108 protein-coding genes, 1 tRNA gene, 1 pseudogene and 1 riboswitch (2 of these 111 cut by a window edge) are annotated in these 111,922 nt (G+C 70.8%); of the genes and pseudogenes, 49 read left to right on the top strand and 61 right to left on the bottom strand.

Features of this window, described 5'->3' with window-relative positions; genetic code table 11:
* Both AB0L37_RS19725 and AB0L37_RS19720 read right to left on the bottom strand, forming a co-directional pair.
* Positions 1–931: the 5' portion of a glycosyltransferase family 4 protein gene (locus AB0L37_RS19725; RefSeq protein ID WP_365506636.1), read on the bottom strand. The gene continues 224 nt to the left of window position 1, outside the view; only the first 931 of its 1,155 coding nucleotides appear in the window; its start codon is at positions 929–931; its stop codon lies off the left edge, out of view.
* Positions 932–1,138: 207 nt separating this feature from the next.
* Positions 1,139–2,161: a DUF3068 domain-containing protein gene (locus AB0L37_RS19720; RefSeq protein WP_365506633.1), complete on the bottom strand. Its 1,023-nt coding sequence runs from the start codon at positions 2,159–2,161 to the stop codon at positions 1,139–1,141.
* A gap of 185 nt (positions 2,162–2,346) precedes the next feature.
* Here AB0L37_RS19720 and AB0L37_RS19715 point away from each other — a divergent pair, with 185 nt between their 5' ends.
* From AB0L37_RS19715 to AB0L37_RS19655, 13 genes are all read left to right on the top strand, one after another.
* Complete coding sequence (locus AB0L37_RS19715; RefSeq protein ID WP_365506631.1) at positions 2,347–2,499, top strand: hypothetical protein; 153 nt, start codon at positions 2,347–2,349, stop codon at positions 2,497–2,499.
* A gap of 4 nt (positions 2,500–2,503) precedes the next feature.
* The gene (locus AB0L37_RS19710) at positions 2,504–3,733 is read left to right on the top strand and encodes a helix-turn-helix domain-containing protein (protein ID WP_365506628.1); all 1,230 of its coding nucleotides are present in this window, start codon (positions 2,504–2,506) and stop codon (positions 3,731–3,733) included.
* Between the two features lie 132 nt (positions 3,734–3,865).
* Positions 3,866–4,642: an IclR family transcriptional regulator gene (locus AB0L37_RS19705; protein ID WP_365506625.1), complete on the top strand. Its 777-nt coding sequence runs from the start codon at positions 3,866–3,868 to the stop codon at positions 4,640–4,642.
* Positions 4,639–5,475 carry an SMP-30/gluconolactonase/LRE family protein gene (locus AB0L37_RS19700; protein WP_365506623.1) on the top strand — a complete coding sequence of 279 codons (837 nt, stop codon included), beginning with the start codon at positions 4,639–4,641 and terminating at the stop codon, positions 5,473–5,475. The genes AB0L37_RS19705 and AB0L37_RS19700 overlap by 4 nt, the downstream gene beginning before the upstream one ends.
* A 249-nt stretch (positions 5,476–5,724) precedes the next feature.
* Positions 5,725–7,074, top strand: coding sequence for an extracellular solute-binding protein (locus tag AB0L37_RS19695; RefSeq protein ID WP_365506620.1), 1,350 nt, complete (start codon positions 5,725–5,727; stop codon positions 7,072–7,074).
* Entirely contained in the window at positions 7,071–8,012 is a 942-nt protein-coding gene (locus AB0L37_RS19690; RefSeq protein ID WP_365506616.1) for a sugar ABC transporter permease, read from the top strand. The genes AB0L37_RS19695 and AB0L37_RS19690 overlap by 4 nt, the downstream gene beginning before the upstream one ends.
* Complete coding sequence (locus AB0L37_RS19685) at positions 8,009–8,869, top strand: carbohydrate ABC transporter permease (RefSeq protein WP_365506613.1); 861 nt, start codon at positions 8,009–8,011, stop codon at positions 8,867–8,869. The genes AB0L37_RS19690 and AB0L37_RS19685 overlap by 4 nt, the downstream gene beginning before the upstream one ends.
* Positions 8,870–8,871: 2 nt before the next feature.
* Entirely contained in the window at positions 8,872–9,840 is a 969-nt protein-coding gene (locus AB0L37_RS19680; protein WP_365506825.1) for an arabinan endo-1,5-alpha-L-arabinosidase, read from the top strand.
* A 140-nt stretch (positions 9,841–9,980) separates the two neighbouring features.
* Complete coding sequence (locus AB0L37_RS19675; protein ID WP_365506611.1) at positions 9,981–11,492, top strand: alpha-N-arabinofuranosidase; 1,512 nt, start codon at positions 9,981–9,983, stop codon at positions 11,490–11,492.
* 269 nt (positions 11,493–11,761) lie between these two features.
* Positions 11,762–13,024 (top strand): S53 family peptidase, encoded by a 1,263-nt coding sequence (locus tag AB0L37_RS19670; RefSeq protein ID WP_365506822.1) that lies wholly within the window; start codon positions 11,762–11,764, stop codon positions 13,022–13,024.
* Between the two features lie 152 nt (positions 13,025–13,176).
* Positions 13,177–14,103 (top strand): sulfite exporter TauE/SafE family protein, encoded by a 927-nt coding sequence (locus AB0L37_RS19665; RefSeq protein WP_365506608.1) that lies wholly within the window; start codon positions 13,177–13,179, stop codon positions 14,101–14,103.
* A complete protein-coding gene (locus tag AB0L37_RS19660; protein WP_365506605.1) occupies positions 14,100–14,558 on the top strand; it encodes an Rrf2 family transcriptional regulator in 459 nt (152 codons plus the stop codon). Before AB0L37_RS19665 ends, AB0L37_RS19660 begins: the two co-directional genes overlap by 4 nt.
* Positions 14,559–14,668: 110 nt before the next feature.
* Positions 14,669–15,031: a hypothetical protein gene (locus AB0L37_RS19655; RefSeq protein ID WP_365506602.1), complete on the top strand. Its 363-nt coding sequence runs from the start codon at positions 14,669–14,671 to the stop codon at positions 15,029–15,031.
* Positions 15,032–15,125: 94 nt separating this feature from the next.
* On the opposite strand, the gene AB0L37_RS19650 is transcribed toward AB0L37_RS19655, so the two are convergent.
* The 7 genes from AB0L37_RS19650 to AB0L37_RS19620 form a co-directional block, all read right to left on the bottom strand.
* Complete coding sequence (locus AB0L37_RS19650; protein ID WP_365506599.1) at positions 15,126–16,280, bottom strand: aldose epimerase family protein; 1,155 nt, start codon at positions 16,278–16,280, stop codon at positions 15,126–15,128.
* Positions 16,281–16,372: 92 nt separating this feature from the next.
* Complete coding sequence (gene mmsB / locus AB0L37_RS19645; RefSeq protein WP_365506596.1) at positions 16,373–17,617, bottom strand: multiple monosaccharide ABC transporter permease; 1,245 nt, start codon at positions 17,615–17,617, stop codon at positions 16,373–16,375.
* On the bottom strand, positions 17,614–19,176 hold the full coding sequence (gene mmsA, locus AB0L37_RS19640; protein WP_365506593.1) for a multiple monosaccharide ABC transporter ATP-binding protein: 1,563 nt from the start codon (positions 19,174–19,176) through the stop codon (positions 17,614–17,616). The genes mmsB and mmsA overlap by 4 nt, the downstream gene beginning before the upstream one ends.
* A gap of 36 nt (positions 19,177–19,212) precedes the next feature.
* Positions 19,213–20,328, bottom strand: coding sequence for a multiple monosaccharide ABC transporter substrate-binding protein (gene chvE, locus AB0L37_RS19635; protein ID WP_365506591.1), 1,116 nt, complete (start codon positions 20,326–20,328; stop codon positions 19,213–19,215).
* Positions 20,329–20,467: 139 nt separating this feature from the next.
* On the bottom strand, positions 20,468–21,424 hold the full coding sequence (locus AB0L37_RS19630) for a hypothetical protein (protein ID WP_365506588.1): 957 nt from the start codon (positions 21,422–21,424) through the stop codon (positions 20,468–20,470).
* A gap of 165 nt (positions 21,425–21,589) precedes the next feature.
* Positions 21,590–22,594, bottom strand: a complete 1,005-nt coding sequence (locus AB0L37_RS19625) for an alcohol dehydrogenase catalytic domain-containing protein (RefSeq protein ID WP_365506586.1) — start codon at positions 22,592–22,594, stop codon at positions 21,590–21,592.
* Positions 22,591–23,751 (bottom strand): mandelate racemase/muconate lactonizing enzyme family protein, encoded by a 1,161-nt coding sequence (locus AB0L37_RS19620; protein WP_365506584.1) that lies wholly within the window; start codon positions 23,749–23,751, stop codon positions 22,591–22,593. Before AB0L37_RS19620 ends, AB0L37_RS19625 begins: the two co-directional genes overlap by 4 nt.
* 200 nt (positions 23,752–23,951) lie before the next feature.
* Here AB0L37_RS19620 and AB0L37_RS19615 point away from each other — a divergent pair, with 200 nt between their 5' ends.
* On the top strand, positions 23,952–24,584 hold the full coding sequence (locus AB0L37_RS19615) for a hypothetical protein (protein WP_365506581.1): 633 nt from the start codon (positions 23,952–23,954) through the stop codon (positions 24,582–24,584).
* A gap of 17 nt (positions 24,585–24,601) precedes the next feature.
* On the opposite strand, the gene AB0L37_RS19610 is transcribed toward AB0L37_RS19615, so the two are convergent.
* Entirely contained in the window at positions 24,602–25,039 is a 438-nt protein-coding gene (locus AB0L37_RS19610) for a MarR family transcriptional regulator (protein ID WP_365506578.1), read from the bottom strand.
* Positions 25,040–25,173: 134 nt separating this feature from the next.
* Between AB0L37_RS19610 and AB0L37_RS19605 the strand changes: the two genes are divergently transcribed.
* The 4 genes from AB0L37_RS19605 (at position 25,174) to AB0L37_RS19590 (ending at position 27,923) form a co-directional block, all read left to right on the top strand.
* Positions 25,174–26,205: an NADP-dependent oxidoreductase gene (locus tag AB0L37_RS19605; protein WP_365506575.1), complete on the top strand. Its 1,032-nt coding sequence runs from the start codon at positions 25,174–25,176 to the stop codon at positions 26,203–26,205.
* A gap of 86 nt (positions 26,206–26,291) precedes the next feature.
* Positions 26,292–26,714 carry an organic hydroperoxide resistance protein gene (locus tag AB0L37_RS19600; protein WP_365506572.1) on the top strand — a complete coding sequence of 141 codons (423 nt, stop codon included), beginning with the start codon at positions 26,292–26,294 and terminating at the stop codon, positions 26,712–26,714.
* A gap of 40 nt (positions 26,715–26,754) precedes the next feature.
* Positions 26,755–27,597 (top strand): EI24 domain-containing protein, encoded by an 843-nt coding sequence (locus AB0L37_RS19595; protein WP_365506569.1) that lies wholly within the window; start codon positions 26,755–26,757, stop codon positions 27,595–27,597.
* On the top strand, positions 27,594–27,923 hold the full coding sequence (locus tag AB0L37_RS19590; RefSeq protein ID WP_365506566.1) for a YrdB family protein: 330 nt from the start codon (positions 27,594–27,596) through the stop codon (positions 27,921–27,923). Before AB0L37_RS19595 ends, AB0L37_RS19590 begins: the two co-directional genes overlap by 4 nt.
* On the opposite strand, the gene AB0L37_RS19585 is transcribed toward AB0L37_RS19590, so the two are convergent.
* Positions 27,907–28,512: a TetR/AcrR family transcriptional regulator gene (locus tag AB0L37_RS19585; RefSeq protein ID WP_365506564.1), complete on the bottom strand. Its 606-nt coding sequence runs from the start codon at positions 28,510–28,512 to the stop codon at positions 27,907–27,909. The genes AB0L37_RS19590 and AB0L37_RS19585 overlap by 17 nt on opposite strands.
* Before the next feature lie 119 nt (positions 28,513–28,631).
* On the opposite strand from AB0L37_RS19585, the gene AB0L37_RS19580 reads away from it, so the two are divergent.
* Positions 28,632–31,106 (top strand): glycoside hydrolase family 3 C-terminal domain-containing protein, encoded by a 2,475-nt coding sequence (locus AB0L37_RS19580; protein ID WP_365506561.1) that lies wholly within the window; start codon positions 28,632–28,634, stop codon positions 31,104–31,106.
* A 62-nt stretch (positions 31,107–31,168) separates the two neighbouring features.
* On the opposite strand, the gene AB0L37_RS19575 is transcribed toward AB0L37_RS19580, so the two are convergent.
* Entirely contained in the window at positions 31,169–32,164 is a 996-nt protein-coding gene (locus AB0L37_RS19575) for an aldose epimerase family protein (RefSeq protein WP_365506558.1), read from the bottom strand.
* A 30-nt stretch (positions 32,165–32,194) separates the two neighbouring features.
* Positions 32,195–33,115, bottom strand: a complete 921-nt coding sequence (locus tag AB0L37_RS19570; RefSeq protein WP_365506555.1) for an SGNH/GDSL hydrolase family protein — start codon at positions 33,113–33,115, stop codon at positions 32,195–32,197.
* 289 nt (positions 33,116–33,404) lie between these two features.
* Here AB0L37_RS19570 and AB0L37_RS19565 point away from each other — a divergent pair, with 289 nt between their 5' ends.
* The gene (locus AB0L37_RS19565) at positions 33,405–33,899 is read left to right on the top strand and encodes a DUF3145 domain-containing protein (RefSeq protein ID WP_365506552.1); all 495 of its coding nucleotides are present in this window, start codon (positions 33,405–33,407) and stop codon (positions 33,897–33,899) included.
* Between the two features lie 148 nt (positions 33,900–34,047).
* On the opposite strand, the gene AB0L37_RS19560 is transcribed toward AB0L37_RS19565, so the two are convergent.
* The 5 genes from AB0L37_RS19560 to AB0L37_RS19540 form a co-directional block, all read right to left on the bottom strand.
* Entirely contained in the window at positions 34,048–35,319 is a 1,272-nt protein-coding gene (locus tag AB0L37_RS19560; protein WP_365506550.1) for a beta-ketoacyl-[acyl-carrier-protein] synthase family protein, read from the bottom strand.
* Positions 35,320–35,408: 89 nt separating this feature from the next.
* Positions 35,409–35,657, bottom strand: a complete 249-nt coding sequence (locus AB0L37_RS19555; protein WP_103834200.1) for an acyl carrier protein — start codon at positions 35,655–35,657, stop codon at positions 35,409–35,411.
* 73 nt (positions 35,658–35,730) lie between these two features.
* Positions 35,731–36,762, bottom strand: coding sequence for a ketoacyl-ACP synthase III (locus AB0L37_RS19550; RefSeq protein WP_365506546.1), 1,032 nt, complete (start codon positions 36,760–36,762; stop codon positions 35,731–35,733).
* A gap of 18 nt (positions 36,763–36,780) precedes the next feature.
* Positions 36,781–37,704, bottom strand: a complete 924-nt coding sequence (locus AB0L37_RS19545) for an ACP S-malonyltransferase (protein ID WP_365506543.1) — start codon at positions 37,702–37,704, stop codon at positions 36,781–36,783.
* Between the two features lie 89 nt (positions 37,705–37,793).
* On the bottom strand, positions 37,794–39,026 hold the full coding sequence (locus AB0L37_RS19540) for a helix-turn-helix domain-containing protein (RefSeq protein ID WP_365506540.1): 1,233 nt from the start codon (positions 39,024–39,026) through the stop codon (positions 37,794–37,796).
* A gap of 85 nt (positions 39,027–39,111) precedes the next feature.
* On the opposite strand from AB0L37_RS19540, the gene AB0L37_RS19535 reads away from it, so the two are divergent.
* The gene (locus tag AB0L37_RS19535) at positions 39,112–39,777 is read left to right on the top strand and encodes a pirin family protein (protein ID WP_365506537.1); all 666 of its coding nucleotides are present in this window, start codon (positions 39,112–39,114) and stop codon (positions 39,775–39,777) included.
* A gap of 46 nt (positions 39,778–39,823) precedes the next feature.
* Here AB0L37_RS19535 and AB0L37_RS19530 read toward each other — a convergent pair whose 3' ends face one another.
* Together AB0L37_RS19530 and AB0L37_RS19525 are read right to left on the bottom strand one after the other, a co-directional pair.
* Positions 39,824–40,633: a serine hydrolase domain-containing protein gene (locus tag AB0L37_RS19530; protein WP_365506534.1), complete on the bottom strand. Its 810-nt coding sequence runs from the start codon at positions 40,631–40,633 to the stop codon at positions 39,824–39,826.
* Between the two features lie 10 nt (positions 40,634–40,643).
* Positions 40,644–41,111: a GNAT family N-acetyltransferase gene (locus tag AB0L37_RS19525; protein ID WP_365506531.1), complete on the bottom strand. Its 468-nt coding sequence runs from the start codon at positions 41,109–41,111 to the stop codon at positions 40,644–40,646.
* A 96-nt stretch (positions 41,112–41,207) separates the two neighbouring features.
* Between AB0L37_RS19525 and AB0L37_RS19520 the strand changes: the two genes are divergently transcribed.
* Positions 41,208–41,675, top strand: coding sequence for a MerR family transcriptional regulator (locus AB0L37_RS19520; protein WP_365506528.1), 468 nt, complete (start codon positions 41,208–41,210; stop codon positions 41,673–41,675).
* A gap of 110 nt (positions 41,676–41,785) precedes the next feature.
* The gene (locus AB0L37_RS19515) at positions 41,786–42,727 is read left to right on the top strand and encodes an aldo/keto reductase (protein WP_365506819.1); all 942 of its coding nucleotides are present in this window, start codon (positions 41,786–41,788) and stop codon (positions 42,725–42,727) included.
* A gap of 108 nt (positions 42,728–42,835) precedes the next feature.
* On the opposite strand, the gene AB0L37_RS19510 is transcribed toward AB0L37_RS19515, so the two are convergent.
* From AB0L37_RS19510 to AB0L37_RS19480, 7 genes are all read right to left on the bottom strand, one after another.
* On the bottom strand, positions 42,836–44,065 hold the full coding sequence (locus AB0L37_RS19510) for an acyltransferase (protein ID WP_365506525.1): 1,230 nt from the start codon (positions 44,063–44,065) through the stop codon (positions 42,836–42,838).
* Complete coding sequence (locus tag AB0L37_RS19505) at positions 44,062–45,192, bottom strand: alpha/beta hydrolase (RefSeq protein WP_365506521.1); 1,131 nt, start codon at positions 45,190–45,192, stop codon at positions 44,062–44,064. The genes AB0L37_RS19510 and AB0L37_RS19505 overlap by 4 nt, the downstream gene beginning before the upstream one ends.
* A gap of 197 nt (positions 45,193–45,389) precedes the next feature.
* Positions 45,390–46,067 (bottom strand): response regulator transcription factor, encoded by a 678-nt coding sequence (locus tag AB0L37_RS19500; RefSeq protein ID WP_365506519.1) that lies wholly within the window; start codon positions 46,065–46,067, stop codon positions 45,390–45,392.
* A gap of 14 nt (positions 46,068–46,081) precedes the next feature.
* Positions 46,082–47,461: a sensor histidine kinase gene (locus tag AB0L37_RS19495; RefSeq protein WP_365506516.1), complete on the bottom strand. Its 1,380-nt coding sequence runs from the start codon at positions 47,459–47,461 to the stop codon at positions 46,082–46,084.
* Positions 47,462–47,563: 102 nt separating this feature from the next.
* Positions 47,564–48,439, bottom strand: a complete 876-nt coding sequence (locus AB0L37_RS19490) for a DUF4429 domain-containing protein (RefSeq protein ID WP_365506513.1) — start codon at positions 48,437–48,439, stop codon at positions 47,564–47,566.
* 76 nt (positions 48,440–48,515) lie between these two features.
* A complete protein-coding gene (locus AB0L37_RS19485) occupies positions 48,516–49,727 on the bottom strand; it encodes an alpha/beta hydrolase (protein WP_365506510.1) in 1,212 nt (403 codons plus the stop codon).
* 174 nt (positions 49,728–49,901) lie between these two features.
* A complete protein-coding gene (locus tag AB0L37_RS19480; protein ID WP_365506507.1) occupies positions 49,902–50,552 on the bottom strand; it encodes a TetR family transcriptional regulator in 651 nt (216 codons plus the stop codon).
* A 110-nt stretch (positions 50,553–50,662) separates the two neighbouring features.
* Between AB0L37_RS19480 and AB0L37_RS19475 the strand changes: the two genes are divergently transcribed.
* From AB0L37_RS19475 to AB0L37_RS19465, 3 genes are all read left to right on the top strand, one after another.
* Positions 50,663–52,273, top strand: a complete 1,611-nt coding sequence (locus tag AB0L37_RS19475) for an MFS transporter (protein WP_365506504.1) — start codon at positions 50,663–50,665, stop codon at positions 52,271–52,273.
* A 248-nt stretch (positions 52,274–52,521) separates the two neighbouring features.
* Entirely contained in the window at positions 52,522–52,896 is a 375-nt protein-coding gene (locus tag AB0L37_RS19470) for a peptidase inhibitor family I36 protein (RefSeq protein WP_365506501.1), read from the top strand.
* 82 nt (positions 52,897–52,978) lie between these two features.
* Positions 52,979–53,290: a small hydrophobic protein gene (locus AB0L37_RS19465; RefSeq protein ID WP_365506498.1), complete on the top strand. Its 312-nt coding sequence runs from the start codon at positions 52,979–52,981 to the stop codon at positions 53,288–53,290.
* 26 nt (positions 53,291–53,316) lie between these two features.
* Here AB0L37_RS19465 and AB0L37_RS19460 read toward each other — a convergent pair whose 3' ends face one another.
* Positions 53,317–54,168: a potassium channel family protein gene (locus tag AB0L37_RS19460; RefSeq protein ID WP_365506496.1), complete on the bottom strand. Its 852-nt coding sequence runs from the start codon at positions 54,166–54,168 to the stop codon at positions 53,317–53,319.
* An 84-nt stretch (positions 54,169–54,252) separates the two neighbouring features.
* Complete coding sequence (gene aceE, locus AB0L37_RS19455) at positions 54,253–56,985, bottom strand: pyruvate dehydrogenase (acetyl-transferring), homodimeric type (protein WP_365506494.1); 2,733 nt, start codon at positions 56,983–56,985, stop codon at positions 54,253–54,255.
* Between the two features lie 431 nt (positions 56,986–57,416).
* Between aceE and AB0L37_RS19450 the strand changes: the two genes are divergently transcribed.
* From AB0L37_RS19450 to AB0L37_RS19425, 6 genes are all read left to right on the top strand, one after another.
* Positions 57,417–57,848, top strand: coding sequence for a DUF3052 domain-containing protein (locus tag AB0L37_RS19450; RefSeq protein ID WP_338696130.1), 432 nt, complete (start codon positions 57,417–57,419; stop codon positions 57,846–57,848).
* 167 nt (positions 57,849–58,015) lie between these two features.
* Positions 58,016–58,474, top strand: a complete 459-nt coding sequence (locus AB0L37_RS19445) for a peroxiredoxin (RefSeq protein ID WP_365506491.1) — start codon at positions 58,016–58,018, stop codon at positions 58,472–58,474.
* A 117-nt stretch (positions 58,475–58,591) separates the two neighbouring features.
* The gene (locus AB0L37_RS19440; RefSeq protein ID WP_338696128.1) at positions 58,592–59,167 is read left to right on the top strand and encodes a TerD family protein; all 576 of its coding nucleotides are present in this window, start codon (positions 58,592–58,594) and stop codon (positions 59,165–59,167) included.
* A gap of 104 nt (positions 59,168–59,271) precedes the next feature.
* Entirely contained in the window at positions 59,272–59,847 is a 576-nt protein-coding gene (locus AB0L37_RS19435; RefSeq protein WP_338696127.1) for a TerD family protein, read from the top strand.
* A gap of 81 nt (positions 59,848–59,928) precedes the next feature.
* Positions 59,929–61,074, top strand: coding sequence for a DUF475 domain-containing protein (locus AB0L37_RS19430; RefSeq protein ID WP_365506487.1), 1,146 nt, complete (start codon positions 59,929–59,931; stop codon positions 61,072–61,074).
* A gap of 119 nt (positions 61,075–61,193) precedes the next feature.
* The gene (locus tag AB0L37_RS19425; RefSeq protein WP_365506484.1) at positions 61,194–61,940 is read left to right on the top strand and encodes a Tellurium resistance; all 747 of its coding nucleotides are present in this window, start codon (positions 61,194–61,196) and stop codon (positions 61,938–61,940) included.
* 10 nt (positions 61,941–61,950) lie between these two features.
* On the opposite strand, the gene AB0L37_RS19420 is transcribed toward AB0L37_RS19425, so the two are convergent.
* Positions 61,951–62,745 carry a TerD family protein gene (locus AB0L37_RS19420; protein ID WP_365506481.1) on the bottom strand — a complete coding sequence of 265 codons (795 nt, stop codon included), beginning with the start codon at positions 62,743–62,745 and terminating at the stop codon, positions 61,951–61,953.
* Between the two features lie 198 nt (positions 62,746–62,943).
* Between AB0L37_RS19420 and AB0L37_RS19415 the strand changes: the two genes are divergently transcribed.
* From AB0L37_RS19415 to AB0L37_RS19405, 3 genes are all read left to right on the top strand, one after another.
* On the top strand, positions 62,944–64,113 hold the full coding sequence (locus AB0L37_RS19415; protein WP_365506478.1) for an HpcH/HpaI aldolase/citrate lyase family protein: 1,170 nt from the start codon (positions 62,944–62,946) through the stop codon (positions 64,111–64,113).
* A gap of 22 nt (positions 64,114–64,135) precedes the next feature.
* Positions 64,136–66,550 (top strand): phosphoribosyltransferase, encoded by a 2,415-nt coding sequence (locus AB0L37_RS19410; RefSeq protein ID WP_365506816.1) that lies wholly within the window; start codon positions 64,136–64,138, stop codon positions 66,548–66,550.
* A gap of 107 nt (positions 66,551–66,657) precedes the next feature.
* The gene (locus AB0L37_RS19405) at positions 66,658–67,389 is read left to right on the top strand and encodes an HAD family hydrolase (RefSeq protein ID WP_365506813.1); all 732 of its coding nucleotides are present in this window, start codon (positions 66,658–66,660) and stop codon (positions 67,387–67,389) included.
* Between the two features lie 197 nt (positions 67,390–67,586).
* Here AB0L37_RS19405 and AB0L37_RS19400 read toward each other — a convergent pair whose 3' ends face one another.
* The 5 genes from AB0L37_RS19400 to AB0L37_RS19380 form a co-directional block, all read right to left on the bottom strand.
* Positions 67,587–67,805 (bottom strand): zinc ribbon domain-containing protein, encoded by a 219-nt coding sequence (locus tag AB0L37_RS19400; protein WP_365506476.1) that lies wholly within the window; start codon positions 67,803–67,805, stop codon positions 67,587–67,589.
* A 9-nt stretch (positions 67,806–67,814) separates the two neighbouring features.
* On the bottom strand, positions 67,815–68,525 hold the full coding sequence (locus AB0L37_RS19395; RefSeq protein WP_365506473.1) for an FCD domain-containing protein: 711 nt from the start codon (positions 68,523–68,525) through the stop codon (positions 67,815–67,817).
* A 48-nt stretch (positions 68,526–68,573) separates the two neighbouring features.
* Positions 68,574–69,080 carry a DUF4383 domain-containing protein gene (locus AB0L37_RS19390; RefSeq protein WP_365506471.1) on the bottom strand — a complete coding sequence of 169 codons (507 nt, stop codon included), beginning with the start codon at positions 69,078–69,080 and terminating at the stop codon, positions 68,574–68,576.
* Between the two features lie 102 nt (positions 69,081–69,182).
* A complete protein-coding gene (locus AB0L37_RS19385) occupies positions 69,183–70,475 on the bottom strand; it encodes a hypothetical protein (protein WP_365506811.1) in 1,293 nt (430 codons plus the stop codon).
* A 285-nt stretch (positions 70,476–70,760) separates the two neighbouring features.
* Positions 70,761–71,540 (bottom strand): DUF4097 family beta strand repeat-containing protein, encoded by a 780-nt coding sequence (locus tag AB0L37_RS19380; protein WP_365506468.1) that lies wholly within the window; start codon positions 71,538–71,540, stop codon positions 70,761–70,763.
* Positions 71,541–71,743: 203 nt separating this feature from the next.
* On the opposite strand from AB0L37_RS19380, the gene AB0L37_RS19375 reads away from it, so the two are divergent.
* A tRNA-Val gene (locus AB0L37_RS19375) sits at positions 71,744–71,818 on the top strand.
* Between the two features lie 46 nt (positions 71,819–71,864).
* On the opposite strand, the gene AB0L37_RS19370 is transcribed toward AB0L37_RS19375, so the two are convergent.
* Positions 71,865–72,233: a hypothetical protein gene (locus AB0L37_RS19370; protein ID WP_365506465.1), complete on the bottom strand. Its 369-nt coding sequence runs from the start codon at positions 72,231–72,233 to the stop codon at positions 71,865–71,867.
* 111 nt (positions 72,234–72,344) lie between these two features.
* Here AB0L37_RS19370 and AB0L37_RS19365 point away from each other — a divergent pair, with 111 nt between their 5' ends.
* Positions 72,345–72,578 carry a DUF2277 domain-containing protein gene (locus AB0L37_RS19365; RefSeq protein ID WP_365506463.1) on the top strand — a complete coding sequence of 78 codons (234 nt, stop codon included), beginning with the start codon at positions 72,345–72,347 and terminating at the stop codon, positions 72,576–72,578.
* On the opposite strand, the gene AB0L37_RS19360 is transcribed toward AB0L37_RS19365, so the two are convergent.
* Positions 72,566–73,195: a VTT domain-containing protein gene (locus AB0L37_RS19360; RefSeq protein ID WP_365506461.1), complete on the bottom strand. Its 630-nt coding sequence runs from the start codon at positions 73,193–73,195 to the stop codon at positions 72,566–72,568. The genes AB0L37_RS19365 and AB0L37_RS19360 overlap by 13 nt on opposite strands.
* A 235-nt stretch (positions 73,196–73,430) precedes the next feature.
* Between AB0L37_RS19360 and AB0L37_RS19355 the strand changes: the two genes are divergently transcribed.
* Positions 73,431–73,964, top strand: a complete 534-nt coding sequence (locus tag AB0L37_RS19355) for a superoxide dismutase family protein (protein WP_365506458.1) — start codon at positions 73,431–73,433, stop codon at positions 73,962–73,964.
* Positions 73,965–74,027: 63 nt separating this feature from the next.
* Here the strand turns inward: AB0L37_RS19355 and AB0L37_RS19350 are convergent, their stop codons facing one another.
* From AB0L37_RS19350 to AB0L37_RS19335, 4 genes are all read right to left on the bottom strand, one after another.
* Positions 74,028–74,468 carry a DoxX family protein gene (locus AB0L37_RS19350; protein WP_365506455.1) on the bottom strand — a complete coding sequence of 147 codons (441 nt, stop codon included), beginning with the start codon at positions 74,466–74,468 and terminating at the stop codon, positions 74,028–74,030.
* A gap of 121 nt (positions 74,469–74,589) precedes the next feature.
* Positions 74,590–76,506, bottom strand: coding sequence for an FAD/NAD(P)-binding protein (locus AB0L37_RS19345; protein ID WP_365506452.1), 1,917 nt, complete (start codon positions 76,504–76,506; stop codon positions 74,590–74,592).
* A gap of 129 nt (positions 76,507–76,635) precedes the next feature.
* The gene (locus AB0L37_RS19340; RefSeq protein ID WP_365506449.1) at positions 76,636–78,288 is read right to left on the bottom strand and encodes an alkaline phosphatase D family protein; all 1,653 of its coding nucleotides are present in this window, start codon (positions 78,286–78,288) and stop codon (positions 76,636–76,638) included.
* 117 nt (positions 78,289–78,405) lie between these two features.
* Complete coding sequence (locus AB0L37_RS19335; protein WP_365506446.1) at positions 78,406–79,047, bottom strand: HNH endonuclease family protein; 642 nt, start codon at positions 79,045–79,047, stop codon at positions 78,406–78,408.
* A 388-nt stretch (positions 79,048–79,435) separates the two neighbouring features.
* Between AB0L37_RS19335 and AB0L37_RS19330 the strand changes: the two genes are divergently transcribed.
* A complete protein-coding gene (locus tag AB0L37_RS19330; RefSeq protein ID WP_365506443.1) occupies positions 79,436–80,104 on the top strand; it encodes an HAD family hydrolase in 669 nt (222 codons plus the stop codon).
* 82 nt (positions 80,105–80,186) lie between these two features.
* Here the strand turns inward: AB0L37_RS19330 and AB0L37_RS19325 are convergent, their stop codons facing one another.
* Positions 80,187–81,011, bottom strand: coding sequence for a peptidoglycan-binding domain-containing protein (locus tag AB0L37_RS19325; protein WP_365506441.1), 825 nt, complete (start codon positions 81,009–81,011; stop codon positions 80,187–80,189).
* A gap of 186 nt (positions 81,012–81,197) precedes the next feature.
* On the opposite strand from AB0L37_RS19325, the gene AB0L37_RS19320 reads away from it, so the two are divergent.
* Positions 81,198–83,276: an MFS transporter gene (locus AB0L37_RS19320; protein WP_365506438.1), complete on the top strand. Its 2,079-nt coding sequence runs from the start codon at positions 81,198–81,200 to the stop codon at positions 83,274–83,276.
* A gap of 86 nt (positions 83,277–83,362) precedes the next feature.
* Here the strand turns inward: AB0L37_RS19320 and AB0L37_RS19315 are convergent, their stop codons facing one another.
* Positions 83,363–83,863, bottom strand: a complete 501-nt coding sequence (locus AB0L37_RS19315; protein WP_365506437.1) for a GNAT family N-acetyltransferase — start codon at positions 83,861–83,863, stop codon at positions 83,363–83,365.
* 128 nt (positions 83,864–83,991) lie between these two features.
* Between AB0L37_RS19315 and AB0L37_RS19310 the strand changes: the two genes are divergently transcribed.
* Entirely contained in the window at positions 83,992–84,678 is a 687-nt protein-coding gene (locus AB0L37_RS19310; protein WP_365506435.1) for a hypothetical protein, read from the top strand.
* Positions 84,679–84,684: 6 nt separating this feature from the next.
* Positions 84,685–85,188: a hypothetical protein gene (locus AB0L37_RS19305; RefSeq protein ID WP_365506433.1), complete on the top strand. Its 504-nt coding sequence runs from the start codon at positions 84,685–84,687 to the stop codon at positions 85,186–85,188.
* Positions 85,189–85,201: 13 nt separating this feature from the next.
* On the opposite strand, the gene AB0L37_RS19300 is transcribed toward AB0L37_RS19305, so the two are convergent.
* Positions 85,202–85,795, bottom strand: a complete 594-nt coding sequence (locus AB0L37_RS19300; RefSeq protein ID WP_365506431.1) for a cysteine hydrolase family protein — start codon at positions 85,793–85,795, stop codon at positions 85,202–85,204.
* Between the two features lie 149 nt (positions 85,796–85,944).
* Between AB0L37_RS19300 and AB0L37_RS19295 the strand changes: the two genes are divergently transcribed.
* On the top strand, positions 85,945–86,967 hold the full coding sequence (locus AB0L37_RS19295; RefSeq protein WP_365506429.1) for a helix-turn-helix domain-containing protein: 1,023 nt from the start codon (positions 85,945–85,947) through the stop codon (positions 86,965–86,967).
* A gap of 13 nt (positions 86,968–86,980) precedes the next feature.
* On the opposite strand, the gene AB0L37_RS19290 is transcribed toward AB0L37_RS19295, so the two are convergent.
* Positions 86,981–87,298 carry an antibiotic biosynthesis monooxygenase gene (locus AB0L37_RS19290; RefSeq protein WP_365506426.1) on the bottom strand — a complete coding sequence of 106 codons (318 nt, stop codon included), beginning with the start codon at positions 87,296–87,298 and terminating at the stop codon, positions 86,981–86,983.
* Between the two features lie 26 nt (positions 87,299–87,324).
* A complete protein-coding gene (locus AB0L37_RS19285; RefSeq protein WP_365506423.1) occupies positions 87,325–87,729 on the bottom strand; it encodes a DUF1992 domain-containing protein in 405 nt (134 codons plus the stop codon).
* An 83-nt stretch (positions 87,730–87,812) separates the two neighbouring features.
* Between AB0L37_RS19285 and AB0L37_RS19280 the strand changes: the two genes are divergently transcribed.
* The gene (locus AB0L37_RS19280) at positions 87,813–88,214 is read left to right on the top strand and encodes a hypothetical protein (protein ID WP_365506420.1); all 402 of its coding nucleotides are present in this window, start codon (positions 87,813–87,815) and stop codon (positions 88,212–88,214) included.
* Positions 88,215–88,235: 21 nt separating this feature from the next.
* Here AB0L37_RS19280 and AB0L37_RS19275 read toward each other — a convergent pair whose 3' ends face one another.
* A complete protein-coding gene (locus tag AB0L37_RS19275) occupies positions 88,236–88,922 on the bottom strand; it encodes an O-methyltransferase (RefSeq protein WP_365506417.1) in 687 nt (228 codons plus the stop codon).
* Between the two features lie 5 nt (positions 88,923–88,927).
* A complete protein-coding gene (locus tag AB0L37_RS19270; RefSeq protein ID WP_365506414.1) occupies positions 88,928–90,052 on the bottom strand; it encodes a DUF2330 domain-containing protein in 1,125 nt (374 codons plus the stop codon).
* Positions 90,053–90,142: 90 nt separating this feature from the next.
* Here AB0L37_RS19270 and AB0L37_RS19265 point away from each other — a divergent pair, with 90 nt between their 5' ends.
* Positions 90,143–90,700, top strand: coding sequence for a DinB family protein (locus tag AB0L37_RS19265; protein WP_365506411.1), 558 nt, complete (start codon positions 90,143–90,145; stop codon positions 90,698–90,700).
* Positions 90,701–91,054: 354 nt separating this feature from the next.
* Here the strand turns inward: AB0L37_RS19265 and AB0L37_RS19260 are convergent, their stop codons facing one another.
* Positions 91,055–92,452, bottom strand: a complete 1,398-nt coding sequence (locus AB0L37_RS19260) for an MFS transporter (RefSeq protein WP_365506409.1) — start codon at positions 92,450–92,452, stop codon at positions 91,055–91,057.
* 437 nt (positions 92,453–92,889) lie between these two features.
* On the opposite strand from AB0L37_RS19260, the gene AB0L37_RS19255 reads away from it, so the two are divergent.
* Positions 92,890–94,899, top strand: coding sequence for a bifunctional glycosyltransferase 87/phosphatase PAP2 family protein (locus tag AB0L37_RS19255; RefSeq protein WP_365506406.1), 2,010 nt, complete (start codon positions 92,890–92,892; stop codon positions 94,897–94,899).
* On the opposite strand, the pseudogene AB0L37_RS19250 reads toward AB0L37_RS19255, so the two are convergent.
* A pseudogene (locus AB0L37_RS19250) lies at positions 94,784–96,405 on the bottom strand (hypothetical protein). The gene AB0L37_RS19255 and the pseudogene AB0L37_RS19250 sit on opposite strands and share 116 nt — an antisense overlap.
* Positions 96,406–96,520: 115 nt before the next feature.
* A complete protein-coding gene (locus tag AB0L37_RS19245; protein WP_365506403.1) occupies positions 96,521–97,765 on the bottom strand; it encodes a cytochrome P450 in 1,245 nt (414 codons plus the stop codon).
* Positions 97,766–98,016: 251 nt separating this feature from the next.
* On the opposite strand from AB0L37_RS19245, the gene AB0L37_RS19240 reads away from it, so the two are divergent.
* Positions 98,017–99,186: a steroid 3-ketoacyl-CoA thiolase gene (locus tag AB0L37_RS19240; protein ID WP_365506400.1), complete on the top strand. Its 1,170-nt coding sequence runs from the start codon at positions 98,017–98,019 to the stop codon at positions 99,184–99,186.
* A 99-nt stretch (positions 99,187–99,285) separates the two neighbouring features.
* A complete protein-coding gene (locus tag AB0L37_RS19235) occupies positions 99,286–100,533 on the top strand; it encodes an alpha/beta hydrolase (RefSeq protein WP_365506398.1) in 1,248 nt (415 codons plus the stop codon).
* 105 nt (positions 100,534–100,638) lie between these two features.
* Here AB0L37_RS19235 and AB0L37_RS19230 read toward each other — a convergent pair whose 3' ends face one another.
* The 10 genes from AB0L37_RS19230 to AB0L37_RS19185 form a co-directional block, all read right to left on the bottom strand.
* Complete coding sequence (locus AB0L37_RS19230; protein WP_365506395.1) at positions 100,639–101,043, bottom strand: transglycosylase SLT domain-containing protein; 405 nt, start codon at positions 101,041–101,043, stop codon at positions 100,639–100,641.
* A gap of 293 nt (positions 101,044–101,336) precedes the next feature.
* On the bottom strand, positions 101,337–102,161 hold the full coding sequence (locus tag AB0L37_RS19225; RefSeq protein ID WP_365506392.1) for an ECF transporter S component: 825 nt from the start codon (positions 102,159–102,161) through the stop codon (positions 101,337–101,339).
* Positions 102,158–103,834: an ATP-binding cassette domain-containing protein gene (locus AB0L37_RS19220; protein WP_365506390.1), complete on the bottom strand. Its 1,677-nt coding sequence runs from the start codon at positions 103,832–103,834 to the stop codon at positions 102,158–102,160. Before AB0L37_RS19220 ends, AB0L37_RS19225 begins: the two co-directional genes overlap by 4 nt.
* Entirely contained in the window at positions 103,831–104,952 is a 1,122-nt protein-coding gene (locus tag AB0L37_RS19215) for an energy-coupling factor transporter transmembrane component T (RefSeq protein ID WP_365506387.1), read from the bottom strand. Before AB0L37_RS19215 ends, AB0L37_RS19220 begins: the two co-directional genes overlap by 4 nt.
* A gap of 4 nt (positions 104,953–104,956) precedes the next feature.
* The gene (locus AB0L37_RS19210; protein WP_365506384.1) at positions 104,957–105,637 is read right to left on the bottom strand and encodes an SCO2322 family protein; all 681 of its coding nucleotides are present in this window, start codon (positions 105,635–105,637) and stop codon (positions 104,957–104,959) included.
* Complete coding sequence (locus tag AB0L37_RS19205; RefSeq protein WP_365506381.1) at positions 105,634–106,875, bottom strand: prenyltransferase/squalene oxidase repeat-containing protein; 1,242 nt, start codon at positions 106,873–106,875, stop codon at positions 105,634–105,636. Before AB0L37_RS19205 ends, AB0L37_RS19210 begins: the two co-directional genes overlap by 4 nt.
* 93 nt (positions 106,876–106,968) lie before the next feature.
* A riboswitch (cobalamin riboswitch) is annotated at positions 106,969–107,082 on the bottom strand.
* A gap of 326 nt (positions 107,083–107,408) precedes the next feature.
* Entirely contained in the window at positions 107,409–108,578 is a 1,170-nt protein-coding gene (locus tag AB0L37_RS19200) for an SPFH domain-containing protein (RefSeq protein WP_365506378.1), read from the bottom strand.
* A 13-nt stretch (positions 108,579–108,591) separates the two neighbouring features.
* Complete coding sequence (locus tag AB0L37_RS19195; RefSeq protein ID WP_365506375.1) at positions 108,592–108,837, bottom strand: hypothetical protein; 246 nt, start codon at positions 108,835–108,837, stop codon at positions 108,592–108,594.
* A gap of 109 nt (positions 108,838–108,946) precedes the next feature.
* On the bottom strand, positions 108,947–110,002 hold the full coding sequence (locus tag AB0L37_RS19190) for an MBL fold metallo-hydrolase (protein ID WP_365506372.1): 1,056 nt from the start codon (positions 110,000–110,002) through the stop codon (positions 108,947–108,949).
* A gap of 156 nt (positions 110,003–110,158) precedes the next feature.
* Positions 110,159–111,262, bottom strand: coding sequence for a hypothetical protein (locus AB0L37_RS19185; protein ID WP_365506369.1), 1,104 nt, complete (start codon positions 111,260–111,262; stop codon positions 110,159–110,161).
* A 265-nt stretch (positions 111,263–111,527) separates the two neighbouring features.
* Between AB0L37_RS19185 and AB0L37_RS19180 the strand changes: the two genes are divergently transcribed.
* Positions 111,528–111,922 carry the 5' end (the start) of an aldehyde dehydrogenase gene (locus tag AB0L37_RS19180; RefSeq protein ID WP_365506366.1) on the top strand. 1,063 nt of this gene lie beyond the right edge of the window, so 395 of the gene's 1,458 nt are visible here — the first part of the coding sequence; its start codon is at positions 111,528–111,530; its stop codon lies beyond the right edge, outside the window.

The following is a 111,922-nucleotide window of genomic DNA, read 5'->3' as shown; positions in this document are numbered from 1 at the left end:
CGAAGCCGACCGCGGGCGTGCCGCGCGCCGCCGCCTCCGTGATCACCAGACCCCACCCCTCGACGGCCGAAGGGTGCAGCAGCAGCCACGCCTCGCAGAGCAGCCGGTGCTTGTCGGCCTCGGAGACATGACCGGTGAACTCGACGCCCTCGCCCGCGAGTTGACGGAGACGAGAGGCTTCAGGGCCGTCTCCTACGATCACCAGGCGGCCGCCCGTCACCGGGCGCACCCGCTCCCACAGGCGCAGGAGCAGATCGATCCGCTTGTACTCGACGAGCCGGCCCATCGCCAGGAACATCGGCTCGGGGGAACGGTCGGCGCGCGGGCCAGGCTCCTCGACCCCGTTGGGGACGAGACGGATGCGGGCCGGGTCCACACCGATGCCGTGCAGGGCGTTCGCCGTCGACGGCGAGACGGCGACGAGCAGATTGCGGCGCTGGGCGACCCCGGACAGGGCCCAGTGCTCAAGTCTTCGGCCGATGTGGGCCGCCGGCGCAAGCGGCCCGCGCAGCCGCATCCGCCACAGGTCCGTGTGGACGTGGTTGACCAGGCAGAGCGTCGGGCCGCGGTGCCACAGCGGCGCCAGGTACGGCATGCCGTTGCAGACCTCGACCAGCAGATCGCAGTCGCCGACCTGGCGGGCGAACGCCGAGCGTGCGCGCAGATAGTGGGCCGCCTGGCCGCCCGCCGAGACCACGCGGTAGTCGCGGTACGCGGCCGGTCCGCCGCACAGCAGCGTCACCTGGTGACCCTGGCGCGTCAGCCCGTCGGCCAGCCGGTCGACGAGCAGTTCGGAGCCGCCCGCGGCCGGATTACCGAGGTCGCGGTGGGCGAGGAACACGATCCGGCGCGGTGGTGGGGGACCGGCCGGAAGCCGCTGCGCGCCCGGTGGGGACGCGGTGCGCAGCGACGAAGGCACGTGCTGGGGCATCGGTGCTCCAACTCGTCTCAGGGTGCGGAACTGTGTGGGGGTGGGGTGGAGCTTCGTTCGTTCTGCGGGGTGGGGCTACCGGGGGGTACTGTGCCTGGCTTGTGCGGGGTCTGTGCACGGGGTGGGGTGGCACAGTTTTCGCCGCGCTGTTCGATGCGGCTACTCACCGGCGTGACAAGTTTCGGGCTTTGCTGAGCTGACGTACCGTCACATCGTGGACGTTTCCAGGGTCGTCGGGGACGTATCGGGATCCGGACGCTCCGGCCCTTCACGCTGCTCACTGCCACCCCTGCCCCGTACGACGAAGACGATCCCGGCCGCCACGAGCAGCACGCCCAGCGCGCCCGCGCCGATGGGGAGCGTCGTGCCGAGCAGGGTGAGACGGTCGTTGTCGTCCCGGGCGGTGGCGACCTGCTCGCGCTGCGTCTTCGGGGTGAACGCGATCTTCCGGCTGTCCAGCAGGACGGCCGCGTCCTTGGTCTTCCCGGGTGCGCGCAGCGTCTTGCGCGGGCCGATCGCCGCGTACAGGACGCGTCCGGTGCGGCGGTCGACGACCAGCTCGATGCCGTGGTTGGCGTACCACTCCTCGGCGAGCACCTGGCCTTTCTTCGGCTGCCCGACGATCGTGCCCGGCACCAGACGCGAGCCAGTCCTGGCGGGCGCGACGGTGCCGGTGAACCGGTAGCCCTCGTAGCCCTGGATCTTCGTCGTACCGCTGAAGCGGAGCGGGACGGTGGCGCCCAGCGTGTTGTCCCACCAGGTGTATGTGCGCTTCTCGACGCCGAAGGGGAACTTCAGGTACGCCTCTCCCTCGAAGGTCGGCTCCTCGCCGCAGCAGTGCACCGGCGCGTTGGTCCTCCGGTCGGTGACCCAGCGCTCCTGGGTCCACTGGAGCGCGTCGTGCGGGTCGGCCGCGGGCAGCGACTTCGCCGTGTCGACGGACGTCACGACGTCCCACACGGCCCGGCCGCTCCTGTCGCTCGCGGCGACGTCGCCGCGCACCTGCCGGGTGATCGTCAGGCGTTCTCCTTCGACCGTCTCGATCTTGTCGGTGTCGAAATAACTCCCGGTTCCGGTGAACACGGTCGTGGTGTCGATGTCGATCGGGGTGCGCTCGGCGCGCGGTTCCACGTACCAGGCGAGCAGGCCCGCGAGGACGAGCAGGAACGTGCCGAGACCCAGACTGACCAGGGAAAGAGGTGAGGCGGTACGGGACGTGTTGCGACTCATCCGGCACTCCTGGGGGATGGGGCACCACGGTCCGCCCGTGGTCTGCCGGTCATGGGCCGGGAACCGTAGACGTGCTCTTGACGAGGTGTCAATGGACTGTCGAGACTGGGGACTTGACGGGGATGAACAGATTCACGGGGCACACCGGGTGGGGACCAGATCTCGGACGAGAGGCTGACCCTGCGATGAACCGACTGCTCGCCGCCGCGCTGACCGCGGCCGCCGGCGCCGCGCTCGCCGTGGCCGCCGCCATCGGCGTGCTCGCGCTGATCAACGTGACACCGGACCAGCCCAACACGCCACTGGTGACCTACGAGACACCGGGCCAGGGGCGCTGAGGCCGTGCCCGCCACCGCGCGATCCGCCTGGTGCGACGTGCCGCGCCTCCAGGTCAAGCAGTTCGCCGAACTCGCCATGGACGAGGCGCCCCGGCTCGCCCAGGACATCCTCGACGAGATCCGGCGCGAGTTCCCGCATCTGCCGCTGGTGCTCGACGAGTCGGGCGAACCGATGGCCCTGGTCGGCATCCGGCGCGCCATCGAGGGCTTCGTGCACCAGCTGACCCATGTCGCCACCACCTCCAACGTGGAGGGCCAACCGCCTTCCGTCTTCCAGGAGTTCGGCCGCGGCCAGTCCCTGCACGGCCGCAGCCTCGACGCGCTCCAGGCGATGTACCGGCTCGGCGTGAAACTGGCCTGGCGCCGACTCGCCGACATCGGACAGCGGCTGCGCATCCCGCCCCCGGCGATGTACGAACTCGCCGAGTCCGGTTACGAGTACCTCGACGGCCTCGTCGACCAGTCCGTCCGCGGCTACGCCGAGGCCGCAGCCCGCCAGGAAGGCGAACGGCTGCGCCAGCAGCGGAAGTTGATGGACCTCCTGCTCGAAGGCAGGGCCGCAGCGCCGCCCGACCCGGTCAAGGCGCTCACCGAACGCGCCGCCCGCATCGGCTGGCCCGTCCCCGACCGGGTCGCCGTCGGCGTGCTCCTGCGGCCCGCCCGCGACGCCGTCGCCCCGGCCGTCGGCCCCGACGTCCTGCTCGACATGGAGGCGGAACGGCCCCGGCTCGTCGTCCCCGACCCCGACGCGGGCGGCCGCCCCGAGCTGTTACGGCGTGCCCTGTCCGGCTGGTCCGGCGCGATCGGCCCGCCCGTCGCCCCGCCCGACGCAGCGAAGTCGCTGCGCTGGGCCGAGGCCGCCGTCGCCCTCATGGAGCGCGGCCTGCTCCCCGCCGACGAGGTCCTGCGCTGCACCGAGCACACCCAGGCCCTCGTCCTGCTCCAGCCCGAGGAACTCGTCGACGACCTCACCCGGCGCGCCCTCGAACCCCTCACCCACTGCGGCCCCACCCACGCGCGCCGCCTCGCCGAGACGCTGCTCGCCTGGCTGGAGACGCGCGGCGGCGCCCCCGAGGTCGCCGCCCGGCTCGGCGTCCACCCGCAGACCGTCCGCTACCGCCTGCGCCAGATCCGGGAACTGTGGGGCGACGAGGTGGACGACCCGGACCGCCGCTTCGAGCTGGAACTGGTGCTGCGGGCCCGCCGGCTGCGCGGCGAGCTCGGCCCCATGTGATTCCCGTAACGCCCGTCCGTAACTCCCGTAACGCCCGTCGGGGCTGACCCATTGCCCGGTCCGGGCTGCTATGCATAGCCTATGTTCGCGATACCGACCGTCAGTTGAAATGTCGAACATGGGAGGGGAGTCGTGGGACGCCTCGTACCCGCCGTGACCCGGGCTCTGGACATATTGGAGCTCTTCCTGGACGGGGACGGCACGCTGTCCGCCCCCGACATCGTCCGCAAGCTACAGCTCCCGCGCACCACGGTGCACGAACTCGTCACCACTCTCGCCGCCCGCTCCTACATCGCCCAGGTCCCCGGCCAGCCCGGCCGCTACCGGCTCGGGGTCCGCCCCTACCAGCTCGGCAGCCGGTACGCGGAACAGCTCGACCTCGCCGCCGAGGGCCAGCAGGTCGCCCGCACCGTCGCCGAGACCTGCGACGAGACGGTCCACGTGGCGATCCTCGAAGGCACCGATGTCATCTACATCGCCAAGGTCGACTCCACGCACGCCGTGCGCATGGTCTCCGCCGCCGGACGCCGCCTTCCCGCGCACTGCACCTCCGTCGGCAAGATGCTGCTGGCGTCCCTGCCCGAACCCGAGCTGGCCGCGCGCATCCCGGACGACGCGGACCTGCCCGCCATGACCGAGAACAGCATCACCGACCCGGCCGTCCTGCGCGAGCACCTTCTCGGGATCCGCGAGCGCGGCTGGGCCGTGGAGAGCCGCGAGTCGAACACGGACGTGTCCTGCGTCGCCGCCCCCGTGCGCGACCGCACCAACCGGGTCGTCGCCGCGCTCTCCATCTCCGTACCGATGATCCGCTGGAGCGACGCCCGCGAGGACGAGCTCGCCCAGCTCGCCACCAAGGGTGCCGCCGACCTGTCCGAGCGGCTCGGCCACCGCGGGGTGACCCAGTGATCGAGGTCGCGGTGCGCGCATCCGCCGAACTCGGCGAGGGGCCGACCTGGGACGCGGCGACGGGCCGGCTGATCTGGGTGGACATCCTCGGCTCGCGCGTCCACACGTACGAGCCCGGCAGCGGCCGCCGCACGGTCATGGTCACCGAGCAGCACGTGGGCGCCGCCAAGCCGCGCACCGACGGCGGCCTGGTGGTCAACCTCCGTGACGGCGTGGGCAGTTACTCGACCGAGGGTGCCTTCACCTGGCTGCACCGCGACCCCGTCCCCGGCCGCCGTGGCAACGACGCGGCGGTCGCCCCCGACGGCTCGCTCTGGGCGGGCTCGATGGCGTACGACGAAACTCCCGGCGGCGGCAACCTGATCCGCCTCGCGCCCGACGGCACGGCCACCGAAATTCTCGACGACGTCACGGTCTCCAACGGCACCGGCTGGAGCCCCGACGGCAAGCTCATGTACTACGTGGACACCACGACCCGTCGCATCGACGTCTTCGACGTGGACGGTGAACAGGTCACCGGGCGGCGCGAGTTGGCGACGGTCGAGGAGGGCGCGGGCTACCCCGACGGCCTCACGGTCGACGCCGAAGGCTGCGTCTGGGTGGCCCTGTGGGACGGCGGAGCCCTGCGCCGCTACACCCCGTCCGGCGCCCTCGACCGCACCGTCCCCCTCCCGGTCCGCCGCCCCACGGCCTGCGCATTCGGCGGCGACAGCTTGACGGACCTGTACATCTCGACGGCCCGAGTGGGCCTCAACTCCCCATACCCGCTGGCAGGTTCACTCCTGGTGCTGCCGGGCGTCGGCCAGGGCCTTCCTCAACCTGCCTTCGGATAGACCCCGCCAGGGGCGCGGGGCTGTATCGATTGGCGGCTCCGCCGCGGGGCGCGCCCAGCCACGTCGAAAGCCGCAGACGCGACTGCTCGGTTGATGAGCAGTCGCGTCTGCGGCTTTTCTCAAATGGGGCGTCGAAAACTTTCGTACGACCCATTGACGCTCGAAGCGCTTCGACCTTACGGTCCCGTTCGAAGTTACGAGCAGCAGCCGAAATCTCGAACACTCACCTCGAAACAGTAAGGGCAGGGCATGGGACGACCTGGCCTGAGTCGCAGGCAAATCCTTGGCGGGATAGGCGGGTTGACCGTCGCCGGGAGCTTCGGCTTCGCGGCGCTCGGCTCCGGAGCCGACGCGCTCGCCTCCGACGCGGACACCCGAGTGCGCTACTGGAACCTCTTCAGCGGCGGCGACGGCGCGAACATGATCGCGATGCTGGACTCCTTCCGTAAGGAGCATCCGGACATCGACGTGAAGGACTCGACCCTTCAGTGGGGCAACCCCTTCTACACGAAACTCGCCATGGCGGCCGCGGGCAACCGCGCGCCCGAGCTCGGCGTGATGCACCTGGGCAGGGTCGCGGGCTTCTCGCCGGGCCGACTCCTCGACCCCTGGGACATGAACCTCCTCGCCAAGTACGGCGTGCGCAAGGAGGACTACAACCCCGAGCTGTGGAACCGCGGTGTGATCGACGGCAAGCTCTACGCGCTGCCGCTCGATATCCACGTACAGCTCTGCTACTACCGCAAGGACGTCCTGAAGAAGGCCGGCCTGCTCGACGCCGACGGACGGATGATCGAGGTCACCTCCACCGGTGACTGGTTCGACGTGCTGAAGAAGGCCAAGAAGGTCCAGAAGAAGGGCTTGCAGACCATCGGCCTGTGGACCAACGACCAGAACTTCCAGTGGTGGTTCTTCGTCGCCTTCTACACCCAGCTCGGCGGCGAGTGGTTCAACGACGAGCGCACCGAGGTCCTCTTCGACGCCGACAAGGCCACCCAGGTCCTGGAGTTCCTGCGCCGGCACGTCACGGACGGCTATGTCATCCCGGGCGCGCCCACCGGCGAACAGTTCATCAACGGCGCCCCCTTCACCTGGGAGGGCAACTGGTCGGTGCCCGTCTTCTCCGGCGCCGAGCTGGACTACGGCGCCATCCCGCTGCCGCCCGTCTTCGGCAAGAAGGCCACGCACGCCGAGTCGCACTCCTTCGTCCTGCCGCACCAGGGAAACCGAGGCGGCGCCACCAACGAGGGCGCGCACGAACTCGCCGCGTACGTCGTCAAGCACGCCCTCCAGTGGGCGGCCGGCGGTCACATCCCCGCGTACACGCCGAACCTGTCGACGCCCGCGTACAAGAAGCTCACCCCGCAGAACGAGTACGTGAGCGCCATGGACCACCAGGCCACCGAGCCGAAGGTGTGGTTCGCGGGCTCCACCGGCGTCCTCGCCCAGGACCTCGGCCCGATGGTCGTCTCCTCGACGATGGGCTCGGCCAAGCCGGCCGCCGTCGGCGCGCGCATGAAGAAGGAGCTGGGCAAGCTCCTCGCCTCGAAGAATCCGATGGACGGCAAGACCGCCGCGCAGGGAGGTGCGGTCGCATGACGACGACCAGTGCTGGGCCCGTCATCGCCCCGTCGCGCGCCAGGAGCGCGGCCGTGAGCGCCACCGTCCGCCGCAGGCAGGGATTCCAGCACGGGGGCTGGTTCGTCGCCCCCTTCCTGGCCCTGTTCGCGCTGTTCGTGATCTGGCCGCTGCTGCGCGGCGTCTACCTCAGCTTCACGGACGCCAACATCTCCGGCGAGGGCGCGAGCTTCGTCGGCCTCGACAACTACCGCGAGGCGCTGCACGACCAGGCGATGTGGGACGCGCTCGGGCACAGCGCCTACTTCACGCTCCTCGTCGTCCCGTGCATCACGCTCCTCGCGTTCCTGCTCGCGATGCTCGCGCACCACATCGAGCGTGCGAAGTGGCTGTGGCGGCTGTGCTTCTTCGCCCCGTTCCTGCTGCCGTCGACGGTCGCGGCCAACATGTGGCAGTGGCTGTTCACGCAGGGCATCGGCCTGTTCAACCACACGCTCGGCATCGAGACGCCCTGGCTGACCGACAAGTCGTACGCGATGTTCGCCATCGTCATCACGACCCTGTGGTGGACGGTCGGCTTCTCCTTCCTGCTCTACCTCGCCGCGCTCCAGGGCATCCCGGGGCACCTCTACGAGGCCGCGAAGCTGGACGGCGCCAACGCCTGGCACCGCATGGTCCACATCACCCTGCCGATGCTCCGCAACATCACGGGCCTCGTCATCGCGCTCCAGATCCTCGCCTCGCTCCAGCTCTTCGACCAGGCGGTCGTGATGATGGACTTCAGCCCGGGCCCCGAGCTCTCCACCCGCTCGTTCGTGCAGTACACCCTCGAACAGGGCTTCACCAGCTACCGCGTGGGCTACGCCTCCGCGATGTCCATCATCTTCTTCGTGATCATCGCGGCCGTCGCCCTCGGGCGGATGGTGCTGCTGCGCAACCGTGAGGAGGGCACCCGATGACCAGCCCCGCCGTCATACGCACCAAGGCCCGCAAGCCCTGGACGCCCAGCCAGATCGTCCTCACCCTGCTCGGCGTCGCCGTCTCCGCCGTCTTCCTCGCGCCGATCGCCGCGGCCCTGTTCACCTCGCTCAAGTCCGAGGCGGAAGCGGCCGAGATCCCGCCGCACTGGCTGCCGAAGGTGTGGACGGTCCAGGCGTGGAAGGCGCTGTGGGAGACCGGCAACGTCTCCAACTGGTTCGTGAACTCGCTGGTCGTCTCCGTCTGCGTCACCGCGATCGTCCTGACCGTCGCCGCGCTCGCCGGATACGGCTTCGCCCGCACGGAGTTCAAGGGCAAGAACGTCCTGATGGGCGTCGTCATGGCCGGCCTCATGGTCTCCCCGGCGGTGCTCGGCGTCCCGCTGTTCACCACGGTCCAGCAGATGGGGATGGTCGACACGTACTGGGGCATGATCCTGCCGCAGTGCGCGCCCGCCGCCATGGTCTACATCCTCTACAAGTTCTTCCAGGGCATCCCGCGCGAGCTGGAGGAGGCCGCGTTCATCGACGGCGCGGGCCGCTGGCGGGTCTTCTTCACCATCGTGGTCCCGCTCGCCCGCCCCTCCCTCGCGGCGGTCGGCATCTTCACCTTCATCGCGTCGTGGAACAACTTCCTGTGGCCGTACATGGTCACCAACAACCCCGACCTGATGACGATGCCGAACGGCATCGCGACCGTCATGAACTCCTACGGCATCCAGTGGGCCCAGCTCATGGCCGGCGGCCTGATGGCCGGCCTGCCGCTCATCATCGTCTTCATCTTCTTCCAGCGGCAGATCGTGGCGGGCGTCGCCCACACGGGATTGGCGGGACAGTGAGCATCCGGAGATTCGCCGTCGCCGCGGCCGGGGCGACCGCGCTCGCCCTCCTGCCCAACACGGCTCAGGCGGCCGGGAGTTACCCCGACCCGCAGGCCGTCACCGGCCAGCAGATCATCCACGACCCGACCGTCATCAAGCTCAAGGACGGCAAGGGATACGTCGCCTACTCCACCGGCGGGATCATCGGCGCCCGCCTCTCGTCGGACCGCGTCGACTGGTCCGACGAGGGCAACGCCTTCGCCACGCCCCCGAGTTGGTGGTACGAGTACAACTCCACCGGCGACCCGTGGGCCCCGGACATCTCGTACCGCGACGGTAAGTACTGGCTCTACTACGCCGTTTCGTCCTGGGGCACGAACCACTCGGCGATCGGCGTCGCGACCTCTGACTCGGGCCTGCCCGGCACGTGGACGGACCACGGCAAGGTCTTCTCCTCCGAGAAGACGGACGCCTGGAACGCCATCGACCCCGGCATCGTCCGCGCCGGCGGCAGGCTCTGGATGTCCTTCGGCTCGTACTGGACCGGCATCCGCATGGTCGAGCTCGACCCGCAGACGGGCAAGGCGATCGAGGGCGCGACCGTCCACCACCTCGCCACCCGCCCCGACGCCCCGTACGCCGTCGAGGGTCCGGCGGTCGTCAAGCACGGCCGCTACTACTACCTCCTCGCCTCGTACGACGCCTGCTGCTCCGGCGTGAACTCCACGTACAAGATCCGCATCGGCCGCTCGGCGTCCGTGACGGGCCCGTACGTCGACAAGGACGACAAGCCCCTTCTGGAGGGCGGCGGTTCGCTGCTGCTCGCCGGGCACGGCCGGTTCGTCGGCACGGGCGGGGAGTCCGTGTTCAAGGACAAGGGGCGCGACGTCCTCGCGTACCACTACTACGACGCCGAGGACAACGGCACACCCAAGCTCGGGCTCAATGAGCTGAGTTGGGGCAAGGACGGCTGGCCGACCGTGTCCTGACGACATGGTCCGCCGGCTGCGGGGGCGGGTGCGAGGCATTGACGATGGTTCGCACCCGCCTTACGGTTTGTCCGCAGGTCCGACCAACGTCCGTAATACCGAACGAAGTTACCGACACACCACCACAGAGGCAGTCCTTCATGACTCGTACCGCCCGCTTCGCCCTCGACCCCGCCTTCACCGTCGGCACGGTCGACCCGCGCCTGTTCGGCTCGTTCGTGGAACACCTCGGCCGCTGCGTCTACACCGGAATCTTCGAGCCGGGCCACCCGACGGCCGACGAGGCGGGGCTGCGCACGGACGTCCTCGAACTGGTCCGGGAACTGGGCGTCACGGCCATCCGCTACCCCGGCGGCAACTTCGTCTCCGGCTACAAGTGGGAGGACTCGGTCGGCCCCGTCGAGGAGCGCCCCAAGCGCCTCGACCTCGCCTGGCGCACCACCGAGTCGAACCGCTTCGGCCTGTCCGAGTACATCGCGTTCCTCAAGAAGGTCGGCCCGCAGGCCGAGCCGATGATGGCGGTCAACCTCGGCACGCGCGGCGTCGCCGAGGCCATCGAACTCCAGGAGTACGCGAACCACCCGCAGGGCACGGCCCTCTCGGACCTGCGCATCGCGCACGGCGACAAGGACCCCTTCGGCATCAAGCTGTGGTGCCTGGGCAACGAGATGGACGGCCCCTGGCAGACCGGCCACAAGACGGCCGAGGAGTACGGGCGGCTGGCGGCCGAGACGGCCCGCGCGATGCGCCAGATAGACAAGGACGTCGAACTCGTCGCGTGCGGGTCGTCGGGCCAGGGCATGGACACGTTCGCCGAGTGGGAGGCGACGGTCCTCCAGGAGACCTACGACCTCGTCGACTACATCTCCCTGCACGCCTACTACGAGGAGCACGACGGCGACCGCGACTCGTTCCTCGCCTCGGCGGTGGACATGGAGTCGTTCATCGAGAACGTCGTCGCGACCTGCGACCACGTGGGCGCCCGCCTCAAGTCGAAGAAGAAGATCAACCTCTCCTTCGACGAGTGGAACGTCTGGTACATGTCCCGCACGGACGCCGAGGTCTCGGCCCTGGACTGGCCGGAGGCGCCCCGCCTCCTGGAGGACGTCTACTCCGTCACCGACGCGGTCGTCTTCGGCTCGCTCCTGATCGCGCTGCTGCGCCATGCGGACCGCGTCACGGTCGCCTGCCTCGCCCAGCTCGTCAACGTCATCGCCCCGATCATGACCGAGCCCGGCGGTGCCGCCTGGCGCCAGACCACGTTCTTCCCGTTCGCGGCCGCGGCCAAGTACGGCCGGGGCGAGGTCCTCGACGTCCGCGTCTCGGGCCCGACCTACGACACCAAGCGCCACGGCACCGCGGACCTCCTGCACGCCACGGCCGTCCGCGCCGAGGACGGCACGGTCACCGTCTTCGCGGTCAACCGCAGCCAGACGGAGGCGCTGCCGCTCGAAGTCACCCTGAGCGCCCTGGACCTGACGACGGTCGCCGAGCACTCGGTCCTCGCCGACGCCGACCCGGACGCCCGCAACACGTCCGCCGACCCCGAGCGCGTGGCCCCGCACGCGGCGGCCCCGGGCACGACGATCGAGGACGGCACGCTCAAGGCGACCCTCGAGCCGCTGTCGTGGAACGTGATCCGGCTGGCGTGAGCGGAGCCCCGCGGGACGGCGTAGTCCATGAAAGAGCTGTGACAACAGTCAACTACCGTCCAACTACTGGTAGTCCAGGGGGACGGGATCGGTAAAGCGGAGGCCTGGACTCCCGTCCGCCTCTTGTTGAAGTGAGCGCGACAAGGTGAAGATCACTCGCGACCGCCGGGGACACCGCACCGGCGGTCGCACGTCACTCGCACTGCCCCTGTCCACCCTTCTCAGGAGGCACCACCTTGCGTGACCCACACCCCCACAGACGGCGTCGCATATCCGCCGCCCTCGCCGGCGCCACCGGTCTCGTCCTCGCCGGATTCGGCCTCGCGGGCCAGGCGGGCGCGGCCACCGCCCCCGTGGCGACGGCGGCAACTCCCCACGTCACATGGACGAACGCCTGCGCCACCCCCGGCAAGGCAGGCGAGATGGCCTGCCACGCGAAGCGCGTGACCGGCGGCGTCACCGCCTTCGGCATGCAGCGCGCCAAGGCCGGCCACAAGGCTCCGAACGCCGCCGACGCCTCGACCCCGTCCGGCTACGGGCCCAGTGACATCCAGGCCGCCTACGGCCTGACCTCCGCCGCGGCGTCCAACGGCTCCGGCGCCACGGTCGCCATCGTCGACGCCTACGACGACCCGAACGCCGAGGCCGACCTCGCCAAGTACCGCTCGAACTACGGCCTTCCGGCCTGCACCACGGCCAACGGCTGCTTCAAGAAGGTCGGCCAGACCGGCACCAGCACCCTGCCGCGCGCCGACACCGGCTGGGCCGAGGAGATCTCGCTCGACCTCGACATGGTGAGCGCGACCTGCCCGAACTGCCACATCCTGCTCGTCGAGGCCAAGTCCGCGACGATGGGCAACCTCGGCACCGCCGTGAACACGGCCGTCAAGCTGGGCGCCAAGTACGTGTCCAACAGCTACGGCGGCGGCGAGTCCTCCTCGGACGCGACGTACGACTCGACGTACTTCAACCACCCGGGCGTCGCCATCACCGTCAGCGCCGGTGACAGCGGCTACGGCGCCGAGTACCCGGCGGCCTCCCAGTACGTCACCTCCGTCGGCGGCACCGCACTGTCCAAGGCGTCGAACACCCGCGGCTGGACCGAGTCCGTGTGGTCCACCAGCAGCACCGAGGGCACCGGATCGGGCTGCTCCGCGTACGACGCCAAGCCGTCCTGGCAGAAGGACACCGGCTGCGCGAAGCGGACCGTCTCCGACGTCTCCGCGGTCGCCGACCCGGCCACGGGCGTCTCGGTCTACGACTCGTACGGCATCACCGCGGGCTGGTACACCTTCGGCGGCACCAGCGCCTCCTCGCCGATCATCGCGAGCGTCTACGCCCTGGGCGGCACCCCGTCGTCCGGCTCCTACCCGGCGAAGTTCCCGTACAGCGCGGCCGGTTCGGCCCTCAACGACGTCACCTCCGGGTCCAACGGGAGCTGCTCCGGCAGCTACCTGTGCACCGCGGGCTCCGGCTACGACGGCCCGACCGGCCTCGGCACGCCGCAGGGTGTGAGCGGCTTCACCGGCTGACCCCGACCGGTACGGGGACGGGCCGCGGCTTGCACGCCGCGGCCCGTCCCTGTCCCTCTCCGTGCGTCTCTGCGCGTCTCCTGTGTCCAGCACGCGAGATGATGGCCTGCTTCCATACCTTTCCCATAGGGAATGTAGGCACAGTGGTCGCCATGGACTTCTCCTGGACGATCGTCGTCGCCGGGGCCCTCGTCGGGCTCGCGGTGGGTCTCACCGGTATGGGCGGTGGCGCCCTGATGACCCCGATCATGGTCATGTTCTTCGGGGTCAACCCGACCGCCGCCATCGGCAGTGACCTGGCCACCTCGCTGTTCATGAAGCCGTTCGGCGCCGCCGTGCACCAGAAGGCCGGGACCATCCGGTGGGACATCGTGCGGTGGCTGCTGCCCACCGCCATGCCCGCGGCCTTCGGCGGGGCCCTGCTGCTCCAGGCCTTCGGGGACGGGGAGGAACTCCAGACGCGGGTGAAGTACGTCATCGGCGGCGCCCTGCTGCTCGCCGTGACCGGGATGCTCGCCCGGATGTGGCTCGACCGGCGCCGGGGGCTCGGCACGGATGCCGCCGAGGACGCCGACGTGCGGGTCAGGCCGGTGGCCACGCTGCTGATCGGACTCGTCGGCGGGCTCGTCGTCGGGATGACCTCGGTCGGCTCCGGGTCCCTGATCATCGTCATGCTGATGCTCGCCCACCCCCGGCTCAAGGCCAACCACCTGGTCGGCACCGACCTCGTCCAGGCCGTCCCGCTGGTCGGCGCCGCAGCCCTCGGCCACTTCCTCGTCGGGGACGTGTCCCTCGGGCTCACCGGGACGCTGCTCGTCGGCGCCGTTCCCGGTGTCCTCGCCGGCGCCCTGCTCTCCACCCGGGTCTCCGGGCCCGCGCTGCGCTGGGCCCTCGTCGTGCTGCTCACCGGCTCCGGGCTCGCCATGTGGGGCATGTCCGGGACGCCGCTGGTCCTGGTCTGCCTGGCGGTCGCCGCCGTCGGCGTCGTCGTGACCTTGCGCACCCGTGCTCGTACCCGTACGACTGCCTCCGACGTCCCGGTCGAGGAGCCGGAGCCGTCCCCGACAATGGCCCCATGAGGATTTCAGCCCGAGCCGACTACGCGGTCCGCGCCGCCCTGGAGCTCGCCGTGCGCGCGAGCGGCGAACCGGTCAAGACGGAGGCGATCTCCGCCGCGCAGGAGATCCCGCACAAGTTCCTTGAGGGCATCCTCGGCGACCTGCGGCGCGGCGGCATCGTCGTCAGCAGGCGCGGCGGCAACGGCGGCTACCTGCTGGCCAGGGACGCAACCGACATCACCGTCGCCGATGTCGTACGGGCCGTCGAGGGGCCCATCGTCTCGGTGCGCGGCGAGCGGCCCAGCGCGCTCGCCTACACGGGCCCGGCCCAGCCGCTGCTCCCGCTGTGGGTGGCGCTGCGGGCCAACGTCCGCAAGATCCTGGAGGGCGTCACCCTCGCCGACATCGCCCACGATGAACTCCCGGTGGCGGTACGGGAGTTGGCCGCCGACCCGGCCGCCTGGCGCAACCCGTAGGACGCGTCGTGCGGCCGGGGCCGCTGCGGGCCCCGGCCTGCCGCTGCCGCCTCCCTCCCTATGTGTCGTACCGGACAGGTGATGTGGGGTGCCCAGGAGTACGCGGGCGAGTGGGGCCGCGTTCAACGCGCGGGGCGGAAAACACCGCGCGCGCCCGGCACGCCCTGCGCAAGCGGTATCTGCTCCCCGCCGCCGCCGCGGCAGCCGCCTTCGCCCTGATCCCCGGCAGCGCGAACGCCGCCTACCCCGGCTCCGGCGCCCTCGCCGGCGACATCTCGGTGCACGATCCGTCGATGGTCAGGCCCGCCGGCGGCTACGTCGTCTACTCCACGCACAACGGCGTCGAGGCCCGCACCTCCACCCCGCCCGCCGCGCTCCCGAGCAGCGTCGGCGTCACCACGCCCGGGCCCGCGAGGCTCGCCGTCGTCGCGCCGGCGAGAGTCGTGGACGTACGGCTGCTGAGCGTCAGCTGAAGCCTCAGGAGGGCCAGATGGGAACGCGGAGCGCACAAGACACCGGCCCCGCCCGTGGTCGTCACAGGGCGGGGCCGGGGGTTTGTTGCAGCCGTCAGGCGCTGAAGGAGTGCACCGTCGTCGTCCGGTAGGTCTGACCGGGGCGGAGCACCGTCGACGGGAACGACGGGTGGTTCGGCGAGTCCGGGAAGTGCTGCGTCTCCAGGCAGAGGCCGTCGCCCTGCCGGTAGGTGTGCCCGGACGGCCCGGTCAGCGTGCCGTCGAGGAAGTTGCCCGAGTAGAACTGCACGGCCGGCTGATCGGTGGCGATCTTCAGGGTGCGGCCCGAGGACGGGTCGCGCAGCGTCGCGAAGTGCACGGGCTTCGCCGTGATCCCCTTGTCGAGCACCCAGTTGTGGTCGAAGCCCTTGGCCGTGACCAGCTGCGGGTGCGCGATGCGGATGTCGCGGCCGATCGGCTTCGCCTTGCGGAAGTCGAACGGGGTGCCCGCGACCTTCGCCAGCTCACCGGTCGGGATGAGCCCCGAGTCGGTGGGCGTGTAGCGCGAGGCGTCGAGGGTCAGCTCGTGGTCGTAGATGCCGCCGCTGCCCTCACCCGCCAGGTTGTAGTAGGTGTGGTTGGTGAGGTTCACGACGGTCGCCTTGTCCGTCGTGGCCTCGTAGTCGATCCGCCAGTCGCCGTGCCTGGTCAGCGTGTACGTGACCGTGGTGCGCAGCGTGCCGGGGTAGCCCATCTCGCCGTCGACCGACGTGTAGTGCATCTTCAGGCCGACGTCGGAACCGGAGGTGAAGCCCTCCACGTCCCACACCCGCGTGTTGAAGCCCTTGGCGCCGCCGTGCAGGGAGTTGACCCCGTCGTTCACGGAGAGCTGGTACGTCTTTCCGTCGAGCGTGAAGCGGCCGTTCGCGATGCGGTTGCCGTAGCGGCCGATGGTGGCACCGAAGAACGTGGTGCCCGCGACGTAGTCCTCGATGTTGTCGTAGCCGAGGGACACGTTCTTGTACCGGCCGTGCCGGTCGGGTATCTCCAGGGACTGCACGATGCCGCCGTAGGAGAGGACCTTCAGGCGGGTGCCGCCGTTCTCCAGGGACCAGCGGTAGATCTTCGTGCCGTCGGCGAGCTTGCCGAAGGGCTCCTTCACCGGCTTCCTTCCTGACGCGGCGGCGTGTGCCGTGCCCCCGACCGTGGTGGTGGCGGCGATGCCCGCGGCAGCGGCCGCCGCGAGCACCGTACGTCTGGTCGTGTCCATCTGACGCTCCTAGCTTGGGAGTTGTGCCTGATGACGTGCGACTTGCGAGTTGCGACTCTGGTGGAACGAAAGAGCTGTCGCGGGCGAGCGGTCTACGAACCGACGCGGCGCTTGTTCCAGACGTCGAAGCCGACCGCGGCGAGCAGGGCGAGACCCTTGATCACCGACTGCCAGTCGGAGCCGACGCCGAGCAGGTTCATGCCGTTGTTCAGCACGCCGAGGACGAGACCGCCGATGATCGCGCCGAGGACGGTGCCGACACCGCCGCTCATGGACGCGCCGCCGATGAACGACGCGGCGATGGCCTCGAGTTCGAAGTTGAGGCCGGCCTTCGGCGAGGCCGCGTTCAGGCGGGCGGCCACGACCAGACCCGCCAGGGCCGCGAGCACGCCCATGTTCAGGAAGACGTAGAAGGAGACCTTCTTGTCCTTCACACCGGACAGCTTCGCCGCCGGCAGGTTGCCGCCGATGGCGTAGATGTGGCGGCCGAAGATCGAGTTGCGCATCAGGTAGCCGTAGCCGACGACCAGGACACCGAGGATGAGCAGGACGATCGGGGCGCCCTTGTAGCTGGCGAGGAGCATCGTCACCACGGCGATGGCGGCGATGATCGCGATCAGCTTCAGGACGAACAGGTTGAACGGCGGCAGTTCGAGCGCGAACTCCTGCTGGCGGCGCCGGTCGCGCAGTTCCTGGATGACGACGGCGGCGGCGAGCACGATGCCGAGCAGCAGGGTCAGGTTGTGGTAGTTGGTGTTCGGGCCGACCTCCGGCAGGAAGCCGTTGCCGAGCTTGCCGAGGCCCTCGGGGAACGGGCCGAGCGTCTGGCCCTTGAGCAGGATCTCGGTGAGACCGCGCCACACCAGCATGCCCGCGAGGGTCACGATGAAGGAGGGTATTCCTCCGTACGCGATCAGCCAGCCCTGGATGGCTCCGGCGGCGGCGCCCATCACGAGGCAGATGATCGAAGCGATCGGCCAGGCCACGTCATGACTGACCATGAGGACGGCGGCCGTCGACCCGACGAACGCGGTCAGCGATCCGACCGACAGGTCGATGTGCCCGGCGATGATCACCAGCATCATGCCGATCGCGAGGATCAGGATGTAGCTGTTCTGCAGCACCAGGTTGGAGACGTTGCGCGGCAGGATCAGGTCGCCGTCGGTCCAGATGGCGAAGACGACCACGAGCAGGCCGAGGGCGAGCAGCATGCCGTACTGGCGCATGTTGCGGCGCATCCCGTCGAGCACGAGACGCAGCAGTCCGCCTTCGGCGGTGGCCCCGCCCTTGCCCGGCGGCGCGGGCGCCGGGGACTTGTCCATCACGTCCGTGCTCATCGTGTTACCTCTTCTGTCCCGTTCTTGTCCTTGGTCATCAGGCGCATCAGGGACTCCTGCGTCGCCTCCGCGCGGGTGACCTCACCGGTCAGCCGTCCCGCGCTCATCGTGTAGATGCGGTCGCACATGCCGAGCAGCTCGGGCAGCTCGGACGAGATGAAGACGACCGCCTTCCCCTCGGCGGCCAGCTTGTCGATGACCGTGTAGATCTCGTACTTGGCACCGACGTCGATCCCGCGGGTCGGCTCGTCGAGGATGAGCACCTCGGGGCCCGCGAAGATCCACTTGCTGAGGACGACCTTCTGCTGGTTGCCGCCCGACAGCTTGCCCGCCGGTTCGAAGACCGTCGGGGCCTTGATGTTCATCGACGTGCGGTACTCCTCGGCGACCTGACGCTCGCCGTGCTCGTCGACCACACCTCGCTTGGAGACCTTGCCGAGCGCCGCCATCGAGATGTTGCGGTTGATGGTGTCGATGAGGTTGAGCCCGTAGTGCTTGCGGTCCTCGGTGGCGTAGGCGATGCCGTGCCCGATGGCCTCGGGGACCGACTTCGTACGGATCTCCTTGCCGTCCTTGAGGACGCTGCCGCCCGCGTACCGGCCGTAGGTCCGCCCGAAGACGCTCATCGCGAGTTCGGTGCGGCCCGCGCCCATCAGGCCCGCGATGCCGACGATCTCGCCGCGCCGTACGTGCAGCGAGACGTCGTCGACGACCTTGCGCTCGCGGTCGATGGGGTGGTGCACGGTCCAGTTGCGGATCTCCAGGGCCGGCGCCGCGCCCTTCTCGGGCTTGTGCGGGGTGCGCTCCGGGAAGCGGTGCTCCAGGTCGCGGCCGACCATGCCGGAGATGATCCGGTCCTCGCTGGTCTCCTCGGCGTGCACGTCGAGGGTCTCGATGGTGCGGCCGTCGCGCAGGATCGTCACCGAGTCGGCGACGCGGCGGATCTCGTTGAGCTTGTGGGAGATGATGATCGAGGTGATGCCCTGTTCCTTCAACTCCAGGATCAGGTCCAGGAGTTTGCCGGAGTCCTCGTCGTTCAGCGACGCGGTCGGCTCGTCCAGGATCAGCAGTTTCACGTCCTTGGCGAGCGCCTTGGCGATCTCCACGAGCTGCTGCTTGCCGACACCGATGTCGGCGATCCGGGTGTTGGGGTTCTCCGACAGGCCCACCCGGCGAAGCTGCCGGGTGGCGTGCCGCAGGGTCTCGCGCCAGTCGATCATCCCGCGCGTGGCGTGCTCGTTGCCGAGGAACATGTTCTCGGCGATCGACAGGAACGGCACGAGGGCCAGCTCCTGGTGGATGATCACGATCCCGCGCTTCTCGGACGCGTTGATGTCCTTGAACTCGCAGGGGTTGCCCTCGAAGAGGATCTCTCCCTCGTACGTGCCGTGCGGATGGACGCCGGAGAGCACCTTCATCAAGGTGGACTTTCCGGCGCCGTTCTCACCGCAGATGGCGTGGACCTCGCCCTGACGTACTGTCAGCGTGACGTCCGAGAGCGCTTTGACACCGGGAAAGGTCTTGACGATCGAGCGCATTTCCAGGACGGGTCCCGCCATGGTCGTGCCCTTCAACTAGTGGTCGGTCAGGGTTACTTACAGGCCCAGGTCGGACTTCTTGTAGTAACCGCCGTCGACGAGTTCCTTCTCGTAGTTGTCCTTGGTGACCAGGACGGGCTTGAGGAGGTACGAGGGGACGACCTTGGCGCCGTTGTCGTACGTCTTGGTGTCGTTGACCGCGGGCTTCTTGTCGTGCAGCACGTCGTCGACCATGGTCACCGCGACCTTGGCGAGCTCGCGGGTGTCCTTGTAGACGGTCGAGTACTGCTGGTCCGCGATGATCGACTTCACCGAGGCGACCTCGGCGTCCTGGCCCGAGACGGCCGGCAGCGGCTTCGACTTGGAGCCGTAGCCGTCCGACTTCAGGGCGGAGAGGATGCCGATGGAGATGCCGTCGTACGGGGAGAGCACCGCGTCCACGCGGGTGCTGCCCTTGTACGTCGAGGTCAGGATGTCGTCCATGCGCTTCTGGGCGGTGGCACCGTCCCAGCGCAGCGTGGTGACCTGGTTGAGCTTGGTCTGCCCGGACTTGACGACGAGCTGCTTCTTGTCGATGTACGGCTGGAGCGTCTTCATCGCGCCGTTGAAGAAGTACTTGGTGTTGTTGTCGTCGTTCGAGCCGGCGAACAGCTCGAGGTTGAACGGGCCCTTCTTGCCCTTGTCGAGGCCGAGCTTGGTGACCAGCGAACCGGCCTGGAGCTCGCCGACCTTCTCGTTGTCGAACGTCGCGTAGTAGCTGACGTTCTTCGAGTCGAGGATGAGGCGGTCGTACGCGATGACGGGGATGTTCGCGTCGGCGGCCTGCTGGAGCACCGAGCTGAGCGACTTGTTGTCGATCGCGGCGACGATCAGCGCGGAGACGCCCTGCGTGATCATGTTCTCGATCTGCGAGACCTGCTGGTCGGGGTCGTCCTCGCCGAAGACGAGCTTGGTCTTGTAGCCCTTGGCCTTCAGGGACTTCACGACGTTGTTGCCGTCGGCGATCCAGCGCTCCGAGGACTTCGTCGGCATCGCGATGCCGACGGTCGATCCTTCGGCCTTCTTCTTGCTGTCCTCCTTGCCGCCCTCGCTGTCCTGGCCGCAGGCGGTCAGGGTCAGGGCGAGGGAGGCGGTGGCGGCTATCGCTGCGAGAGCGGCTCGGCGGTTTCGCATGGTCATCATCCTTGATGTGTGGGTGCAGAGCTCGGTCGGCGGTGCGAAGTCGCTGGTGAGGAGCGGAGGTTGACCGAGTAGAGATGCGTCGGATTCTGCGCGGCCTTGTGCGGATCTGGGAAGTTGTGTTTCCGGAACGTTATTGGGCCGTGTCGAAGCGCTTGAGATCACCCGGCAGCCGGGACCCGAGGGGCGACATGCCGGCGCCGGCACCGTGCCGCTCGAGGAGGTCGATCGCAAGCCGTCCGCGGCGCACTCGCTCGCGCGCGGTGTCGAGGGTGACATCGCGCAGATGGGCGCCGTAGGGGTAGATCGCGGGGGCCTTGGCGAGGCCGAACTTCAGGTACAGCGGTGCGCCGCGCCGGATGAGCTCCGCGATCTCGTACATCCGGACATATCCGCCGAGGTCGTCCGGGGCCTCGACATACATGTCCATCGGGGCGCCCGAGACCCGCCGGATCTCGGTGAGGTGCTGGAGCGTCAGGTCGCTCGGCACGTTCAGGGAGTCGGCGCCGAGCTGCTCGTAGACGGCGTACGCGGCCGGGTTCACGGGCCCGATGAGCGCCGAGACCTTGAGCGTGGTGTCGGCGGGGATGATGCCCTGGCTGCGCGCCCGGTGCAGGGTCCACAGCACGCCCTCGTCGGCGACCAGCAGGCACTTCACCCCCAACTCCGTTGCGCGGACGGCGTCTTCGACGCATCCTGCGACGGCGTCGTGCCCGCGGGCACGCAGACCCGCACCGCGCGAGTCGGTGCGCACGGAGGCGCCGGTGTCCCAGGTGCCGCGCGGTCCGGTGAACAGGCACAGCTCGATGTCGCGCTCGGCGGTCGCCTCGACCATCTCGACGATCTCGGTGTCACGCAGCATCCAGACGCCGCTGCCCTGGCTGATCCGGTGGATCGGCACGTCGAGCCGCGAGGCTTCCTTGAGCACGACCCCGACGGCCTCGGGACCTTCCACGGACGGAATCTCGACGCGCCAGGTGCCACCGTCGGGGAACGCGTGCGGGGAGGTGTCGGCCGGATCGAGCGCGGGCGCACTCAACCCGAGCGCGGAGAGTGCGGGTTCGCCGGGGAGGCGGGGTGAGTCGGTCACGCGAATGTCCTTACGTTCATTGTGGTTCGAGATTTCGAACAGGGTTCGGATGAGAGCGCCCCGTCAGGGGCGCGGAGAACTGCGCGACCAGCCACAACCTACGCGAGCTGACCCAACAGGCCAGTCCCTGCGGCGAGTTGGTCCGCGCAATCCCCCCGCGCACAACTAAGGCCGCAACAAAACCTTCCCCACCTTCGGATCCCCGGCCCCCACCAACTCGATGGCCTCGGCGAACCGCTCCAGCGGCAGCTCATGGGTCACCAGCGGCATCGGATCGAGCAACCCCGCCCCGAACACCCGCACCGTATGGGCCCACGCATCCGGCGCGGCCCCGAACACGGTCTGCACCTCGAGCTGTCGCACCACGAGATCCGTCGGGTCGAGCCCGTCCGCCCCGGCCGCCGGAATCCCGGTCAGCACGAGCCGCCCGCCCCGCCGCAGCAACGACGCGGCCGTCCGCGCGGCCGAAGCCGACCCGGCGGTCTCGATCACCACGTCGAAGTCGTCCGGCAGCTCGTCGCTCCGCAGCCGGAAGTCCGTCGCCCCGAACTGCCGTGACAGCGCGGCCCGTTCGTCCCGCGAGCCCACCACGAGCAGCTCGGAGGGCGACCCCGCCGCGAGGAACTGCACGGCGAACATCCCGAGCGTCCCGGTGCCGACCACGGCCACCCGCTGACCCGGCAGCGCCTGCGCCTTGATCGCCGCGGCCGCGATGCACGCGGCCGGTTCGAGCAGCGCGGCGGCCGTCAGGTCGGCGTCGTCCGGCAGTACGTGCAACAGCCGCGCCGGCAGCGTCAGCGTGGCCGCCATGGCCCCCGCCTGCGTGAAGCCCGTCTCCTCGTACCCGGCGGTGCACAGCGTCGTCTCGCCCGCGTGGCAACGGTCGCACACCTGGCAGTTGCGGAAGCCCTCGCCGACGACCTTGCGGCCCACCAGCGAAGCGGGCACCCCGTCGCCCACGGCGTCCACGACACCGGACCACTCGTGTCCGGGCGTCAGCGGATACCGCACGTATCCCTCGGGCCGATTGCCCTGGTACACCTCGCGGTCGGAACCGCAGATGCCCACGGCGTGCACCCGCACCCGCGCCTCGCCGGCGCCGGGCGCCACCGGCTCGTGCGCGACGAGCCGGTGCTGCCCGGGAGAGTCGACGACGACCGCGCTGGTCACTTCTTGCCGCCCGTCGGGTCGCGCTTCTCCCAGCCCTCGGCCCACAGGTCGAACCGGGCCTGCTGCTGCGGGAACTCGGCCGCCGCGTCGACGTCGAGCTCGACACCGAGACCCGGCTCGTGCGACAGCTCGAAGTAGCCGTCGACGACCTTCGGGGCGCCCTTGACGACCTTCTTGATGTCGGCGTCGGCGAAGTCGTTGAAGTGTTCCAGGATCTTGAAGTTCGGCGCGGTGAAGCCGACCTGGAGCGAGGCGGCGGTGAGCACGGGACCGCCGACGTTGTGCGGGGCGACGAGCATGTAGTGCGTCTCGGCCGTGGCGGCGAGCTTGCGCGTCTCCCAGATGCCGCCGATGTGGCCGACGTCGGGCTGGATGATGTCCACGGCCTGGCTCTCGAAGAGCTCGCGGAACTCGATCCGGTCGTGGATCCGCTCACCGGTGGCGACCGGCATGTCGACCTTCGCGGCGACCTTCTCCAGGGCCTTGAGGTTCTCCGGCGGCACCGGCTCCTCCAGCCACGCGGGCTTGAACGGCGCGAGGTCACGGGCGAGCCGGACGGCCGTCGCGGGCGAGAAGCGCCCGTGCATCTCCAGCATCAGCTCCGCGTCGGGGCCGATCGCGTCGCGCACGGCCTCGATCAGCGAGACGGCGTACAGCGACTGCTCGTGGTCGAGCTCGAAGTGGCCGGTCCCGAACGGGTCGATCTTCAGCGCCTTGTACCCGCGCTCCATGACCGTGCGCGCGGCCTTGTGGTACGCCTCGGGCGTCCGCTCCGTGGTGTACCAGCCGTTGGCGTACGCCTTGACCTTGTCGGTGACCTTGCCGCCGAGCAGCTGCCACACCGGGACGCCGAGGGCCTTGCCCTTGATGTCCCAGCAGGCCATCTCGATCACCGCGATGCCGGACATGACGATCTCGCCGGCGCGGCCGTAGTCGCCGTACTTCATCCGCTTGACGAGGTCCTCGACGGCGAACGGATCCGAGCCGAGAATGTGGTTGACCTTGGCCTCGTTCAAGTAACCGATGAGAGCGTCGGTGTGGCCCAGCATCCGGGTCTCGCCGACGCCTGTGATGCCCTCGTCGGTGTGCACCTGGACGTAGGTCAGATTCCGCCACGGAGTCCCGACCACATGCGTGCTGATTCCCGTGATGCGCAAGGCAGTTGCCCCCTGAGCTGTTCGATATTTCGTCACACGTTCGAAATGCTGGCGTGACAGTAAGGACGGCCCTGGGGGAGTGTCAATGGGTCTGCACCAAACAGGCTTCTCAAGACGGTGCCGGAACGGACTCTTCCGCACAGAAGTTTCACAGCACCGGCTTTTTCCGTTACCGGCGGGGCGCCTAGCCTCCCTACGTCATGGACTACTGCCACCCGTGCCGCAGGCACCTCAACGGCGCCCTGGCCTGCCCGGGCTGCGGTACCCCCGCCGACGCCGTGCGCGCGTACGCCGAGGCGCTCGCCGCGCAGGAGGGCGCCGACGAGCCGCAGGCGCCGCCCGAGAGCGAGCCGGGCCCGCGCAGCCGGCGCCGCCCCCGTACGGCACACCGCAGACGCAGACGCCGGGTCCTGCTCGCCACGGCGGCGCTCGCCCTCGCGGCGGGCGGCCTCGGCCTCGCCGAACTCGGCACGGAGTCGGCCGGCAGCGCCGACAGGCGGGCGGCCCCGGACGCCACGGAAGAACTGGCGGACAGCGACCCGGCGTCCCCGGCCACCGTGGACCCGGACCCGTCCACGGCGCCGGACGCGTCGAGCGCGGCCGCTTCCCGGCCCGCGTCCGCCACGCCCAGCCGCACCGAAAGCTCCCCGTCCGCGCGGCCCACGAAGAAGGACACCCCGGTCAACTCCGCGTCCCCGACGGCCACTTCACCCCAGGCCTCCCCGACGACGGCGCAGCCGACCAGCTCGGCCCCGCGCCCGACGGAGACGTCCCAGGCCCCCGAACCGTCACCGTCCCACACGTGCGACCGGTTCCTGTGGTGGTGCACGTAGCCCGGTGACGCCGTGGGTCAGTCGACCCCGAGCATCCGCCGCAGCATGTCCCGGAACACCACGCGCTCCTCGCGCGAGAGCCCGGCCAGCGGCTCGCGCGCGAAGTCGAGCGAGTCCCGCAGGCTCCCGGCCACCTGGAGCCCCTCCGGAGTCGGCGCGGCCACCTTCACACGCCGGTCCCCGGGTGACGGCCGCCGCTCCACGAACCCGCGCCCCTCAAGGCGGTCCACGATCCCCGTGATGTTCGACGGCTCGCACTTCAGGCGCTGGGCGATCTGCCGCATCGGCAGCGGCTCCAGGGCCAGCAGGCCGAGCACCCGCGCCTGCGCGCCGGTCAGGCCGTGCCGCCCCGCGGCCTCCTCGTACTCCTGGTGGTAGCGAGCGACGACGGCGCCGATCAGCTCGACGACTTCGAGCGTGAGGGCGTCCGTACGGCGGGGGCGGGTACTGGTCATGTGCTTCAGGGTACCCAGATACTTGACATCCTGAAATATTCAGGAGCATGGTTGTTTCACGTACTGAAACACTTTTCGTGACGCCTCCCCACCGCGGCACGTGAAGTCCGCCCTCTGCGACGAAGGATCAGCGCATGTCCGCCGACACCCCCCAGATCCCCGCCACCGGCCGCGAGTGGGCCCTGGTCAGCCGCCCCGTCGGCTGGCCGAAGCCCGAGGACTTCGAGCTGCGCGAGGTTCCCGTCGAGGCGCCCGGCGCCGGCCAGGTCCTGGTCAAGAACCTGTACGTCTCCGTCGACCCGTACATGCGCGGCCGGATGAGCGCCGCGAAGTCGTACGTCGCCCCGTACGAGCTGGGCAAGGCCATGCAGGGCGGCGCCGTCGGCGTCGTCATCGCCTCGGACGACGAGGGCGTCGCGGTCGGCGACCACGTCCTGCACTTCTTCGGCTGGCGCGAGTACGCGACGTTCGACGCCAAGCAGGCCGTGAAGGTCGACCCCGAGGCCGCGCCCCTGTCCACGTACCTCGGCGTGCTCGGCATGACCGGCCTCACGGCGTACGCGGGCCTGCTGCGCACCCTCGCCTTCAAGGAGGGCGACAGCGTCTTCGTGTCCGGCGCGGCCGGTGCGGTCGGCGGCCAGGTCGGCCAGATCGCGAAGCTCAAGGGCGCCTCGCGCGTCATCGGCTCGGCCGGCTCGGACGAGAAGGTCAAGCTCCTGATCGAGGAGTACGGCTTCGACGCGGCGTTCAACTACAAGAACGGCGACGTCCACGAGCAGCTGAAGCAGGCCGCCCCGGACGGCGTCGACGTCTACTTCGACAACGTGGGCGGTGACCACCTGGAGGCCGCCATCGCGCGCCTGAACCGCGACGGCCGCATCGCCATCTGCGGCGCGATCTCCGTCTACAACAACACGGAGCCGGCCCCCGGCCCGCGCAACCTCTCCCGCCTCATCCAGACCCGCGGCCGCATCGAGGGCTTCCTCGTCGGCGACCACTACGACCTTCAGCCGCAGTTCGTGCAGGAGGTCGGTGCCTGGATCCGCTCCGGGGAGCTGAAGTACCGCGAGACGGTCGTCGAGGGCATCGAGAACAACCTGGAGGCGTTCCTCGGGGTGCTGCGCGGCGACAACACCGGAAAGATGGTCGTGAAGCTGGGGGAGTGACCCCGGTCACTTCGCAGGATTCCATGATTCGGTAACCTCGTTCCGCCTAACGAAAATATCGTCACGCGAGAACGAGGGAGCCGGTCATGGCCATCACGCAGTCCGACGTCGTCTACACCGCCGTAGCCACCGCCGAGAACGGCCGCGACGGCCGCGTCGCCACCGACGACGGCAAGCTCGACGTCGTCGTCAACCCGCCCAAGGAGCAGGGCGGTTCGGGCGCGGGCACCAACCCCGAGCAGCTCTTCGCCGCCGGCTACAGCGCCTGCTTCCAGGGCGCCCTCGCCGTCGTCGCCCGCCAGGAGGGCGCCGACGTCTCCGGTTCGACCGTCACCGCGAGCGTCGGCATCGGCAAGAACGACGAGGGCTTCGGCCTCATCGTCGACATCTCGGCCAAGATCCCGAACGTGGACGAGGCCACCGCCAAGTCGCTGATCGAGAAGGCCCACCAGGTCTGCCCGTACTCCAAGGCGACCCGCGGCAACATCACGGTCACGCTTTCCGTCTGACCTTTTTTCGGTGTCGGGCCCGTCCCGTAAGGTTTGCGCCATGCGTGATCTCGGGGCGGGCTTCGGCTATTTGATGAAGGGGCAGCGCTGGGTTGCCCAGCACGGCAAGCGGTACGGCTGGAGCCTGCTGCCCGGCCTGATCACCCTCGTCCTGTACGTGGTGGCGCTGGTCTGCCTCGCGGTCTGGGGCGGCGACCTCGTCTCCTGGTCGACCCCGTTCGCCGACGGCTGGATCTCCCCCTGGCAGGGGCTGTTCCGCGGCTTCCTGACGGCGGTCCTGTTCGCCCTGGGCCTGCTGCTCGCGGTCCTCACGTTCACGGCCGTGACCCTCCTGATCGGCCAGCCCTTCTACGAGTCCCTGTCCGAAGAGGTCGACCGGGCGGAGAGCGGCGAGGAGCCCCCCGAGTCCGGCCTCCCGCTCTGGCGCGAACTGTGGATCTCGGCCCGCGACAGCCTGCGCATCCTGGCCCGCGCGGCCCTGTGGGGCGTCCTCCTCTTCGCGCTCGGCTTCATCCCCTTCGCCGGCCAGACGGTCATCCCGGTCCTCGGCTTCTTCGTCACGGGCTTCTTCCTGACGGAGGAACTCACGGCGGTGGCCCTCCAGCGCCGGGGCGTCCAACTCCGCGACCGCCTCGCTCTGTTGAGAACCCGCAAGGGCCTGGCCTGGGGCTTCGGAGCACCCCTCGCGGTCTCTTTCCTGGTCCCGTTCGTGGCGGTGTTCCTGATGCCGGGAGCGGTGGCGGGAGCGACGCTGATGGTCCGCGACCTGGAGGAGAGTGCCCCGCCAGGGGCGCGGGGAACTGCGCGCCCAGCCACAACGAACCCGCACCCGGCACCCCACGCCAATGGGGCAGACGAAACCCCGCGAGGTCTGACGCCGTGAAAACAGCAAACCTGGGCGTCCTCTTCGCCACAGAACTAGTGGCCCTCGGCGCGGTGGGCGCCTACGGCTTCACCCGGGACGTATCGCCCCCCGCAGCCTGGCTCCTGGGCCTGGCCGGCCTCGCCGCGATGATCACGACCTGGTCCCTCTTCGGCTCCCCGAAAGCCCGCTACAAGACCAGCGGAGCACCCCGCGTCGCCTTCGAACTGCTCTGGTTCGGCGCGGGAGTTGCCGCCCTGGCCCTCTCCGGCGCCTACATCTGGGCGGCCGTCTTCGCGGCGGTCTGCGCGCTGAGCAAGGCCCTCGCGATCACCTGGAACCAGTAGCGTCCGGCGCGCCGCCCGCCAACAGCTCCAGGAAGTCGCGGAAGGCGGCGGGCATGTCCACGGCCTCCGGATCCAGCAGCCACTGGTACTGGAGCCCGTCCATCACGGCCGCGAGCAGCGGCGCGGCCCGCTCGGGCGTGAGCCCGCCGGGCAGCCGGTCCCCGTACTCCGCGCGCAGCACCTCGGCCATGGATTCCCGTACGCCGACGTAGCGCTGGGTGAAGAAGTCCCGCGCCGGGTGTTCCTCGGTCACCGACTCCCCGAGCAGCGCCGAGAACGTCTGCACGATCGCCGGCCGCATCGCGTTGTACTCCACCAGCGAGCCGAGCAGATCGAGGCGCCACTGACTGTTCGGCACCGCGTCCCACTGGTCCCGCTCCTCCAGGACGGCGACGAGCAGCGCCTCCTTCGTCGGGAAGTGGTGCAGCAGCCCCTGCTGGGTGAGCCCCACCCGCTCGGCGACGGCCGCCAGGCTCGCGCCCCGGTACCCACGCTCGGCGATCACTTCGAGCGTCGCCCGCAGGATCTCGGTCCGCCGTTCCCCGCTCCTGGCGCTTCTGGTGCTGCTCATGCGGTCACCGTACGACATCGACGAGCCACCCCGGCGTCGCCTCATAACGGCCAGATAACGAAACCTACCGCTCTACAGGTATCGGGTGCAGGATGGAACTGCTCTCAATGTGATGACCTCGACGAGGAGGCGCCGGCATGGCGAACCAGGCACACGGCAACGGCAGCGCACAGGACCGGGCCCGCGAGACGGTCGTCGAGGCCGCTCTCGGCAAGCTCGACCTCAACACCAAGGCCCGGCTCCTGGCCGGCCAGGACATGTGGTCGCTGCCGGAGATCCCCGAGATCGGCCTGAAGTCGCTGGTCATGTCCGACGGCCCGATCGGTGTGCGCGGCGTGCGCTGGACCGCCGACGACCCGTCGATCGCGCTGCCGTCCCCGACCGCCCTCGCCGCCACCTGGGATCCCGAACTCGCGGTCAAGGCAGGGGAGTTGCTGGCCCAGGAGGCCCGCCGCAAGGGCGTCCACGTGCTCCTCGCGCCGACCGTGAACCTGCACCGCTCGCCGCTCGGCGGCCGTCACTTCGAGGCGTACAGCGAGGACCCGTACCTGACCGGCGCCATCGGCACCGGCTACGTGCGGGGCGTCCAGTCCGGCGGCGTGGGCACCACGGTCAAGCACTTCGTCGCGAACGACGCCGAGACCGACCGCTTCACCGTCGACAACCTGCTCAGCGAACGCGCCCTGCGCGAGCTGTACTTGGCGCCCTTCGAGGCCATCGTCGCCAACGCCCACCCGTGGGGCATCATGACGGCCTACAACTCGGTCAACGGCACGACGATGACCGAGCACCGCTACCTCGTGAACGAGGTCCTGCGCGGCGAATGGGGCTTCGACGGCTTCAACGTCTCCGACTGGATGGCCGCCCGCTCGACGACCGGCGACATCAAGGGCGGCCTCGACGTCGCCATGCCGGGCCCGCAGACGGTCTACGGCCCCGCGCTCGCCGAGGCCGTCCGCGCGGGCGACGTCGACGAGTCCGAGGTCGACGACGCCGTGCACAACGTGCTGCGCCTCGCCGCCCGCGTCGGCATCCTGGAGGGTGCCGAGCCGGTCGTCACCGAGGTGCCCGCGGAGATCGACGGTGAGGCCCTCGCCCGCGAGATCGCCCGCCGCGCCTTCGTCCTGGTCCGCAACTCCGGTGTCCTGCCGCTGCGTTCGGACGCCCGGATCGCCCTGATCGGCGCCGCCGCCCGCGATGCCCGCGTCCTCGGCGGCGGCTCCGCCACCGTCTTCCCCTCCCGCATCGTCTCCCCGCTCGACGGCCTGAGCGCGGCGACGACCTCACTGACGTACGCCGTCGGCGCCGACCCGAGCGACGAACTCGCCCCCGCCGACAAGGGGTTCGAGCTGCGTGCCGTCTGCCGCGACGCCGAGGGCACCGTCATCGGCGAGGGCTCGCTGCCCAGCGGCCAGCTCCAGTGGATGGGCGACGACCTGCCCGCCGGCGTCACCTACGAGACGCTGCACAGCATCGAGATCAAGGGCACCTTCACCCCGCGCGAGAGCGGCGAGCACGCCTTCGGCACCCGCGGCCTCGGCGCCTTCACCCTCACCGTCGACGGCACCGTCCTCTACGACGGCGTCCAGCCCATGGGCGACGAGTCCGACCCCTTCGAGGCGTTCTTCGGCGCCCCGCTGGAGCGCGGCAAGGTGACGCTGACCGAGGGAGTGCCCGTCGAGGTCTCCCTCCTGCACCCCCTCGACACGTCCGTCGAGACGCCGCTGCCCGCCGTGATGTTCACCTTCACCCACCTCGGCCCGCGCCGCGACGCGGACACCCTGATCGCCGAGGCCGTCGAGGCCGCCCGCGACGCCGAGGTCGCCGTCGTCGTGGTCGCCACGACCGAGCGCGTGGAGTCGGAGGGCTTCGACCGCACCGACCTCCAACTCCCCGGCCGCCAGGACGACTTGGTGCGCGCCGTCGCCGCCGTCAACCCGAACACGGTCGTGGTCGTCAACTCCGGCTCCCCGGTCGAACTCCCGTGGCGCGACGACGTGGCCGCCGTCCTGCTCAGCTGGTTCCCCGGCCAGGAGGGCGGCGACGCGCTCGCCGACGTCCTGTTCGGCGCCGAGGAGCCCGGCGGCCGCCTGCCCACCACCTGGGGCTCGCTCGCCGACGCCCCCGTCACCCGGGTCACCCCGGCCGACGGCGAACTCGCCTACACCGAGGGCGTGTTCATCGGCTACCGCGCCTGGGACAAGGCCGGGGCCACTCCCTCGTACCCCTTCGGCCACGGCCTCGGCTACACCGACTGGGCGTACGAGTCGATCGAGGTCACCGGCAGCACGGAGAAGAGCGTCACGGAGAAGAGCGTCACGGCGAAGATTCGCGTCCGCAACACGGGCGAGCGCCCCGGCCGCGAGGTCGTCCAGCTCTACCTGGCGCCGGCCGATACCGACGTGGCCCGCCCGGCCCGCTGGCTGGCCGGCTTCGCGGACGTCACCGCGGCCCCCGGCGAGAGCGCCGAAGCCGTCGTCGAACTCCCGCGCCGCGCCTTCGAGATCTGGGACGAGAACACCAAGTCCTGGTCCCACCAGGCCGGTTCGTACGAACTGACGGCCGGCCGCTCACTCACCGACGGCCGGGTCGCCACGACCCTCACCGTCTGACCCCACCCACCGACCAGGGGCGGCGGCACCTGACCCCGCCGCCCCTCACATCCGCCTGCTGTCTACGCGCGGACGCCGAACCCGTACACCGTCTGCGACCGGAACACCTCACCCGGCCGCAGCACGGTGCTCGGGAACTCCGGCCGGTTCGGCGAGTCCGGGAAGTGCTGCGTCTCCAGCGCGATCCCGTCACCCGGCGCGAACGGCACATCGGCGTCGAAGTGATCCGACGTGTAGAACTGCAAACCCGGCTCGGTCGTGGCGACGCTCACCGTCCGCCCCGACACCGGGTCGTGCAGCTCGGCCACCTCCACGGCCTCGCCGGTGACGCCCTTGTCGAGCACGTAGTTGTGGTCGTACCCGGGCCCCGCCTTCCGGCTCTCGCGCAAGTCGAACCGTGTCCCCTCCACCGCCGACAGCTCCCCGGTCGGGATCAGATTCCCGTCCACGGCGGTCACTCGCCCGGCGTCGATGCGCACCTCGTGCCCCCCGGCCGCGTCCCCGGCATCGGCACCGGCCAGATTCCAGTACGTGTGATTCGTGAGGTTCACAATCGTCGGCGCGTCGGTGGTGGCCTCGTACGAGATCCGCAGCGCCCCGCCCGCGTCGAGCGCGTACGTCGCCGCCACCTCCAGCCGCCCCGGGAAGCCCTCCTCGCCGTGCGGCGATACGCGGCTCAGCCGCACCGCGTGGTCCCCGACGGCCTCGGCGTCCCACACCCGCTTGTCGAAGCCGCGCTCGCCACCGTGCAGCGAGTTCGGCCCGTTGTTCTGCGCGAGGTGGTAGATCCGGTCGTCGAGCGGGAACCGGCCGCCCGCGATCCGGTTCGCGTACCGCCCCACCAGCGCGCCCAGATACGGCGCCGGGTGCGCGAGATACCCGGCGAGATCCGGGAACCCGAGCACGATCTGCGCCTCGGCCCCCTCCCGGTCGGGCGTCTCGACGGTCTGCAGGATGCCGCCGTACGTCAGGACACGGACCCGCACCCCGTCCCGCTCCAGGGTCCAGCGGTGGACGTCGGTGCCGTCGGGAAGGGTGCCGAAGAGTTCACTGCGCATGATCGAGACCCTACGCCCGCCCTGTTTCGCTCAGGTGGCCGGATGCTTCGCGGTCACCGCGCGGTACGCGAGTTCGGCCAGCCGCGCCTGCCCGTTCACACTCGGGTGGAACCAGTCCCAGTGGCTCAACTGCGTCTGCCCGAACCGGTATCCGAACACCGCGCCCCCGTCGTCACGGCACCGCTTGTCCTTCGCGCACACGTCCTTGAGCACCTCGTTGTACGCCACCACGCGCTCCTGCACGGCGTCGCGCCGCGCGGTGGCCGCACTGTCGAGGGCATCCGGATCGGCCAGCATCGACGCGCAGATGCCCAGCTTCCACACCTGCTTGCCCAGCGGATTCGCCCGCCCCTCGGACCACAGCCGCTTCAGGTCCGGGACGCTCATCACGTACACCTGCGCCTTCGGTGCCGTGCGCCGCAACTGCCGCATGGCCTCCTCGAAGTCGGCCCGGAAGTCGGCCACGGGCGTCATCGCCGACGCGGTCGTACGGCACGCGTCATTGGCCCCGGCCATCACGGTCACGAGCCCGGGGTCGTGCGCCGCTGCCTGCTGCATCTGCTCCGGCAGATCAGCCATCCGCGCCCCGGTCTGCGCGTAGTTCCAACTGTGCGACGCGGCACGGCCCTTGCCGAGCAGCCGTACGGCGAGACTCTTGACCTGCGCGTCCGAACCGGTCGCCCACGAGACCTCGGGGCAGTCCGACAGCACGGAGCAGGCGTCGAAACCCCGCGTGATCGAATCACCCACGGCCGCAACGGAAGCCGGGCTCGTGTCCCACGTCGGAGTGGGCTTCGGCGACGGCTTCGCGGCGGCCGTCGAACCGCCCGGGCCCGGGGAGTTGTCACCGGAGGCGTCGCAGGCGGTCAGCCCCGCGACACCGAGCACCGCGGCCAGCGCCCCGGCGAGGGCTCCCCGGAGGGCAGTTGACCGGTGACTTCGCTCCCGCATCCCGTGTCCCCTCCGTCGTACGCCGTGGCCCTGTCGGGTGAAAGGTCGGTGTTTGTCGGCCTCGGGACCGACAGTACGTCACACTCCTTGCACCGCTGCGCGATAGCCTCGCCCCGGGGTCCCCGGACGACCCAGTGAGACCCCGCTGTACCGGTTCCGCTAAATTACAACACGTCAGATGTGTCCCTTTTTGTCTGAACCTCAACGGTTCGGGCTCAGAGGGAAGAAGGCTCGGCACGGGCGCGAGGCCGCTGGGGAAGGCGAACCTCGACCCACACTGGAGGTCCCGGTGACGACACGTGGAGTTCTGTACGTGCACTCCGCGCCGCGCGCGCTGTGCCCGCACGTCGAATGGGCGGTCGCGGGCGTCCTAGGCGCGCGCGTCAGCCTCGACTGGATCAGGCAGCCCGCGGCGCCCGGCACCTGGAGATCCGAGTTCTCCTGGCGGGCCGAGGCGGGCACCGCGGCCAAGCTGGCCTCCGCGCTGCGCGGCTGGCAGCTGCTGCGCTTCGAGGTGACGGCCGAACCCTGCGCCGCCGCCGAGGGCGAGCGCTACAGCGCCACCCCCGAACTCGGCATCTTCCACGCCATCACGGGGATCCACGGCGACATCCTCATCCCCGAGGACCGTCTGCGCGCCGCTCTGGCCCGCTCCAGGGACGGCGAGACGAATCTGGAAGCAGAACTCGCCAAGCTCCTCGGCAAGCCCTGGGACGACGAACTGGAGCCGTTCCGCTACGCCGGCGAGGGCGCCCCGGTCCGCTGGCTCCACCAGGTGGTCTGACGCTCCGGCTCCCCTTCTCCGATCCGACTTCTCCGGCCCGGCTTCTCCGATACGGCTTCTCCGATCCGACTCCTCCGATACGGCAGTGGGCCCGCCCCGGGTTACCGGAGCGGGCCCACTGCCGTGTTCAGCGGAGTGTCAGGCCGGGTCAGACGGTCCTGAAGGCCAGGACCACGTTGTGCCCACCGAAGCCGAACGAGTCGTTCAGCGCGGCGATGCGGCCCTCGACGGGCAGCTTGCGCGCCTCGCCACGGACGATGTCCGCGTTGGCCTCGGCCTCGGGGTCCAGGTTCTCCACGTTGATGGTCGGCGGAGCGACCCGGTGGTACAGCGCGAGCACCGACGCGACGCTCTCGACACCACCGGCGCCACCCAGCAGGTGACCCGTCATGGACTTCGTGGCGGAGACCGCGATGTGGTCGGTGTCGTCACCGAAGACCTTGCGCAGCGCCTTCAACTCGGCCACGTCACCGGCGGGCGTCGACGTCGCGTGCGCGTTCACGTGCACGATCTCGGCCGGGTCCAGGTCGGTGTTGTCGAGCAGGTGCTGCAGGGCCTGCGCGATACCGCGGCCCTCCGGCTCCGGCTGCACGATGTCGTGGCTGTCGGCGGAGATGCCCTGGCCCACGGCCTCCGCGTAGACGCGGGCACCGCGCGCGGCGGCGTGCTCGGCGGACTCCAGGACGATCACGCCGGCACCCTCACCGAGGACGAAGCCGTCCCGGCCGGTGTCGTAGGGGCGCGAGGCACCCTGCGGGTCGTCGTTGTTCTTGGACATCGCCATCATGTTGCCGAACGCGGCGATGGGCAGCGGGTGGATCGCCGCCTCGGTGCCACCGCAGATGACGACATCGGCGCGGCCGGTGCGGATCATCTCGATGCCGTAGCCGATGGCCTCGGCGCCCGACGCGCAGGCGGAGACCGGGGTGTGCACACCCGCCCGGGCGTTCACGGCCAGACCCACGTTGGCCGACGGGCCGTTGGGCATCAGCATCGGGACGGTGTGCGGGGAGACGCGGCGGACGCCCTTCTCCTTCAGCACGTCGTACTGGTCGAGCAGCGTGGTCACACCGCCGATGCCGGACGCGATGACGGCGCCAAGGCGGTCGGGGTCGACCGCCGGGTCCTCGCCCGCCTTGTCGGTGAAACCGGCGTCGGCCCACGCTTCCTTGGCGGCGATCAGCGCGAACTGCGCGGAGCGGTCCAGCTTGCGGGCCTGCGGGCGAGGAATGACCTCGCCCGGGTCCACGGCGATCTGCGCCGCGATACGGACCGCCTGGTCGGCGGCCCACTCCTGCTCGAGGGGCGAGACACCGGAACGTCCGGCGACCAGGCCCTCCCAGGTGGATGTCGCGTCGCCACCCAGCGGTGTGGTTGCGCCGATACCGGTGACGACCACGGTGCGATTGGTCGAGCTCACAGGAATTCTTTCTCCAACGGATGCGAGGGATTCAGCGGCGCCACCGCCGGGTGGCGGAGCGACTGACCTTAGGGACTGAAGCGGGTGGCTCAGGCCTGGTGGTCGAGGATGTACTTCGTGGCGTCGCCGACGGTCTTGAGGTTCTTGACGTCGTCGTCCGGGATCTTGACGTCGAAGCGCTCTTCGGCGGCGACGACGACCTCGACCATGGACAGCGAGTCGACGTCCAGGTCGTCGGTGAAGGACTTGTCCAGCTGGACGTCCTCGACCGGGATGCCGGCGATCTCGTTCACGATCTCCGCGAGACCGGCGACGATCTCTTCCTGAGTGGCGGCCATTGTGGCGCTCCTTCGGTGTGTATCCAGAGGGTGTGGCGGATCCGTACGGACCGGGTGATCCGGTACGGGATGCCTAGGGGAGGGTAACGACCGTGGCGGCGTACACGAGACCCGCCCCGAAGCCGATGACGAGCGCGGTGTCGCCGCTCTTCGCCTCGCCGGTCGCCAGGAGCCGCTCCATCGCGAGCGGAATCGAGGCGGCCGAGGTGTTGCCGGTGGTGCGCACGTCGCGGGCGACCGTGACGTGCTCCGGCAGTTTCAGAGTCTTCACCATCGAGTCGATGATTCGCTCGTTGGCCTGGTGAGGAATGAAGACATCCAGGTCGTCCGGGCTGATCCCGGCCGCGTCCAGCGCCTGCTGGGCGACCTTCGCCATCTCGAACACGGCCCAGCGGAACACCGCCTGGCCCTCCTGCGTGATCGCAGGGAACTTGACGTTGCCCTCGGAGTCCAGGGGCAGCTGCGACACGTCGCCGATGCGGAACGCGTCCCACGGCACGGTCTGCTTGATCGTGCCGGCCTTGTCGCCCTCCGAACCCCACACGGTGGGGCCGATCGCGGGCTCGGTGGCCGGACCGACGACCACGGCACCGGCGCCGTCACCGAACAGGAAGGCCGTCGCACGGTCCTCCAGGTCGGTCAGGTCCGAGAGCCGCTCCACGCCGATGACGAGCACGTACTCCGCGCTGCCCTCGACGATCATGCCCTTGGCGAGCGTCAGACCGTAGCCGAACCCGGCACAGCCCGCCGAGATGTCGAACGCGGCGGCCTTCTGCGTCCCGAGCTTGTCCGCGATCTCCGTCGCGATGGCCGGCGTCTGCGCGAAGTGCGAGACGGTCGACACGACCACGGCGCCGATCTGCTCGGCCTGGATGCCCGCGTCGGCGATGGCCTTGCCGGACGCCTCGATGGACATCATCGCGACGGTCTCTTCGTCGTTTGCCCAGTGACGCGTGGAGATGCCGGAGCGCGAACGGATCCACTCGTCGGACGAGTCGATCTTCTCGAGGATCACCTCGTTCGGCACGACCCGGGTCGGCCGGTAGCCGCCGACACCGAGGATGCGCGCGTACGGGGCACCCTTGCTGGGCTTGATCTTCGACATGCTGCTCGGATCTCCTTGTCAGGCCGTTGCTGCTGCGGCTTCGGCGATCAGGGCGCGGGCTGCGTCGAGGTCGTCGGGGGTCTTCAGTGCCAGGGTCTTCACGCCCGGCAGCGCGCGCTTGGCGATGCCGGTGAGGGTGCCGCCCGGGCACACCTCGATGAGCGCGGTCGCGCCGAGCTCCTGGAACGTCTCCATGCACAGGTCCCAGCGGACCGGGTTCGCGACCTGGCCCACCAGACGGGAGACGATCTCGGCGCCGGTTGCGACGGTCTTGCCGTCCTTGTTCGACACGTACGTGACCGTGGGGTCGGCCGGGGCCAGCGCCTGTGCGGCCTCCTCCAGCTTCGCCACGGCGGGCGCCATGTGCCGGGTGTGGAACGCGCCGGCCACCTTCAGCGGCACCACACGGCGCACACCCTCGGGCTTGTCGGCCTCGAGCGCGGCCAGCTCCTCGAGCGTGCCGGCGGCCACGATCTGACCCGCCCCGTTCACGTTCGCCGGGGTCAGGCCCAGCTTCTCCAGGTGCGCCACGGTGACCTCGGGGTCGCCGCCGAGCAGTGCCGACATACCGGTCTGCGTGATCGCCGCGGCCTCGGCCATGGCCAGACCACGCTTGCGCACGAGCTGAAGAGCGGCGGAGTCGTCGAGCACGCCCGCGAACGCGGCCGCGGTGATCTCTCCGACGCTGTGTCCCGCCACCGCACCCGGTGCCACGTCACCGAGAGCGGACGCGGACAGGAGCCCGGCCGCGACAAGGAGCGGCTGGGCCACGGCCGTGTCACGGATCGCGTCCGCGTCGGCCTGCGTGCCGTAGTGGGCGAGGTCGAGTCCGATGGCGTCCGACCACGCGGCGACGCGGTCGGCGGCGCCGGGAAGTTCGAGCCAGGGAGTCAGGAAGCCGGGCGTCTGGGCGCCTTGGCCGGGAGCGACGAGTACGAGCACTCTCACACTCTCTCTTGTGGACGGTGCGGGCCGCCCGTGGGGACAGGGACGAAGAACCGAAGGGGGAATTGTAGACCCCCGACAAAAGCCTACGACTGAGGATCCGCGTCGGCCAGACGCCCCAGGATGAGCGCGATGCGCAAGGTGAACGCCGACCGGACATCGGATGGCGACCACCCGGTGACGTCGGTCACACGTCGGAGCCGGTAGCGGACGGTGTTCGGGTGCACGAAGAGCATCCGGGCCGCTCCCTCGAGGCTGCTCGCCTGCTCCAGATAGACGCTGAGCGTCTCCAGGAGAGCCGAGCCGGCTTCCTCCAGCGGTCTGTAGATCTCCTCCACCAACTGCTCTCGCGCGGACGGGTCTCCTGCGATCGCGCGCTCCGGCAGCAGATCGTCCGCGAGGACGGGTCGCGGAGCGTCCTGCCAGGCCCCGCAGGCCTTGAGCCCGGCGGCCGCGGCCTGGGCGGACCGCGTGGCGGCGAGCAGGTCCGGCACCACGGGGCCCGCGACCACGTGGCCTGCGGCGAACGGCCCGATCAGCGACTTCGCCACCGCCAGCGGATTGTCACTGCCGCCCGCGATCACCACGAGCCGGTTGCCGAGCACCCCCGTCAGGACTTGGAGCTTGGCGTGGCGCGAGGCCCGCCGGATCGCCTCCACGGTCAGCTCGCTGTCGCCGTCGGGCGCCGTGCCGAGCACCACGCAGACATGCTCCGGCGAGTTCCAGCCGAGCGCCGCGGCCCGGCTGACCGCACCTTCGTCGGCCTCTCCGGACAGGACGGCGTTCACCACGAGGGACTCGAGCCGTGCGTCCCACGCGCCCCGCGCCTCCGCCGCCTGCGCGTACACCTGGGCGGTCGCGAACGCGATCTCCCGCGCGTACACAAGGAGCGCCTCGCGCAGCACGCTCTCGTCGCCCGGCGCCGCCACCTCGTCGATGGCCGACTCCATGACCTCGATCGTGGTGCGCACCATCTCCACGGTCTGCCGCAACGTGATCGCCCGCGTCAGCTCCCGCGGCGCCGTGCCGAACACATCGGTCGAGATGGCCTGCGGGGCGTCGGGGTGCCGGAACCATTCGGTGAACGCGGCGATACCCGCCTGGGCCACCAGGCCGATCCACGACCGGTTCTCCGGCGGCATGGCCCGGTACCAGGACAGCGTCTCGTCCATGCGCGTGATCGCCTGCGCGGCGAGTGACCCGGACGACTTCTCCAGACGCTTCAGGGTCGCCGCGTGCGGGTGGGAGGCCGCAAGGGCGTCAGGGCGACGGTCCGCCGGTTCGTTCTCTGAGGGCTGCGCTGATTCCGATTGGGGCACGGGGACAAGACTGCCTTATCAGGGCGGCTCAGCGGAGTGGAGGGTCCGAGCCGACCCCGGCGAAAGGCCGGACACGGCGGCTACCGTGTACCGGGTGATTGATGTACGTCGCTCCGGCGACCGCTATCCCGGGGGCGAACCCGAGGCCGGGATCGAGTCCCTCCACGCGTTCTCCTTCGGCCCGCACTACGACCCGGACAACCTGCGCTTCGGTGCGATCCTCGCCTGCAACGAAGAGCACCTCGCCCCGGGCGCCGGCTTCGACGAGCACCCCCACAGCCACACCGAGATCATCACGTGGGTCGTCACCGGCGAACTCACCCACCGCGACTCCACCGGCCATGAAACCGTGGTGCGGCCCGGCGACGTGCAGCGCCTCAGCTCCGGAGGCGGCGTCCGGCACGTCGAGCGCAACGACGGCGCCGAGCCCCTCACCTTCCTGCAGATGTGGCTGGCCCCCGTCGACCCCGGCGGCGATCCGCTGTACGAGGTCGTGCACGGCATCGCCGACTCCACTCCGTACGACGTCCCCGCCGCCGGCGCCATGCTCCACGTCCGCCGCCTGACGGCCGGTGAGCGCACGGCGCTGCCGGTCGCGCCGTACGTCTACCTGCACGTCGTGCACGGTGGCGTGCGGCTGGGCGATGTGCGACTGGAACCGGGCGATGCGGTCCGCATCACGGACGAGGCGGCTCTGGAGGCATCGACCACCGAAGGGGCCCACCTGCTCGTCTGGGAGATGAGCAGGTGACCCGCCGAGCGGTTTGAGGGCGCCGGGCCGGAACCGGGCCGTCGGCTCAGACCTCGGCGCGCACCGCGTCGGTGAACGCCGGCCACACCTCGGCCGCCCACGGCCCGAACGCCCGGTCCGTCAGGGCCACGCAGGCCACCCCCGCGTCCGGGTCCACCCACAGGAACGTGCCGGACTGCCCGAAGTGCCCGAACGTCCGCGGCGACGACGAACCGCCCGTCCAGTGCGGCGACTTGTGGTCCCGGATCTCGAACCCGAGCCCCCAGTCGTTCGGGTTCTGGTGTCCGTATCCCGGCAGCACCCCCTTCGTGCCGGGGTACTGGACCGTCATCGCCTCCGCCACGGTCCGCGGGTCGAGCAGCCGCGGTGCCTGCACCTCGGCGGCGAACCGCACCAGATCGTCCACCGTGGACACGCCGTCCTTGGCGGGCGAACCGTCCAGCGTCGTCGCGGTCATCCCGAGCGGCTCGAACACCGCCTGGCGCAGGTACTCGGCGAACGGGATGTCCGTCGCCTTCGCGATGTGGTCCCCGAGCACCTCGAAGCCGGCGTTCGAGTACAGCCGCCGTGTGCCCGGCTCGGACGTCGTGCGGTGCTCGTCGAAGGCGAGGCCGCTGGTGTGGGCGAGCAGATGCCGCACCGTGGAGCCCTCCGGTCCGGCCGGCTCGTCGAGCTCGATGGCGCCCTCCTCGTATGCGACGAGCGCCGCGTATGCCGCGAGCGGCTTCGTGACCGAGGCCAACGGGAAACGGTGCGCCGTCGGCCCCCGCGTCCCGAGCACGGTGCCGTCCGCACGGACGACGGCTGCGGCGGCGGTCGGTACCGGCCAGTTCTCGATCAACGCGAGGCTCTGCATGGCTACGAGCCTAGAGCGTCAGTCTCATCGAGGGCGCGGGGGTGCGGGCGAACCCGAGGGAGGCGTACAGCGGCTCACCGTCCTCGGTCGCGTGCAGATCGATCCGGCGGACGCCGCGCTCCCGGAACCAGTCGAGGAGCGCTTCCATGCACGCCCGGGAGTAGCCCCGGCGTCGATGCCCCGGGCCGGTGCACACATTGAAGACGTGCCCGGACGTGCCGGCGGGATTGCCCGGGCTCCCCAACCCGTGGTGGATCGCTCCTGTCGCGCACGCGGCGAGGCGGCCGGGGGCGGCCGGGTCGTCGACGACGAACGCAGTCAACTCGCCCGCCGGATCGGCGAGATGGCGGCGCAGTGCCTCCGCGGTGGCAGGCTGCCAGGCCACATCGGTGCTCGGGCTCATGGAGTCCAGCATGATCTTGCGAAGCCGGACCAACTCGTCGGCGTCCTCGGGGACGGCACGGCGTACGAGAGTCATGATCGGCACCGTAACGAGAGGGCCGTGCCGCTGTCGTCCGGAATTCCCCACGATGTGCTTGCTTGGAGTGCACTCCAAGGTTCTAGCGTGGGGGCCATGACGGTGATGGAGACCACGCCCGCACCCGCCCGGACCAAGGTCGACGCCTGTTCGGCCGCGCCCGAGGCGCACCCGCGCCCGGACGGCCAGGATCGCTACACCATCAGCGAGGTCGTCGCCTTCACCGGACTGACCGCGCACACCTTGCGCTGGTACGAGCGGATCGGCCTGATGCCCGATGTCGACCGCTCGCACACCGGCCAGCGCCGCTACAGCAACCGTGATCTGGACTGGCTCGCCTTCGTCGGCAAGCTGCGGCTCACCGGCATGCCGGTGGCCCACATGGTCCGCTACGCCGAGCTCGTGCGCCTCGGGGAGCACACCTTCCAGGAGCGCAAGGAGCTCCTCGAGTCGACCCGCCGCGACGTCCTGAACCGGATGGCCGAACTCCAGGACACCTTGGCCGTGCTCGATCACAAGATCAACTTCTATGCGGGCGCCCCCCAGGCGCCTGAGAGGGCGTGAACCGCATGAACAGCACGCACCGGACGCCGCAGACGGGCGAGCAGCAGCGCATCTCCACTGTTGAGTTGGGAAGCAACGGGCCCGTGGTGGGCGTTCAGGGCCTCGGCTGCATGGGGATGAGCTGGGCCTACGGACCGACGGACGCCGACGAGGCCCGGGCCACCCTGGAGCGGGCCCTGGATCTCGGCGTCACCCTGTACGACACCGCCGACGCCTACGGTGCCGGGGAGAACGAGAAGTTCCTTGCTCCTTTCGTCAAGGCGCACCGTGACGAGATCGTGCTGGCCACCAAGTTCGCCATCGGGCTCGATCCGAGCGACCCGTACAAGCGCATCATCAGCAACGACCCCACCTACATCCGGACCTGCATCGACTCCAGCCTCCAGCGGCTGGGCGTCGACTCGGTCGACCTGTACTACATGCACCGCAGGGATCCGAAGACCCCCATCGAGGAGACGGTCGGCGTGATGGCCGAACTCGTCGCCGCCGGCAAGGTCAAGCACCTCGGCCTCAGCGAGGTCACCGCCGACGAACTGCGCGCCGCCCAGGCCGTCCACCCCATCGCGGCGGTCCAGTCCGAGTGGTCGCTGTTCAGCCGTGACATCGAACGCGCGGTGGTGCCCGCGGCCGCCGAACTCGGCGTCGCCCTCGTCCCGTACTCCCCGCTCGGCCGCGGCTTCCTCACCGGCGCCTTCGTCGCCGCCGACAAGGAACTCGCCGACGACGACTTCCGCCGCCAGCAGCCCCGGTTCACCGGGGACAACGCCGCCGCCAACGCGGCCCTGCTCGCGCCGGTCCGCCAGGTCGCCGAGGCCCATGACGCCTCCCTCGGCCAGATCGCGCTGGCCTGGGTACAGCAGCAGGCTCAGGCGTTCGGCCTCCCGGTCGTCCCGATCCCCGGCACCCGCAAGCGCACCCGGGTCGAGGAGAACACCGCGGCGACCCATATCGCCCTCACCGAACAGGAGGTGGCGCTGCTCGACCCGATCGCCGCGCAGGTCTCCGGCGACCGCTACGCCGACATGAGCTTCACCTCGGCGGGCCGCGAGTAGCGAGGGACCCGGCACTCTGGTCGGCGCCTCCTGCTCGGCGCCGGACAGAGCGTCCGTCCCGTGCCGTCACGGCCGAACCGCCGTGGCGGCACCCGGCGTTCGGGCCCCTCACGCGAGACCCAGCGCGAACACCGCGAACCCCGTGGCGAGCAGCCCCGCCAGCACGCCGCGCTTCCGGCTCGCCCGCTTCCACGGTGACTCGAAGCCGCGCGCGTAGCGGCCTATCAGGACGAGCAGCCCCGCGAAGAGCGGCAACCACGCGAGTCGGGTGGCTATCCAGGCGAGGGTGTCCGGCGCCGTCGTCAGCCCCGGTATCGCCCCGGCGAACGAAGCGGGGACCGCCGCGGCGAGCATCGCGGTCTGATGCCAGCACAGGATCGTCATCGCCGACAGGTTGATCACCACCACCGGCGCCCACAGGGCGGGCCGCCGCAGCAGGCGGCCGATCCGGTCCCGCAGCAGCATCGCGGCTCCGCTCTGCGCAGCCGCCAGTGCGAGAACCAGGAGCGACGGCGGATGCGAGTTCGTCCGGGCCTCACCCGGCACACCGACCATCGACGCCGGGTAGTGGAAGGCGAGCAACAGCAGCGCGAACAGTGCCGATCCCCCCACGAGCAGAACCCAGGCGCCCCGCCGGCCCAGCCTCTTCTCGCCCCAGCACACGCCCAGTTGATAGGCGAACATCCAGCCCGGCAGCAGATTCAGCAGGCTCAACCAGGACGGCATGGCGGACGACAGCGGGCCGTACCTCAGGAAGTCGACGGCGGCGACCGAACCGAGGAGCGGTGCGGCGGCCCAGGGGCCGAGCCTGCGCGCCGCCCGTAGGCACCAGGGGGTGAGGGCGGTGATCACCGCATAGATGCCGACGAACCACAGGGGCTGTATCACCAGCGTGGCACCGGTCCGCAGCGTCGTCTCCGGCACCCCCAGGGCGTACAGCACCGGGATCATCGCGGCCCAGACCGCCGTGACACCCACGACGGGCCGGCCGAGCCGGGCGATCCTGCCCCGCAGCCAGCCCGCGGTGGAGACCCCGCGATCCTGGGCCCGCCGGTACGACAGGGCCGACGCGTATCCGCCGACGAGGAAGAAGACGCCGAGCATCTGCAGCACCCAGCTCAGCGGTGCGAAGAAGCCGAAGGCGGACAGGGGGCTCGCATTGTGCAAGGCGCTCTGGGAATCCAGGGTGAAACCGCCGAGGAGCCAGTGACCGGTCGGCACGGCGAGCAGGGCCAGAGCGCGCAGGCCGTCCACGGCCCGGTCGCGATGGGCCGGGGTCTTCGCGTCGATCGCCGACACGGCCGAGGACGCGCGGGCGCGCAAGGTGGTGAGAGTCATGACGATGCTCCGGTGGCGATGTCGGCGAACGCGCGCAGCGAGTCCGTACCTGGTGCGAAGTAGCCGGTGTGGCCCTCGGCGCGCTCGGCGGGGACCTGCCGGGCACCGAAGGAGCGGTCGGTGGGGTCGGCGCCGTGGCCCAGGCCGAAGAGCTCGACGTTCGGGACGTTCGTGATCCAGTCGCTGTCGTCCCGCGCCGCCCACACCCGGGCCCGCGTGTGGAGGTCGGTGACACGGTCCGCGCGCATCCCGGGCGACCCGAGGACCACCAGGTCCGACGCGGGCAGTCGCTGTGCCGCGAGTCCGCAGACCACCGACCCGTAGCTGTGGCAGAAGACCGCAGGTTCCGGGACCCCAGCAGCGGTGAGGCCCTGCACGAACCGGGCGAGACGCGGTGCTCCCGCTTCGGCGAGCCGGCCTGTGGCGGCATCGGGCCCGAGCCCCAGCGGTGTGGTGTACCCGACCCATGCGATCACGGCGGTGCGGTGATGCGTGGCGGAGTACAGTGACCGCGCCATTCCGGCAGGCGTGCCGTAGACGTCCTTGGTCCGGTCGAACGTCCCCAGATCGATGTCCGAGCCGGGGACGATCACGGAGACGTGTTGGGCATCGGCCACGTTCCCGTAGACCTCGGCGACTTGGCCCCGGCCCCGCGGGTCGAAGGCCAGTATCCGACGGCCCGGGGACAGCAACTCCGCGCAGCGCTCGGCCAGCGCCTGGGCTGTCGCGCGTGCCTGAGGAGTCAGCGAGCGGTTCCGCGCGTCGGCATGGGCCCGGGCCTGCTCGGCCCGCAGCGCCATCGCGTTCGCCTCGAAGCGCAGGGCGATCGGCGCACCGTCCAGATTGCCGACGACCGTCGGATGCCGAGCGGCCAGATCACGCTGCTCCGCGCCGGTCAAATCGCTGAAGAACGTGGCGACTTGCGCCGGGCTCGACGCCGTGGGGTCAGGCAGCGCGACCTTCAGCGAGTGATCGGCGCGCCAAGAGCCGATGCCGGGAGGGGGGCCGGTCAGCGGACGCTGCTCATGCCCCGTCGCCCAGCCCGCCGTGCCGGACACGATCGCTGTCGTGAGCGCGGCGGCGACCAAGGTGCGGCGTCCGCGTCGTTTCCAAGAGCCCAGGCCCATCGCCCGTCTCCCCTCCGTCCGTGGGTGTGACGAGGGGAAGGTAGAGAGACGGACTCGGGCGGGACGTCACACTGGGGAGCCAACTCGCAGGTGATACCTGGGTATCCGTATCTGATACCGCAGTAGGGGGTGCCGGCCGCGCGCGTCGCTGACCTGGCAGGACGCACTGATACCGGAGGAGTTGGCCGGCGGAGGCGCTACTGCACGCCGGGTGTGACGAGCCCCGACTCGTAGGCGAGGATCACGGCCTGGGCGCGGTCCCGTAGCCCCAACTTCGCCAGCACACGGCCGATGTGGGTCTTCACCGTCTGCTCGGCAAGCACCAGCTTCTGTGCGATCTCCTGGTTGGACAGGCCTCGCGCGATCAGTTCGAGCACTTCGAGCTCGCGGGGTGTCAGGCTGTTCAACTTCAGCGAGTGCTCCTTGCGGCGCACCGGCTGGGCCTGCGTGAAGTCCGTGATGAGCCGCTTGGTGACGGTAGGTGCGAGCAGCGCCTCACCCGCCGCGACCACGCGCACTGCGGCGATCAGATCGGCGGGCGGCGCGTCCTTGAGCAGGAAGCCGGACGCGCCCGCCCGCAGGGCCGCGTACACGTAGTCGTCCACGTCGAACGTCGTGAGCATCAGGACCTTGGGGCGGTGCACCACTCCCGGCGGCGGGTCCATCAACTCCTGCGTCGCGGCGAGCCCGTCCATCTCCGGCATGCGGACGTCCATAAGGACGACGTCCGGATGGGTGGCCCGGCTCACCTCGACGCCCTGCCTGCCGTCCGGAGCCTCACCTACGACGTCGATGTCGCTCTGCGCGGACAACAGCGCGGCGAAGCCCGCCCGCACCATGCTCTGGTCGTCGACGATGATCACGCGGATGGTCATGCGTGTCGCATTCCTTACGCCGTGGGGGAGTTGGACACGGTCAGCGGCAGGCGGGCCGCGACGCGGAAGCCTCCGTCAGGAAGCGGCCCCACGTCCAGCGTGCCGCCGACCAACCGTACGCGTTCGCTCATCCCCACCAGGCCGTGTCCCGTGCCCGCCGTCTCGATCGGGGACACCGGCTCCCTGTCCGGCCCGTTGACGACGATCACCAGCAGGGCGTCGTCGTCGAGGCCGACGGAGATGTCCGCCCGCGCGCCGGGGGCATGGCGCACGACGTTGGCCAGGGCCTCCTGCACGATGCGGTACGCGGAGAGGTCCACCGCCGGGGGCACGTCGACCAGCTGACCGAGCAACCTCAGCTCGGTCAGCGACAGAACGGTCGGCACTCCGCCCCGTATCGTCGCGTCCACCAGCTGTTGAAGCTGCGCGAGACCGGGCTGTGGCGTGAGGTCGCCCTGCGTCTCCTCGCTGCGCAGCACCGCCAGAAGGCGCCGCATCTCCGTCAGCGACTCGCGCGCACCCGCGGCGATGGACTCGAACTCCTCCCGCACCTCGCCCGACAGGCCGTGCAGGCGGTACGGCGCCGAATCCGCCTGCACGGTGATCACCGACATGTGGTGGGCCACGACGTCGTGCAACTCGCGGGCGATCCTGGCGCGCTCCTCCAGCAGCGTGCGGCGGGTCCGCTCGGCCTCGCTGATCGTCTCCTGCTCGACGAGCTTGCGCTGGGCCTCACCGCGCTCGCGCAACAGAGCACCGAGGAGCAGCACCCCGCCGCTCAGCACGATGAGCAGCACGCCCGTGTCCTGGCTGGTGGAGTCGCGGAAGAAGCCCATGGCGATGGTGGCGACGACGGTGGCCACCCAGATACCGATGAGCCTGCGCCGGCTCTCCCGCAGCGCCAGGGCGATGCAGAGCGCCAGGTAACCGACGATCACCATCGGGGTCCATGGTGACGCCCGGTGCGCATCCCCCTGGAACAGCGGGATCGCGCCCAGCACCATGGCGGCGATCATGACGCACCAGGCGGTCAGCGGGCGGCTGACCGCGAGGAGCAGGGGCGTGGTCTGAGCCACGGCGATGGCGCCGGCGAGACCGCCTCCGACCCCGTAGTCGTTCGTCAGGACCTGGGTCGTGACCGGGATCAGGACCGCCGTGAAGGCCAGGGCGATCAGATAGGGAAGGAGCCGCATCCAGCGTCGCGGGGCGCGGGCGAGCAGCGGCTCCGACCGGTCGCCGTCGATGGCGACGGTGAGCACCGACGCCGCCGATGCGAGCCGGTCACCGGCTCCACGCCAGGTTCGACGCAGACGCCCGCGCCGAGGGACCGCGCGACCGGAGCTGTCGTCCGGCGGGCGCGGTGCTGTGTCAGGAGAGTTCGGCGCAGTGCTCATGGCCTGTTCAGCGTAGGCACAAGGACCGGCCCGCGCCGTCATACCGAGGTGCTCACCCTCGTCTCATACCCAGGTATCACAAGCCGCCGGCCGGCTCCGGATTCACAGCTCCGCGAGCAGTTCGGCCTTCTTCGTCGAGAACTCGGCGTCCGTGACCAGACCGGCCTGGTGGAGCTCGCCGAGGTGGCGGATGCGCTCGGCGATGTCCGCCGGGTCACGGCGTCCGGACTGCGCCGGCTCGATGTGACCGGGGCCGGCCGCCGCAGACCCCCCGGCAGCCCGCACGGCCGCGAGCACCGACGCGGCGAACGGCAGCGACTCGTGCACCGGACCGTAGCCGAGCCCGAAGACGACCGCCGCCGGGTCCTGGTCCGCCGGTCCCCGCTGCTGCTCGGAGGCGTCGCGGCGCAACAGCCTCAGGTGCCCTTCGAACAGCTCGGGCGAGCGCCACTCGACGCCGCTCAGATCGCTGACGGGCACGGACTGGTCCCCGGCCTTCCACTTCGCCGAGGAAGCCCCCGTCCAGAACCAGCGGAAGGACACCGCGGTGCCGTCGAAGGAGGCCTTGCCGTCGTACGCCTTGAAGTGGAGCGGCGCCTTCGGCGCCGTCACGAGATACCGGTCCGCCCGGGCGTCCTCGTCGCCGTCGAGCCGCGCGCGCAGCTCGTCGGCGTAGTACTCGGCGAGCGTCTCCCGCTCGGCGGGCAGCACGAGGCGGTACGGATCGCAGCCCTCCTTGAGCTGCCCCGCGGCCGCATCCATCAGCGGATCGGCGCCCGCTCTCGGAACGGCGTGCAGCACGACGGTCCCGCGCTTTCCTGGCGTCAGAGTCACCCCCGCGATCGCTTCCAGAGGGACGCGACGTTCACCGAGCGCCTGAAGCAGCTTCGGCGTGCGGATCCCCCGTTCGAAGCGGATGAGCACGGAGTCGGACTCGAACTCCCAGGCGGCATGAAATCCGGCCAGTACGTCACCCATGCGGCTCATCGTATGCGGCACGCGCGCCTCCGTCGCCTGTTGCGTCGTACCACGGTTCCACCGCTTTCTACGCGCGTCAGGCGGAGGCACTACCGGAAAAACCCTCCCGGCAGCTGTCCTGGGCGTCGGCGCAACTGACCGATCGGTACGCGCCAGTTCCGATCTCAGCGAAGTTGTCGAGGCTCTCGGTCCCCGGTTCGAAGTAACCGGTGTGGCCCTTGGCGTCCCCCGCGGAGATCACGCGCGCTCCGAACCCCGACGAGACGGGGTCCGCGCCGTGGCCCAGACCCCCCACCTCCATGTAGGGCACGTCCTGGATCCAGTCGTCCTTGTCCCGAGTGGCCCACACGCGCGCGTGGGTACCCAGACCGGAGGCGCTCTCGGCGCGCATGCCCGGACTGCCGGCCACCGCGATGTCGCTGACCCGGGACGGCAGGTGGTGCGCGGCGACACCGCAGACCACGGAGCCGTAGCTGTGGCAGTACAGGGCGACGGACGAACGACCCGGCAGTCCGCGCAGCATGGCGTTGAGCCGTACCGCTCCGTCGTCCGCGCGCATCGAGGTCGCGGCGTCCACGCCGAGTCCGGCGGGGGCCGTGTAGTCGGCCCACGCGATGACGGCCGTGCGGGTGTGCGGACTGGTCTGACGCTCGGCCGCGTACAGGGAGCGGGCCATGCCCACAGGAGCCGAGTACTTGCGGAACGTGCGCTGGAAGGTCAGGACGGTCGTGTCGACGCCCGGCACCACGACGGAGACGCGCTGCGCCTTGTCCAGGTCGCCGAAGACCTCGGCGACCTTGCCGTTGCCCATGGGGTCGAAGGCGAGGATGTGGCGGTCCCGGCCCGACAGGAGCGCGAAGCGCTTCATGCGTTGCTGGGCGTCACGGTGGCCGACATCGGACAGGCGGTCGTCGTGGATACGTCTGGCCTCGATCTTGCGTGCCTGGTCGAGCGCGATGCGGTTGGCGCGGTATCGCAGCTCTACAGGTGCGCCGTTCATATTGCCGACGGCCAGCGGATAGCGCTTGGCAAGGCCGTTGCGCTCGTGCTGGGTCAGCGAGGAGAAGAAGTGCGCGAGGCGGGTGGGAGAGCCGTCCGGTGCGGGCAGGCCATGTCCGTGTATGCGGCCGTGCTCCCATGCGGTGAGCGCGGTCTGGAGCGGCGATGTGACGCCCCGGTGTTGGCGCACGGCGGTCCAGCCGGTGGTCGCCAGCATGACGAACACGACGGCCAGCGCGAGCAGAGCGCGCCAGACGTTGAGTTGAGGGGAGGAGTCGAAGGAAGTCACTGCGGGACACCCTAGGAGAAGCGCATGGGGCTCCGTGCGACGGGTGAGGCAGATCACGTTTTCCGCGGTGTACTTGGGTAAAAGCGGACTTAGTTGCAGTCAAAGGCTCACGCTGCGTAAAGATGTGATGCGCCCTCCGCGCGCGGGAGTGCGACGGCGCTCACGTGGCCGTTGTCACGCCTGTGACGCGTTGTCGTCGCGCCATCGCTCGCCGAGTGACGGCTTCAGGTGGTCGAGGTACGACTCGGTGAGTACGCGAATGGCGTCGACGCTCGCGTCCTCGCCCGCGCCCCACAGGCGTCCCGTCATGCGCATGACTCCGCTGAAGGCCGCGACGGCCACGCGCGGCCGAGGATCGCTGTCCACGTCGAGCCCTTCTCGCTCGGCGATCACCCCCGCGATCTCCTCCTCCAGCTCGATCGACCGGCGCAGGTGTGCGGCCAGGAGCGAGGGGGTCGACTCGATCATCTGGTAGGTGCGCATGTGGAGTTCGACCGGAATGACTTCCTCCACGGAGCGGCTCAGTGCGTCCCAGGTCCCCAGGACCGTGTGCCGCATCGCCTCGAACGGGCCTTCCGCCGCCGGGCGTTCACGCAACGCCGCGACGAAGCGGGACTCCACCATCTCCTGAACGGCGAACGCCGCCTCTTCCTTGTTCGTGAAGTAACGGAAGAACGTGCGCTGGGAGACCTCGCAGGCCTCGGCGATCTCGTCGACCGTCGTCCGCTCGAAACCCTGAACGGTGAAGAGCTCAAGTGCCGCGCGCAGCAACGCGTTTCGCGTGCGCTGCTTCTTGAGTTCCCGCAGGTTGAGATGAGCCGACATGGTCCTCTTTCTCGCCGTTTGTGCAGCTCAGCATAGTGTGAGCGACGTGACAGTTACCGACTTGTGAAATGCTTTGTCAACTGTCAGGCGCTGTCACTAGCCTCGAACACATGACTAGTCAGACCACTGTCGACAAGACGGACCGGGTGCCGGAGCCCGAGCCCGTCCCGGCACCGGCCAAGGGGCTGCGCGGCCACCCTTGGTTGACTCTCTTCTCCGTCGCGATCGGCGTCATGATGGTCGCCCTCGACGGCACCATCGTCGCCATCGCCAACCCTGCCATTCAGAAGGATCTCGGCGCGAGCTTCGCCGACGTCCAGTGGATCACCAACGGTTACTTCCTCGCCCTCGCGGTCACGCTGATTACCGCGGGCAAGCTCGGCGACCGGTTCGGTCACCGGCAGACGTTCCTCATAGGTGTCGTCGGATTCGCCGCGGCCTCGGGGGCCATCGGCCTGTCCGACAGCATCGCCCTCGTCGTCACCTTCCGTGTCTTCCAGGGCCTGTTCGGTGCGCTGCTGATGCCTGCCGCGCTCGGTCTGCTGCGGGCCACCTTCCCCGCCGAGAAGCTGAACATGGCGATCGGCATCTGGGGCATGGTGATCGGCGCCTCCACCGCGGGCGGCCCGATCCTCGGCGGTGTGCTCGTCGAGCACGTCAGCTGGCAGTCCGTCTTCTTCATCAACGTGCCTGTCGGCGTGCTCGCGCTCGTCCTCGGGCTCGTCATCCTTCTCGACCACCGCGCCAAGAACGCGCCGCGGTCCTTCGACGTCCTCGGCATCGCGCTGCTGTCCGGCGCGATGTTCTGCCTCGTCTGGGCCCTTATCAAGGCTCCGACCTGGGGCTGGGGCGACGGCTTGACCTGGACGTTCCTTGCCGCTTCGGTCCTCTGCTTCGCGCTGTTCGCGCTGTGGGAGACCCGCGTGGCGGAGCCGCTCATCCCGCTCGGCCTCTTCCGCTCCGTGCCGCTGTCGGCCGGTGTGGTCCTGATGGTCCTCATGGCCATCGCGTTCATGGGCGGCCTGTTCTTCGTCACGTTCTACCTCCAGAACGTGCACGGCATGAGCCCCATCGACAGCGGTCTGCACCTGCTGCCGCTGACCGGCATGATGATCGTCGCCTCGCCGCTGGCGGGCGCCATGATCACGAAGGTGGGTCCGCGCATCCCGCTCGCCGGCGGCATGGCGTGCACCGCCATCGCGATGTACGGCATGTCCACGCTGGAGGCGGGAACCGGCAGCGGCATCATGTCCGTCTGGTTCGCTCTGCTCGGCCTCGGTCTCGCGCCCGTGATGGTGGGCGCCACCGAAGTCATCGTGGGCAACGCGCCCATGGAGCTCTCCGGCGTCGCCGGCGGCCTCCAGCAGGCCGCGATGCAGATCGGCGGCAGCCTCGGCACCGCGGTGCTCGGTGCCGTCATGGCGTCGAAGGTCGACAGCGACCTCGCGGGGAACTGGGCGGACGCCAAGCTCCCGCCGCTCACCCCGGGCCAGCTCGACCAGGCGGCGGAGGCCGTCCAGGTCGGCGTCGCCCCGGTGCCGGAGGGCACCCCGGCCACGCTCGCCGGGACGATCACGGACGTCGCACACGACACGTTCATCTCCGGCATGAGCCTGGCCTGCATGGTCGCCGCCGGTGTGGCCGTCGTCGCGGTGCTGGTCGCGATGCTGACCAAGCGCGGCGACAACGCGGAAGCGGGCGCGGGCGCCGCACACATCTGACGCCCGACCGACGCGAGGGAGCGTGCGACGTCCCAGCTCGCGGCGTCGCACGCACCGCCCCTTAGTCGTGACAAGGCGTTGAAACCGCTCGTGTGGGGGAAGCCCCCGGGGAACTCTCCGGGGGCTTTCGCTTATCCGGGTGACGTCGCTCGGCAGCCCTTCCCGGAACCCGATCCTCCGGGCCAAAGTGTCAGGCAAGCGATCAGCCGCGAACGCAACTGGTCGATACGACACGGGGGTTGAATCACATGCGTACGTCCATGCCTGTCACCATCGCCGCAGCCGCACTCGCCGCCGTGGCCCTCACGCCCGGTCTGGCCCGCGCGGCGGCGCCACCGACACTCGGCGACTGCGCCGCGGGGGAGCTGTGTCTGTGGAGCAAGACCGGATTCAAAGGGGCCCGGCACACCTATGAGTTGAGCGGGATCGACATCGAGAGCTGCGTCGCGCTGCCGGAGGGGAGCAGCGCGGCGTCCCTCGCCAACCGCACCGGTCGACCCGTCACCACGTACCAGTCCGCGGAGTGCGCGGAGACCGGGGAGTTCCAGACGTATCCGGGCAGCGGGACCTGGGAGCCCGAATCGCCTTACCGGACACGGGCGTTCAAGGTCTGGGAGAGATAGCAGACAGCGGGCCGTCATGCGATAGACCGCGGCAAGTGGGGGTACCCGAAGCACGCCCGAGTCCGGACGAACTCAGGGAGTGATGATGGCGGGCTTCGGACACACCACGCGCAAGCACCCCCGTTCACGTGGCCGCATGGGCGCACGGAGCGGGCCGGACCGCGCGACGCTCGGAATCATCGGCCTCATCTGCGCGATCGCGGGATTCTTCGTCCTGGGGTTCGTGCTGGGCCCGGTCGCCGTTGTCTGCGGCTGGCTGGCCATGGGCCGACGCTGGACCGGTACCCAGTCGGTGCCGGCCCTGGTCGCGGTCGTACTCGGTGCGATCGACACGCTGCTCGCGATCGTCTGGCTGGCCTCATCGGCCGGCTCTGCCGCGGGAGGCATGTTCTAGCGCGAGCGACCGACCGCTCCGAGCGGTCAACTCCACACGGCCCCGGGCGCGTTCCCGGGGCCGTCCGCGACCGCACCCGCGCTCGGGTGCGGTACGCCCGCTTCCCCCTGACCGGTGAGTGACGTCGCCGTATCCGGCCCGTCCTGCGCGCCGGGCTGCCCCGACAGCTCCGCGACCTGTGCCCGCAGCGCCCGTACCTCCCGGGTGAGGGCCTCGATGGCCTCCGTCTGGCGGCGCTCCTCCGCGTCGTCCTTCTCGAACCGGGAGATGAACCACGCCGCGATATTGGCGGTGACCACACCGAGCAGTGCGATGCCGGACAGCATCAGGCCGACCGCGAGCACCCGGCCCAGGCCGGTCGTCGGCGCGTGATCGCCGTAGCCGACTGTCGTCATGGTGGTGAACGACCACCACACGGCGTCGCCCAGCGTCTTGATGTTGCCGTTCGGCGAGTCCCGTTCCACGGAGAGGACGGCCAGCGAGCCGAACATCAACAGGCCCACCACAGCGCCGCCGACGTACGTCGTCAGCCTTATCTGTTCGGCCATCCGGGCCCGGCGGCCGACCAGGAGCAGGGTCGACACCACACGCAGCAGCCGCAGCGGCTGCGCCAGCGGAAGCACCACGGCAAGGAGGTCGAGCGGGTGCGAGCGCACGAAGTGCCTGCGGTCCTGCGACAGGACGAGGCGGACGATGTAGTCGAGGGCGAACGCGCCCCACACCACCCACTCCACGATCGTGCACGCCTCGATCAGGGCGCTCGATGCGTCGGGTTCCACGATGGGGACCGCGTAGGCGACGGCGAAGGCCAGGGCGAAGGCGAGCAGCGGACGCTGCGTGCGCCGCTCCCAACGGGTCTGTGCCGGATGCTCCTTCATGCGCGCATCGTAGGAAAAGCCGCAGGGTGGCGGGACCACCGGTCCCGCCACCCTGCGACAAAGCACCTGCTGAGCAGAGTGCTGCTACGCGTCACCGCCGGCCGCGCCCGGGTCGGCGGCCGTGACGTCGAGCAGCTGGTAGCGGTCGATCGCCTGCTTCAGGACCGAGCGGTCGACCTTGCCCTCGCGGGCGAGCTCCGTGAGCACCGCGACCACGATCGACTGGGCGTCGATGTGGAAGAAGCGACGCGCGGCGCCCCGCGTGTCCGCGAAGCCGAAACCGTCCGCACCCAGCGACTGGTACGTGCCGGGCACCCAGCGGGAGATCTGGTCGGGCACCGACCGCATCCAGTCGGACACCGCGATGAACGGACCCTGCGCGCCGGACAGCTTCTGCGTCACGTAGGGCGTGCGCTGCTCCTCCTCCGGGTGCAGCAGATTGTGGCGCTCCACGTCCACCGCCTCGCGGCGCAGTTCGTTCCACGAGGTCGCCGACCAGACGTCGGCGCGCACGTTCCACTCCTGCGCGAGGATCTGCTGTGCCTCGATCGCCCACGGGACGCCCACACCCGAGGCCAGGATCTGGGCCGGGATCGCGCCCGAAGTCCCGGTGCTGACGCGGTGGATGCCCTTGAGGATGCCCTCGACGTCGACGTCGGCCGGCTCCGCGGGGTGCTGGATCGGCTCGTTGTAGACGGTCAGGTAGTAGAAGACGTCCTCGCTGTCCGGGCCGTACATCCGGCGCAGACCGTCCTTGACGATATGGGCGATCTCGTAGCCGTACGCGGGGTCGTAGGACACGGCGGCCGGGTTGGTCGAGGCCAGCAGCTGGGAGTGACCGTCGGCGTGCTGGAGGCCCTCGCCGGTCAGGGTCGTGCGGCCCGCGGTCGCACCGAGGACGAAACCGCGCGACAGCTGGTCGGCCATCTGCCAGAACTGGTCGCCCGTGCGCTGGAAGCCGAACATCGAGTAGAAGACGTAGACCGGGATCAGCGGTTCGCCGTGGGTCGCGTAGGCCGAGCCGGCGGCGATCAGCGAAGCCGTGCAGCCCGCCTCGGAGATGCCGTCGTGCAGCATCTGTCCGGTCGGGGACTCCTTGTAGGCGAGCAGGAGTTCACGGTCCACGGACTCGTACTGCTGGCCGAGCGGGTTGTAGATCTTCGCGCTCGGGAAGAAGGAGTCCATGCCGAAGGTGCGGTACTCGTCGGGCGCGATCAGGACGAAGCGCCGGCCGATCTCCTTGTCCCGCATGAGGTCCTTGAGCAGGCGGACGAAGGCCATGGTCGTGGCGATCGACTGCTGACCCGAGCCCTTCTTCACGCTCGCGTACGTCTTGTCGTCCGGAAGCTGAAGCGGCTTCGACCGCACGACCCGGGTCGGGACATACCCGCCCAGCGCCTTGCGGCGGTCGTGCATGTACTGGATCTCCTCCGAGTCGCGGCCGGGGTGGTAGTACGGCGGAGCGCCGGACTCCAGCTGCGCGTCGGTGATCGGGATGTGCAGCCGGTCGCGGAAGCCCTTGAGGTCGTCGACCGTCAGCTTCTTCATCTGGTGCGTGGCGTTGCGGCCCTCGAAGTTCGGGCCGAGGGTCCAGCCCTTGACCGTCTGCGCCAGGATGACCGTCGGCTGGCCCTTGTGTTCCTTGGCGGCGGTGAACGCGGCGAAGATCTTCTTGTGGTCGTGACCGCCGCGGCCCAGGTGCAGGATCTGGTCGTCGGTCATGTTCTCGACCATGGCCCGCAGCCGGTGGTCGTCGCCGAAGAAGTGGTCGCGGATGTACGAGCCGGGCTCGGTCGCGTAGGTCTGGAACTGGCCGTCGGGGGTGGTGTTGAGCTTGTTGACCAGGACGCCGTCGCGGTCCTGGGCGAGCAGCGGGTCCCAACTGCGGTCCCAGACCAGCTTGATGACGTTCCACCCGGCGCCGCGGAACTGGGACTCCAGCTCCTGGATGATCTTCCCGTTGCCGCGGACCGGGCCGTCGAGGCGCTGCAGGTTGCAGTTGACGACGAAGGTGAGGTTGTCGAGGCCCTCGCGGGCGGCGATGGAGAGCTGGCCGAGGGACTCGGGCTCGTCCATCTCGCCGTCGCCGAGGAAGGCCCACACGTGCGACTTGGAGGTGTCGGCGATGCCGCGGGCCTCCATGTAGCGGTTCATCCGGGCCTGGAAGATGGCGCCGAGGGGGCCGAGGCCCATGGAGACGGTGGGGAACTCCCAGAAGTCCGGCATGAGGCGCGGATGCGGGTACGAGGAAAGGCCGTTGGGCGCCTTCGACTTCTCCTGGCGGAAGGCGTCCAGCTGGTCCTCGGTGAGGCGGTCCAGGAGATAGGCGCGGGCGTAGATGCCCGGCGAGGCGTGGCCCTGGAAGAAGATCTGGTCGCCGCCGTCGCCCTCGTCCTTGCCGCGGAAGAAGTGGTTGAAGCCCACGTCGTACAGGGACGCCGAGGAGGCGAAGGTCGCGATGTGGCCGCCGACGCCGATGCCGGGGCGCTGGGCGCGCGACACCATCACCGCGGCGTTCCACCGCGTGGCGTTGAGGACCTTGCGCTCGATCTCCTCGTTGCCGGGGAAGAACGGTTCGTCCTTGGTGGCGATCGTGTTGATGTAGTCCGTGCTGCGCATCTCGGGCACGGCCACGCGCTTCTCACGGGCCCGCTCGATCAGTCGGAGCATCAGGTAGCGGGCCCGCTCGCGGCCGCGTTCGTCGACTGCGGCGTCAAGGGAGTCGAGCCACTCCTGGGTCTCTTCGGGATCGAAGTCCGGGACCTGGCTGGGAAGACCGCCAATGATGATCGGGTTGCGATCGGATCCGGAAGCCACGCTGTTCCTTCACTGTCGGTGATGCCACTGTTCCACTGTCGGGTACGCCGTTGTCCATCGTGTACCTCGAAATCGGAATCGTCATCTCTACCGAGAGGTAAACCGAAGGTGGGGCGTGCGCGCCGGGAGCGGGTGCGAACAAATCGCAACGATACGCCCAACTCGTTCATCTGTTCCTTGGGGCCGTTCGGCCCTGGTCACCCTGGGTGGTCAGGGAGTGCGGGCAAACCCGGCAGAATGCTGTGGCGTACATCACCGACCTGCGGGAATCCTTGACAGGGGTTGCGGTGACACGGCCCGGAACGTCACCGTTTCGGCGGTCTCGGCGGCCGGGTACTTGCGCGATCCGTCGCGCACGTGTGGACTACGGCCAACGCTTCGCGCGTGCGCGACGCTGAGACAACTTCGTAAACATGATCAGGAGGCAATCCGTGAGCGCGACCGCGGACCACGCGGAGACGAACCTTGCCGTAAGGCTGGGTTTCCAGACCGACATGGTGGTCCAGGAGATCGGCTACGACGAGGACGTCGATCAGGAGCTCCGTGAGGTCATTGAGACCGCCATCGGCGCCGAGCTCGTCGACGAGGACTATGACGACGTGGCTGATGCCGTGGTGCTCTGGTTCCGTGAGGACGACGGGGACCTTACTGATGCGCTGGTGGACACCACCACGTACATCGAAGAGGGCGGTTACATCCTGCTCCTGACGCCGAAGACCGGGCGCGACGGGTACGTCGAGCCCAGCGAGATCGGGGAGGCCGCCACCACCGCCGGCCTCTCGCAGACCAAGGGCGTCAGCGTGGGCAAGGACTGGACCGGGAGCAGGCTGGTGACGCCGAAGACGGCGGCGAAGAAGCGGTAGCAGCCGTCCCGGTGAACCGGGAACCGAAGTGATGAGGCCCCTGTGGGCGCGCTCGGGCGCGCCCCGGGGGCCTTCGCGTGCCCGCACCGGCACCTGCGCACGGGCCGACAGGCCCCGCCAACTAGGCTGAAGCCACCCGAACAGCCCCATCGAAGGGAAGCTTCACCATGGCGATCGAGGTCGGCACCAAGGCTCCGGAGTTCGAGCTCAGGAATCAGCACGGCGAGACCGTGAAGCTCTCGGACTTCCGTGGCGAGAAGAACGTGGTGCTGCTCTTCTACCCGTTCGCTTTCACCGGGGTGTGCACCGGCGAGCTCTGCGCGCTGCGCGACGAGCTGCCGAAGTTCGTCAACGACGACGTGCAGCTGCTCGCCGTCTCGAACGACTCCCCGTTCTCGCTGCGCGTCTTCGCCGAGCAGGAGGGCCTCGAGTACCCGCTGCTGAGCGACTTCTGGCCGCACGGCGAGGCCTCGCGCGCCTACGGCGTCTTCGACGAGGAGAAGGGGTGCGCGGTGCGCGGCACCTTCATCATCGACAAGGAGGGCGTCGTCCGCTGGACGGTCGTCAACGCCCTGCCGGACGCCCGCGACCTGAACGAGTACATCAAGGCGATCGACACCCTGTAGGTCGACACCCTGTAAGAAGCCTCGCCGGGGGCGGGAACCCGTCACTAGGATCCAGACGTTGATCCGATGCCAGACGCACTACGGGGCTCCCCGCCCCTCAAGACCAAGGGAGGACTCGTGGGAGTCAGCCTCAGCAAGGGCGGCAACGTATCGCTGAGCAAGGAGGCCCCGGGCCTCACGGCGGTCGTCGTGGGCCTGGGTTGGGACGTTCGTACCACCACCGGTACGGACTTCGACCTCGATGCCAGCGCCATCCTCACGAACGCCGAGGGCAAGGTCCGCAACGACCAGGACTTCGTGTTCTTCAACAACCTGAAGAGCGCGGACGGCTCGGTCGAGCACACCGGTGACAACACCACCGGTGAGGGCGAGGGCGACGACGAGCAGGTCAAGGTCAACCTCGCGACGGTTCCGGCCGACGTCGACAAGATCGTGTTCCCGGTCTCGATCTACGACGCCGAGAACCGCCAGCAGTCCTTCGGCCAGGTGCGCAACGCGTTCATCCGCGTCGTGAACCAGACGGGCGGCGCGGAGATCGCCCGTTACGACCTGTCCGAGGACGCCTCCACCGAGACCGCCATGGTCTTCGGTGAGCTGTACCGGAACGGGGCGGAGTGGAAGTTCCGCGCCGTCGGCCAGGGCTACGCCTCGGGTCTGCGCGGCATCGCGCAGGACTTCGGCGTCAACGTCTGAGCCGAAGCGCACCACCACGCTCAACCGTCCGGCGCCGCACTGCTCCAGTGCGGCGCCGGACGCGCTCGACACCGCAACGCCTTACACCGGGGAGGACCAGGATCATGGGCGTCACGCTCGCCAAGGGAGGCAATGTCTCCCTCTCCAAGGCCGCACCGAACCTCACGCAGATTCTTGTCGGGCTCGGCTGGGACGCGCGCTCCACCACCGGCGCCGACTTCGACCTGGACGCCAGTGCGCTGCTGTGCAGCGGCGGCCGGGTCATGGGCGACGAGTGGTTCATCTTCTACAACCAGCTCAAGAGCCCCGACGGATCGGTCGAGCACACCGGGGACAACCTCACGGGTGAGGGCGAGGGCGACGACGAGTCGATCCTGATCGACCTCTCCAAGGTGCCGGCCACCTGCGACAAGATCATCTTCCCCGTCTCGATCCACGACGCGGACAACCGGGGGCAGACCTTCGGCCAGGTCAGCAACGCGTTCATCCGGGTCGTGAACCAGGCGGACGGCCAGGAGCTCGCGCGCTACGACCTCTCCGAGGACGCCTCCACCGAGACCGCGATGATCTTCGGCGAGGTCTACCGGTACGGCGGGGAGTGGAAGTTCCGTGCGGTCGGCCAGGGGTACGCGTCCGGACTTCGGGGCATCGCTCTAGACTTCGGAGTCAACGTTTCATAAAGCGTTCCTAAAGCCGTGCGCGGAGCGGGGGAGCCCCGTACAACCAGCACGGGGAAACCCGTACACACGATGGGGTAGTCAGTGGTTCTGAAAACCTTCGGCTGGTCGTTCGCGATCACCGTGCTCGGTTTGATCGCGGCGGTCTTCTACGGCGGGTGGGAAGCCTTCGGTGTGGTCGCGATCCTCGCGATCATGGAGATCTCGCTGTCGTTCGACAACGCGGTGGTCAACGCCGGGATCCTGAAGAAGATGAATGCCTTCTGGCAGAAGATCTTCCTCACGGTCGGTGTCCTGATCGCCGTCTTCGGCATGCGGCTGGTCTTCCCGGTCGTGATCGTCGCGATCAGCGCCAAGATGGGCCCGGTCGAGGCCGTCGACCTGGCGTTCAACCAGCCCGACCGCTACCAGCAGCTGGTCACGGACGCGCACCCGTCCATCGCCGCCTTCGGTGGCATGTTCCTGCTGATGATCTTCCTCGACTTCGTCTTCGAGGAGCGCGACATCCAGTGGCTGCGCTGGATCGAGCGGCCGCTCGCCAAGCTCGGCAAGGTCGACATGCTGTCGGTCTGCGTCGCCCTGATCGCGCTGCTCGTCGCCTCCATGACGGTCGCCGTCCACGCCCACCAGCACGGCGGCGTGCACGTCGACAAGCAGGCCACCGTGCTGCTCGCCGGTGTCGCGGGTCTGATCACGTACCTCGTCGTCAACGGACTCTCCAGCTTCTTCGAGAACCGTCTCGAAGAGGAGGAGGAGCGCGAGCACGAGGCCGAGGAGCAGGCCAAGCGCGAGGGCAAGCCGCAGTCGGCGGTCCTGATGGCCGGCAAGGCCGCGTTCTTCATGTTCCTCTACCTCGAGGTCCTGGACGCGTCGTTCTCCTTCGACGGCGTCATCGGCGCCTTCGCGATCACGAACGACATCGTCATGATGGCGCTCGGCCTCGGTATCGGTGCCATGTACGTCCGTTCGCTCACGGTCTACCTGGTCCGCCAGGGCACCCTGGACGACTACGTGTACCTGGAGCACGGCGCGCACTACGCGATCGGCGCGCTGGCCGTGATCCTCCTGGTCACCATCCAGTACGAGATCAACGAGATCATCACGGGCCTCATCGGCGTCGTCCTGATCGGCTGGTCCTTCCTCTCCTCGGTCCGCCGCAACAAGGCGCTCGAGGCCGCGGAGGGAAAAGCGGGGAGCTCGGACAAGGCTGAGGTGTCGTCCGGGGTTTGACCCCGGGGGCATTTCTGGAACGCTCTGAACGGGGCGGCCGTACGAGGACGAGTCCTCCACGGCCGCCCCGTCGGCATGTACGCACGCATGCGGGGACGGGCACGGCACTTGGGGGCGGAATGTCCTTCTGGGACAGGCTTTGGCGCGGCAACTCCGCGCAGTTCGAGTTCGATTCGGGTACGGCGGCGACCAACACCATCGAGCTGACCAAGCGGCACCCGGTCGTCTCGCTCTCCAAGCAGGGCGCGGCCACCGGCAATCTGCGGGTCAACCTCTCCTGGCGGATGCGGACCTCGGACATCGGGGGGCCGAAGAAGAACAGCCTGCTGCGGCACCCGTTCAGCATGTTCAAGCCCGACGTCGTCCAGGCGCACACCCAGTCCATGGTCAACGTCGACCTGGACCTCGGCTGCCTGTACGAGCTGGTCGACGGGGAGAAGGGGGTCGTCCAGCCGCTCGGCAGTCTCTTCGGCGCGCTCAACGGGCCGCCGTACGTGAAGCTCAGCGGGGACGACCGGTTCGGCTCGGCGTCCGGTGAGACGATCTACGTCAATCTCGATCACCGCGATGCCATCAAGCGACTGCTGGTCTTCGTCTACATCTACGACCAGACGCCGGCGTTCGACCGTACGCACGCGGTCGTGACGCTGTACCCGAGCAACGGCCCGCGGATCGAGATCCACCTCGACGAGCGCGCGCCGCAGGCCCGCTCGTGCGCGGTCGTCTCCATCGAGAACGTCAAGGGGGACCTCGTCGTGCGGCGCGAGGTGAAGTTCGTGTACGGGTTCCAGGCCGAGCTCGACCGCCTGTACGGGTGGGGGTTGCAGTGGGGCCGCGGCTACAAGTCGAAGGTGGCGGGCCGCTGACCCCGGGCCCTCACCGGCCGATGAACTGCGGCCCCTGCGGCGGGAGCCGGAAGCCCGGGTCGGGCGCGGCCGTCGCCGCCACCGGCTGCGGATAGCCGTACGCGGGCTGCGAGGGCGGTGCCGGCTGGGTGGCGGGGGGCGGCGGGTAGCCGTAGCCCGGGGGCTGCTGGGGCGGCAGCGGGAAGGACGGGGCGGCGGGCTGCTGAGCGGGCGCGGGAGCGGGCTCGGCCGGGGCCGGCGCGGGGGCCGGCTCGGCGGACTCGTCGACCGAGATGCCGAAGTCCGTGGCGAGCCCCACCAGGCCGTTCGAGTAGCCCTCGCCGACCGCGCGCAGCCGCCAGCCCTCGCCGCGCCGGTACAGCTCGCCGCAGATCAGCGCGGTCTCGGCGCCGGTCTCCGGCTTGATGTCGAAGTGCGCGATCGGTTCCGAGCCGTCCGAGGCGGCGTCGTAGAGGAACATGCGCAGCGCCGGAACGTTCTCGAACGTGACGTCGTCGGGGTCGGTGGAGGCGACCATGAGCACCCGGGAGACCTCGGGCGCGATGTTGGAGAGGTCGGCCTGGACGGTGTCGGTCAGGCCCTCGGCCACCCGCTTCTTGCCGAGCCGCCAGACCTTGCCCGACGGGTGCCGGGGCTGGTTGTAGAAGACGAAGTCCTCGTCGGAGCGGACCCGGCCGTCCGGGCCGAGCAGGAGCGCCGAGGCGTCCACGTCCGGCACGCCCTGCCCCGGGGACCAGCGGAGCACGGCGCGCACCGCCGTGGCGTCGAGCGGGACGTTCGCCCCCTTGAGCATCGCGTGCGTCATGCGGTCATCCTGCCTTCCTGCTCATGGCCCGGACAACGTGGGGTACCCAGATCCTCGGCCTCGCGCGGGGCCGGAATGCACCGTACGACATGCATGGGTTACCAGAATTTCATTGCAGCCGGGAACTCTTGACACAGGTTTGTACGTACTATTACCGGCCACCTCATATCGAACGGCCAGGCACCTCGGGGGAGACTTATGCGTCATTTCGGGCACATTGCCCCTGCTGTGCGGGAACGCCTGTTCCATCGGGAGCCGGCGGCCTTCACGGCCGACTCCGCGCCCCGCATGCTCGCCGCGGCGCTCGGCGCCACGCTCTACAGCCCGGCCACCCGCCCGCGCCTCGCCGACGACGTCCTCAAGCAGGCCGGCCGAGGCGTCGTCTCCATGGTCCTGTGCCTGGAGGACTCGATCGACGACGCGGAGGTCGCCGGGGCCGAGGACAACCTGGTCCGGCAGTTCACCGACCTCCACGGCAGAGCCGGGGCCGAGCCGCCCCTGCTGTTCATCCGGGTCCGCACGCCCGAGCAGATCACCGCTCTCGTCCGCCGCCTCGGCCCCGCCGTCGAGCTGCTGTCCGGATTCGTACTGCCGAAGTTCACCGAGGAGCGGGGCGTTCCGTTCCTGGAGGCCCTGACCGCCGCCGAGGCGGCCACCGGGCGGCGGCTTTTCGTCATGCCGGTCCTGGAGTCGCCCGAGCTGCTCCACCTGGAGACGCGCGGCGAGACCCTCGCCGGGATATCCCGCACCGTCGACAAGTACCGCGACCGCGTCCTCGCGCTGCGCCTCGGCGTCACCGACTTCTGCTCCGCGTACGGGCTGCGCAGGCCGCCGGACATGACGGCGTACGACGTCCAGATCGTGGCCTCCGTCATCGGCGACGTGGTCAATCACCTGGGAAGGGCCGACGGCACCGGCTTTACGGTGACCGGACCTGTCTGGGAGTACTTTCGTCACCAGGAGCGGATGTTCAAGCCGCAGCTGCGCCGCAGCCCCTTCCTGGAAGAGGGGGCCGAGCCGCTGCGGCAGGCGCTCATCGAGCACGATCTGGACGGCCTGCTGCGCGAGATCGAGCTGGACCGGGCCAACGGGCTGCTGGGCAAGACCTGTATCCACCCCTCGCACGTGCTGCCCGTGCACGCGCTGTCCGTGGTCAGCCACGAGGAGTACGGCGACGCCCAGGACATCCTGCGTCCCGAGCGGGGCGGAGGCGGGGTCCTCAGGTCCGCGTACACGAACAAGATGAACGAGGTGAAGCCGCACCGCGCCTGGGCGGAGCGGACGCTTCAGCGCGCCGAGGCGTTCGGCGTGGCCCGCGAGGACGTCGGCTTCGTGGAGCTGTTGACGGCCGGACTGCCCGGTGCGTGAGGACGAGAGGGACACACAGGACGTGGAGTGGTCGGGTACGTGGGTCGCCGAGCGGCTCGGGGTCGAGCTGACCGGGGACCGGGAGCTGACCGGGCTGCTCGGGCTCGCGCTGCGGCGCAACCCCAAGCGCGCGCATCTGCTCGTGTCGAACGTGCTGGGCAAGCACGTGCCGCAGCGCCCCTCGGTGGTCTGGCGCTCCGGTCATGAACTGGGCGTACGGGTACGGGAATTGCTCGGTGACGAGGCGGTGCGGCGCGCGGTCGTGCTCGGGTACGCCGAGACCGCGACCGGCCTCGGCCACTCCGTCGCGGACGGCATCGCGCTCGCCCCGTACCTGCACTCCACGCGCCGCCCCGTCGAGGGCGTGGCCACCGCGGGCGGCTTCGAGGAGTCGCACTCGCACGCGACCTCCCACCTGCTGCTCCCCGAGGACCCCCGGCTCCTCGCGGGGGACGGCCCGTTGGTCCTCGTCGACGACGAGTTCTCCACGGGGAACACGGTCCTGAACACCATCCGCGCGCTGCACGAGCGGTACCCGCGCGACCACTACGTCATCGTCGCGCTCGTCGACATGCGCTCGCCCGGCGACCAGGGCCGGCTCGACGCGTTCGCCCGGGAGATCGGCGCGCGCGTCGACCTCGTCGTCACCGCGCGCGGCTCGGTCCGGCTGCCCGACGGTGTCCTGGCCAAGGGGCAGGCGCTGGTCGCCGCCCACGAGGGCGCCGCGGAGCCCGCACTCCGGGGCGAGCGCGGCGAGATCGTGCGGGTCGACGGGCTCGGCTGGCCCGGCGGGGTGCCGGACGGCGGACGGCACGGGTTCACGCCGCGCCACCGTGCTGAGCTTGAGGCGGCGCTGCCCGGCATGGCCGCGCGCATCGCCCCGCACCTCGGCGCGGGGCGCGTACTCGTCCTGGGCAACGAGGAGTTGATGTACGCGCCGCTGCGCCTCGCCACCGCACTGGAGGACAGGGGCGTCGACGTCGCGTACTCCACCACCACCCGATCGCCCGTCCTCGCCGTCGACGACCCCGGCTACGCGATACGCAGCCGCCTCGTCTTCCCCGCGCACGACACACCGGCCGACGGGCCGGGCGAGCGGTACGCGTACAACGTGGCGGGCGGCGGCTTCGACACGGCCGTCGTCGTCCTCGACTCGGTCGGCGACACGCCCGAACTCGCCGCGCCCGGCGGACTGTTGGACCGGGTCGCCGAGCATGTGCGGCGTGTGGTCGTGGTCGTCGTTCCGTCGTACGTCCCTGAAGAGAGGCCGTCCATGCCGTTGCCCGAGCCGCTGCGCGGCCCCGACTTCTCCTCGTACGCGCCCGACGAGGTCGGCTGGCTGCTCCAGGACCTCTCGGACGTACGGCTTGAGGCGCCGACCGAGGAGCGCGAGGAGGCCGTGCAGAGCGGCGGCGCGCACTATGCCGAGTCGCTGCCCGTGGAGTACCAACCCACCGCGCAGTACCAGGAGTTGTTCCACGCGGCGCTCGACGCGTCGGCCGCGCGGATCGCGCACGCGGTGGGCGTCGTGACGGAGACCGTGCTCGCCGAGCGCTCGCCGCGCCCCGTCCTCGTGTCGCTCGCGCGGGCCGGGACGCCCGTCGGCGTGCTGATGCGGCGCTGGGCGCAGGCGCGGCACGGGATCGAGCTGCCGCACTACGCCGTGTCGATCGTGCGCGGGCGCGGTATCGACGCGAACGCGCTGCGCTGGCTCGCCGCACACCACGTCCCGACGGACGTCGTGTTCGTCGACGGGTGGACCGGCAAGGGCGCCATCACGCGTGAACTCGCCGCCGCGATAGATGAGTTCGAGGCGGCGGGCGGTCCTTCCGGCTTCGACCCGGAGATCGCGGTGCTCGCCGACCCCGGGTCGTGCGTGCGCACGTACGGGACGCGCGAGGACTTCCTCATACCCTCCGCCTGCCTCAACTCGACGGTGTCCGGGCTGATTTCGCGCACCGTGCTCCGCGCCGACCTGGTCGGGCCCGGGGACTACCACGGCGCCAAGTTCTACCGGGAGCTGGCCGGTTCGGATGTGTCGGGGCGCTTCCTCGACGTGGTGCAGGAGCGGTTCGCCGAGGTCGGTGAGGCGGTCGACGCCGCGGTGAAGGAGCTGCTCGGCGCGGACCGCACGCCCACGTGGGAGGGCTGGGCCGCCGTCGAGCGGATCAGCGAGGAGTACGGCATCCACGACGTGAACCTGGTGAAGCCCGGCGTCGGCGAGACGACCCGGGTGCTGCTGCGGCGCGTGCCGTGGAAGATCCTCGCGCGGGCCGGCGCCGGTGCCGATCTTGAGCATGTGCGGCTGCTCGCCGAGCAGCGGGGCGTGCCGGTCGAGGAGGTCGCCGAACTCCCTTACACCTGCGTGGGGTTGATCCATCCGCGGTTCACTCGCGGGGCCACGGGCGCGGACGGCAAGGCGGTGGTGGGTAAGTGACCAGAGCCTCTGAACGTCGCTCCGGCGCCGGTGCCGGTTCTCCTGCCGTCGTTGCCAGTGATCTTGACCGGACGCTCATCTACTCCGCCGGCGCGCTCGGCCTGACCATGCCGGACGCCGAGGCGCCGCGGCTGCTCTGCGTCGAGGTGTACCAGAGCAAGCCGCTGTCGTACGTCACCGAGGACGCGGCCGCGCTGTTGGTGGAGCTCGGGCGGCGTGCGGTGTTCGTCCCCACGACGACGCGGACGCGGGAGCAGTACGGGCGGGTGCGGTTGCCCGGGCCCGCGCCCGCGTACGCGATCTGCGCCAACGGCGGGCATCTGCTGGTCGACGGGGTGTCGGATCCGCAGTGGCGGGCCGCGGTGGGCGCTCGGCTCGATGCCGAGTGTGCGCCGCTCGCGGAGGTCCGGGAGCGGATGGTGCGGTCCGCTGATCCGGCGTGGCTGCTGAAGGAGCGGGTCGCCGAGGATCTGTTCGCGTATCTCGTCGTCGAGCGGGCGCTGCTGCCTGAGGGGTGGGTCAAGGAGCTTGCGGCGTGGGCCGACGGGGTCGGGTGGACCGTGTCGCTTCAGGGGCGGAAGGTGTATGCCGTGCCGAAGCCGTTGACCAAGGGGGCGGCGGTGGAGGAAGTCGCGCGGCGGGTCGGGGCCGGGCAGGTGCTGAGTGCCGGGGACTCTCTGCTCGACGCGGATCTGCTGGAGGTGGCGGATCGGGGGTGGCGGCCCGGGCATGGGGAGTTGGCCGAGGCGGGGTGGGTCGCGCCTGGGGTGACTGTGCTTGCGGAGCGGGGGGTGTTGGCGGGGGAGGCGGTTCTGCGGGGGTTCTTGGGGGCGGTGTGACGTGGGGCGGGGCGGGGCTGGTGTGCGGCGGGGCCGGGCTGCGGTGCCGGGCCCTGTCGGAGCGCTCGCCCCGCGCCGGGGGCCGCCTTGCCCACCCTGCCGCCCTTGGCGGCAGATTGCCCAAGGCGGCGGGGGCTTGCCCAAGGCGGCGGGCGGATTGCCCGAGACGGCGGGGGCTTGCCCAAGGCGGCGGGGGGCTAGCTGCAGCAGCCGCCTCCGCAGCAGCCGCCGCCACCGCCCGCGGGTGCGGGGCGGGACGACGGGGCGGCTACGCCTGACACCGCTACCGTCGACAGGAGTTTCACCGTGTCCGGGTGGCCGGTGGGGCAGGTGGCCGGGGCGGCGGACTCGGCCATGGGGCGGGACAGTTCGAACGTGTCGCCGCAGGTGCGGCAGCGGTATTCGTAGCGAGGCATGCGCCAAGATTACGGGTCGTCCCGCTGGGAGACGTCCAGAAGTTCCAGCATCGCCGTGTACGCGCCGTCCGCGTCTCGTTCCCGTACGCACGCCGCGACTTCCGTGTGCGCGGGGAGCGGCGAATGGTGCGGGCCCGCGTGCACCTTCCGGTTGCGGGCGGTGAGCGCCGGGATGATCACCCGGGCCAGGTGGGCGAAGAACCGGTTGCCGGATGCGGCGAGCAGGGTCGTGTGGAACGCGGCGTCGGCGCGCGCGGCCAGCGCCGGATCGGGGTCCGGGGTCTGCTGAGCCGCCGCCATCACCGTCAACGCCTGGTCGAGCGCGGACAGATCGTCCGCCGACCGGTGCTGCGCGGCGAGCGCGGCGGCCGACGGTTCCACGGCCCGGCGTAACTCGTGCAGATCGGAGATGAACCCGTCGGGCCACGGCGTCGCCCCCGAGGTCAGCAGCCAGCGCAGGACGTCGCTGTCGAGCAGGTTCCACTCCGGCTGCGGCCGCACCACACCCGCCGTGGTCACCAGCCCCTTCGAGGCGAGTGCGTGCAGCGCGCCGCCGATCACCGGCTCGGCGGCCCCCAACTGTGCGGTCAGTACGGCGAGTTGGAGCTGCGTCCCGATGGCGTACGTGCCGTCGGCGATGCCGCGCGCCAGAACCTCGACCGCGGTGCGGTGCGCGTCGCGCCCGGCGCGCGCATGCGGCACCGGCGGTGAGCTGGTCATGCCGAGCAGGCTCGCATGCCCGGCTGTGCAATATCAATCGCCTTCCCGTCAGCCGGAACGGGGATGGCGCGCCCGCCAGTACGGGTTGTCGTGCGGCAGGGTGCCGCTGACCCGTCCGTACATGCCGAAGAACATCAGCATCAGCCCGACGACAAAGCTGAACAGGACGTTCTGGATGCGGAAGGCGAGGACGTTGTAGCGGGTGTCGAGGAGGGCCAGGTTCACGAAGCCGCTGAGGATGAACAGGACGCCGAGGGTCATGTTCAGCGTCGACGCGAAGTTGCCGCCGATGATCATGCCGACGAACAGCAGCAGCCCGACACAGATCGACAGGACGCTGAGCGCCCCGTTGGTGTTGAGGCCCGCGACCCGGTCGCCGCCGGTGTCGAAGAAGCCGATCTTGTCGATGAGCCCGAGGATGCCGAAGGTGAGCAGGACCAGACCCATCACGCCGGCGCCGATGCGGTAGACCCTGATGAGGCTGTGGTCGACGGGCAGATGGTCGTCGAGCCTGACGCGCCGCCCTGATCCGGGGTGGAGGACATGCGTGGCCATGGTCGCCTCGCCTCCTTGCGTACGTACCTCGCGTACGTACGTCGATGTACCTCATGTACGTACATCAAGCATCCGCCCGGCCCCGGGACAGTGCCAACCCCTTCAGACGCCGGTGCCGCGGTCCTCGCGGATCTGCGCCACGACCCGGGCCACCGTGCGCCGCACGGCCTCCGTCTCCGTGAGGAAGTGCCAGTAGTCGGGGTGGCGGCCCTCGAGCCCGGCGAGCGCGCGGTCGAGCCGGGCCACCGAGTCGTCGAGGGGGCGGGCGTGGCGCGGGTCGGGGGTGCTGCGGCCCGCCATCGCGAGGCGCTGGGCGTCCCGGATCGCGAAGCGGGTGCGGTCGACCTCCTGCTGCGGGTCCTTCGCCACCGCGTTCAGTCGCTGAAGCCGGTCGGAGGCGGCCGACACCGACTCGTCCGTGCTGTTCAGGAGCGCGCGGACGGTGGAGAGCAGCGATGTGGCGTCCGGCCAGCGCTGGGCCTCGCGGGCGGTACGGGCCTCGGCGAGCTTGGTCTCGGCCTGCCGTACGTTCTCCGCGGCCAGCTGCGGCACGTTCTGGAGGTCCTGCCAGCACGCCGCCGAGAACCGGCGCCGCAGCTCGCTCAGGACCGGGTCGACCTGGCCCGCTCTCGTCTGAAGGGCCTGCGCCCGCGTGCGCAGCGACACGAGACGGCGGTCGATCTCGGCGGCCCGCTCGGGCAGCCGCTCGGCCTCCGCGCGCACGGCCTCCGCGTCCCGCGCGACCCGGTCGGCACGCTCCAGGGTCTCCGCGACGCCGTGCCGGCCCGCGCCCTGGTTCAGCTTGGTCAGCTCCGGGCCGAGGGTCGCGAGGCGTCCCGCGAGGTCGTCGGCCTTCAGGCCCGCCTGCCGCGTGGCGTCCAGCGCGGTCGTCGCGGCGAGCAGGGCCTGTCGGGCGCGCTCCACCGCCGGGGCGAGCCGGGTCAGCTGGGTCTCCGCCTTGCCGAGCAGCGGGCCGAGCCCCTGCGCGAACCGGTCCAGGTCCGCCTTGGTGCGGCTCAACTGGTCCTTGGCCTGCGTCAGTTCGGTCCGCGCGCGGACCGCGGCGCTCGCCTCCAGGTCGTCGCGGTCCAGGTCGTGGGCGTCGACCGCGGTGATGTACTGGCCGCTCACCTCGTCGATCCGGCGGCCGAGTTGCTCGAAGTCGGTGACGGCGCGGCGGGCCGCGGGGGAGTCGTCGACCGCGGTGATCGTCTCGATGGAGATCCGCAGGTCCCGCTGGGCGGTGTCCAGCTCGTAGAAGGCGGCGGCCGCGGCGTCCTTCGCGGCCTGTGCCTCGGCCCGCTGGTTCTCGGCGCGGCCGCCGAACCATCGCCGGGTGCCTCCGGCGTTGAACGTGGCGATGGCTGTGGCCGCGATGAGGGGTACGGGGAGCAGGGCGAGGGTGAGGAGGTCGCGGAGGGGGCTGTAGCGGGAGGACGGGGTGGCGTCTGCCTGGTTGGTGTGGGGGGCCGGGTGCGCGTTCGTCGTGGTTGCTCGCGCAGTTCCCCGCGCCCCTTCAGGGCGCACCTGCTCGGGGCGTCGAGGAAGGACTGGGGACGACGGAACTGGCTGTGTCCTGGTCGTCGTCGCCGTCACTAACCTCTCCTGTGCTGCCCGTGCCGTCATCGAGTCTGCCCGGTGTCCATTCTCCCACCGGTTAATGACGAACACACGGGCCGGTTAGTTCGCGGTTCGGACCGTGACTTTTCCGTCCTGGGCGCGGGCCGTGATCCGGTGGTCGCTGTGCGCGTCGCGGGGGACCGAGACGTCGACGCCGCCGTCGTCCGTGTCCGTCGTGACGCGGTACCTGGCGGAGCCGGGCACCGTGAGCGTCAGGGAGCCGTCCTGGCTGCGCGCGTCGACGCGGTCGGGGACGGTGCGCAGGGCGATGTGGGCCGAGCCGTCCTCGGTGTCGACGGTGACCCGGCGGGAGTCGACGCGGGTGGCGTTCAGGGAGCCGTCCTCGCCGCTCAGGCGCAGCGGGCCCTTGATGTCGTCGACGCGGACCGAGCCGTCGCCGGTGGTGATGTCGAGGCCCTTGTCGAAGCCGTCGGCGCGCACGCTGCCGTCGCCGTTCTTGACGACCACGGCGACGCCGCGCGGCACCTCGACCCGGTGCCGGGCCGAGCAGTCGGCGATGAGGCCGCTGCAGTCGAGGCGCAGGGTGAGCCGGTCCTCGTCGCCCTGCCAGGCCCACGTCACCTTCGGGTCGCCGCCGATCACGGTGGAGCCCTCGAACCAGCGGGTCACCTTCACCTGGTCGCTGTCGCCCGGGACCAGTTCGAGCGCCGAGTCGTCCGAGTCGACCGTGAGCGTCGTGCCGCGCAGCGCGAAGGACCGGTGGTCGGGGTGGCCGTCGTCGGAGGCGTCGGCCCCGCAGGCCGTCGCCGTCGCGGCGACGGCGGTGACGGCCGCGAGTGCGGCGAGGACGCGCGCGGTGCGCGACGGGCGGACGGTCATGGTGAACTCCCCCTGCGGTGGCTGGTGTTGCGTCGCCGGCACGGTGTCCGGCACTCCATGAACGTACGGGGGTGAAGGCGTCCGCCGGGATACGGTCGGCCACCGGATCCGGGGTGGGGATAACCCCCCGGACGCGGGTTTGCGGTGCACGGCCGTCGGCAAGGTAGGCTGTCGGCTCGTCCTGGTCACAGCGCCGGGGACCAGGGTGCGTAGCTCAGGGGTAGAGCGCCTGCCTTACAAGCAGGATGTCGGCGGTTCGAAACCGTCCGCGCCCACCACGGTGAACGAAGGCCCTCGGGCGATCGTGACGCACACACGTCATGGTCACTCCCGGGGGCCTTCGTCGTGCCCGGGCTCGGGGTCGTGCATGTGCTTGAGGCGGGCCCTCGCCCGCACCGCGTCGGCGCCCGAGAGCTCGCCCCAGTAGCGATGGCACGTCACGAAGACGGCCAGCTCCAGCTCGCGCCTGCGGAGCTTCTCCACCTCCGCCTGTTCGTCGTCGCTCCAGCCCGGTGAGGCCGGGCGCTCCAGCTTGCGCCAGCCCTGGGTGTCGCTGATGGCGTCGAGCGGCTCGACCGACCAGGGAAGCCGCTTGAGGAGGGCCACCAGCTCGGCCCGGACCTGGTGCAGCTCCTCCTGTGCCGCGAGGAGGTCGCTCGGGAAGTCGAGGTCGGATTCATCGTTCGCTGCCACCCGGCAATGGTACGTCTGTTCGATTTAGGGGCGCGAGCAACTTCGGGGAGTTCACGCGAACGTGTGGTCGAACCCGGGCGCCGGGAGGGGGTGCGGCGGCAGACTGGAGGCATGTGCCGCAGCATCAAGACCCTTCGCCCGCCCGTTCTCCCCGAAGAGGCCACCGAGGAGGAGATCAGGGCGGCCGCCCTCCAGTACGTACGGAAGGTGTCCGGGTTCCGGGCGCCGGCCGCGCACAACCAGGAGGTGTTCGACCGGGCCGTGGACGAGATCGCGCGGGCCACCGCCGAACTGCTCGACGGGATCGAGGTACGGGGACGGCCGAAGGCTGCTCAGGCCTCCTGAGGCTCCGGCGGCGGGCGGCGCATCACGTACGCCGCGACCAGGCCCGCGCCGACCAGGGCGAGCAGTGAGACCACGGTGGACAGCCAGCTCGCGCCGAGCCACTGCGCCCCGAAGTAGCCGAGCGCCACGCTGTACGCGGCCCAGGCCACGCCGGCCAGCGCCGACCAGGGCACGAACTCGCGGGGCCGGGTGTGCGCCGTGCCGGCCGCGAACGAGACGACCGAGCGGCCCGCGGGCGCGAACCGGGCGATGATCACGAGCAGTCCGCCGCTGGAGCGTGCGAGGGCCCCGCCGAGACGTTCCTGCGCGGTCGTCAGGCGCCGGGAGCGGGCGATGGCGCGGTCCAGGCGTGCGCCGCCGCGCCAGGCGAGCCGGTAGGCGACCAGGTCGCCGACGACCGAGGCCGTCGCGGCGCAGGCGGTGAGGGCGAGCAGATCGGGTACGCCGTGCGGGACCTGCCCGGTGGCCGCACCCGTGCCGGCCGCCGCCGCGGTGGCCGCGGTGATCACCAGGACGCCGCTGGGCAGCACCGGCAGGAAGACGTCGAAGAGCACGGAGAGCGCGACGAGCGCGTAGATCCATGGGCTGCCGGTCAGCGACCCGACACTCTCCAACACGCGCGCCAACTCCCCGTACGGACCGAATCCCCCGGCCGTTCCCTCCGGGCGAGAGCGGCTTCATGACAGCTGTACAGCGTACGCCTGACGTGTGGCCCGAGTGACGCAAGGGGTACAAATGTTCTCCATCTCACGTTCACCCGCGTGGCCCGCCCGGCGCGACACCGCCCGCCTTTCTCCCGTACGAACGAACCGGTGCGAACCGGCACCGAGCGACTGACCGGAGGATCTGGCGATGGTGGCAGGGATGGTGACCGGCGCTCTCGCGGCGGCCGTGTTCGCGGCGGGCGGTGGCGGGGCCGTCGGCGCCGCGGACTGCTACTGGATGCGGACCGAGGCGCGGTTCACGCCGCCGACGGCGTTCGTGCCGTCGCCCGCGATCACGTACGACATGGAGCTGGTGCCCGCGGCGGCGTCGATCGCGGTCGCGCAGCGCGGCGACGAGCGCGGCATGACGGTGAAGCTGCGTGTCGAGGGCCTCGCCCCCGGCCACGCCTACGGCGCGCACGTCCACCAGAAGCCGTGCGGCGTCGATCCGGGGGCCGCGGGCGGGCACTACCAGCACGTGGTCGACCCGAAGCGGGTGAACGCCGAGAACGAGGTGTGGCTGGACTTCACCACCGACGCGGCCGGCGACGCGCACGCGACCGCGCGCAAGGCGTGGGGGCTGCGGGCCGGTGAGGCCGGGTCGGTGGTGATCCATGACGTGCCCGGAGGTGCCGGGAAGCGGGTGGCGTGCTTCACCGTGCCGTTCGCTTCGCTGCCCTGACCCCGCCCGCACACGACGGCGCCCGCCCCGGTTCGACCGGGGCGGGCGCCGTCGTACGTGACGTCAGACCGTGACGGTGGCGCGCTGCGTCGCCGACTCCTGCTCGGTGCTCCGGCCGCGGCCGGCGAAGAGCCGGTCGAGGCCGAGCGCGCCGGAGCCGGTGAAGACGAGGAGCAGCATGGTCCAGCAGAACAGGACGGAGGCCTCGCCGCCGTTCTGGAGCGGCCACAGGGCCTCGGGCTGGTGGACCTTGAAGTACGCGTAGGCCATCGAGCCCGACGAGATCAGCGCGGCGAAGCGGGTGCCGAGGCCGAGCAGCACCAGGCCGCCGCCGACGAGCTGGATGACGGCCGCGTACCAGCCGGGCCAGGTGCCCGCTTCGACGGTGGCGCCGCCGAGGACGCCGAAGAGCGAGGCGGCGCCGTGGCAGGTGAAGAGCAGGCCGATGACGATGCGGAAGAGGCCGAGGGCGTAGGGCTGGGCGCTGTTGAGGCGTCCGGTCATGGGGGGACTCCTTCGGTCGTTGGGGACCGGTCGGTTGGGGACGTAACCGAGTTCACGGTGCAGTCGGCGCCGTCGTCGCCGCCGTTGCCACCGATCTGGGAGCGCCTCAGATTAGGGGAACCTAACCAATGCTTGCAAGTTCAACATTCGGCCATGGCCGGCGGTCGGCCGTCGCGGTGCGCAGGGCCGCGCGCGCCACCGCGTCGGCGTCCGAGAGCGTCACCGAGTCGACCCCGGGACGCGCCCCCGCCGCGGTCACCCAGTGCACCCCTTCCGTGGGCACGCCGAACGCGAACCGCCGTGCGTGCGGGCGGCCTTGACGGTCGATCAGGTGATAGGGGCGAGGTGTCACGTCGAGGCCGCCCGTCTCGTGGCCGTCGGTCGTGTGCGGGCGGGCGCGGCCGGTCTTCAGGAGCCGGGCGAGCAGTTCGTCGGCGGTGCGGCGCACGTCGGGTGCGGGCAGCCGGGCCTCGACGAGTGTGGTGATCGTCACCGCGGAGCCCGGTATATCGGGGGAGTGCGCCACGAACCGCCCGTCCCGCGCGGCGACTTCGAGGCGCGGGCCGACGACGGTGAGGACGCCCGCCTCGATCAGCGCGGTCATCTCCTCGATGCGCCGGCGCGGCGGGCCGATGGACAGGAACGCGTTGAGCGGGGTGTACCAGCGATCGAGGTGGTCGCGGCGGGAGGTGCCGGTCAGGCCGCCGTGGTCGACGACGAGCCGCAGTTCGTTGCGCAGGTCGCGCAGCACGTCGAGCGCGGCCTTCACGGGTCCGTCGACGTTGCCGAGCGCGGCATGGGCGGCGTCCTCGCGCAGATGGCGGAGGAGCCAGGAGCGCCAGTCGGCGGGCGAGACGAAGGTGCGCTCGGCGTGCGGGCGCGAGACGTGGTCCCAGGACCAGATCTGGTCGTCGGCGATCCCGAACTCCCAGAGCACGTCGGCCTCTTGGGGAGAACCGTGGGGTGCGGCGAGGAAGCGCTCCTGGAAGTCGGGCGTGAGCATTCCGGCGGACTTCAGGAGCGCCGCGTAGTAGACCGTCTCGACCTCCTTCGCGACCAGCGGCCATATGTCGGCGAGGAAGTCGGGGGCGTCACCGGCCTCGGCACGCTCGCGGAAGCGGGCGACGGCCTCGGGCGTGAGGACCGCCGGCGCGTGGCGTCCGTGCGGGCCCTTGGCGTTGTCGCCGCGCGCCTGGTGCGGGATGCCGCGGCGCGAACCGGCGTACAGGCGCGGCTCGTCACCGGACGGTGTGTACCGCAGGCCGCCGCCGGGCGCCGGGGTGAAGCGGCCGCCCCGTCCCTCGGTCAACAGGGCCATGTGATCGAAGAAGTTGAGGCCCAGGCCGCGCAACAGGACGGCCTCGCCGGGGCGTACGGGGGCGAGGTCGAGGTCGGCCGGGTTCGCCGGCGGGACGTGGCGCAGGCCGTGCTCCCGCGCGTACGTGCTCAGCGCGCGCTCGGCGGGGGTGTCGACGACGGGCAGGTGGCCCTGGGCGAGGACGACCGCGTGCAGGCCGGTCAGTTCGCGGCCGTCGGCGAGGGCGAGAGTCTGGCGGCCGGCGGTGTCGGTGGTGTCGGCGGCGTCGGCGGTGTCGTCGTCGAGGCGGACCGCGCGGGTGGCGTGCGTGACGACCTCGACGGCGGGCGGGGCCGCGGCGACCGTCTCGGCGAACACATGGCGCAGATAGCGGCCGTACTGGGCGCGGGTGGGGTATGCGTCCGGGCCGAGGGCGGTGTCGTGCGCGGCCGCCCACTCGTACAGGCTCGGGCCGGGGCGCACCGGGCCCGCGCAGTCGACCGACTCGTCCGTGTGCAGGGTGACCTGCGAGGCGACCGTGTTCATCAGGAGTTCGGGCGCCTGGTCGGTGCGCCAGACGCCGCCCGCGCCCGGGGGCGCCGGGTCGATCACGTGGACGGTGAGCCGGGCGCCGTCCGGGAGCAGCTCCTCGGCGGAGGCGGTCAGCCGCTCCAGGACGCTGGTGCCGCGGGGGCCTGCGCCGACGACGGCAAGGCTGAACTCGGTGTGGGGGGCGGGCAAAACGGGACTCCCGGGGCATGTGGGGCTGCTGGAAGCGGACGGTCCGCCTCATCATGCCGTTTCGCCTCCGGGAGCGGAGGGCGGGATTCCAGGTGTGGGCCGGATCACGGAGGGTGCGTGCCGGGCCGGTCAGCTGAGCGTGCGCCGCTCCACCCGCGCGAGGTCGCCCTTCTGCGTGGCCTGATCGAGGGTGAGGTCGGCGCGGCGGCCGCGCAGCGTCAGCGTCATCAGCTGGTTGCCGAACCAAGGCCCGCCCGTTTTGCGCCAGTTGATACGCGGGGCCGCCGCGCGGGCGTGCCGGGCGAAGCGGCGGCCGAGCGCGCGGCCCGTCCGGCTCCAGCCGAACCGGAAGCCGACGCGTATCGACGCGGGCACCGAGTTGTGGACGGGGGAGCAGGTCAGTTGCAGGACGCGGGCGGCGGGGACGGCCGGGGCGTCGGCGGGCCAGGCGGGTTCGGCGACGTACGCGTGGTGCACGTCCCCGGACAGGACCGCGATCGTCGCGGGCGCGGCCGGGCCCGAACCCGCCTCGGCTATCAGATCCGCCAGCGCGTCGAACGATGCCGGGAACGCCGCCCAGTGCTCCAAGTCGGCCCGCCTGCGCAGCTTTTCGCCGCGCAGCGCCCAGCGCGCACCGCGCTCGCCGCGGCTCATCGCCGCGTTCCACCCCTCGGCGTCGTGGATCAGATGCGGCAGCAGCCAGGGCAGTGACGTACCGATCAGGAGGTGGTCGTACGCGCCGGGCGCCGCGTCCTGCCCGTCGAGCACCTGCTCGCGCAGCCAGCGCTCGGCGTCCGGGTGGAGCATCGAGCGGTGCTGCTCGTCCAGGACACGGGCCGCGCGGCTGTCCACCATCAGCAGGCGTACGCGGCCGAAGTCGCGCCGGTAACTCCACTGCACCGACGCGGGGTCGGTGTCGGCGCGGGCGGCGAAGGCGCGCAGCGCGTCCGTGCCGTCGGGCGTCGCGCGCACCGCCTCGTAGACCGCGTCGGCGGCGAGCGCGGTGGGCGACAGATTGCCGATGTGCTGGTGCACCCAGTACGACATCAGGCCGCTCAGCAGCCGCTCGCGCCACCAGGGCGTCGCCCGCATGTCGGCGAGCCAGGCCTCGCTGGTGTTCCAGTCGTCTATCAGGTCGTGGTCGTCGAAGATCATCGCGGAGGGGACGGTGGAGAGCAGCCAGCGGATCTCGGGGTCGAGCCAGGACTCGTAGTAGAGGCGCGTGTACTCCTGATAGTCCGCGACCTGGTTGCCGGGTTCCTCGCGCAGGTCGCGGCGGCGGGCCAGCCACTGCTGCGTCGCCGGTGAGGTCTCGTCCGCGTACACCTGGTCGCCGAGCAGGACGAGGATGTCGGGCCGCTCGGTGTCCGGGTGCGCGGCGAGGCGGGCGGCGAGGGTGTCGAGGGCGTCCGGGCCCACCGGGTCGTGCTCGTCGGCGGGAGGGGCGGCCCAGCGGCAGGAGCCGAAGGCGACGCGGAGCGGGTTGTCGGGGGTGCCGTGCTGCGGGGTGCGGATGGTGCTGTCGGGGAAGCGGGAGCCGGCCTCGGGCCAGACGCGGCCGCCGTCGAGCGTCACCTCGTACGACGTCTCGGTGCCCGGGGTCAGGCCGGTGACCGGGATCAGGGCGTAGTGGTGCCCGTCGATCTGGAAGGTGTGCGCGCTGCCGCGGGCGCCGTCCTTGCAGCGCACCTCGGCGACGCAGGGCCGGCTCGCCTCGACCCAGACGGTGGCGGCCTCCTCGTCCACGTACCGCAGGAGTGGTCCAAGCCGCAGCCTCGCCACGTGATCGCCTCCGCATCTCCGGCACTCCGACGTTCCGGGCCGTACGGTACGGAACGTCGGAGGCGGGCGGGGTGGTTCCGGCGGCCCGATTTTCGGGAAGTGCCGGTGAGCGGCCTGTCAGCAGCCGCTGAGGCCCGACTGGATCGCGCTCTTCTCGGCCGAGTCGACGGTCAGGGCGTAGTAGTGCTTCACCTGGACCCACATCCGCAGATAGGTGCAGGCGTACGCGGTGCGCGACGGCATCCAGGTGGCCGGGTCCTGGTCGCCCTTGGCCTGGTTCACGTTGTCGGTGACGGCGATGAGCTGCGGCCGGGTGAGGTCGTTGGCGAAGCCCTGGCGCTTGCTCGTCGTCCACGCGTTGGCACCGGACTTCCACGCCTCGGACAGCGGGACGATGTGATCGATGTCGAGGTCGGAGGCGGCGGTCCAGGTGGCGCCGTCGTAGGCCGAGTACCAACTGCCGGACGTGGCGGCACAGTTGGAGTCCGTCACGACGTTCGTGCCGTCGCGCTTGAGGACGACCTCGCGGGTGTTGCAGGTGCCGGACTGGGTGATCCAGTGCGGGAACAGATCGCGGCTGTACCCGTCCGACGAGCCCTCGGCCTTCACCGTCAGCTCGGAGAGGTACGTACGGGCGGTCGCGGCGCTGACCGGGGTGGGCGGGGCGGCCTGCGCGGTGGGGCCGGACATCAGGGTGAGGCCGGCGGCGAGGGCGAGGGTGCCGAGGGCCACGGGGACGGGTCGACGCGCGTAGAACATGCGAACTCCCAGGGGGTGGGGGGTGGTTGGCCGGGCGGGGTGTGCCTGGCCAGGGTGGAGGGGTGGGGTTTCGGGGAGGTGAGCGTTGAGTGACAGGGTCGCGTCAAAATGGGGTGAGGGGCAAGGGGTAAGTGCGGTGCGATGGAGGCGAGTTGGGACTCGTCGGGGCCCGATCAAGCCCTTGCGGCGATCGGGCGGCGGGGTCCGGGGCGGAGTCCCGAGTCGTTCGGCTGATCGCCGAGTGCGGATCATCCCCCGGCTCACCCCGACTGGCGATCACGGCGAAGCGTTTTGTATCGTGGGGGAACAAAGTGGTTCCCGTCCGCACTCCCTGACCGGCGGGCGGGGCCGCCTTGTTCCCCCTGCCTCCGTTCTCTGGAGCCTGCCGATGCCGGCCACGCCCACCGTTCTCTCCGCGCGCGCCCTGCTGCTCGACATGGACGGCACGCTCGTCAACTCCGACGCCGTCGTGGAGCGGATCTGGCGGCGCTGGGCCGTCGACCACGGCTTCGACCCCGACGAGGTGATGGCCGTCGCCCACGGGCGTCAGGGCCACGCCACGATGGCCGTACTGCTGCCCGAGCGGTCCGTCGAGGAGAACTACGCCGACAACGCGCGGATGCTCGCCGCGGAGACCGCGGACATGGACGGCGTCGTGCCGGTGCCGGGCGCCCCGGAGTTCCTGGACGCGCTGATCTCCGGCGGGGTGCCGCACGCGCTGGTCACCTCGGCGGATGTGCCGCTGTCGACCGGGCGGATGGCCGCGGCGGGGCTGCCGTATCCCGCGGTGCGGGTGACGGCGGAGAACGTGGGGGCCAGCAAGCCCGACCCCGAAGGGTTCCTCAAGGGGGCCGCCGAGCTGGGGGTCGATCCCGCGGACTGTGTGGTGTTCGAGGACTCGGGGGCCGGGATCTCGGCGGGGCGCTCCGCCGGGATGCGGGTCGTGGGCGTCGGGGCCCGGGCCGTCGGGCAGGGGGCGGATGTCGTGGTGCCGGATCTCCGGGCCGTACGCGTTGTTGCCGGGGGCGACGGGGAGATCCTGCTGTACGTGGGATGACATCGGTCGGCGGCGATGACGCTCAGGTCGCGGGGCTCTGCCCCGGACCCCGCTGCTCAATCGCCGCAGGGGCTTGATGTGCTCACGTTTCGCGTTCGAGTGCCTCCCTGGTCGCCGGGCCGTACGTTCCCTGGTCGTCCGTCTGGATGCCCCGGGAGAGTTGGTAGGTGCGCAGGGCGTACTCCGTCGGGCCGTTGAAGTTGCCGTTCGGGTCGCCGATGTAGAGGTTCAGCCGCTTGAGGCGGGACTGGAGTTCGGTGACCTCGGGGCCGTGGTCGCCCCGGCGCAGGACCGCCTGGGCCGGGGGTGTCGCGCTGCGGGTCGCCGTCGGCGCGGGGGGCGTGGACTGCGTCGCCGTCGGGCTCTTCGACGTACGGCTCGCGGACGGGGTCGGGGACACCGAGGCCGACGCGGACGGCGATGCCGAGGCGCTCGGCGACGCGCTCTCCCGGGACGAGGACGAGGACGGGGACGCCGGCGCGGACGACGGCGGTGCGGACGCCGGCTCGTGCGGCGCCGCACCGGACAGCGTCGACTCGCTCGCGGCCGCCGCCGTCGACGGGGAGTCGTCCCCGCCCGCCGAGATCAGGACCGTCACCAGCGCGGCCACGCTCAGTACCCCCGCGACCGCGGCGAGCAGCAGGACGGGTCCGCGCCGCCGCTCCGGCTCCGGAGCGTCGACGTCGTCCGCGCCGGCCGGTTCCTCCGGCGGCAGCGGGGTGCGCGGCGGATGCGCGTACGGGTCGGCCGCGCGCGGCGGCGCCGGCAGGGACGGCTCGGGAAGCGTGACATAAGGGCGGATACGGAGCGGCCCGAAGCTCTCCGCCTCGCAGGCGCACGACGGATCGCCGTCCGGCCCCCCGCCCGCCCCGCACTCCGGACACGTACGTCTGTGGTCGTCGCTCATCGTGTGGCCCCCCATCCCCGAGCGTTGCAAGGCGCATTATGCAGACCCGTGCGCCCCGCCCGCAGCGCGGGCCCGGGAAATCGCGGGGCCCAGTAGGACTCAACAGGCCAAACCTGGTCACACCTACCAGGATGGGAAGTGCCAAGCCCCCGGCCGGTCCGGGCCGGGGAGGCTTCGGAGGTGGCCATGAGCAGCCAGGAAGTACACGACGGTTCCGGCAACGCCGCCGGAGGCCGCACCCACCGCGCCGTGCCCGACGACGCGGGCAAGAGCAGCGGTGTTCTCGTCTCCATCGGAGCCCTGCTGCTCGGTATGCTGCTCGCCGCCCTCGACCAGACCATCGTCTCGACGGCCCTGCCCACCATCGTCAGCGATCTCGGCGGCATGGAGCACCTGTCGTGGGTCGTCACCGCGTACATGCTCGCGGCCACCGCGGCGACCCCGCTGTGGGGCAAGCTCGGCGACCAGTACGGGCGCAAGAAGCTGTTCCAGCTCGCCATCGCGATCTTCCTCGTCGGCTCCGCGCTGTGCGGCATGGCGCAGAACATGCCGCAGCTGATCGGCTTCCGTGCGCTGCAAGGTCTTGGCGGCGGCGGCTTGATGGTGCTGTCGATGGCCATCGTCGGCGACATCGTCTCGCCGCGTGAACGCGGCAAGTACCAGGGGCTGTTCGGCGCCGTCTTCGGCGCGACCAGCGTGCTCGGACCGCTGCTCGGAGGCCTGTTCACCGAGCATCTGAGCTGGCGCTGGGTCTTCTATGTCAACCTCCCCATCGGTGTCGTCGCGCTCGCCGTGATCGCCGCCGCGCTCCACATCCCGGTCCGCTCGCGCAAGCACCGCATCGACTACCTCGGCACCTTCCTCATCGCGTCCGTGGCGACCTGTCTCGTCCTCGTCGCCTCGCTCGGCGGCACGACCTGGGACTGGGGCTCGCCGCAGATCATCGGGCTCGCGATCCTCGGCGTGGTGCTCGGCGTCGTCTTCGTGTTCGTGGAGTTCCGGGCCGCGGAGCCCGTCCTGCCGATGAAGCTGTTCCGCGTCCGGACGTTCACGCTGTCCGCGGTCATCAGCTTCGTCATCGGCTTCGCGATGTTCGGCGCGATGACATACCTGCCGACGTTCCTCCAGGTCGTCCAGGGCGTCTCGCCGACCATGTCGGGCGTGCACATGCTGCCGATGGTCATCGGTCTGCTCCTGTCCTCCACGGTCTCGGGGCAGATCGTCAGCCGCACCGGGCGCTGGAAGGTGTTCCCGATCGCGGGCACCGCCGTCACCACGCTCGGCCTGCTGCTCCTGCACAACCTCAGCGAGACCAGCTCCACCCTGAGGATGAGCCTCTACTTCTTCGTCTTCGGACTCGGGCTCGGCCTCGTCATGCAGGTGCTCGTCCTCATCGTGCAGAACGCGGTCCCGTACGAGGATCTGGGCGTCGCCACATCGGGCGCCACCTTCTTCCGCTCGATCGGAGCCTCCTTCGGTGTCGCCATCTTCGGCACCATCTTCACCAACCGCCTGAACGGCAACCTGAGTTCGGCCCTCGCCGGGCAGCAGCTGCCGCCCGGCGTCACCCCCGCCTCGCTCAGCGCCGACCCGCGCGGCATCGCCCAACTCCCCGCCGCGCTGCGGCCGTCGGTGCTGCACGCCTACTCCACGTCCATCACCGACGTCTTCCTCTACGCCGTCCCGGTCGCCCTGCTCGCCTTCGCCCTGTCCTGGTTCCTGCGCGAGGACAAGCTGCGCGGCTCCGTCACCGCGCCCGACGCCACCGAGACGCTCGCCTCCAACCCGGTCGAGCGCTCCTCGTACGACGAGGTGGCGCGGGCCCTTTCGGCGCTCGGGACCCGCGAGGGGCGGCGCGAGATCTACGAGAAGATCACCGAGCGGGCGGGCTACGACCTGCTGCCCGCGGCGAGTTGGCTCGTGCTGCGCATCAACCGGTACGGGTGGGCGGAGCCTGCCTCGCTCGCCGAGCGCAGCGCCGTGCCGCTCCATGTCGTCCTCGCGGCGGCCCGGCAGGTCGAGGAGCGGCGCCTCGCCGTACGCGAAGGGGTCGACCTGGTCCTCACGGACGAGGGGCGGGCGGTCGCGGCCCGGCTCGGCGCGGCCCGCGAGGAGTCCCTCGCCGAACTGCTCGGCGACTGGTGGGGGCCCGACCGCCCCACCGACCTCATCAACCTCGTCTCCGAACTGAACGCCGAGATGTGCGGATCGGACGCGGAGCGGCCGCACGACGGGACGGTTCAGCGGCCGGGTGTGAGCGCGTGAACTCCCCGGGCGGGCACTCCGGGAGCATGAACTCCCTTACGGAGTAGGTGCTTTCAGGCCAGGGCGAACGGCTCGCGGCGGGCCGGCTACGCGCCGAGCTTCTTGCTGAACCAGTGCTCGGCGTAGGCGTCGTCGTTGTGCGGCGGCGTCTCCTCGTAGCCGAGCCGCGCGTACAGGGCACGTGCCTCCACCAGGTCGTCGCGGGTGTCGAGCCGGATCACCTCGGCGCCCAGGGCGCGCGCCGCGTCCTCGGCCGCCGCGACGAGCAGGGACGCGCCGCCCGTGCCGCGCAGCTCCTCGCGTACGTAGACCCGCGTGAGCTCGGCCGTACGGTCGTCGACCAGGCGCACTCCGGCCGTGCCCGCGGGTTCGCCCTCGTAGCGGCCGACGAGCAACTGGCCGGTGGGCGGCGCCAGTTGGGACCCCGACTCGGAGGCGACACCGCGCTCCAGCTCGGCCGGGTCCGTGGTGCGGCCCTCGTGCAGCAGGTACCAGCGGTCGCTCACCTCCGTGTAGTACGCGCGCCACAGGGCGGCGGCGACGGCGGAGTCGAACGGTTCGGGGGCGACGGTCCAGGAGGTGCGCATGGCGCATTCTGTGTCCGGTGGTCCGTGGCCCCGCAAGTCGTTTTCGCCGCTCGTCGCGTCGCGATCTGTTTGGGTGTCCGGCCGGTGGCAACTCGGTGTGGACAAGCCACCACTGAGGGAAGGCACCCATGTCCACAGGCGTGATCATCGCTCTGATCGTGGTGGGGCTCGTGGTCGTCGTCGCGGCGGGACTCTTCGCCGCGCGCACCGCACCCCGCGGCGGACGCGGCCTCCAGCGCCGCTTCGGGCCCGAGTACGACCGGGCCGTCGCCCACCACGACGGCGACACCAAGGCAGCCGAGCACGAACTGGCCGAGCGGGTACGGCGGCACGGTTCGCTGAAGACCCACCCCCTGGACCCCGCCGCCCGTGAGCGCTACCTGGCGCGCTGGGCCGACGCCCAGGAACGCTTCGTCGAGGACCCGGCCGGCGCCGTCGCCGAGGCCGACGCCGTCCTCGCCGACCTGGCGCACGAGCGCGGCTTCCCCGCCGGGGGCGCCGACGGACGCTACGAGGACCAGCTCGACGCCCTCTCCGTCCACCACGGGGCCCATGTGCACGGCTACCGGCGCGTCCACCGCGCCACCCACGCCCGCACCGGGCACGCCGACGAGAGCAGGGCCGGTACGGAGGAACTGCGGGCGGCGATGGTCGAGGCGCGGGCCCTCTTCGAGGACCTGGTCGGCCGGGACCGCGCCATGCGGCGGCGCACCGGCGACGCCGGCGAGGAGGCCGCCGACCGGCGCGCAGCGGACACGCACGGCTCGCACAAGAGGACGGGTGCCCTCAAGGGGCGTCTGGCGAAGGGGAGTTGAGCGAACATGACGGACATCGACAGGACGCGCGGCGGCGCCATGGGCTCCGGCCCGGCCCCGGATCGCACGGATCGCACGGATCGCCCGGAGCGCATGGAGCACGCGGAGCGCCTGGGCCACCGGGACACCCCGGAGCGCATGGAGGGCACGGACCGCCCGGACCGCCCGGAGCGCATGGAACGTCCGGCGGGCATGGAGCGTACGACGGAGATGGGGCACGGGCCCGGGCACGCCTCCGGTACGCGCTCCGAGATCGTCCCGACCGACGCCCGCGCCGAGCTCGAAGGCCGGCTGCGGCACGCGGTCACCGGGTTCGTGGACGGTCCCCGGGCCGCCGTCGAGGAGGCCGATCACGTCCTGGAGGACCTGACGGCCCGCCTCGCGGAGACCCTCGCGGGCCGTCGCCGCACCCTGCGCACGTCGTGGCAGGAGTCGACGGACGACACCGAGCAGCTGAGGATCGCGCTGCGCGACTACCGGGAGACGGCGGAGCGGCTGCTCAAGCTGTGACGGGCTGAGCGGCTCAGGCCAGCGACTTCCCGGAGGGGACCACGACTCCGTAGAGGTCGCGGACCGTCGCGAGGGCACCCTGGTGGATCTGGGAGGCGGGCAGCTCACTGCCCGCCTCCCAGTCGAGTGCCCGGGTCGCGCACGCGTCGGCGACGACCGTCGGCCGGTTGCCGCGCAGGAACGCGCCCTGCGCCGTGGCCAGCACGCACATGTGCGTCATGAAGCCGATCACCACGACGTCGTCGTGGCCGGCGGCGTCGACGCGCTCGCCGAGATCGGTGCCGACGAAGCTGTTCGGCACCCCCTTCACCACGACGGCCTCGCCCTCGACGGGGGCCACGCTCGGGTGGATCTGCCCGATCTCCTCGCGGATGTCGTACGGGGTGCCCTCGCCGCCGTCGTTGATCACGTGGATGACGGTCGCGCCGGCCTCGCGGGCCCGGCCGAGCAGCTCCGCCGCCGCGTCGAGCGCCTCCTGCCAGCCGTCCAGCTCCATCACGCCGCGGGTGTAGGTGTTCTGGTAGTCGACCAGGACCAGCGTCGCGTCGGCGAGCGACGCGGGCGTCTCGTCGAGACCGTTGAGCGTGCGCAGGGTCGTCGTAGCCATGGGGTTCCACCTCGGGTTTTCGTACGGGATCGGGTGCGAGCAGCTGCGTTCTCCACGCTAGGACCGGCCCCCGCGTGTCGGCAATGTCGCCTAACATGCAGATCCGGACATCGCCGGTGTGACCCGTCGTGGGAGTGGAGCAGCGCCCTGTGAGTGCCAGACCCGTGAGCGACCGCCTCGTCGTCATCGTCCTCTTCGACGGAGTCGACCTCCTCGACGTCACCGGCCCGCCCGAGGTGTTCGCCCTCGTACGCCGCGAGACCGACGACACGAACGCCTACCGCGTCGTCCTCGCCGCCGAGACCATGGACCCCGTCACCACGTCCGCGGGCGTCCGCGTCCTGCCCGACGCCACCTTCGACGAGATCGCGGGGCTCGCCGTCGACACCCTCCTCGTGCCCGGCTCCGTCGAGATGACGGTCGAGGGGGACGGGCAGCGCCGGGTGCAGGCGCTGGCCGAGCCCGCCGTCGTCGCCCGGGTCAAGGAACTCGCGGGGCGCAGCCGCCGGGTCACGTCCGTGTGCGTCGGCGCGCACCTGCTCGCCGCCGCCGGGCTGCTCGACGGCAAGCGCGCCACCACCCACTGGTCGACCGCGCCGCAGCTGGCCGCCGACCACCCGGAGGTCAAGGTCGACGCCGACCCGATCTTCATCCGCGAGGGCGACGTGTGGACGGGGGCGGGGATCAGCGCCTGCCTCGACCTGTCGCTCGCGCTGGTCGCCGAGGACTTCGGCGAGGAACTCGCGCTGCGGGTCGCCCGCCAGCTGGTGATGTACCTGAAGCGGCCGAGCGGCCAGAGCCAGTTCAGCGTGCCGCTGGAGCCGGTCTCCACGACGCGGCGCGTGGAGGACCTGCGCCACCACATCACGCGGCACGTCGGAGAGCCGCTCACGGTCGCCGACCTCGCCGCGTACGCGCACGTCAGCGAGCGCCAGCTCACCCGGATCTTCAAGACCGAACTCGGCACGACGCCGAGCGCCTACGTCGAGTCGGCCCGCGTCGAGACGGCCCGCAGGCACCTCGAGACCACCGACGCGACCCTCGAACGCATCGCGTCCGCCTGCGGGTTCGGCACGACGGACACCCTGATCCGCGCGTTCCGCCGCAGGCTGGACACGACGCCGACGGAGTACCGGCAGCGCTTCCGCACGGGCCGGGCCTCCGTCGGCTGACCGACGTCGGCTGTCAGGCGCCCTTCGGCGCGGCCTGCTGCACGACCTCGAACGACCACACCGACGACCCGCTCGCGGCCGGCTTCGGACGGTCGCCGCCGCCCTGGTGGGCCGCCTTCATCGGGCCCTCCATCCACGCCTGGAACGACTCCTCGTCGCGCCACCGGGTGTACACCAGGTAGTCGTCGGTGCCCTCGACGGGGCGCAGCAGCTCGAACCACTCGAAGCCGTCGGAGTTCTCGACGGCGCCGGCGCGGGACGCGAACCGCTGCTCCAGGACCTCGCGCTGCTCAGCAGGGACATTCAGGACGTTGATCTTCACGATGCTCATGCGCCCATCCTGCCCCAGCCGCCGTGTCAGCCGGGGTGCGCCTCCCGCCACCGCCGGACGATCTCCTCGACGTCGTACGGCTTCAGGCCGAGCGGCGGGCCCGGCGGGGGCTTGAACATCATGGCGCGGATCTTGTCGTTGATCTCGGTCACGATGCGGCGCACGATCCGCTCGGACGGTGCCTTCGCCGCCGCCTCCAGGGCGTCCTCCGCCTCCTTGCGCAGGGCCAGCGTCGGCGGCAGCACGGAGAAGCCCTCGCGGGCCAGCTTCCGCTTGATCCACCAGTTCTCGTCGTACGTGGTCTCGGCCGTCGGGTCGAGGGGCTTGCCCGCTCCGGGCAGCGCGGCGAAGTCGCCCCGGCGCTCGGCGTCGCGGATCTGCTTGTCCACGAATGACTCGAAGCTGACGCCGGGTGGTTTGCGTTCGGTCATGGATTCATTGTCCCGCAGGCCCTCGGACGGTCTTATGATGCGGCGGCTGCGTAGGACGACGACGTGAACGCTGGGGGAGTGCGGTGCTCGAACTGACCATGGCCACGATGGCCGGAGCGGACGCGGGAGCCACGGCCGGGATGCTGATGGCCGAGGCGCCGAGCGAGCCGGGGGCCGTGCTGCGGGTGGGGCGCGACGCGAGCGTGTGCCGTCTCGTGACGCCGGAGGACTGGCTGTTCGTCTCGCGCGTCCACCTGGAGTTCCGCTGCGGACCCGAGGGTGAGTGGAGCGTGTTCTGGCTGCGCGGCTCGCAGGACGACCCGGCCTCCGAGGTACGGGTGCGGTACGGGAACCAGGGCGGCCCGGGGCTGCCGCTCGCCTATGGCGGGGTCCTCGAACTGCCGCGCGGCGGCTCCGGCGAGATCGTCGTCCTCGACCGGGGCGGGCCGCGCAGCGTCAACGTGGGCTTCTACCAGGAGAGTTGAGCGGGGCGGGCGGCCTGCGGATCAGTCCCGTACGTAGGCCAGGGCGAAGCCGTCATAGCCCTTGGCGCCCACCGTCTGGATCGCCGTGGCATCCAACTTCGGGTGGTCGGCGAGGAGTTGGAGGGCGGCGCGGGTGCCGACGATGTCCGCTTCGGTGCTCTCGGCGTCGATGACCCGGCCGCCGCGCACCACGTTGTCGACGACGATGACGCTGCCCGGCCGGGTCAGCTTCACCGCCCACTCGACGTAGTGCGGGTTGTTCGCCTTGTCCGCGTCGATGAAGACCAGGTCGAACGGTTCGGGCCGCTCATCGGCGAGCACCGGCAGCGAGTCGAGGGCCGCGCCCACCCGCACCTCGACGACCTTGTCCACGCCCGCCCGCGCGAGGTTGGCACGGGCGATCTCGGCGTGCCGGGCGCTGTACTCCAGCGTGATCAGGGCGCCGTCGGCCGGCAGCGCGCGGGCCAGCCAGATCGTGCTGTAGCCGCCGAGCGTGCCGATCTCCAGGACGCGGCGGGCGCCCTGGATGCGGGCGATCAGGTGCAGCAGCTTACCGTTGACGGCGGAGACGCTGATGCGGGGCAGACCCGCCGCGTCGCTGTCGGCGAGCGCGGCGGCGAGGGCCTCGTCGGCGGGCGCGAGCAGTGCGCCGAGATAGGCGTCGACGTCGGCCGCGGGGCCCGGCTGCTGGGGGTGGGGAGTCGTCATGGCCGTCAGCCTAGGGGCGGCGGGATCGTGATGGGTGGAGGCGGGAGGACCGTGCGGCGCCTGTGCGCGCGGAGGCCCAGGAGGACCGTGGTGAGGGCCGCGGCCGCCGCGCCGAGCACCGTCAGGAACCACACCGGGACACCCGGGCCGACCGTGAGCAGCTCGTCCTCGTAGAAGACCGTGCGGTACGGGGTGTCGTGCGCGGCCCGTCGCAGTTCGTGGTCGCCGTCGATCGCCGAGGGCTGCCAGAAGTCCTGCGTGAGGGCCGTCAAGTAGCGGCTGCTGCCCGCCAGCCGGGCGAGCGGGCCCGAGGTGTCGGTGATCTCTCCCGCGTACGTCACCTTCGGCGCGGCCCCGCCGATCCGCGACCGGGTCTCCATGCGGTGGTCGGCGAGCACGTACAGGCTCAAGTGCTGGGCGTCGCGGGCCAGTTGTGACAGGCGCATCGGGTAGACGAGGCGGTCGCTGGCGAACGTCAGGTGCAGCGGGTCGAGTTCGCCGCCGAGCGTCGCCCCGGACTCCTTCGGGGCGAGCCGGATCGCGACGTACTCCCAGCCCTGGTCGACGTACGGGCGTAACGCCTTGTCCAGGCGGCTCGGCAGCCGGAAGCCGTTCCGCTTCAGCCAGTTGGCGAGGTCGTCGGGGTCGGTGGCGGTCAGGCGGGCGACGTCGAAGGGGCCGAGGGTCTCGCGGCCGACGACGTTCACGCCCGCTTCGGCGCCGGGGCCCGGGGCCTTCGCGGCGGCCCCGTCGCCGGACGCGCCGTCGAAGGGCCAGTCGTCGCCGCGCGGCCAGAAGTGGTGGCGGGTGCGCCACTCGGGGGCGGTCGCCCGGTCCAGGGCCGTGAACAGCTCACGGTCGCCGAGTTCGACGCTCGCGCGATGCGGCACGGGCATGATCCAGGCGACGTCGCGGCCGTCGCCGCGCACCGAGAGACGCATCACGATCTGCTCGGTACGGCCGTCCCAGCGCACCGCGGACGTCTCCTGGCCGACGCTGATCCGCTGCCCCTCGCGCGGCACCATCGCGCCGCAGCCGCACGCGTACGCGGGGGCCGCGATCCAGGCGATCTGGAACGCCAGCAGGGCCAGGGAGATCAGGAGGGCCCTGGTGCGGGCCGGTGTCTTCATGCGCGTAGCGACGGGGACGGGTGGGGGAGCGGTTCCTGGTGTTACGGAATTGTGTGGCGAGCGGTGACACCACTGCTGGATGCTCGGGAAATGACTGAACCCGTACGGCAGTTCGCCTGGTCCAACATGTTCGTCACGCCCGAGGAGGATCCGCGCTCGGAGGGCGGCTTCGTCGGTGAGCGCGCCAATCTCGTCGGCTATCTGCGCGACTACCGGCTGACGCTGGAGATGAAGTGCGCGGGCCTCGACGCGGAGCAGCTCGCGCGGCGATCCGTGCCGCCGTCCACGATGTCGCTGCTCGGGTTGGTGCGGCACATGGCACGGGTCGAGCGCATCTGGTTCCGCAAGGTGCATGCCGGGCTCGACGTGCCCGACCTCTTCCGTACGCCGGAGCAGCGGGACGCCGACTGGGACGGGGCGGTCGGGGATCCGGCCGTCGTGGAGGAGGCGTTCCGGCTGTGGCGCGAGGAGATCGCGTTCGCGGAGAAGTACGTGGAGGGGGTCGAGGATCTGGGGGCGATGAGCGCGGCGGGGGACGAGCCGGTGTCGCTGCGGGAGGTGCTGCTGCACATGGTGGAGGAGTATGCGCGGCATTGCGGCCATGCGGATCTGCTCCGCGAGCGGGTGGATGGGCGGGTGGGGCAGTAGGGGCTGGGCCCCTTCTGACCCCGAAGTGCCGCAGGCGCGTCTGCCGTGTTGTGGTGGCCGTGCGTCTGCGGCTTTTGTTGTGGCTGGTCGCGCAGTTCCTCGCGCCCCTGGGGGGTGTCGGTGTTCGGCGGCTTCTGATCCCGAAGTGCCGCAGGCGCGTTTGCCGTGTTGTGGTGGCAGGGCGTCTGCGGCTTTCGTTGTGGCTGGTCGCGCAGTTCCTCGCGCCCCTGGGGGGTGTCGGTGTTCGGCGGCTTCTGATCCCGAAGTGCCGCAGGCGCGTCTGCCGTGTTGTGGTGGCAGGGCGTCTGCGGCTTGTGGGGGTTGCTCGCGCAGTTCCTCGCGCCCCTTGCGGGGCTACAGCGCCGGGGGCGATCCGGGGAGGGGGCGGCCTGCTGATTCGCGCATGCGCCAGGCGGCGATTCCGCCGATGAGGGCCGCCGCCATCATGTAGTACGCCGGGATCATGAGGTTGCCCGTGGCGGCGATCAGGGCCGCTGCCACCAGGGGGGTCGTGCCGCCGAAGAGGGACACCGAGAGGTTGAAGCCGACCGAGAGGGAGCCGTAGCGGACCTTGGTCGGGAAGAGGGCCGGGAGGGTCGACGGCATGGACGAGGTGAAGCCGACCAGGAGGAGGCCCAGGGCGGCCAGGCCCAGGGCGATGGCCCAGGTCGAGCCCTCGCGGATCAGCAGGACCGCCGGGACGGAGAGCAGGACGAAGCCCGCGCAGGCGCCGCCGATGACCTTGCGGTGGCCGTAGCGGTCGTTGGCCGCGCCCATCGGGACCTGCACGACCATCATCAGGAGCATCACGCCGATGAGGATCAGCGTGCCGTGCGTGGCGTCGTAGCCGAGCTCCTCGCTCAGGAACGTCGGCATGTACGACAGCAGCATGTAGTCGGTGACGTTGAAGACGAGGACCAGGGCGATGCAGAGCAGCATCGCGTTCGCCGCGCCCTTGCCCGCGAACATGTCACGCAGCTTCGGCTTCGGCTGTGCCTTCTGCTTCGCCTCCGCCTCCTCGGCGAGCTTCTGGAACGCCGGGGTCTCCTCCAGCTTCATCCGTACGTAGAGACCGACGAGGCCGATGGGGCCCGCGATCAGGAACGGGATGCGCCAGCCCCAGCCGTACAGGTCGCCGGAGGACATGAGAGTGGTGAGCGCTGTCGCTATGCCCGCGCCTGCCACGTAACCGATGAGCGTGCCGAGCTCCAGGAAGCTGCCGAAGAAGCCGCGGCGCTTGTCGGGCGCGTACTCGGCGATGAACGTGCACGCGCCGCCGTACTCGCCGCCCGTCGAGAAGCCCTGCACCATGCGCGCCACAATCAACAGCACCGGCGCCCAGACGCCGATGGCGTTGTACGACGGGATCAGGCCGATCGCGAACGTGCCCGCCGCCATCATGATCATGGTGATGGCGAGGACGCGCTGCCGGCCGATGCGGTCGCCGAGCGGGCCGAAGAAGGCGCCGCCGATGGGGCGCACGAGGAACGCGGCGGCGAACGTGCCGAGCGTGGAGAGCACCTGGGCCGTGCTGGACGCCGTGGGGAAGAAGACGTGTCCGAGCGTCGCCGTCAGGTAGCCGTAGACCCCGAAGTCGAACCACTCCATCGCATTGCCGAGCGCCGCCGCCTTGACGGCCCTCTTCACGAGGGCGGGGTCGGTGACGGTGGCGTCGGACGGGGCTGAGCCGCGGCCCTTCGCCGGAGCGGAGGGCCTGGTGGTACTCGGTGCGACGGACGTGGCGCTGGCCAAGGGACCGCTCGCCTGCCTTTCATCGGGAACAAGGGCAAAGGCCCGTCCGAGGACAGGCCCATGGGCCCTTCCACGGAACGGCCCGAAAAGGACCATAGGGGCGCTGTCGGTCGTAACGGGTAGTGTTCGCTCCACCGCACAGCGTGCGGAAACCGCCTCCGGCCTGGACGAACGCCCGGCCGTTCGCGCGCCGTAAAGGGATCGTTCTGTGAGTTATGTCGCGGAACCGAACCCGCTCAGCGCGCAACGTAACCGGCCATGTTGCTTTCTTTCCGGTCAAAACCGGGTGGACAGACAGGTGAAGTACGGGTTGCCTGCGTCTCAACTCGGGGGTGGTGCGAACCTCTGGGAACACCCAGGGGCGAACCGGGCACCACCGGGGCCCGACAGGGGCGGGAGGCCGACGGCACGTGGCGAATGTGGAGCACAGGGGACCGGTGACGGGACGCCTCGGGGCGGTGCGCGCGGGCCTGTGGCTCATCGCCGCCGTGCTCGCCGTACGTCAACTCGTGGCCGTCCTGAGTACCCCGCGCGGGGAGCGGCTCACCGATCTGGAGACCTGGATCGGCCCCGGCGGCGTCCTCCACGTCCGCGGCTCGCTGTACGACCTGCCCGACCGGTTCACCGGCACGCCCTTCGCCGGCCTGGTCCTCAAACCGCTCTCCCGCGCCGCCGAACAGGCCCTCGGCTGGGGCTGGACCTTCGGCTCGCTCGCCCTCGTCGTGGCGCTCGGACTCGTCGTCGCGCGCGCCCTGCCGCAGCCCGTCTCCCGCCGTACGTCCCTGTTCGCGGCGCCCGTCGCGATCAGCCTGCTCATGCTGTCGCTGCCGGTGCGCAACACGTTCACCACCGGCCAGACCAGCATCATCCCCGTCCTGCTCGTGCTGCTCGGCTGCTTCGTCGTGCGCGGCGAGAAGACGTCGGGGGCGCTCATCGGCGTCGCCGCCGCGCTCCAGCCGACGGTGCTGCTCTTCGCGCCGCTGCTGTGGTTCACCGGGCGCCGCCGCGCCGCCGTGTCGTCGGGCGTCACCTTCGTCGCCGCGACCCTGCTCGCCTGGGCCGCGATGCCGCACGACTCGTGGACGTACTGGGTGCACCACCTGGCGGGCTCCGGGCTGAGCACCGCGCCCGCCGCCAACGCCAACCAGTCGCTGCACGGCATGCTGCTCCGCTTCGGCCTCCAAGGGCCCCTGGAGATCGGCCTGTTCCTCGCGCTGGGCGCCGCCGTCGCCGTGCTCGGGCTGCGCCGCGCGATCACGTACGCGCGCGACGGACAGCTGCTGCTCGCCGTCGCCGTCACCGGCTGCGTCGCCGTCGCCGTGTCCCCGACCACCTGGCAGCACCAGCTCCTGTGGGTGCTGCTCGCCGTCGTCGGGCGGGTCGGCAAGCGCGCCTCCGACCGCCACATGTGGCCCGTCCTCGTCGTGCTCGCGCTGACGCTGCCGTCGACGATGATGCTGCCCAACATGTCGTTCCTGGAGCCGATCCGGGACAACGTCGTGCTGATCGCGGCCCTCGCCGCCGCCTGCGTCGTGCCCTTCCTGTCCCGTACGTCACCGCTCTATCAGGCCCCGATCCCGACGGAACACGCCGAGCCGGGGCCCGCCCGCTGGAAGCACGTCCCGCTCGTCCCGGGCTGGCGGCGCGTCCTGACCCGGCCGAACCTGCTCCTGGAACTGCTCCTCATCCGCGTCGGCTACTCCGCGTACCAGCAGGTCAGGCTCGCCGCGACGGGCGGTTCGATCTCCGGTGGCCGGGCCACCGCGGAAGCCCACGGGCACCAGGTCCACTCGATCGAGAAGTTCCTGCACATCGACATCGAGCACTGGGTCAACCACACGGTGGTCGGCCACGCCCCGCGCCTCGAGGACTTCTTCAACTTCTATTACACGTCGTTCCACTTCGTGGTGCCGCTGAGCCTGCTGGGGCTCATGTACGTGCGGCGGCCCGCCGAGTACCGCTGGGCGCGCTCCGCCCTCGGCTTCGCGACGCTGCTCGCGCTCGTCGGGTTCTGGGCCTACCCGCTCGCGCCGCCACGCCTCATGCCGGGCCTCGGCTTCATCGACACGGTCCACGGCGTCCAGGACTTCTCGAAGCCCGACTACGGCACCCTCACCCAGCTCACCAACCAGTACGCGGCGATGCCCTCGCTGCACTTCGGCTGGTCCCTGTGGTGCGGCATCGTGATCGTCGTCCTCGCCCGCCGCCGGTGGGTGAAGGCGCTCGGCCTGATCCACCCGCTGTGCACGGTCTCCGCGATCGTCGCGACCGGCAACCACTGGATCCTCGACGCGGTGGGCGGCGCGACCGTCGTCGGGCTCGGCTTCCTCATCACGTACGTCCTCCAGGGGCCCAGGGCGCGCACGGTGCTGACGTCGGCGACGGCGAAGGCTCCCAGTCCGAGCCGATCCGATACGTCCCTGCCGCAGGCGCCACCAGCTCGGTGAACTCGTCGCCCGGCCGCCCCCGCACCTTCAGGCAGCCGTCCTCCGCCTTGAGCCAGGGCGAGTACGCGACCCGCAGCGTCGCCGATCCCGCCCGCGAGAAGCGGACCGTGACGCGCGCCCCGTCCGAGCTGACGACGGACGCGGGCGCGGACACCAGCGGCACCGCGTTCCGTACCCGGTAGACGCGCCAGTGCGGGTCGCGCCAGACGGGCCGCAGATACGCCGGGCCGCTCCGCACGAACGCGGCCTCCTGCTCCGCGAACCCGTCCGGCCTGCCCTCGGCAGCACCACGAAGCCGACCGCCCACCGGTCGAGCCACGCCCGGTACGTCACCGCCGAGAACGTCCCGTCGTAGAAGAGCCGCCCGCGCTCGATGTCGAGCTGCCGGTTCCAGCCGCGCGCCATGTTCACGTGGGGGGCGAGCGCGACGGCCTCGCGGTGGTTGCGGGCCGGGATCACCTCGACGCGGGTGCGGTCGGCGCCGAGCCGCCTCAACTCCCGTACGACACCGCTGGTTTCGGACGCCCACGCGGGCACCGCCGTCGACACCTCCAGGTCGTCGACCGTCTTCTGGGTCACCCACGCCGAGGACAGCACCAGCGCGAGGGTCAGCGCCACGGTCCGCGCCCCGCGCAGGCCAGGGGTGCGGACGGCCGCCAACAGAGCTGCGGGTGCGGCGAGTTCAGCCAGGCGCTCGCCGTTCGTGCCGATCGGGGAGGGGATCAGATACGTCAGGACGGTGCCGGCCGCGTACACGGCCGCCGCCCCGCGGGCCACCCGCCACTGCCGCGGGCCCGCCACCACGAGGACCAGGGCGAAGAGCGCCGGCGGCCAGATCCGGTCCGCCGGCATCAACTGCTCGCCCTTGAAAGGGAAGAGGACCGTCGTCGCGCCCACGACCGCGGCGGGCGGCGCCAGCAGCGACGCGGCCCGCCCCCAGTCCCGTACGAGAAGATGGCCCGCTCCGCACACGGCCAGGAAGAGGCCGGCCACCGGGGACGCCATCGTGGCGAGCGCGGCGCAGCCGGCCGCTGCCGCGATCCTGCGCCGCCCCGTCAGCGCCGCGCATGCGCCGAGGCCGAACGTGACGCCGAGCGCGAAGGTCGTACGGCCCGACGCCACGTTGCACCACAGCGCCAGGGAGAGCAGCACGGCGGGCCCGAGCGGGCGCGTGATGCCGGTGCGCACGACGAGGACCGCGGCGAGCCAGGCCGCCGCGAGACCGGCGGCCACGGTGACCGGTCTGACCCCCAACCCGGCCATCAGGTAAGGGGAGATGAGGGAGTAGTTGGCGGTGTGCATGCCGCCGTACCAGAACAGGTTGTACGCCGACGCCCCGTGGTCGGCGGCGAACCGGGCCCAGGCCTCCTGGGCCGCGAGATCGCCGCCGCCGGTCGCGAGGAACAGCGCCCACACGACGTAGAGGGGCAGGGTGGGCAGGACGGCGAGCAGGGGCACGCGGTGGTGCGGGGCGAGGGCGGGGCGCTGCTGTCGCGTCTCGTGCAAGAGGGGCTGGTCGACCGTGGTCACGGGTGCCGGTCCGTTCCGTCACGTCTTCGATGGGTGGTCGGGTTCCACGGACGAAGACGCGTGAAGCGACGGAGACGTTCAGCGGCGGCGGCTAGTCGGCGGAGACCCGCAGTTCCTTGACGCCGTTCAGCCAGGCCGCGCGCAGCCGGCGCGGGTCGCCCGCCAGGCGCAGGCCGGGCAGGGCGTCGGCGATGGCGTTGAAGATCAGGTCGATCTCCAGGATGGCGAGGGACTTGCCGAGGCAGAAGTGCGGTCCGCCGCCGCCGAAGCCGAGGTGCGGGTTGGGGTCGCGGGTGATGTCGAAGGCGTCGGGGTCGGTGAAGACCTCCGGGTCGTGGTTGGCGGAGGAGTAGAAGAGGCCGACCCGGTCGCCCTCGCGGATCTTCTGGCCGCCGAGTTCGGTGTCCTGGGTGGCGGTGCGCTGGAAGGAGACGACCGGGGTGGCCCAGCGCACGATCTCCTCGGCCGCCGTGCTCGGCCGGGTCCGCTTGTACAGCTCCCACTGGTCGGGGTGGGTGAGGAAGGCGTGCATGCCGTGCGTGATGGCGTTGCGCGTCGTCTCGTTGCCGGCGACGGCGAGCAGGATCACGAAGAAGCCGAACTCGTCGGAGGACAGGTTCCCCTCGTCCTCGGCCGCGACGAGCTGGCTGACGATGTCCTTCGCCGGGCACTGCTTGCGGTCGGCGGCGAGGTTCATCGCGTAGCCGACGATCTCCATGGCGGCCTCGGCGCCGATCTCCTCGGTGATGGCGTACTCGGGATCGTCGTACGCCACCATCTTGTTGGACCAGTCGAAGACCCGGGCGCGGTCGGCCTGTTCGATGCCGATGAGTTCGGCGATGGCCTGGAGCGGCAGCTCGACCGCGACGTTGGTGACGAAGTCGAACGAGCCGTCGGGGCCCGCCTGTTGGAGGGCGGTGGCCACGATGTCGCGGGCCCGCGAGCGCAGCTTCTCCTCCAGCGAGCGGATGGCGCGCGGCGTGAAGCCGCGCTGCACTATCTGGCGTACACGGGTGTGCTCCGGCGGGTCCATGTTCAGCATGATCATCTTCTGGACCTCGATCTGGTCGCGCTGGATCGAGGAGTTGAAGCGGATCACGGCGGTGTTGGTGTTCGAGGAGAACAGCTCCGGGTGCGTGGAGACGTACTTGACGTCCGCGTGCCGGGTCACCGCCCAGTAGCCCGCGTCGTCGAAGCCGGAGATGCCGGGTTCCTGGGCGATCCAGCGGACCGGTTCGGCCTGCCGGAGCTGCGCGAACTCCGGGTGGGGAATGCGGTCTTGCAGCAGGTCGGGGTCGGTGAAGTCGAACCCGTCGGGCAGCGCGGGGCACGGCATGGGCATCTCCCGTGATGTTCTGACGCTCCGTCAGTTCTGGCTGGAAAGGTAGTAACGGGTTCTAGAAGTGGCAAGGGGCGCGAGTGTGTCGGTTCCGTGCGCGGTGCTTGCACGCCCCTTGCGTACCGGGGGTAAGCGCGCCGAGACTGCACGGAGAACTGGTACACGTTCTAGTTGTGCGGCGGCGCCGGTGACGCGTGTACACGGTTCGCAGAGTCGTTGGTCCGGGAAGCGTGGAGAGGACGACCGTCATGGCAGCCGAGCCCGTCATCGTCGAAGCCGTACGTACCCCGATCGGCAAGCGCGGCGGCGCGCTCGCCAATCTCCATCCCGCCTACCTGCTGGGCGAGACGTACCGGGAACTGCTCGGCCGCACCGGCATCCACGCGGACTGCGTCGAGCAGATCGTCGGCGGTACGGTCACGCACGCGGGCGAGCAGTCCATGAACCCGGCGCGCACCGCCTGGCTCACGATGGGCCTGCCCTACGAGACCGCCGCGACGACCGTCGACTGTCAGTGCGGCTCGTCCCAGCAGGCCTCGCACATGACCGCCAACATGATCGCGGCGGGCGTCATCGACGTGGGCATCAGCTGCGGCGTCGAGGCCATGTCGCGCGTGCCGCTCGGCTCCGGGTCCAAGCACGGCCCGGGCAAGCCGTTCCCCGACGAGTGGAACGTGGACCTGCCGAACCAGTTCGAGGCCGCCGAACGCATCGCCCGCAGGCGGGAGTTGACCCGCGAGAACGTCGACTCGCTGGGCCTCATCTCGCAGGAGCGGGCCGCCGTCGCGTGGGCCGAGGAGCGGTTCAAGCGCGAGACGTTCGCCGTGCAGGTGCCGACGACCGAGGAGGAGCAGGCCGCGGGGCAGGGCATGTGGCGCCTCGTCGACCGCGACGAAGGGCTGCGCGACACGACGATGGAGGGCCTCGCGGGGCTCAAGCCCGTCATGCCGACCGCCGTCCACACCGCCGGCAACTCCTCGCAGATATCCGACGGCGCCTGCGCCATCATGTGGGCCTCCAAACGCATGGCCCGCGCCCTCAAGCTGAAGCCGCGCGCCCGGATCGTCGCCCAGGCGCTGGTCGGTGCCGACCCCCACTACCACCTGGACGGGCCGGTCGACGCGACCCGCGCGGTGCTCGGCAAGGCCGGGATGACGCTCAAGGACATCGACATCGTCGAGATCAACGAGGCCTTCGCCTCCGTGGTGCTGAGCTGGGCACAGGTCTTCGAACAGGACCTGGAGAAGGTGAACGTGAACGGCGGCGCCATCGCCCTCGGCCACCCGGTGGGCGCCACCGGGGCCCGGCTCATCACCACCGCTCTGCACGAACTGGAGCGCAGGGACAAGGAGTTCGCGCTCATCACCATGTGCGCGGGCGGCGCCCTGGCCACCGGGACCATCATCCAGCGGCTGTAGTCGGGGGATTGCCGGGGCGGTGGGGTGGGCTTACGTCCACCCCGGGTCCGGGGGCCGCTCGGATGTCGGCAGGGGGCCGGTGATCCCTACCGTCATGGCATGACAAACGACGCGCTCAACACCCGTACACCCAGCGGTACTTCACGGTCGCGGCGGGCCCTCGCCGTGACGGCAGCGCTGCTGCTCGCCGGGGGCGCCGCGGTCCCGGCCGCCGTCGCCTCCGACGGACGACCGTCGTCGGAACGGCGCGGCGCCCTCGTCTCCGTCACGCCCGTCGCCGCGCTCGACCGGGCCGCCGTCACGGCGTGGCTCGGCGAACGGGACATCGACACCGACTCCGTACGGCACGGTGTGCGGGCGTACCGGCTGACCTACCGCACCGTCGACGCGTACGGCCGACCCACCCTGGCCACCGGCCTGTTCACCCTCCCCACCGGCGGCGACCGGCGCCTCGGCGTCGTCTCCGACACCCACGGCACCATGGTCCACCGCGACTACGCGCCCTCCGTCGGCGACGACTTCGGGCGCACCCCCTCCTACCTGAACGCGTCCGCGGGCAAGGCCGTCGCCGCGCCCGACTACCTCGGCCTCGGGCGGGGCCCCGGCGTCCACCCGTACATGGACACCGCCTCGTCCGTGACCGCGTCCCTCGACATGCTGCGGGCCGCCCGCCAGGCCGGCGACCGGCTCGGCAGGCCGCTCACCGGCGACGTGTACGCGACCGGGTTCTCGCAGGGCGGCCAGGTCGCCATGGGGCTCGGCAAGGCCCTCGAATCCGGCGCCGACCGACACCTGAGGCTGCGGGCCCTGGCCCCGGTCAGCGGCCCGTACGACCTCGCGGGCGAGGAGATCCCGGCCCTCTTCGACGGCCGCGTCAACGACACCAGCGGCCTCTTCTACACCGCGTACTTCCTCGTCGCCCAGAACCGCCTCCACCCGATCTACAAGGACCCGGCCGACGTGTTCCGCGCGCCGTACGCGACCCGGGTGGAGGCCCTCTTCGACGGCGAGCACGGCGAGGAGGACGTCATCGCGGCGCTCCCGAAGACGGTGAAACAGCTCCTCACCCCCGAGTTCTACGCACGCATGCGGCACCCGGTGGGAGCCCTCAAGGAGGCCCTGGACGCCAACGACACCACCTGCGCCTGGAAGCCGGACGTCCCGGTCCGCCTGTACGCGGGCTCGGCGGACACGGACGTCCCGATCGGCAACGCGGCCAGTTGCGCGGCGCAGCTGAGGAAGGCGGGGGCGACGGTGAGGGTCTGGAACCAGGGCCCGGTGGACCACTTCGGCAGCTTCAGGACAGCGGCCCCGAAGATAACGCGCTGGTTCAGCAAGACTCCCTAGGGGCGCGGGGAACTGCGCGACAAGCCCCCACGGTCTGCACGATGAAGACAACAAAAAAGGGAGGCGACACCCATAAGGTGCCGCCTCAAAAAAGCCCGGGTCGGGTCAGTACCACCCGTTGGCCTGCCAGTGCGCCCAAGCGCCGCAGGCACTCCCGTACCGCTCGTTCATGTAGTTGACCCCCCACTCGATCTGCGTCTCCGGGTTCGTCTTCCAGTCCGACCCGGCGGACGCCATCTTGTTGGCGGGCAGTGCCTGCACGAGCCCGTACGCCCCGGTGGACGCGTTCGTCGCGTTCGGGTTCCAGCCGCTCTCGCGGGACACGATGTTGTCGAAGCAGGAGAACTGCGCGGAGTCCGAGAGCTTCTGCTGGGCGATCGCCTTGGCGGAGGCCGGCGCGGCCTGGGCCGGAGCCGACGCGAAGATCATGCCGGTCGTGGCGGCCGCGATGGTGGCGCCGGCGATGGCCTTCTTCGGGGTGGCGATGCGGCGGAGGAGCGTGGCGGACAAGGCGGAACCTTCCGTGGGGGACAGGGGGCCGCGAGCTCCGACGGCTCCGTGGTCTCCGTGAAGGAGGGCCGTGGTGCTCGGCGACGGCTCCAGAGAAACAGGCCGCCCCGGTATCCGGCAAAGACCCCCTTTGCTAGTGGAAGTCGTACGTGTGCCATTTGTCCTTTATGTGGCCTGGGTCTCAAAGCCCAGGTCACGCGGGGTGCGCCCGGTCGGGACGAGGGGGCGACGGTCCACTAATCCCGGTAGGAGGTGACGTCCGTCATGTGGGGCGCTTCACCCCGCCGGGACCCTCAGGACCCGTCGAATGTGACCTGGGCCTCGAAGGCGGCCCGCCGCGTGGCCCGGCGCAGCGCCTTCAGGACCGCGCCGCCGACCGTCAGGGTCAGCACGACGGTGAGCGCCGCGCGCCCCAGGTCCCAGCCGAGCGAGGTGGCCAGGCAGTACGCGAGGAAGCGGGCCAGGTTCTCGTGCAGCGCGGCGTCCGGCTGGTACGCCACCGACGACGCGAGGGCGTTCATGAACGGCCAGCCCGCCAGGTTCATGATCGTGCCGTACGCGAACGCGGCGAGGAAGCCGTAGGCGGCGAGCATGACGCGCTCGGGCAGGCCGCGCAGGGAGTGCGGTCCCGGGAGCAGGCCCGCGCCCATCGTGAACCAGCCCATGGACAGCATCTGGAACGGCATCCACGGGCCGACGCCCCCGGTCAGCAGCGCCGACGCGAACATGCTGAGCGAGCCGAGGACGAAGCCGAAGCCCGGGCCCAGGACCCGGCCGCTGAGCACCATCAGGAAGAACATCGGCTCGATGCCGGCCGTGCCCGCGCCGATCGGGCGCAGCGCCGCACCCGCAGCCGCGAGGACGCCGAGCATGGCGACCGCCTTGGGGCCGAGGCCCGACTCGGAGATCGTCGCGGCGACCACGGCCACGAGGAGGACGAGGAGCGCGGCGAACAGCCACGGGGCGTCCTGGGCGTGGGCGTTGACCTGCGATCCCGGGCCGGTGATCAGGGGCCAGCCGATGGCGACGATGCCGACTGCGCTGACGAGGGCCAGGGCTGCGATGGAGCGGGGGCCCAGACGTACGGGGTTGGCCTGGCGGTCCGGCTTGACGGTCATGCCAGGGCCTCTTCCACCTGTGCCACCGTGAGCCAGCGCTGCGGCGCCAGGATCTTCGCCACCTGCGGCGCGAACGACGGTGACGACGTGACGATCTCCGGGGTCGGGCCGTCCGCCACGATCTCGCCGTCCGCGAGGATCGCGACCCGGTGCGTCAGCTCGGCGGCGAGTTCGACGTCGTGCGTGGCCATGACGATCGCGTGGCCCTGCTCGGACAGGCCCCGCAGGATCTCCACGAGGCGTCCCTTCGCCGCGTAGTCCAGGCCGCGCGTCGGCTCGTCGAGGAGCAGCAGCGGGGGCGCCGCCGTCAGCACGATCGCCAGGGCGAGGGTGAGGCGCTGGCCCTCGGAGAGGTCGCGGGGGTGGGTCGCGTCCTGGATGCCGGGGATGAGGGTGTCGAGCAGGGCGCGGCAGGTGCCCGGCGCTGCGCTCGCGTCCTTGTCCGCCGCCGCGCACTCCGCCGCCACGGTGTCCGCGCAGAGCAGGTCGCGGGGTTCCTGGGGGACCAGGCCCACCTTGCGGATCAGGTCGCGGGGGGCCGTGCGGTGGGGGGTGGCGCCGCTGACCTGGGCTGATCCGGCGGTGGGCTTGATCAGGCCCACCAGGGTGGAGAGGAGGGTGGACTTGCCGGCGCCGTTGCGGCCCATCAGGGCGATGATCTCGCCGGGGGCGACGGTGAGGTCTACGTGGCGCAGGGCCTCCATGCGGTCTCGTCTTACGCCCAGTCGAGAGGTGAACGCCACGGGGCTCTGCCCCGGACCCCGCTCCTCAATCGCCGGAGGGGCTTGATTTGTGACGGCTGAGGCTTGCTCTGTGACGGCTGGCGCTTGATCGGTGACAGCTGGTGCTTGGGTCCGAGCGTTCAGGCGGTCCTTCAGAGGGCCCGCCGCCCTGCGCGCGTTGCGGACCGTCAACGGCAACGGATCCCAGCCCGCCAACCGGCCCAGGCCCACCACCGGCGGGTACACCGGGGATACGGCCATGACGTCCGCCGGGGCCCCGACCAGCAACGGCTTGCCCGCGCCCGGGAGGAGGGCGACCTGGTCCGCGTACTGGACGACGCGCTCCAGGCGGTGTTCGGCCATGAGGATCGTCGTGCCGAGGTCGTGGACGAGGCGCTGGAGGACGGAGAGGACCTCCTCCGCCGCCGCCGGGTCGAGCGCGGACGTCGGCTCGTCCAAGATGAGCACCTGAGGGTGCGGGGTGAGGACCGAGCCGATCGCGACCCGCTGCTGCTGGCCGCCGGAGAGCGTCGAGATGGAGCGGTCGCGCAGGTCCGCGAGGCCGAGCAGGTCGAGGGTCTCCTCGACGCGGCGGCGCATCACCGGTGCCGCGAGTCCCAACGACTCCATTCCGTAGGCGAGTTCGTCCTCGACGGTGTCCGTCACGAAGTGCGAGAGCGGGTCCTGGCCCACCGTGCCGACGACATCGGCGAGTTCGCGCGGCTTGTGCGTACGGGTGTCGCGGCCCGCCACGGTGACCCGGCCGGCCAGGGTGCCGCCGGTGAAGTGCGGCACGAGTCCGCTGACCGCGCCGAGCAGCGTCGACTTGCCGACCCCGGACGGTCCGGCGAGCAGCATCAACTCGCCCTCGGGCACGTGGAGTTCGATCGCGCGGACGGTGGGCTCCGGCGCCCCGTCGTAGGTGACGGAGACGTTCTCGAAGCGGATCATGACGCGGCCTCCAAGGGGCGGTCGGCTGAGGGGGCCGGTGCGACGAACGCCGGGAGGAGGCCCAGGAGGATGCCCGCCGCCGGCCACAGCGGCAGGGTCGGGACGGCGAGCGGCACCACGGGCGGCTGGAGCGCCGCCGGGTCCTGACCGCCGCTCCAGATCATCACGGCCGCGGCCGCCGCCCCGGACAGGGCGACCAGCCAGGCCCGTACGCCCCAGACGTCCGGCCGGTAGCGGGTGCGGACCGAGCGGCGGCCGCCGAGCCACAGCCCGGCGAGCGCGGCGGCGACCCCGGCGAGCAGCACCGGAAGCCCGTAGCCCGCGCCGGACGCGGCGAGCAGCCCGTACGTTCCCGCGCACACGCCGATGAGACCGCCGAGCGTGCAGATCGCCGTGGCCCGGCGTACGAGTGGCGGGACCTCGGCGGTGCGGCCGTAGCCGCGCGCGTCCATCGCCGCCGCCAGCGCCACCGAACGCTCCAGCGCACCTTCCAGGACCGGCAGTCCGACCTGGAGCAGTCCGCGTATCCCGCTGTCCGGACGGCCGCGAAGGCGGCGGGCCGCACGCAGCCTGCGCACGTCCGCGATCAGGTTCGGCGCGAACGTCATCGCCACCACGACCGCGACCCCCGCCTCGTACAGGGCGCCCGGCAGCGACTTCAGGAGCCGCGATGGGGACGCGAGCGCGTTGGCCGCCCCGACGCAGATCAGGAGGGTCGCCAGCTTCAGGCCGTCGTACAGCGCGAAGACCAGGCCCTCCAGGGTGACCCGGCCGCCGATCCTGACGCCCTGCGCCCAGTCCGGCAGGGGCACCTCGGGCAGCGTCACGAGCAGATGGCTGCCCGGGATCGGCGAGCCGAGGACGACGGCGAAGGCGAGCCGGATGCCGAGCACGGCCAGGCCCAGCTTGACGAAGGCCCCGTACGAACGCGCCCACGGCGCCTCCGTGCGGCGCGCCGCCACCACGTAACCGGCGACGCCGATGAGCAGCGCGAGCAGCAGCGGGTTCGTGGTGCGGGACGCGGCCGTGCCGAGGCCGAGCGCCCAGACCCACCAGGCGCCCGGGTGCAGGGCGTTGGAGCGGTGGGCCCGAGGGGCGCGCAGCGAACGACGGGTCATGGGGTCAGTGGCGACGGCGCTTGGCCTGCCAGATCGCGCCGACGCCGAGCGCGGCGACGATCACGACCCCGGCGATGACACCCACGGACGGGCCGCCGGCGCCGCCCGCGTGCGAGGCCGGCTTCGTCGCCGCGGGCGACGCCTTGTCCGTGCCGCTGCCCGACACCTGCTCGCCGCAGCCCTTCTCCGGGTAACCGGCGATGGCGCACAGCAGCGCGTTGCTGTCGTAGCGCAGCGGCTTGGCGACGGAGGCGAGCGCGTCGGCCGTCGTCGCGTCCTCGTTCACCCGGGCACACGCGGTGCGCGGCTCCGGCGGCGTCTCGCCGCCCGGCGCGTCCGCGACCGTGCCGAAGTCGACGACGAGCGCGATCCGCTTGTCGCCGTCCTTCGCGGGCGTCTTCGCACAGATCGTGTCGAAGCCGGCGGCGCCGCGCGGCTGCGTGGCGTCCTTCGAGTCCTCGCTCACCGCGAACCGGAACCCCTGCACGTCACCGTCCGACGGCTTCGCCTGCGAAGGGCCCGTCGTCGCGTACGTCCATGAACCGCCGTCCCGCTCCCAGAACGACCAGTACCGGTACCCGGCGGCCTGCGCCGGGCCGACGGCCACGCCGAGCAGGACCGCGAGCGCGCCGAGGACGGCGAGCACGGGGCCCAGGGAGCGGACGCGGCGCACGGCTGCGGTCACGGCTGCTGCTTCTTGCGGCCGCTGAGCATGATGCCGACGCCGACGGCGGCGACGAACATCACGCCGACGATCCACCACGTGCCGAGCCCGCTGCCGCTGTCGTCGTCCTTCTTCTTGTCGCTGTCCGAGGACGCGTTCGAGGACTTGGTGGAGGCGGGCTCAGGGCCCGTCTTGTTCAGGGCGCTCACCAGGTCGGTGCCGCCGAAGTCACGCGGGTCGTTGCCGGTCGCGTGCGCCGCGAAGATCAACTGCGCGTACGCGGCCGGGCCCGACTGCTTCGCCCAGGCGCCGGCGTTCTTCTCCAGCCAGGCGTACGGGTCCTTCGTGTACTTGATGCCCTCGGCCGCGGCGACGGCGGTGACCGCGTCGGCGGTGTTGCCGTAGTCGGGCTGGTCCTTCGCGCCGGCCAGCTGCGACGTCAGGTACAGGTGCGTGGAGAGCTGGTTCTGGAGGTAGACCGCGCCGTTGTGGGCGATGCCGTCGTACTGCTTCGCGTCGGCCCCGCCCTCGCAGGTGTACGAGTCCGGGGCGTCGCCCTTCTCCGCGGCGAAACCGGAGCTGAGCGCGCCGAGGACACCGGCGGCGGTGGCGTCGGCGTTCGCCGCGAGCTCGCCCTTCTTGTCGGGCTGGTAGGCGAGGGCGCCGCCGTCCTTGCCCTTCGAGCAGGGCAGGGCGAGGGTGCCGAGGGCGTCGACGCCGTTCTTGCCGGATCCCGACCTCACCTCGGAGGGCTCGTCGCCGGAGACGGAGAGGGCGCCGAGCACGACGCCGGTGGAGTTGGCGTCGCTGGCACCGCCCGGGTTGTAGCCCCAGCCTCCGTCGTCGTTCTGGTTCTTCTTCAACCAGGTGGCGCCCTTGGCGACCTCGGCGTCGTGGCCGCCGACCGCGGCCAGGGCCTGCACGGCGGCCGCGGTGCTGTTGCTGTCGACGGCCGTCTTCGCGTCGCACGCCTTCGACGGATCGGCACGGAACGCGGCGAAACCGCCGTCCGCGCACTGCTGCCCGGCCAGCCAGTCCACGGCCTTCTTCGCGGGCGTCACCCCGACGGTGTCCTGCGCCACGAACGCGAGGGACTGCCGCCAGACGCCGTCGTACGTGGGGTCGGTGCTGCCGTACAGGCCGCTGGGCACGGCGATCTTCGGGGAGGGGGAGGGACTGTCCGCGACGGCGGCCGGGGCCATGGCGGCGCCGATCGCGACGGTCGCGGCGACGAGCGCGGCGCTACGGCGAATGTTCATGGTGGGGCGGGTGCCTCTCCCTGCGGGGAGCCGGGCGGCACGGCACGTTCTCTGTTACCGGGCGGCGCCAGCTCCGTATGCCTCGACGGTTCTGGGCCGATCATGACGCGGGTCAGGCATTCCGGCTCTACGGTTGCGGGTCAGCGCCGGATTTCCGCCGGCTTCCCCTCACGCGCGCATTATGACGACCGGGCCCACTCTACCGGCCCGCTTCTCCCGGGGTCCCGGGGGAGTGATGCGCCCCGCCAGGGGCGCGGGACTGTATCGATATGCGGCTCCGCCGCGCGGGGAACTGCGCGCTCAGCCACGACGACGCTGCACCCGCGATCCGAAGGCACCCGGCAACGGCGCTGAGGCCCGGGGCTCTGCCCCGGACCCAGCTGCTCAATCGCCGCAGGGGCTTGATGTGCCAGGGGCGCGGGACTGTATCGATGTGCGGCTCCGCCGCGTGGGCGCGCCCTGAAGGGGCGCGGGGAACTGCGCGCTCAGCCACGACGGCGCTGCACCCGGCAATGAAGCCGGCCCCGCTGGGATCAGCGGATGTCGACCGGACCGTCATCGGCACCCCCGGCCCGCGGCCCCCCGAGATACCGCTGAACCTCCCCGCCCGGCGCAGCCGACCCGTCGCCGCCCAGGTTCTTGCGGACCGAGTCGAGGATCGTCAGGCCCTGGCCGACCAGGCCGGCCGCGATCTCGCCGAGCCCGTCCGCCCCGTTCAGCACGTTCACGTTGGCCCCGGCCAGCCCCGCCGACGCCTCCTTCACGATCTGCGGCAGCTGGTCGATGAGCATCCGGTCGAGCGCGACCCGGTCGAAGGACGCCGCGGCCTCCGCCTGGATCTTCATCCGCTCCGCCTCGGCCAGGGCAAGGACCCGGATCCGCTCCGCGTCGGCCTGCGCCGGCTTCACGATCTCGGCGATGAGCTGCTTCTCCCGCAACTCGGCCTGTTTCATGGCGAGTTCGGTCTGCGCGGCAAGCACCTCCTGCTGCGCGTTGGCGAGCGCCAGCGGCCCCGCCTGCTCGGCCTGCGCCTTGGCCCGGTCGACCTCGGCGCTGTACTCGGCCTGCACGATCGCGGTCTGGCGCGCGTACTCGGCCTGCTTGCGGGCCGCCGCCTGCTCCGCCTCCGCGGAGGCCTGCGTGGCCTGCGCCTGGGCGATCTGCGCCTGCCGCTGGATGGCGGCCTTGTGCGGCCGCGACATGGCCTCGATGTATCCGGTGTTGCCGTCGTCGATGGACTGGATCTGCAACGAGTCGACGTGCAGCCCGATCTTCGCCATCTCGGCCTTCGACGTGTCGAGGACCTCGGTGGCGAGCTTCTGCCGCTCGGTGACGATCTCCTCGACGGTCATCGAGCCGATGATGGAGCGCAGGTGACCGGCGAAGATCCGTCCGGTGAGGACGGACATCTGGTCCTGGTCGGAGAGGAACCGCTGCCCGGCGTTGATGATCGACTCCGGGTCGTTGCCGACCTTGAAGGCGATGACGGCGCGCACGGTCAGCGCGATGCCCTGCCGGGTGACGCACTTCTCGACGACCTCCGCCTCGCTCATCGCGAGCGACAGGAAGCGGGTCTTGCGGAACACGGGCAGGACGAACTTCCCGTGTCCGGTGACGACACGGAACGGCGCTCCCCCAAGTCCCCGCCTGCCGCCCGAGATCAGCATCGCCTCGTCGGGTGCGGGAACGCGATATCCGAACATCCTTGACGTCTCCTTAGCGGGCGCCGCCTTCGTCGCCGGAGAGCAGGGGATCGGTCCAGGGCATGACGACGACCTGCCGGGTCCCGCGGGACTCGATCACGAGCACGGTCGTCCCGCGCGCCAGGGGTTCGTCGGAGTACGCGAGAAACGTCTCGGTACCGCCCCTGACCTGCACCAGAACCTCCCCCGGACCCCCGGCCCCACGCGTGCCGAGGATCAGCTTCCCCGTACAGCCGACCACAGCCTCGTCCGGCGTCATCGGCGGCTGCCCCCTTGTCGTTCCAGCTCATGAGAGCCCTGAGGAGCCAGACCATACGCCTGCGCCCCTGCCCGTTCTATCCAGCGGCGGCAAAGATCCTCCGACCGCGTCAGGGCACCGCGACGTACGTCACCGGATCGCTCCCCGGCACCCCCTCCGCCCGTCCCAGCTTCACCAGCCGGCGCAGGTGGGACTCGGCCTCGGAGACCGCGATGTTGCGTGAGCCGTACGGGATGTCGGCCCAGGGGCGGTTCCACTCCATGCGCTCGGCGAGCTGCCAGGGCGTGAGGGGAGCGGAGAGGAGGCCGAGCAGGCCGGTGAGGCGTTCCTCGTGGTGGTCCAGCAACTCCCGTACACGGCCCGGGGCGTCGGTGAAGGTGTGCTGGTGGGCGGGGAGCACCTCGGCGGGGGCGAGGCGGCCGACGCTCTCCAGGGAGGCGAGGTAGTCGCCGAGGGGATCGGTGACCGTGAACCCTTCGATGGACGGATCCTCGTACAGGCCGATGTGCGGGGTGATGCCGGGCAGGACGTGGTCGCCGCTGAACAGGCGTCCGTTGCCCGGGAGCCGGGAGGGGTGTTCTTCCTCCAGGTGCAGGCAGACGTGGCCGGGGGTGTGGCCCGGGGTCCAGATCGCGCGCAGCCTGCGGCCCGGCAGGTCGAGGAGGTCGCCGGGGGTGATGGCGCGGTCGGGCACCGCGGCGTCGAAGCCGGGCAGACGGCGCTGGCGGCCCCCGTCGCGGGCGGCGATGAGCGGGGCCAGATGGTCGGCGGGGGCGCCGGCCGCCGCCAGTTTCGCCGTCATGTACGCGTACCAGCGCGCCGGAGGGTTCTCGCGGGTGCGGCGCACCACCGCCGCGTCCGCCTCGTGCATCGCGATCCAGGCGCCCGAGGCCTCCCGCACCTTTCCCGACAGGCCGTGGTGGTCCGGGTGGTGATGGGTGATCAGCACGCCGGTGAGCTCGGTCACCGACGTGCCGCACGCGGTCAGGCCGGCCGTCAGCGTGTCCCAGGAGGCGGGGTCGTCCCAGCCGGTGTCGACGAGGACGGGGCCCGCGTCGGTGTCCAGGACGTAGACGAGGGTGTGGCCCAGCGGGTTGTCGGGGATCGGGACGCGGATGCTGTGCACGCCCCCGCCGTGGTCGGTCACCTGCGTCGCCTCGGTCATGGTGCCGCCTCTCCGCCGATCAGCCTGGGTCACATGTCGCCGCGCCGAACTCCCGTCACTGTAATGGAACTTGTAGAACTTGTTTCAATAGTCGCCCGGGTCGACCTTCTCGGCCGGCCCGGGCGACGTCGTGCGTGCGCGTGCGAGGGAGGGGCGTCAGCTGTAGCTGTTCGCCTTGTCGATGACGTTCGAGGCGAGGACGTCGTGCTGCGACGAGAACAGGTCGTCGTTCAGCCGCTCACCCGTGCTCGCGTCGGCCTCGAAGTGACTGTTGGCGCCGACGATCTGCGGGTTGCCGCTGAGCGCGCCGGTGAACATCGGGCCGCCGCTGGCTCCGTGGCCCATGTCGCAGTCCATCTTCAGCCGGTCGTCGAGCGGCCACCAGTCCACCGCGTCCTCGGTGTCGCCGTGGCAGAACATCATCCGCTCGCCGGTCATGTCGGTGCGGTGGTACCCGTCGCCCGGGTAGCCGTACGTGGTCACGTCCGCGTGGTCGGTCTCCGTGCCGAAGACATAGCCGAGCCCGCCGACGTCGTCCTGAAGATTCCCGTACGTGGCATCGGACTTGAGGACGATCGCGGCCAGGTCCGCGGTCTTGCTGTCGCCGTCGTTCGTCCAGGACTCCGGCGCGATCAGCTTGTCCGCGTACCAGCGGCCCCACGGCTCCTGGCCGTCCTTGTAGCCGGGGACGAACTCGACGTTCGACGCCCATCCCGCGTCACCGCTGCCGTCGCCCTTGTGCACGCAGTGGCCCGCGGTCCACAGCGTCCGCTTGTTGTCGGAGACGATCACCGACGCGGTGCAGGTGTGCGGCTTGCCGTCCGGGGTGTCGAAGAACAGCCGGCCGACGATCACGTTCGGGAAGGAGGTCGAGTACGGGACCTCCTGCGCGACGGATATCTCGTCGGCCGCAGCCGTCGGTGAAATCCCCTCCGTCGTACGGGACTTGCTCGTGGGGCGGGCCGCGTCCGCCGAGGCCAGGACGCGCTTGTCGGGGGCCGCGTTCTTCGCGCCGTTCGTCCCGGCGGCGGACGGCCGTGCCTTCAGCAGGGGCGTCGGGTCGGCGATCGCGGCCGCCCGGCGCTGCGGCGTCCAGTGCTCGCGGACCTGCGCGGCGCTCTCCTCGACGGAGTGCACGGCGACCCCCGCGGTCGCCGTGTCGTTCCGCGGGGCGGCGGTGGCGGTGGTGCCGGCCGAGCCCAGGAGGCCGGCGACTAACACGGTGGTGCAGGCGGCGCGGTGGAGACGGTGCTGCTTCATCTGCGTCCTCTTCCCGTCGTCGTAGCAGTAACTGGTGTGCGGGGGAGGGGAGTTGATGGTGATGTCCCTTCGGCCCCATGTGTCCCGGTCAGGCTAGTCAGGGCTCCGCCGCCTTCGTGTGATCGTCCGGTGTGGGAACGGTGCCGGAGTGCGCCCCCGCCGGGTGGCGGAGCGCACCCCTGCCGCTTCCCTTCCGCATCCGAAGTAGAACTGGTATCAGTTCTGAAACACCGTCAGAAACCGTCTCGCGGAAGCGGAAGTCGCCATGACCGAGCTCGTGGAACACGGACAGCTTTTCATCGGCGGGGAGTTGACCGATCCCCTCGGCAAGGACGTCATCGAGGTCGTCTCGCCGCACACCGGCGAGGTCTTCGGGCGGGTGCCGCACGCCGCGCCCGCCGACGTCGACCGGGCCGTCGCCGCCGCGCGCCGCGCCTTCGACGAGGGGCCCTGGCCGCGCATGTCGCTGGACGAGCGGATCGCCGTCGTCAGCCGGATCAAGGACGCCATCGCCGTACGCCACGAGGAGATCGCCAAGGTCATCTCGCAGGAGAACGGCTCCCCCTACTCCTGGTCGGTGCTCGCCCAGGCGCTCGGCGCGATGATGGTCTGGGACAGCGCCATCAACGTCGCGCGCGACTTCACGTACGAGGAGGCGCG

Origin of the sequence: Streptomyces sp. NPDC052225, from assembly GCF_040679615.1 — a bacterium.
Lineage (GTDB): Bacteria > Actinomycetota > Actinomycetes > Streptomycetales > Streptomycetaceae > Streptomyces.
Note: the sequence above shows the minus strand (reverse complement) of the source record. Positions and strands in the feature narration are given on the sequence as shown.

What these genes read in the sequence shown, in the direction of transcription:
- AB0L37_RS19480 (WP_365506507.1), bottom strand. Translation starts at nt 50,552, where the DNA reads ATGTCGGCTCATCTCAACCTGCGGGAACTCAAGAAGCAGCGCACGCGA.
- AB0L37_RS19665 (WP_365506608.1), top strand. Translation starts at nt 13,177, where the DNA reads ATGGACTTCTCCTGGACGATCGTCGTCGCCGGGGCCCTCGTCGGGCTC.
- AB0L37_RS19685 (WP_365506613.1), top strand. Translation starts at nt 8,009, where the DNA reads ATGACCAGCCCCGCCGTCATACGCACCAAGGCCCGCAAGCCCTGGACG.
- AB0L37_RS19305 (WP_365506433.1), top strand. Translation starts at nt 84,685, where the DNA reads ATGACGGACATCGACAGGACGCGCGGCGGCGCCATGGGCTCCGGCCCG.
- AB0L37_RS19595 (WP_365506569.1), top strand. Translation starts at nt 26,755, where the DNA reads ATGCGTGATCTCGGGGCGGGCTTCGGCTATTTGATGAAGGGGCAGCGC.
- AB0L37_RS19495 (WP_365506516.1), bottom strand. Translation starts at nt 47,461, where the DNA reads ATGAGCACTGCGCCGAACTCTCCTGACACAGCACCGCGCCCGCCGGAC.
- AB0L37_RS19195 (WP_365506375.1), bottom strand. Translation starts at nt 108,837, where the DNA reads ATGACGCCGGACGAGGCTGTGGTCGGCTGTACGGGGAAGCTGATCCTC.
- AB0L37_RS19415 (WP_365506478.1), top strand. Translation starts at nt 62,944, where the DNA reads ATGCGTCATTTCGGGCACATTGCCCCTGCTGTGCGGGAACGCCTGTTC.
- AB0L37_RS19185 (WP_365506369.1), bottom strand. Translation starts at nt 111,262, where the DNA reads ATGAAGCAGCACCGTCTCCACCGCGCCGCCTGCACCACCGTGTTAGTC.
- AB0L37_RS19245 (WP_365506403.1), bottom strand. Translation starts at nt 97,765, where the DNA reads ATGCCGTGCCCCGCGCTGCCCGACGGGTTCGACTTCACCGACCCCGAC.
- AB0L37_RS19550 (WP_365506546.1), bottom strand. Translation starts at nt 36,762, where the DNA reads ATGTCGAAGATCAAGCCCAGCAAGGGTGCCCCGTACGCGCGCATCCTC.
- AB0L37_RS19265 (WP_365506411.1), top strand. Translation starts at nt 90,143, where the DNA reads ATGACTGAACCCGTACGGCAGTTCGCCTGGTCCAACATGTTCGTCACG.
- AB0L37_RS19240 (WP_365506400.1), top strand. Translation starts at nt 98,017, where the DNA reads ATGGCAGCCGAGCCCGTCATCGTCGAAGCCGTACGTACCCCGATCGGC.
- AB0L37_RS19395 (WP_365506473.1), bottom strand. Translation starts at nt 68,525, where the DNA reads ATGACCAGCTCACCGCCGGTGCCGCATGCGCGCGCCGGGCGCGACGCG.
- AB0L37_RS19475 (WP_365506504.1), top strand. Translation starts at nt 50,663, where the DNA reads ATGACTAGTCAGACCACTGTCGACAAGACGGACCGGGTGCCGGAGCCC.
- AB0L37_RS19350 (WP_365506455.1), bottom strand. Translation starts at nt 74,468, where the DNA reads ATGACCGGACGCCTCAACAGCGCCCAGCCCTACGCCCTCGGCCTCTTC.
- AB0L37_RS19225 (WP_365506392.1), bottom strand. Translation starts at nt 102,161, where the DNA reads ATGACCGTCAAGCCGGACCGCCAGGCCAACCCCGTACGTCTGGGCCCC.
- AB0L37_RS19300 (WP_365506431.1), bottom strand. Translation starts at nt 85,795, where the DNA reads ATGGCTACGACGACCCTGCGCACGCTCAACGGTCTCGACGAGACGCCC.
- AB0L37_RS19575 (WP_365506558.1), bottom strand. Translation starts at nt 32,164, where the DNA reads ATGCGCAGTGAACTCTTCGGCACCCTTCCCGACGGCACCGACGTCCAC.
- AB0L37_RS19205 (WP_365506381.1), bottom strand. Translation starts at nt 106,875, where the DNA reads ATGAACATTCGCCGTAGCGCCGCGCTCGTCGCCGCGACCGTCGCGATC.
- AB0L37_RS19465 (WP_365506498.1), top strand. Translation starts at nt 52,979, where the DNA reads ATGATGGCGGGCTTCGGACACACCACGCGCAAGCACCCCCGTTCACGT.
- AB0L37_RS19615 (WP_365506581.1), top strand. Translation starts at nt 23,952, where the DNA reads ATGGACTACTGCCACCCGTGCCGCAGGCACCTCAACGGCGCCCTGGCC.
- AB0L37_RS19355 (WP_365506458.1), top strand. Translation starts at nt 73,431, where the DNA reads ATGGTGGCAGGGATGGTGACCGGCGCTCTCGCGGCGGCCGTGTTCGCG.
- AB0L37_RS19585 (WP_365506564.1), bottom strand. Translation starts at nt 28,512, where the DNA reads ATGTCGTACGGTGACCGCATGAGCAGCACCAGAAGCGCCAGGAGCGGG.
- AB0L37_RS19515 (WP_365506819.1), top strand. Translation starts at nt 41,786, where the DNA reads ATGGGGATGAGCTGGGCCTACGGACCGACGGACGCCGACGAGGCCCGG.
- AB0L37_RS19530 (WP_365506534.1), bottom strand. Translation starts at nt 40,633, where the DNA reads ATGCAGAGCCTCGCGTTGATCGAGAACTGGCCGGTACCGACCGCCGCC.
- AB0L37_RS19445 (WP_365506491.1), top strand. Translation starts at nt 58,016, where the DNA reads ATGGCGATCGAGGTCGGCACCAAGGCTCCGGAGTTCGAGCTCAGGAAT.
- AB0L37_RS19690 (WP_365506616.1), top strand. Translation starts at nt 7,071, where the DNA reads ATGACGACGACCAGTGCTGGGCCCGTCATCGCCCCGTCGCGCGCCAGG.
- AB0L37_RS19335 (WP_365506446.1), bottom strand. Translation starts at nt 79,047, where the DNA reads ATGTTCTACGCGCGTCGACCCGTCCCCGTGGCCCTCGGCACCCTCGCC.
- AB0L37_RS19470 (WP_365506501.1), top strand. Translation starts at nt 52,522, where the DNA reads ATGCGTACGTCCATGCCTGTCACCATCGCCGCAGCCGCACTCGCCGCC.
- AB0L37_RS19215 (WP_365506387.1), bottom strand. Translation starts at nt 104,952, where the DNA reads ATGACCCGTCGTTCGCTGCGCGCCCCTCGGGCCCACCGCTCCAACGCC.
- AB0L37_RS19310 (WP_365506435.1), top strand. Translation starts at nt 83,992, where the DNA reads ATGTCCACAGGCGTGATCATCGCTCTGATCGTGGTGGGGCTCGTGGTC.
- AB0L37_RS19380 (WP_365506468.1), bottom strand. Translation starts at nt 71,540, where the DNA reads ATGACCGTCCGCCCGTCGCGCACCGCGCGCGTCCTCGCCGCACTCGCG.
- AB0L37_RS19610 (WP_365506578.1), bottom strand. Translation starts at nt 25,039, where the DNA reads ATGACCAGTACCCGCCCCCGCCGTACGGACGCCCTCACGCTCGAAGTC.
- AB0L37_RS19460 (WP_365506496.1), bottom strand. Translation starts at nt 54,168, where the DNA reads ATGAAGGAGCATCCGGCACAGACCCGTTGGGAGCGGCGCACGCAGCGT.
- AB0L37_RS19720 (WP_365506633.1), bottom strand. Translation starts at nt 2,161, where the DNA reads ATGAGTCGCAACACGTCCCGTACCGCCTCACCTCTTTCCCTGGTCAGT.
- AB0L37_RS19285 (WP_365506423.1), bottom strand. Translation starts at nt 87,729, where the DNA reads ATGACCGAACGCAAACCACCCGGCGTCAGCTTCGAGTCATTCGTGGAC.
- AB0L37_RS19650 (WP_365506599.1), bottom strand. Translation starts at nt 16,280, where the DNA reads ATGGACACGACCAGACGTACGGTGCTCGCGGCGGCCGCTGCCGCGGGC.
- AB0L37_RS19500 (WP_365506519.1), bottom strand. Translation starts at nt 46,067, where the DNA reads ATGACCATCCGCGTGATCATCGTCGACGACCAGAGCATGGTGCGGGCG.
- AB0L37_RS19605 (WP_365506575.1), top strand. Translation starts at nt 25,174, where the DNA reads ATGTCCGCCGACACCCCCCAGATCCCCGCCACCGGCCGCGAGTGGGCC.
- chvE (WP_365506591.1), bottom strand. Translation starts at nt 20,328, where the DNA reads ATGCGAAACCGCCGAGCCGCTCTCGCAGCGATAGCCGCCACCGCCTCC.
- AB0L37_RS19365 (WP_365506463.1), top strand. Translation starts at nt 72,345, where the DNA reads ATGTGCCGCAGCATCAAGACCCTTCGCCCGCCCGTTCTCCCCGAAGAG.
- AB0L37_RS19510 (WP_365506525.1), bottom strand. Translation starts at nt 44,065, where the DNA reads ATGACTCTCACCACCTTGCGCGCCCGCGCGTCCTCGGCCGTGTCGGCG.
- mmsA (WP_365506593.1), bottom strand. Translation starts at nt 19,176, where the DNA reads ATGGCGGGACCCGTCCTGGAAATGCGCTCGATCGTCAAGACCTTTCCC.
- AB0L37_RS19555 (WP_103834200.1), bottom strand. Translation starts at nt 35,657, where the DNA reads ATGGCCGCCACTCAGGAAGAGATCGTCGCCGGTCTCGCGGAGATCGTG.
- AB0L37_RS19405 (WP_365506813.1), top strand. Translation starts at nt 66,658, where the DNA reads ATGCCGGACGCCGAGGCGCCGCGGCTGCTCTGCGTCGAGGTGTACCAG.
- AB0L37_RS19390 (WP_365506471.1), bottom strand. Translation starts at nt 69,080, where the DNA reads ATGGCCACGCATGTCCTCCACCCCGGATCAGGGCGGCGCGTCAGGCTC.
- AB0L37_RS19200 (WP_365506378.1), bottom strand. Translation starts at nt 108,578, where the DNA reads ATGTTCGGATATCGCGTTCCCGCACCCGACGAGGCGATGCTGATCTCG.
- AB0L37_RS19600 (WP_365506572.1), top strand. Translation starts at nt 26,292, where the DNA reads ATGGCCATCACGCAGTCCGACGTCGTCTACACCGCCGTAGCCACCGCC.
- AB0L37_RS19525 (WP_365506531.1), bottom strand. Translation starts at nt 41,111, where the DNA reads ATGACTCTCGTACGCCGTGCCGTCCCCGAGGACGCCGACGAGTTGGTC.
- AB0L37_RS19695 (WP_365506620.1), top strand. Translation starts at nt 5,725, where the DNA reads ATGGGACGACCTGGCCTGAGTCGCAGGCAAATCCTTGGCGGGATAGGC.
- AB0L37_RS19275 (WP_365506417.1), bottom strand. Translation starts at nt 88,922, where the DNA reads ATGACGACTCCCCACCCCCAGCAGCCGGGCCCCGCGGCCGACGTCGAC.
- AB0L37_RS19570 (WP_365506555.1), bottom strand. Translation starts at nt 33,115, where the DNA reads ATGCGGGAGCGAAGTCACCGGTCAACTGCCCTCCGGGGAGCCCTCGCC.
- AB0L37_RS19220 (WP_365506390.1), bottom strand. Translation starts at nt 103,834, where the DNA reads ATGATCCGCTTCGAGAACGTCTCCGTCACCTACGACGGGGCGCCGGAG.
- AB0L37_RS19490 (WP_365506513.1), bottom strand. Translation starts at nt 48,439, where the DNA reads ATGGGTGACGTACTGGCCGGATTTCATGCCGCCTGGGAGTTCGAGTCC.
- AB0L37_RS19660 (WP_365506605.1), top strand. Translation starts at nt 14,100, where the DNA reads ATGAGGATTTCAGCCCGAGCCGACTACGCGGTCCGCGCCGCCCTGGAG.
- AB0L37_RS19270 (WP_365506414.1), bottom strand. Translation starts at nt 90,052, where the DNA reads ATGAAGACACCGGCCCGCACCAGGGCCCTCCTGATCTCCCTGGCCCTG.
- AB0L37_RS19520 (WP_365506528.1), top strand. Translation starts at nt 41,208, where the DNA reads ATGACGGTGATGGAGACCACGCCCGCACCCGCCCGGACCAAGGTCGAC.
- mmsB (WP_365506596.1), bottom strand. Translation starts at nt 17,617, where the DNA reads ATGAGCACGGACGTGATGGACAAGTCCCCGGCGCCCGCGCCGCCGGGC.
- AB0L37_RS19325 (WP_365506441.1), bottom strand. Translation starts at nt 81,011, where the DNA reads ATGAGCGACGACCACAGACGTACGTGTCCGGAGTGCGGGGCGGGCGGG.
- AB0L37_RS19505 (WP_365506521.1), bottom strand. Translation starts at nt 45,192, where the DNA reads ATGGGCCTGGGCTCTTGGAAACGACGCGGACGCCGCACCTTGGTCGCC.
- AB0L37_RS19190 (WP_365506372.1), bottom strand. Translation starts at nt 110,002, where the DNA reads ATGACCGAGGCGACGCAGGTGACCGACCACGGCGGGGGCGTGCACAGC.
- AB0L37_RS19235 (WP_365506398.1), top strand. Translation starts at nt 99,286, where the DNA reads ATGACAAACGACGCGCTCAACACCCGTACACCCAGCGGTACTTCACGG.
- AB0L37_RS19580 (WP_365506561.1), top strand. Translation starts at nt 28,632, where the DNA reads ATGGCGAACCAGGCACACGGCAACGGCAGCGCACAGGACCGGGCCCGC.
- AB0L37_RS19425 (WP_365506484.1), top strand. Translation starts at nt 61,194, where the DNA reads ATGTCCTTCTGGGACAGGCTTTGGCGCGGCAACTCCGCGCAGTTCGAG.
- AB0L37_RS19330 (WP_365506443.1), top strand. Translation starts at nt 79,436, where the DNA reads ATGCCGGCCACGCCCACCGTTCTCTCCGCGCGCGCCCTGCTGCTCGAC.
- AB0L37_RS19315 (WP_365506437.1), bottom strand. Translation starts at nt 83,863, where the DNA reads ATGCGCACCTCCTGGACCGTCGCCCCCGAACCGTTCGACTCCGCCGTC.
- AB0L37_RS19715 (WP_365506631.1), top strand. Translation starts at nt 2,347, where the DNA reads ATGAACCGACTGCTCGCCGCCGCGCTGACCGCGGCCGCCGGCGCCGCG.
- AB0L37_RS19400 (WP_365506476.1), bottom strand. Translation starts at nt 67,805, where the DNA reads ATGCCTCGCTACGAATACCGCTGCCGCACCTGCGGCGACACGTTCGAA.
- AB0L37_RS19420 (WP_365506481.1), bottom strand. Translation starts at nt 62,745, where the DNA reads ATGACGCACGCGATGCTCAAGGGGGCGAACGTCCCGCTCGACGCCACG.
- AB0L37_RS19435 (WP_338696127.1), top strand. Translation starts at nt 59,272, where the DNA reads ATGGGCGTCACGCTCGCCAAGGGAGGCAATGTCTCCCTCTCCAAGGCC.
- AB0L37_RS19290 (WP_365506426.1), bottom strand. Translation starts at nt 87,298, where the DNA reads ATGAGCATCGTGAAGATCAACGTCCTGAATGTCCCTGCTGAGCAGCGC.
- AB0L37_RS19320 (WP_365506438.1), top strand. Translation starts at nt 81,198, where the DNA reads ATGAGCAGCCAGGAAGTACACGACGGTTCCGGCAACGCCGCCGGAGGC.
- AB0L37_RS19675 (WP_365506611.1), top strand. Translation starts at nt 9,981, where the DNA reads ATGACTCGTACCGCCCGCTTCGCCCTCGACCCCGCCTTCACCGTCGGC.